We start from the raw sequence: 115,343 nt of genomic DNA, 5'->3' as shown, positions 1-115,343 counted from the left end.
ACTCTATGAGACGGCGAAGCGCGTGGTGGACGATGCGCGGGCGATCACCGTTCCGACGCAACTGCTCATTTCCGGCAGCGATTTTGTCGTGCGTCCTGCGCCGCAACATCGCTTCTTTGAAAATCTCGGCAGCCGCATCAAGGAGCGGCATGTTCTGAAAGGGTTCTATCACGACACGCTCGGCGAACGGGATCGCAAACCCGCAATCGAACTCATCCACGATTTCATTGAGGGCCGTTTTGCCGAAAAGCCGCAGCGCGCCGATCTGACGGATGCGCATATTGCAGGCCACACGCGCGACGAGGCCGACCGGTTGTCGAGCCCGCTGCCGCTTCTGACCGCGCAGGGGCTTTACTGGGCGTCGACACGCGCTTCGATAGCCTTCGGTGCGTTGTTTTCGGAAGGGTTGAAAGTCGGCAAGCGCACGGGGTTCGATTCCGGTTCCACGCTCGATTATGTCTATGAGAATGAAGCACGCGGCCTGGGGCCGGGTGGCAAGCTCATCGACAAGCAGTTTCTGGAAGCGATCGGCTGGCGCGGCATTCGCCAGCGCAAGGTGCATCTGGAAGAACTAATCGGTGCGGCGATCAGACGGCTCAAAAGCGAGGGCCGCTCGACCAATATTCTCGACATTGCCTGCGGCCATGGCCGCTATGTCATTGATGCGGTGGTGCGTGCGGACGCCATGCCGGACAGCATTCACCTGCGCGATTATTCGCCGATCAATGTGCTGGCGGGCAACAAGCTCATCCGGGATCGCGGGCTGGAGGCGATTGCCCATATGGAAGAGGGTGATGCCTTCAACGAGGAAAGCCTTGCAGCGGTCACGCCGCAGCCGGACCTCGCCATCGTGTCCGGTCTTTACGAACTTTTCCCCGATAATGCGCTGATCAACCGGTCACTTTCGGGCCTTGCCCGCGTGCAGAAACCCGGCTCATTGCTGATCTACACCAACCAGCCATGGCATCCGCAGCTTGAAATGATCGCGCGTGCGCTCACGTCACATCGCGGCGGCGAGGCATGGGTGATGCGCCGTCGCACGCAGGGCGAAATGGATCAGCTTGTCGAGAAGGCCGGTTATCGCAAGCTCGAACAGCGCGTCGATCAGTGGGGCATTTTCACCGTCTCGATTGCGGAGCGCGTGGGAGACGGCCAAGCGTGACAGTGCATTTGACGCAACTTGACGGATCTTCGCGGCGGCCTGTGATCCGTCGCGCGATCCTTTGGCTTCTGTTTCTAGCGCCCTTTTTCTACCTGACCTACGGTACGGCCAACTGGCTCGCATCGCAGCAAGGTCATGTGCCTAACCTTGCTTTCGGATGGGAAAGCCAAGTTCCGTTTATCGCGTGGAGCATCGTTCCCTATTGGTCGGTCAATCTGTTTTATGCGATTGCGCTGTTCGTCAATGACAGCCCCGAACAGGTCGACCGGCTGGCAAAACGCTATCTGACGGCACAGATCATCGCTGTTCTCTGCTTCGTCGCTTTTCCGTTGACCGCAACTTTTGTAAAACCGGCAACGGCAGGTCTTCCGGGTTTTATGTTCGATGTGCTTGGCGGCTTCGACAAACCCTTTAATCAGGCGCCCTCGCTGCATATCGCGCTCTTGATCATCATCTGGGATCAGATGCGCCGCGTGATGGGCGATACCATACGCATGGTCTGGCATGTCTGGTGTCTGCTGATCGGTCTGTCGGTGCTGACCACCTATCAGCATCACGCGGTCGATATTCCGGCAGGTGCTTTGCTTGGCCTGTTTGCCTTGTGGCTTTTTCCGCGCAGCGGTCCTTCGCCGCTGGCAGAGTTTCGGTTCACATCAGACCTCAAAGCCAGAAGGATCGGGTTTTACTATCTGGCAGGCGCAATCCTGTTTCTGGTGCTCGCCATCCATGGCCTGACCGTCACCGGCTATGCAGTTTTCTGGCTCTGGCCTGCAACGGCACTGGCCATTGTAGCGCTTGGCTATTTCGGTGCAGGTGCTGGCATTTTCCAGAAGCAGACAGATGGATCGGTCAGTCTCGCAAGCCGTTGGCTGCTTTGGCCTTACCGGTTTTTTGCTCGGCTGAATGTGCGGTTCTGGACACGCAAGCTGCCGCCGCATGTCGAGTTGGCCGACGGAGTGTTTCTCGGGCATTTTCCAAGAGCCGCAGAACCCTCATCCTTTGCTGCCGTCATTGATCTTGCCGCTGAAATGGTGCCACCGCTGCATGCCACGGAATGGAAAAACTTTGGCACGCTCGATCTGGTCGCGCCGTCATCGGAAAAGGTGCAACTGGCCTCCGATGCCGTTGAAGCCGCACGCCATCACGGCCCGGTTCTTGTCTGTTGCGCGCTTGGTTTTCAGCGCAGCGCAACAGTTGCGGTCGCATGGCTCGTCTCTACCGGGCGTGTCGCCAATGCGCGAGAAGCCGAAGCGCTGATCCGTGCCAGGGGCTGGCCGGTGCATCTGCATTTGGCGGAGGAGCTGACATGAATTTTCCGGCAGCGTCCATAGCAATTGTTCTGCGCCGCAATGCCTTTCTCGGCATTGTTGTCGCCGTGGCTTTGCTTGCGGTCGCGCCCTTCATGCGCCCGGTGCATGATCTGGCCTTCTGGCTGATCTGGCCGCTTTTGTTGGTAAGCGCGTTGATCGTGCTGGGTATCGCTGCGCATCTCCTGTTCGATGCCGCGCTTTTCAAGCTGATCGCCGGTTCCGGTGAAACGGGCTTGGGTGAGGTAGACAGCATTCTTGAGCGCATGGGGTTGCGCTCCAATGACGGCACGGTCCGTCCACTCGCGAAAAGGATAGAAGGCTCGCGACGCATCATGGGGCGTCTGCGGTTCTTCATGGGGCTGGGTATCGTACTTTTCATTCTGCTGGCCACGGTGCCATTGGGTCAGGGGCTGTAACATGCGGGAACTGATCCGCCATCAGGTGCAATCGACGTTCGGTTCGTTTCTGGCAATCCTGTCACGCGGGATTACCGGCGTGCGGCCAATCTGGAGCGGCACCGGTCCGTCGCGCAATCAGCGCATCTATTTTGCCAACCATACAAGCCACGGCGATTTCATCCTGCTTTCCTCCTGTCTCGATCAGGAAGAGCGCGCACGCACCCGTGCTGTCGCCGGTGCTGATTACTGGCGGGGCAACCGCGTGCGCCAGTTCATGGCAGAAGTTCTGTTGCGCACCGTGCTTGTCGAGCGCAACTGGGTGGAACGCACGCAAGACCCGATGGAAGTGATGCTGAAAGCGCTGGCCGATGGTCATTCGCTCATCATCTTTCCCGAAGGCACACGCAACATGACCGATGAAGCGCTGCTGCGCTTTCGTTCCGGCATCTATAATCTGGCGCTGGCACGCCCCGATGTCGAGCTGGTGCCATGCTGGATCGAAAACATGTCGCGCGTGCTACCCAAGGGCGCCATGCTGCCGGTGCCGCTTCTTTGCCGTGTCATTTTCGGTGCGCCGGTGCAGCTTGGCGAGGGTGAGGACCGCAAGGAATTTCTCGCCCGCGCCCGTCAGAGCCTTCTCGATATTCAGCCTCAGAATGGTAATCACTCATGAGTGAAACGACCCGATTATTCCTTGGCCTAATGGGCGTTCTGATAACGGCAAGCGCCGTTGCCGGTGTTCTTGCATGGCGCGCGCCGAAGCCGCTTTCATCCACGCTGGTCAATCTCAATGCCCGCATCAAGGCATGGTGGATCATGGTCGGGGCCATGTGCATCGCTTTCCTGTTCGGAAAGGGTGGCGTGATCGTGCTGTTCGCGCTGATATCATTCGCGGCCTTGCGCGAATATGCGACGCTGACGCAGACGCGACGCGCCGACCACCGCGTGCTGCTCGGCATGTTCCTGCTGGTCATTCCGGTGCAATATTATCTGATCTGGATCGACTGGTACGGGCTCTATTCCATCTTCATCCCGGTCTATTGCTTCCTCGCCATGCCGGTTCTGACTGCACTTTCCGGGGACACGTCGCGCTTTCTGGAGCGTATCAGCGAGCAGCAATGGGGCATCATGCTGTCGGTCTATTGCATAAGCCATGTGCCCGCGCTGATGACACTGGATATTCCCGGTTTTGACGGCAAGAAACTGCTTCTGATCGCGTTTCTGGTGGCCACCGTGCAGGGCAGCGATGTGCTGCAGTATATTTTCGGAAAGCTGTTTGGAAAACATCGCATCGCGCCCAGCATATCGCCGTCCAAAACCTGGGAAGGTTTTGTGGGCGGTGTCGCGAGCGCCTCTCTTCTGGGGGCCGGTCTTGCATGGCTCACACCGTTTTCGCCTGTGCAGGCGGGTGCCCTTGCGGCCACATCATGCATCATGGGCTTCTTCGGCGGGCTTGTTGCTTCCGCTATCAAGCGCGATCGCGGCGTGAAGGACTGGGGCCATATGATCGAAGGACATGGCGGGATGCTCGACCGGGCCGACAGTCTCGTCTTTTCGGCTCCGGTCTTCTTCCATATCGTGCGCTATTTCTGGACCTGAGCTCTGAATATTTGTTTCGTCGCATTATCCTACGCAAAACCGCTTAGCACTTTTGCTGGAAATGCCCGGGTCGGTCAGGGCAGCTTCAAAGCAATGAACTGTGAAACCTGACCGTGGTTGAAATTGTTATCCGAGGCAAGGATCAGCGTTCTCTTGCCGTCAATCATCGGCCCGAAGGTGATGGCCTCTATATTGTCGATGTCGAGGCCGAAATCACCTTCGTTCAGCTGGAGGAAAAGTTTCTTGCTGAGCGATGTCACAGACTGATTGGCCAGTGAGGGCACATCCTTTACATTGCTGGCACCGTCGAAAGATGCGCGGTAGAGCGTAATACGATTGCCCACACCCATGGCGAAGGAGCGTTCGACAGTGAGGAGATCGTTTCCATCGGAAACGAATTCCGACAGACCGTTATCGTTCCAGAAGGGCGGCAGCGTCGCCTTGGTGAAGATCGGGTCGGTGTCATAGGCATATTCTGCCGTCACATTGCCTGAGGCGAGGTCAAAGGCGATGATGCGTGAACGGCTGCCATGGTCGAGTGTCGCCTTGTCTCCATCCTGTGTCAGGGCGTTTTCCGTCCCCGCCAGAAGCGTCTTGCCGTCCGGTGTGATGGTCAGGCTTTCAAAAGACAGATTGTTGCGGACGCCGCGTGTCTTGCCTTCGTCGGGAATGTAGGCTTCCGGCAAAGCAAATTCGCGAATGAAACTGCCATCGGTCTTTGCTTCGCCGATAAAAGGCCTGCCGTTCTTATCGCCTTCGCTTGACCAGTAGATCGTGCCGGTCGCCACGTTGAAACGGATGCTTTCAGGGTCCACATCCTTCAGCGCAAATGATTTGCCGGCCTTATCCAGAAGCTTGACTGTTTCCAGAACATCAAGGCTTTGCACGCCGGAACCGTCGATGGCGAGCTTGAGCTTGTAAAAGCGCGCAGGTGCGTTTTCCGAACGATCGTCGGATATGGCGTAATAGATATTTTCACGTGGGTCGTAGTCGAGGCCGGAAATTCCGCCGAATTCAATGCCGCCGATTTTCAGGCCGGTCGGTAGCATGATAGCGCCGATGAGTTCCGGCTTCTGCATTTCCTGTGCCGCAGCGCTGGTGGCAAGGGCAAGAAACAGTGCAACAAAAGGTGCTTTCATGGCGGATATCCGTTCGATCAGGAAAGTCACCGGATAGTCGTTCTGTTTGACAGGAAGATGAAAGCCGGTCTCAAACCCTGCCGGCCGTGCGCGCCGGTTCTTCCCTGTCGATCAGATGGGAAGGTGCCGCAAACTGCAGCAGCTTGTTCTTGTTCGTGATCTTGATTGCAGAGGCCTGCACACTGACACCGTGGGACCCGAGCGTTGCAAAACTGCGCGACAGGTTTTCCGGTGTCATGCCGAGATAGGCGGCAAGTGTCCGTTTTTCATAAGGGATCATTACGACATCTGCGCCGTTGTTAAAGAGCGATTCCTTGACGATCCAGTTGGCGAGGCGCTGCACACTGCTTCTAAGCTTCTGCGCCTTCAGCTCTTTGACCAGACGACGATAGGCGCGTGCCGTTTCAAAGACGACGGCGCGCATGAAACCGACGTCCTCGCTCATCAAGTCCCGAACCAGACTTGAAGGCACCATCAGCACACGGGTTGGCGTGAGGGTCTGTGCAGTTTGCAGGCACACATCGTCATTGAGCACGGCTGCGAGAATGAAAATATCGGCGGCGCGCAATATTTCCAGCGCGGTTTCGCCGTCGTCCGATTTCGCGGACATCAACACGAGGCCGTCCAGGATTGCGAACAGGAAGTCCGCAGGCTCGTCTTCCTTGATAAGGGTCGTGCGTGGCGGAAACGACTGCACGAAGCTCGGGCGCATGATCCGCTCGAAAGTGGCATCTGCCATATCCATGAAGAGCGGCAAATTCTTCAGCGCGTCGATGTCTTCTTCTCGCATTAAACCTCACTTTTGGGGTCAAGTTTTTATCAGTCTATTATGCTTGATAAATATCAATTGCGCAATGCGCATAAATCAATACTTTGAACTAACTAGGTCTATTTTGGTCGTTAAGCCACGAATATCTAAAATTCAACTTGAATAGTCTAAAGATATTGATCTTAATCAATGTATTCATCTGAAAGTCGACGCATAAGTGCATACGAAATCTCCAATGGTATTCAATTCGGAGTACGCCTATGCAACATGTCGCAGGGGAAAATCCCAGGGCGCAGACCACGGCGCTAGCGATGAGTACGACCGCTTTCACAGTGTGTTTTGCGGTCTGGACCATCTTTGCAATCATCGGCATTGAAATTCGATCCGAGCTGGGCTTAAGCGAAACCCAGTTCGGCTTGCTCGTCGGTACGCCGATCCTTACGGGATCGCTGATCCGCGTCATTCTGGGCATCTGGGCGGATCGCTATGGCGGTCGGGCCATCTTCACGCTCACAATGCTGGTCTCGGCGGTTGCCACCTATCTTCTGACCTACGCCACCACCTATCCGCAAATGCTGATTGCAGCGCTTGGCGTTGGCGTGGCGGGCGGGTCGTTCTCGGTTGGCGTTGCCTATGTCTCGCGCTGGTATCCGCCGGAAAAGCAGGGCGTTGCGCTTGGCATTTTCGGCGCGGGCAATGTTGGAGCGGCGGTGACGAAGTTCTTCGCGCCGATGGTCATGGTTGCATTCGGCTGGCATACGGTCGCCGAAGTCTGGGCGGCCGCGATGGTCGTCATGGCGTTGATTTTCTATTTCACCACGAGCGACGATCCGGTTCTGGTCGAGCGTCGGCGCAAGGGCGAAAAACCCGCCAGCACCTTGATGGAGCTGGAGCCGCTGAAGAATATTCAGGTCTGGCGTTTCTCGCTTTACTATTTCTTCGTCTTCGGCGCTTTCGTGGCTCTCGCGCTGTGGCTGCCGCAATATCTGATCCATGTCTATGGCGTCGATATTCGCCTCGCAGGCATCATCGCCGCGTTCTTTTCTGTCCCGGCAAGTCTTTTCCGCGCCTATGGCGGACATCTTTCGGATGTCTATGGCGCGCGCCGGGTCATGTACTGGACCTTCGCCGTCTCGCTGGTCGCGACATTCATACTGTCCTATCCGCCGACGGATTATGTCATCCAGAGCGATAATGGCCCACTGGCCTTCCATGCCGAAATGGGCGTGATCGGCTTCACCATCACCGTCTTCATCCTCGGCTTCTTCATGGCCTTGGGCAAGGCAGCCGTCTTCAAGCACATTCCGGTCTACTATCCGGGCAATGTCGGCTCCGTCGGCGGTCTGGTGGGTATGATCGGCGGTCTCGGCGGCTTCATCCTGCCGATCCTGTTCGGTGTACTTCTGGACCAGACCGGCCTCTGGACGAGCTGCTTCATGCTGCTCTTTGTCATCGTCGCGGTTTCCTTTGCGTGGATGCATGTCTCGATCCGCCAGATGGAGCGAGCAGCCGAGGGCAAGACGACGGAAGAGCTTCCGGCCTTTGCTGAATTGCAGGGCTTGAAGAAAGCCGATGTCAAGCCGGCAAAGGGCGATTCCGTCCTGACCGACTGGCGTCCGGACGATCCGACCTTCTGGGAAGAGAAGGGAAGGAGGATCGCCAAGCGCAACCTGTGGCTTTCGATCCCGGCACTGCTTCTGTCCTTCGCCATCTGGCAGGTCTGGTCCGTGGTGGTGGCAAAGCTGCCGCTGGTGGGTTACCAGTTCACGACCGATCAGCTGTTCTGGCTGGCGGCGCTCCCCGGCATTTCGGGCGCGACCTTCCGCATCTTCTATTCCTTCATGGTGCCGATCTTCGGCGGTCGCCTGTGGACCACACTGACCACCTGGTCGCTGGTCATTCCGGCCATCGGTATCGGCTATGCTGTGCAGAACCCGAATACGCCTTACTTCATCTTCCTGCTGCTGGCGCTCTGCTGCGGCTTCGGCGGCGGTAACTTCGCCTCGTCGATGTCCAACATTTCGTTCTTCTTCCCGAAGAAAGAGAAGGGCAATGCGGCAGCGCTCAATGCAGGCCTCGGCAATCTCGGCGTCAGCGTCGTGCAGTTCGTGGTTCCGCTGGTCATCACTGCCGGTATCTTCGGCAAGCTTGGCGGCGATCCGTCAATGGTTGCGACCGAAGCGGGCAGCACGCCGCTCTGGCTGCAGAATGCCGGCTTCTTCTTCGTGCCGTTCATCATCATCACGGCTTTCGCCAACTGGTTCGGCATGAACGATATCGCGTCGGCCAAGGCTTCGTTTGCCGATCAGGCCGTCATTTTCCGCCGCAAGCACAACTGGATCATGTGCTGGCTCTATACCGGCACGTTCGGCTCGTTCATCGGTTATTCGGCTGGCTTCCCGCTTCTGACCAATATCCTGTTCCCTGAGGTTAATGCACTTCAGTTCGCCTTCCTCGGACCTCTTGTCGGCGCGCTGTCGCGGTCGGGTTCGGGCTGGCTTGCCGATAAATATGGCGGCGGACGCGTCACCATCTGGGCATTCGTACTGATGATGATCGGCGTGGCGGGCGTACTGTACTTCGTCGGCATCAAGGATCAGCCGAATGCGTTCTGGGGCTTCTTTGCTTCCTTCATCCTGCTGTTCTTCGCAACGGGCATCGGCAATGCCTCCACCTTCCAAATGATCCCGGCGATCATGTCGAAAGAGATGGACAGGCTTATGCCCAATGCCACCCCGGAAGAACGCCGTCACGAAGCAGACAAGGAATCTGCGGCCATCACCGGCTTCACCTCGGCCATTGCTGCCTTCGGCGCCTTCTTCATCCCGAAGGGTTACGGCACCTCGATCAGCATGACCGGCGGACCGGAAGCCGCGCTCTGGGCCTTCCTGATCTTCTACGTGACCTGCCTCGTCATCACCTGGGGCGTCTACACCCGAAAAGGCGGTCTGCTCTACGACGTGGAGCACCGCAGCAAACCAGCCGCTGCTGCTGCCTGAAGAAATAAAGTGAGGATATAATCATGAGTCTACTCCTCGATCGCCTGAACTTTCTTGCGCGCAAGAATGTCGGCACCTTCTCGGAAGGCCATGGCGTCACGACCAATGAGAACCGTGACTGGGAAGACGCCTATCGCAAGCGCTGGCAGCACGACAAGATTGTCCGCTCCACCCATGGCGTGAACTGCACCGGCTCCTGCTCGTGGAAAGTCTACGTCAAGGGCGGCATCATCACCTGGGAAACCCAGCAGACGGATTATCCGCGCACCCGGGCCGACCTGCCGAACCATGAGCCGCGCGGCTGTTCGCGCGGGGCAAGCTATAGCTGGTATGTCTATTCTGCCAACCGGGTGAAATATCCGCTGATCCGCTCCCGTCTCCTGAAGCTGTGGCGCAAGGAACGCACGCTGAAAACGCCTGTCGCGGCCTGGGCCGCGATCCAGCAGGACCCCGCCAAGCGTGCCGACTATATGAAGGTGCGCGGTCTCGGCGGCTTCGTTCGCGCAACGTGGGAAGAAGTCAACGAGATCATCGCCGCCGCCAATGCCTATACGGCCAAGACCTATGGACCGGACCGCGTGATCGGCTTCTCGCCGATCCCGGCCATGTCGATGGTGTCCTATGCGGCGGGCTCGCGTTACCTGTCGCTGCTCGGCGGCGTCTGCATGTCGTTCTATGACTGGTATTGCGATCTGCCGCCCGCTTCGCCGATGACATGGGGCGAACAGACCGACGTGCCGGAATCGGCAGACTGGTACAATGCCGGTTTCCTGATGCTCTGGGGTTCCAACGTACCGCAGACCCGCACGCCGGATGCGCATTTCTATACGGAAGTGCGTTACAAGGGCACCAAGTCGGTCGTGGTCTCGCCCGACTATTCGGAAGCAGCGAAGTTTTCCGATCTGTGGCTGCATCCCAAGCAGGGCACCGATGCCGCGCTTGCCATGGCGCTTGGCCATGTGATCCTGCGCGAATATCACCTTGACCGGCAGGTTCCCTATTTCGAGAATTACTGCCGTAAATATTCCGACTTCCCGATGCTGGTCATGCTCTCGAAGAAGGACGGACGTTATGTGCCGGACCGCTTCCTGCGCGCTTCCGACTTCAAGGGCGATCTCGGCGAAGGCAATAATCCAGACTGGAAGACGGTCGCCTTCGACACGAAGTCGGGCGCCTATGTTGCGCCGCAGGGCTCCATCGGCTTCCGCTGGGGTGACGATGGCCAGTGGAACCTCGAAGAAAAGGACGGCAAGGGCAAGGATGTGGAACTTGCCAAGAGCTTCATCGACAAGGACAGCCATGATGCCGTCGCCGATGTGGCTTTCCCATATTTCGGCAACCGCGAGCACGATTATTTTGAAGGCACGGACCATGACAGCGTGCTGGTGCGCAAGGTTCCGGCCCGCAAGCTGAAGATCAAGGGTGGCGACGTCATGGTCGCGACGGTGTTCGACCTGTTTGCCGCCAATTACGGTCTTGATCGCGGGCTTGGCGACGAGAATTCCGCCAAGTCCTATGACGAGGGCCTGCCATATACCCCGGCCTGGGCAGAGAAGATTACGGGTGTCCCGCGCGACCAGATCATTGCTGTCGCCCGCGAATTTGCAACCAATGCCGAAAAGACCAATGGTCGTTCCATGGTCATCCTCGGTGCCGGTCTCAACCACTGGTACCACATGGACATGAACTATCGCGGCATCATCAACATGCTGGTGATGTGTGGCTGTATCGGCCAGTCCGGCGGCGGCTGGAGCCACTATGTGGGGCAGGAAAAGCTGCGCCCGCAGACCGGCTGGACAGCGCTTGCCTTCGCGCTCGACTGGAACCGTCCGCCGCGTCACATGAACTCCACCTCGTTCTTCTATGCGCATACCGATCAGTGGCGCTACGAGACCGTGAAGGTGCAGGACATCCTTTCGCCCACCGCGCCTGAGGGCGCGTGGGACGGCACGATGATAGACTACAACATCCGCGCCGAGCGCATGGGCTGGCTGCCTTCCGCGCCGCAACTCCAGACCAACCCGCTGGAGCTTGCCAAAGAGGCAGCTGCATCAGGCAAGGAGCCGAAAGACTTCATCGCGAATGCTTTGAAGAACGGCACCGTCACCATGTCCTGCGAGGACCCCGACCACGAGGCCAACTGGCCGCGCAACATGTTCGTCTGGCGTTCGAACCTGCTCGGTTCGTCGGGCAAGGGGCATGAGTATTTCCTGAAGCACCTGCTCGGCACGTCGAACGGCCTGCTTGGCAAGGATCTGGGTCAGGAAGGCGCACAGGAAAGCCGCGAGGCGGTGTGGCATGAGAATGCTCCGGAAGGAAAGCTCGACCTGCTGGTGACGCTCGATTTCCGCATGTCCACAACTTGCGTCTATTCCGATATCGTTCTGCCGACTGCCACCTGGTACGAGAAGAACGACCTCAATACTTCCGACATGCACCCCTTCATCCATCCGCTGTCGAGCGCAGCCGACCCGGCTTGGGAAGCACGCAGCGACTGGGAAATCTTCAAGGGTATCGCGAAGAAGTTCTCGGAAGTGGCGCCGGAAGTGCTGGGTGTCGAGAAGGACATCGTTCTTGTGCCGACCCTGCATGACACGGCGGGCGAACTGGCGCAGCCGAAGGATGTTCTTGACTGGAAGAAGGGCGAAGTCGAGCCGATCCCCGGCAAGACCATGCCATCGGTCGTGGTTGTGGAGCGCGATTATCCAAACCTCTACAAGCGCTATACGTCCGTTGGGCCGCTTCTCGACAAGCTGGGCAATGGCGGCAAGGGCATTTCGTGGAATACCGAACACGAGGTCGAGCTGCTCGGCAATCTGAACGGCAAGGTTCAGGAGCCGGGCGCAAGCGAAGGACGTCCGCGCATCTATACCGACGTCGACGCAACCGAGGTCATTCTGTCGCTCGCGCCGGAAACCAACGGTGAGGTGGCGGTCAAGGCATGGGAAGCGCTGTCGAAGTTCACAGGTCGCGACCATTCGCATCTGGCCATTCCCAAGGAAGACGAGAAGATCCGCTATCGCGATATTGTTGCGCAGCCGCGCAAGATCATCTCCTCACCAACCTGGTCGGGCATTGAATCCGAAACCGTCTGCTACAATGCAGGCTATACCAACGTGCACGAGCTGATCCCGTGGCGCACGCTGACCGGCCGTCAGCAGCTCTATCAGGATCACCTGTGGATGCGCGCTTTCGGCGAAGGCTTCTGCGTCTATCGCCCGCCGATCGATACCAAGACGGTCAATCCGGCAATCCGTGAAAAGGCGGACGGCCAGCCGCATCTGGTGCTGAACTTCATCACGCCGCACCAGAAATGGGGCATCCACTCCACCTATACGGACAATTTGTTGATGCTGACGCTCAATCGCGGCGGACCGGTTGTCTGGATTTCGGAGCCGGATGCCGCAAAGGCTGGCATCGTCGATAATGACTGGGTGGAAGTCTACAACGCCAACGGCGCCATTGTGGCCCGTGCGGTCGTCTCCCAGCGCATGAAGGACGGAACCGTCTTCATGTATCACGCACAAGAGAAGATCGTGAATACGCCCGGCTCGCCGCTCACCGGCCAGCGCGGCGGCATTCACAACTCTGTCACCCGCATCATCACCAAGCCGACGCATATGATCGGCGGCTACGCCCACCAGTCCTATGGTTTCAACTATTATGGAACCGTCGGCTCAAACCGCGACGAGTTCGTGGTCGTGCGCAAGCTTGAGAAAGTGGACTGGATGGAAGGTCCGCTTGAAGAAGGCAACCAGAGCTCCGCAGCGAAGGAGGCAGCAGAATGAAAATCCGTGCGCAAATTGGAATGGTGCTCAATCTCGACAAGTGCATCGGCTGCCACACCTGCTCCGTGACGTGCAAGAACGTCTGGACCAATCGTGAAGGCGTGGAATATGCTTGGTTCAACAATGTCGAGACCAAGCCCGGCATCGGTTTCCCGAAGGAATGGGAAAACCAGAAGAAGTGGAACGGCGGCTGGGTTCGCAAGAAGAACGGCAAGATCGAGCCGAAGATGGGCTCCAAGTGGCGCATCCTCGCCAAGATTTTCGCCAATCCGGACCTGCCTGAAATCGACGATTATTACGAGCCGTTCGACTTCGATTATGGCCATCTCCAGACGGCAGGCGAAAGCAAGACCATGCCGACCGCCCGTCCGCGCTCGCTGATTTCCGGCGAGCGGATGGAAAAGATCGAATGGGGTCCGAACTGGGAAGAAATCCTCGGCGGTGAATTTGCCAAGCGTTCGAAGGATTACAATTTCGAAGGCGTGGAGAAGGAAATCTACGGCCAGTTCGAAAACACCTTCATGATGTATCTGCCGCGCCTGTGCGAGCACTGCCTCAATCCGACCTGCGTTGCAGCCTGCCCGTCTGGTGCGATCTACAAGCGGGAGGATGACGGCATTGTCCTGATCGATCAGGAAAAGTGCCGCGGCTGGCGCATGTGCGTCTCCGGTTGCCCCTACAAGAAGATTTATTACAACTGGAGTTCGGGCAAGTCCGAAAAGTGCATCTTCTGCTATCCGCGCATTGAAGCCGGCCAGCCGACCGTATGTTCTGAAACCTGCGTTGGCCGCATCCGTTATCTGGGTGTGATGCTCTATGATGCCGACCGTATTTCAGAGGCCGCTTTCACGGCCAATGAACAGGATCTCTATCAGGAACAGCTCAACATCTTCCTCGATCCGAACGATCCTGCCGTGATCGAACAGGCGCGCAAGGATGGTGTGCCGGAAGCCTGGCTGGAATCCGCCAAGCATTCGCCGGTCTACAAGATGGCGATGGACTGGAAGATTGCCTTCCCGCTCCATCCTGAATACCGCACCCTACCGATGGTCTGGTACGTACCGCCGCTCTCGCCGCTCCAGTCGGCTGCCGCTGCTGGCAAGCTTGGCATGGATGGTCCGCTGCCGGATGTTCGTTCCATGCGCATTCCGGTCCGCTACCTTGCCAATCTTCTGACAGCAGGCAAGGAAGAGCCGGTTATCTCGGCGCTGGAACGTATGCTCGCCATGCGTGCCTATATGCGCGCCAAGACCGTCGATGGTGTTATCGATGAGGCGATTGCCGACCGCGTCGGCATGAGCAGCGCGATGATCGAGGAAATGTACCACATCATGGCGATTGCCAATTACGAAGACCGCTTCGTCATCCCGACCACGCATCGTGAAATCACCGAGGATGCCTATGACGTGCGCGGCTCCTGCGGCTTCACCTTCGGCAATGGCTGTTCGGGTGGAACGTCGACCGAAGACCTGTTCGGCTCCAAGCGCCAGAAGGTCGTCCAGACACCAACGGATATTTTCAGGGAGCAGGTGTAATGAACAAGACCCTGAAAATCATCTCGCTGCTGCTTTCCTACCCAACTGCCGAACTGCAACTCGGCGGCGAGGAACTGAAAAAAGCACTGGCCGGGGAAAAGCTTTCCCCCGGCATCCACAGGCTACTCGACAGCCTTGTCGATTATGTCTGCGACTGCGATCTCTACGAGGCGCAGGAACGTTACGTGCATCTTTTTGACCGCACGCGCTCGCTGTCGCTGCATCTTTTCGAGCATGTGCATGGTGAAAGCCGCGACCGCGGCCAGGCTATGGTCGATCTCATGAAGATGTATGACGACAACGGCTTTGTCGTCGATGCCAAGGAACTGCCGGACTATCTGCCGCTGTTCCTCGAATTCCTGTCGACACGCTCGCCAGAGGAAATCCACGATCTCCTCACCCAGACAGGCCATATCACGGCGGCCATCGGCGAGCGTCTGCGCAAGCGCCAGTCGCCCTATGCCAACGCCTTTGCGGCGCTGCTGCATGTCGCCAATGCCAAGCCGGACAAGAACCTCGTCGGAGAATTGCTTCGGCAAGAGGAAGACGACCCGAACGATCTCGCCGCACTCGACCGCATCTGGGAAGAAGAAGCGGTAACGTTTGGCGGCAATGCGGGCGACAATTCCTGCGGCCCGGACCGGTTGCGGACGCAGATGCGTGCAGCACAGCGCAAGCCCGGCAACCCGTCCAACCCTTCACATATATAGGAGACGGAAAATGGCTTATCTCCATACGTTTCTTTTCGGCATCTATCCCTACATCGCACTGAGCGTGCTCGTGCTCGGTTCGATCTTCCGTTACGACCGCGAGCCCTATACGTGGCGTTCGGGCTCAAGCCAGCTTTTGCGGCGCAAGCAGCTCATGTGGGGCTCGGTTCTGTTCCACCTTGGCGTGCTGTTCATCTTCGCCGGTCATTTCGTCGGCCTGCTGACGCCGATCTGGGTCTTCGACATGCTCGGCGTCAGCCATGAGGCAAAGCAGATTCTCGCTGTCGTGGCGGGTGGCATCGCCGGTGTGATGGCAATCGTCGGCGCCAGCATGCTTGTGCATCGCCGTGTGTTCGACCCGCGTGTTCGTGCGTCCTCGCGGCCATCTGACACGCTGATCATCATTCTGTTGTGGTTGCAGCTTCTGCTCGGTCTCAGCACCATTCCGATCTCGCTGCAGCATCTGGACGGCGGCGAAATGGTGACATTCATGAACTGGGCGCAAGGCATCTTCACCTTCAATCCGGCTGCATCAAGCTACATCACCAATGCGTCGATCATCTTCAAGATGCATATCTTCCTGGGGCTTACCATCTTCCTGCTGTTCCCGTTCACGCGTCTTGTGCATATGCTGAGCGCGCCAGTGCGCTACATCTGGCGTCCGGGCTATCAGGTCGTGCGTGAGCGCAACCATACGGCTCAGCCCTCGCATATGCGTATTCCTGCGGAGTAAGGCTCATGGTGACACTTTTTGACCGGAAGCAGCCAACTGAACAGCCAGCTGAACATTCGCACGGAGCGCTTGCTCATAATACGGGCTACACGACCTATCAGGAGCCGGATACGCGCGTGCCGCCGAAGCCGCGCCCGGTCTTCGATGCGGTGTCAGTCAATGGTGTGGCGATCAACGAAACCGACATTCTGACGGAGGCTCAAAACCATCCGTCGGAAAATCCCGGCGCGGCACTGCTTGCCGCCGCGCGGGCGCTGGCGATCCGTGAGCTTCTTCTGCAGCGTGCGAGGGAAACCGGCATCGTGCCCGAGCACGAGAAGGATGCAGAAGGGCGCAGCGAGACCGACGAGGATGCGCTGGTGCGCATGGTGATCGAACGGGAGGTGGAAGTGCCTTCCGCCACACGCGAGGAAGCCTTGCGCTTTTACGAAAACAACCGACACCGCTTTACCAGTGCGCCTATTCTGGAGGCGAGCCATATCTTGATCGCTGCCGATCCTGCTGACAGCCAAGCCCGTGAGAAGGCCCGCACGACCGCATCCCATCTGGCATCCTCGGTGATTGCCGCGCCTGCCACATTCGCCTCGGTTGCGCATGAATATTCGTCCTGCCCTTCGGGCGCGCAAGGCGGCAATCTGGGTCAGCTCACACGTGGCAGCACGGTGCCTGAATTCGAGCGGGCGCTGGAACGCCTGACACCTGGTGAAATAACGCCAGCCCCGATTGAAAGCCGTTTCGGCTTTCATATCGTACGGCTTGACCGCCGTATCGAGGGCGAAGAATTGCCCTTCGACTATGTTGCCGACAGGATTGCCGGCTGGCTTGAAGCCTCCACCTGGTCGAAGGCCGTGTCGCAATATATCGCGATCCTCGCAGCCGATGCCGACATTACCGGCATCGATCTGCTGTCGAACGAGGGAGCCGAGGCATGAGCCATGAACCGACACTTGCAGCCATCCTGGCCGCAAAGGATGTGCCGGTGGACCAGCTTCTGGCTGGCGTAGCGCATCGGGCGAGGCAGGCAGGGCTGCGCGTGGCGGGCTTTCTCCAGCACCGCGAGAGCAATACGGATGAATGCTGCCGCGATATCGAGATCGAGCATATTGGCACCGGTGTGACGCAGATTATCTCGCAGTCGCTCGGTTCGGGGTCGAAGGGGTGTCGTCTCGATCCAGCGGCCCTTGCCGATGTGGCAGGTTCGCTTCTGGCGGAACTCGATAGCGGCGCCGATATGCTGATCCTCAACCGTTTCGGCAAGGGCGAGACGGAAGGGCATGGTTTCCGCTCCATCATCGAAATCGCCTATGCGCGCCAGATTCCGGTGCTGACTGTGGTGCGGGAAACCTATGTCGAAGGCTGGAACGACTTCGCCGGTGATTGCGGCGTTCTTCTGGCTCCTGATAGCCAGGCAACGCTTGGATGGTTCGACCAGGTGACGGACCCCGACAGCTGTCGGAAGCCGTTTGACGGCGGTCTTTCTGCCGGAATTGCTGCTCTATAAATCGAGCTGGTCGCGACGGTCTTCCGCAATCAGCTTGCGGATCTGATAGACGATCTGGTCTCCATGGGCCTTGCCAAGCAGATCGGCGGTATCCACGTCCCGTTCTTCGATGGCGCGGATCATGTCTTCATGCTCGGTGACGTAGCGCTCGGGCAGGCGATCGGCGAAAGACTGGTAATAGAGGCGCAACAGCCTGCGCCCTTCATCGAGAAGCCTCGAAAAGAAGGTGGTGTAGAAGGGATTGCGACCCGCTTCAGCAATAGCGGCGTGAAAATCGCGGTTGGTCGCGATCATTTCCAGCGCATTTTGTGAACGGACTGCGCGGGCAAAAGCTTCCTGATGCGCACGGATGTTCTCAAGATCCTTGTCGGTCCGATTGCGGGCGGCAAGCCGCGTGGTCACGCGGTACATCAGCGTTACTGCGTCGAAAAATGCGGGCAGGCTCAAAAAGTCGATATTGGACACAACGGTCGAGCGATTGGGAAGCGTGGTTACGAAACCGTCGCTTGCCAGCCGCACCAATGCTTCGCGTATAGGCGTGCGTGACATGGAAAAGCGTTCGGCCAGCTGGTTTTCATCAATGGGGCTACCCGGCGCGAGCGAAAGATCGATGATCTCGTCGCGCAGCACGTCGTAAACCAGCTTGACACCTGAACCCTTTTTCCGGTCGGCTGTCTGGTTTGCGTCGTCTTTGTCCATGATCTTGTCTGTCCTCTGTCGGTGTATTTGCCGCAGCACAACTGCATTCTAACACCAGTTTAAATCTCATCGGTCAAGCAATCCTATCCCGAAATAAAATTTTGGTCGACAAGAAAAATACAAAGTGTATATTTGACTTCAATACAAGGTTCGGCAGACCGATTGTAGATCCAGCCCGCGTGAAGAACGCTCAAGGAAAAACGTCCAAGGAACGACGCTATGACCTCTAATATTTTCTCCGGTTGCATTCCGGCCCTCATGACCCCCTGCAAGCCCGACCGCACGCCGGATTTCGATGCGCTGGTCCGCAAAGGCAAGGAACTGATCGCGAAGGGCATGTCTGCGGTTGTCTATTGCGGTTCCATGGGCGACTGGCCGCTTCTCTCGGATGAGAAACGCATGGCTGGCGTTGAAGCGCTTGCCAAGGCAGGCGTGCCCGTCGTCGTCGGCACCGGCGCTGTCAACACGAAGATCGCTGCCGCCCACGCAGCCCATGCGCAGAAAGTTGGCGCGAAGGGCCTGATGGTCATTCCGCGTGTTCTCTCGCGTGGTTCGTCGATCTCGGCGCAGAAGGCCCATTTCAAGGCGATCCTTGCGGCAGCTCCCGATCTGCCAGCCGTTATCTACAACAGCCCGTATTACGGCTTTGCGACCCGCGCCGACCTGTTCTTCGCACTGCGTGCGGAACATCCGAACCTCATCGGCTTCAAGGAGTTCGGCGGTGCGGAAGCCATGCGTTATGCAGCCGAAAACATCACGAGCGCCGATGACAATGTAACCCTGATGGTCGGCGTCGATACCGGCGTTTTCCACGGCTTCGTCAATTGCGGTGCAACTGGTGCGATCACCGGCATCGGCAATGTGCTGCCGAAGGAAGTCCGGCATCTGGTGGCACTGTCGAAGGCCGCCGCCAAAGGCGATGTCGAGGCACGCAAGCTGGCGCTGGAACTGGAAGCCGCACTGGACGTGCTGTCATCCTTCGATGAAGGCCCTGACCTCGTTCTCTTCTACAAGCACATGATGGTTCTGACCGGCAATCCGGAATATGAGCTGCATTTCAATGAGACGGACAAGCTGTCCGATAGCCAGCGCGGCTATTGCGAAACCCAGCTTAAGCTGTTCCAGACCTGGTATGCCGACTGGCTCAAGCAGGGCAGTGCGGCGGCGAAATACGCTGCCTGAAACGCATACAGATAAAAGAAAAAGGCGCCGAATTCCGGCGCCTTTTTTGTGTCTGGTCAGGATATGGCGTCCAGACCCTTATCCTTCAATTTTCCAGAAGCGCCATTTCGGCAGCCGTAAGCGTGATGCCTTTGGCCAATGAATCGCGGCGGGCGGCAAAGCGGCGCTGCGACGGCAGGCGCGCGCCCTGTCCGGCTATCGCTTCGATCAGGATTTCGCCGCGCTCCTGCGGATTGCCGCGACCACCTGCCATGCGGGCAGGGTCGAAGGCAATGATGAGTTCGCCATGGCGCGGCGCCAGCGTCGTCGTGCCAAGGAAATCGAGCGCCTCGGGGCTGGTGAAATCACCGATCATCACACCGGCCAAAAGTTCGATCATCGTGGAGATGGCCGATCCCTTGTGCCCGCCAAATGGCAGCATCGCGCCTGCAAGGGCGGCTTCCGGATCGGTCGTGGGATTGCCGTCTGCATCGACGGCCCAGCCTTCCGGCAGCTGCTTTCCGGCGCGACGGTAGAGTTCCAGTTCGCCACGTGCGGCAACGCTGGTCGCAAAGTCGAACACATAAGGATAATCGCCGGAGCGGGGCCAGCCGAAGGCAAAGGGGTTGGTGCCGAGAAGCGGCTTCGTTCCGCCAGCGGGCGCAACGGTGGCATAGCTCGGGCACATGGCCATTGCCGCAAGCCCCTGTTCGGCGAGTGCTTCGACTTCCGGCCACAAGGCCGCGAAATGGGTGCAGTCGTTGATCGCCAGCGCCGCGACGCCGAGCTTGCGTGCCTTCTCGACGAGGGCAGGCGTACCGCGCTCGAACGCCAGATTGGCAAAACCGCCCTTGGCATCGACGCGAACGACGGCGCTGTCATCGGTCGTGACGACCGGATCGGCATCGGCGACGACCTTGCCGCTCTTCAGCGTGCGCAGGCAGCCTTCGATACGGTAGACACCATGTGATTTGCAGCCGTCGCGCTCACCCGCCACAATCGTCTTGGCAATGGCTGTGGCATGATCGGCGCTGAAACCTGCCTTGTGCAGGATTTCTCGCACAAGCCTGGCGAGTTCTTCTGTCGAAATCGAAATAGTGTCGCTCATTCTGTCATTCCTTGCCAATTCTCGGGGGCCGTTCTTAAGGGGGCAGTGCTGGGCTGTAATAGGCGTGAAGGCGAGTATCGCTCGTTGAATGCATACAAGATGCATGCAGGCTTGTCATGTCGCGCAGGCTGGCCGGAGGCTGCGGCAAAAGGGCTGGCGGGCACATCGAATGGTGCGATGGTGGAATGCAGAAAATCAAACAGTTTTATTCTGAGCGTCATTATCATGAATAACTTCACCTGTTTGATCCAGATCAAAGAGGTTGGCAGGCGACAGGTCTAAACCCCATTACGTGGCGTGTTGAGGCCGAGACGGCAGGTGCGCCAATCGTTGGAGATCAGGACAAAATGCGTAACATCGCGATCAAATTTGCTGCCGCAGGCATCCTCGCCATGCTGGCTGCCCCCGCTCTTGCCGAAAATATCGAAGTTCATATGCTCAACAAGGGCGCCGAGGGCGCCATGGTTTTCGAGCCTGCCTATATCAAGGCCAATCCCGGCGACACGGTCACCTTTATTCCGGTGGACAAAGGACATAATGTCGAATCCATCAAGGACATGATCCCTGAAGGTGCCGAAAAGTTCAAAAGCAAGATCAACGAGAACTATGTGCTGACGGTTACCCAGCCCGGCGCATATCTGGTAAAGTGCACACCGCATTATGCCATGGGTATGATCGCGCTCATCGCTGTCGGTGACAGCCCGGCCAATCTCGACCAGATCGTTTCGGCCAAGAAGCCGAAGATTGTTCAGGAGCGGCTGGAAAAGGTCATCGCCAGCGCCAAATAAGAGCGCCAAATAAGATTGACCGAAAACTCTCGATGAGCCGAACTTGAACCGGCTTCATGACGAGGACATCATGACCAGACAGCCAGGCCTGCAGGCAGTACCTGCTGCGATGCCATCCGATCAAAAAGGTATGCCGCGCGGACTGAAAATGACCGGTCCCGTCCTCCTCAGCTATGGCTTCCGCCCATTCTTTCTGGGCGGAGCCATATGGGCCGTTCTGGCCATGCTCTTCTGGATATTGTCACTGACACTCGGAATGCCGCTCGGCGGCTCCTATGGCGGGTTGAACTGGCACGCCCATGAAATGGTGTTCGGTTTCTCCTCTGCCGTTCTGGCAGGCTTTCTGCTGACAGCCATTCCGAACTGGACGGGAGGCTTGCCGGTATCTGGCACACCGCTCGCCATTCTCTGCGGGGTATGGCTTGCCGGACGGCTGGTCTTTCTGGAGCCTGACCTGATCGATGTGCACTTTGCAGTCGTTGTCGAAAGCCTGTTTCTGCCCTTGCTGCTTTTCATCTGTGCGCGGGAAATCATTGCCGGGCGCCAATGGAAAAACCTGAAGGTACTGGTTGGCGTGACGACGGTGATGGTTGCCAATCTTGTCTTCCATTATCTGATCCTGACCGACGGCGACGTGGCATTGGCCAACCGCATCGGGGTCAGCGCCTATGTCCTGCTGGTCATGGTGATCGGCGGGCGCATTGTGCCAAGCTTCACCCGCAACTGGCTCAACAAGATGGGGCGGACACGCTTTCCGGTGTCTTTCAACCGCTATGACGGTTTCAGCATTCTTGTCGGAGTGGCTGCCTGCATCGGCTGGATCGCCGCTCCTGATCAGACGATAACGGCGGTGCTGGCGTGGATCGCAGCCCTGTTTCACATCGTGCGGCTTTACCGCTGGCGGGGATGGTCTGTGGCGCGGGAAAAGCTGCTGCTGGTTCTTCATGTCGCCTATGCGTTCATCCCGCTCGGTTTCATCGCCATCGGTCTTTCCGCCATTGATCGCCTCAACCCCTATTCCGCCTTGCATGTCGTGACTGTCGGCGCAATCGGCTGCATGATGCTGGCGGTCATGACGCGGGCCACCCGCGGCCATACCGGGCGCGAACTGACTGCCTCGCCCGTCACACAGGTCGCTTATCTTTGCCTTGTCGCGGCAGCGCTGATCCGTCCGCTGGCGGAAGTCATGCCGAATTTCTTCCATACCATCCTCGCAGCATCGGCTTTGCTCTGGATGGGTGCTTTCGGACTCTATGTCCTGGAATACGGTCCGATGCTGTTGCGTGAGAGACGCCAGCGCATGGCCGGGGCGTAATCCGCCTCATTTCGATACCATTATAAAGCGCAGTCCGTGGTGATCTACGGGCTGCTTTTTTGTGTTTCGAGAGGTGAGTCGCGACGCCAGAGCTGCGATTCGGCCGGTCTGAAGGGCCTGAAACAGGGGTGTGGAAAGAAAAATCACACTCAAGATCACATTTAAATCGTTATAATGTTATGGCCGTATTGTTATGCTTTTGAAACGGTGTTACCGGAATTGGTGCCTGAGAGGCTGGCCTTAAAAGGACTGCGAAATCTCAGGCAGCACGAGCGCGATGCGCTCTGGCTTAGTTGTTTTACGCATATCGGCACCGAACCGGGTTTCGTCTGCCGGACATGCTCAAGGCTTTGCTTTTGGCAAGGAGGTTGCCGCCGATGAATTTCACCCCGCCCGTATCAGATATGCTGCAACTCGCCAACTGCATTCGCGCTCTCTCGATCGATGCCGTCGATGCCGCCAATTCCGGCCATCCGGGAATGCCGCTCGGCATGGCTGACGCCGCAGCCGTTCTGTTCTCGAAGCATCTGAAATTCGACGCATCGGCTCCCAACTGGGCGGACCGCGACCGTTTCGTGCTCTCCAACGGTCACGGCTCGATGCTGCTTTACAGCGCGCTCTATCTGGCGGGCTACAAGGATGTGTCCATCGATGAGCTGAAGAACTTCCGCCAGTGGGGTTCGAAGACCGCCGGTCATCCGGAATATGGTCATACAGAAGGCGTTGAGCTGACCACCGGCCCGCTCGGTCAGGGTCTCGCCAGCTCTGTCGGCATGGCAATCGCCGAACGCGCGCTCGCCGACCAGTTCGGCAAGGATATTGTCGATCACCGCACTTATGTGTTCTGCGGCGACGGCTGCCTCATGGAAGGCGTGGGACAGGAAGCGATCTCGCTTGCCGGTCACCTTCGCCTCGGCAAGCTGATCCTGCTTTATGATGATAACGGCATCACCATCGACGGCAGCACGGAAATCGCCTTCACCGACGATATTCCCGCCAAGTTCAAGGCTTGCGGCTGGAATGTCGAAAAGGTCGACGGTCACGATCACGACGCCATTGATGCGGCGCTGACGCGCGCCAAGGCTCAAGCCGACCGCCCGACGCTGATCGCGCTCAAGACTGTCATCGGCTATGGTTCGCCAAATCGCGCCGGTACGAGTGGCGTGCATGGCGCGCCGCTGGGTGCCGCGGAAAACGCCGCCACCAAGGCAGCACTCGGCTGGACGGCGGAAGCTTTCGAAATCCCTGCACCGTTGCTCAATGCCTGGCGTGAAGCCGGTGCGCGTGGCGTTTCGGAACGTGAAGCATGGCAGAAGCGCGTTGATACGCTGCCTGCAACCGAACGCGCCGAATTCGACCGTCGTATTGCCGGCGTTCTGCCGGAAGGCTTTGCGGCAGTTGTCCACGACGCCAAGCAGCGCCTCCTCGACAAGCCGCTGAATGTTGCGACCCGCAAGGCAAGCCAGATCGCGCTTGAAAGCCTGACGGCAGCCCTGCCGGAAATGATCGGCGGTTCGGCTGACCTTACCCATTCGAACCTCACCCGCGTTCCTGCCGTCGACAGCGATTTCACGCCGGAAAAGAGCGGTCGCTATGTCAGCTACGGTGTGCGTGAATTTGCAATGGGCGCGGCTATGAACGGTATAGCGGTCCATGGCGGTTTCATCCCTTACGGCGGCACCTTCATGGTGTTCTCCGATTACGCCCGTAACGCCATCCGCCTTTCGGCGCTGATGGGCGTGCGTGTCATTCATGTGCTGACACACGACTCCATCGGCCTCGGCGAAGACGGCCCGACCCACCAGCCGGTCGAACATCTGGCCAGCCTGCGCGCCATGCCGAACCTTCATGTCTTCCGTCCGGCAGACACGATTGAAACGCTGGAATGCTGGGCTGTGGCGGTTTCTGATCCGCATACGCCTTCGGTTCTGGCCCTGTCGCGCCAGAACGTGCCGCAGCTTCGCACCGATAATGGCGAGAACCTTTCCGCACGCGGCGCCTATGTGCTGCGTGAGGCGAAGGGCGAACGTCAGATCACGCTGCTTGCCACGGGCACGGAAGTCTCGCTCGCAGTGAAGGCCGCCGAAAAGCTCGCAGAAGAAGGCATCGCAACGGCGGTTGTCTCCATGCCGAGCTGGGATCTGTTTGAAAAGCAGGGCAAGGATTACCGCAAGGGTGTTCTGGGCGATGCGCCGCGCATCGCCGTCGAGGCCGCAGGCAAGTTCGGCTGGACACGTTATGTCGACAGCGAAGACGACGTGATCGGTATGGATGGCTTCGGCGCTTCTGCACCTGCTGAAGTGCTCTATGAAAAATTCGGCATCACGGCCGAGGCGATTATCGCCCGCGCCAAATTCTTGCTGGAGCAGGGCAAATGACGATGGCTGGCAATTTTTCTCCACTGGTTCTGGTGGGCGATAGCGATCGCGTGGAAGCAGAAGCGGTCGGCGCCTATCTCGACAACTGGGCTGGCAAGGACGGCTTGCGTCTTGCGACCGCCGACGCCATCAAGGCTATTCTTGCTGGCGCAACGCGGCTCGCCGGTCGCATTGCACGCGGTTCGCTTCCCGGCGATCCGGGCAAGCTTGTCGGCGTCAACAGCGATCAGGACCAGCAGAAGTGCATTGATGTCGGTTCGCACAATCTGTTCGTCGAGCTGCTGATTGCGGCGGGTGCAGCCTCCATTCTTTCGGAAGAAGCGGACCTCCCCGTAGCAGGCAAGGCCGATGGGCTGATTGCCGTTGCCATCGATCCGCTTGACGGTTCGGGCAATGTGGGTCTCGGCGCACCGCTTGGCACGATTTTCTCGGTTTTCCCGGCAGATACGGCTGAGCCGTTTTTGCAGCCCGGCAACCGCCAGATTGCAGCCGGTTATGTTTCCTACGGCAATTCGGTCGATCTCGGCTTTTCGGTCGGCGAGGGCGTGATCTTCGCGACCTTCGATCCGGCAAGCGGGATTTTCCATATCACGCGCCGCAATGTGACACTGCCGGAACGCACGTCCGATCTGGCGTTCAACGCATCCGTCCAGCGGCATTTGTCCGCTGGTATGCAGGCCTATGTCAACGACGCATTCCTTGGAAAGGATGGTCCGCGCGGGCGTAACTTCAACATGCGCTGGCTCGGTGCTGCGGTGGGCGACATGCACCGCATCATGCAGCGTGGCGGTTTGTTCTTTTACGTGAATGACAGCCGCCCCGGCTACGAAAAGGGCCGCTTGCGGCTCGTCTACGAAGCCAATCCAATTGCTTTCCTCGCCCGTGAGGCGGGTGGCAAGGCGACCGACGGTTCGAGATCCATTCTCGATATCGTCCCGCAAACCTATCACGAGCGCAGTGCGCTGGTGTTCGGCGTGGCCGAAGAGGTGGATATCCTCGGCGAATATTTCGCGAAATAACCTGATCTGACATCGTCTGGAGCATTGGAAATGCTCCATCCATTGTTTTTACGCGCATCTTGTTCCGAAAACCGTTTCACACTTTTCGGGATGCGCTCTAGGAGGCTAGAAATGGCGCGCATTACGCTGCGGCAATTGCTCGATCACGCCGCTGAAAAGGGTTACGGCGTCCCGGCATTCAACATCAACAACATGGAACAGGCGCTTGCCATTATGGAAGCGGCGGATGCCGCCGATGCGCCGGTGATCCTGCAGGCTTCGCGCGGCGCGCGTTCCTATGCAAACGACATCATGCTCCGTCATATGATGGATGCGGTGACGGAAATCTATCCGCATATTCCGGTTTGCGTGCATCTGGACCACGGCAACGAAGCCGCCACCTGCATGACCGCCATCCAGGCAGGCTTTACCTCCGTCATGATGGACGGTTCGCTCAAGGCTGACGGCAAGACGCCTGCCGACTGGGACTACAATGTTTCAGTCACGCGTCAGGTCAGCGAGATGTCGCATCTCGGCGGCATCTCGGTGGAAGGGGAACTCGGCGTTCTGGGTTCGCTCGAAACCGGCATGGGCGATGCAGAAGACGGCCACGGCGCGGAAGGCATGCTGTCGCACGACCAGCTTCTGACCGATCCGGACGAAGCCGTGAAATTCGTGCGCGAAACCAAGGTCGATGCACTGGCAATCGCCATGGGCACGTCGCATGGCGCTTACAAGTTCAGCCGCAAGCCGGACGGTTCCGTGCTCGCCATGAATGTGATCGAGGAAATCCATCGCAAGCTGCCGAACACGCATCTTGTCATGCATGGTTCGTCTTCTGTGCCGGAAGAGCTGCAGGAAATCATCAACAAATACGGCGGCAAGATGAAGCCGACTTGGGGCGTTCCGGTCGAGGAAATCCAGCGCGGCATCAAGCATGGCGTACGCAAGATCAACATCGACACGGACAACCGCATGGCGCTGACCGGCCAGATCCGCCGCGTCCTGCAGGAAGATCCGAGCGAATTCGATCCGCGCAAGTACCTGAAGCCTGCAATGGCTGCCATGACCAAGCTCTGCAAGGAGCGCTTCGAGCAGTTCGGCACTGCCGGTCATGCTGCCTCGATCCGTCCGATCCCGCTTTCCGAAATGGCAAAGCGCTATCGCGATGGTTCGCTGGACCCGAAGTTCAGCTAAATTCTGCTGTTAAACCAAGTCTCGCTGAGACTTGGTTAAGCCCGTGCGGCGACTGAGCATCTTCAGGGCGTGATGCGTTAGCATCTTAGCGCCCTGCTATAAGCCAAAAGAAAAGCGGCCTGATGGCCGCTTTTTTGTTTTCAAGAAACTGAATAATCAGCCCTTGTTGTACTTCGCGTCAACTTCGTTGATCGCGTTGACATTGCCAGCCGAACGGCCGTTTTCGTCAAAGGTCTCAGCGAGGAAGGCGTCGGCAATGGTCTTGGCCACTTCCGAGCCGATGACGCGGGCGCCCATGGTGATGATCTGGGCATTGTTGGAAAGCGCTGCGCGCTCTGCCGAATAGGTGTCATGCGTCAACGCAGCGCGGATGCCCGGAACCTTATTGGCTGCAATGCATACGCCGATGCCGGTGCCGCAAACGAGGATGGCGCGGTCATAGGTGCCGTCGAGAACGGCGGAAGCCACGCGGTCGGAAAGGTTGGCGTAGAATGTATCTGCGCCGGCGTCTGTGCGCGAGATTTCCGAAACCTCGAAGCGATCCTTGAGGTGATCGGCGAGAACCTTGGCCAGACCTTCGCCGGCGCTGTCGCCTGCTACTGCTACTTTCATCATATTGCTCCTTAATTAGCTCGAGTCTTGGCGGCACACTTGGCCAGAATGTCGAGATAACCTTCGACGTTCCATGCCGAGCGACCGATGAAAAGCCCGTCAATGTGCGGGCAGGCGATCAGCTCTTCGCAATTGCCCGGATTGACCGAGCCGCCATAGAGGCAAGGCACACGACGACCGAGCACGCTTTCTGCAACCGCGATGATTTCCGCCTGGCGCGCATCGGCATATTCCGCCGATGCCGGGATACCATTTTCGCCGATGGCCCAGACCGGCTCATAGGCAAACAGGATTTCCGCCTGCTTCTGGTCACCGGAAAGCTTGGAAAGTGCACCGCGCACTTCTTCCTCAAGAACTTCCGCGGCGCGTCCGCTTTCGCGGTCTTCCAGCGTCTCACCGATACAGATGAGCGGGATCAAACCGTGGCGCACCGCAGCTTCGACCTTGAGGCCAACCGTTTCGTTGGTTTCACCGAAATGTTCACGACGCTCGGAATGGCCAAGCTCGACGATATCTAGATTGCAGTCCTTGAGCATCAGCGGCGAAATCTCGCCGGTCCATGCACCCTGATCGGCCCAATGCATGTTCTGCGCGCCGACCTTGACGGAGGTGCCGGACAGGATTTCCTTTACTTCGCGCACGGCGGTAAAGGGAGGGATGACGAAACGCTGAATGTCGGTCGAGCGGCTTGCATCGGCAGCTTTCAAGGCTTCGGCGAAAATGCGGGCCTCGGCCAGCGTCTTGTTCATCTTCCAGCTGGTGCCAATCCAGATTTTTGTCATGCTCGATTTTCGTCCTCTAGGTTTATGCGCAGTCGTCAGCGATGGTCAGTGCAATGCCCGCCTGTTCAAGATCGGCCAGTACGGTCGCGTCGGGGGAGGCATCGGTTATGATCGCGTCAAAATCGGAAAGATCAGCCATGACATGCAGGGCAGGGCGTCCGAACCGCTGGTGATTGACCAGAAGGCAGGTGCGGGCGGCGGATGCCGTCATCGCGCGCTTGGTGCGAACAACATTCTCATCCATGTGATAGACGAGCTTGCCATTGACTGCAGGCGAGGAAATGAAGGCGATGTCGGCGCTCAGATGCGACAGGGCCCCTTCCGTCAGGATACCGAAAAACGCATTGAACTTGGCTGAATAGGTTCCGCCGAGCGCAATCAGATTGATCCCGTTCTCGCCCTTCAGCTCATCGATGATGACGGCATTGTTGGTGATGACTGTCAGCGGGCGCTTTTCCAGAAGCATGCCGCCAAGGACAGCCGCCATGGAGCCGTCATTAATCATCACCGTCATGCCGGGTTCAACAAGCTCAAGCGCGGCGCGGGCCATTTTCTGCTTCGCTTCGCCGTCCTGCCGTTCGCGGAAGCGGAAATCGCTTTCAAATTGTGTGCCGGTATCGATTGTCGCGCCGCCGCGTACTTTGCGCAGCACGCCGGTATGTTCCAGCGAATCCAGATCGCGATGGATCGTCATTTTTGATACGGCAAACCGATCCGCCAGATCGTCGAGGTCGACGGCCTGATTTTCGATCAGAAGGTTTATAATCGCCTGTCTTCTGTCGTCGCGCTTCACGCTCTCGTCCGATCTTATTGGCGGAACATTTTCTGCGCGAAGTTAGATCACAAAATCACAAAATAATCCATTGCAAAAATGTTATTATGTTATTTTCCGTTCGGCTGCTCAACGAGCGTCTTTGCCGTGCGTTCATCGGTGATGAGACCGTAAAGACGACCGCTTTTCAGCACGGCGCGGATGGCTTCCGCCTTGGAAATTCCACCGGCAAGGCCCACGATTCGGCTCATATCCGCGTTTTCCACCGATGCTGCGATGGTGCGGGCCGTCAGCGCGGTTTCAAGGCGCTGGCCATTGGCGTCAAAGAAATGGCCGAGCATTTCGCCAACACCGCCGAGGTTGGCGATCTCTTCGACCTCGGCCAGTTCTATCATGCCGGATGTGACAAGCTGCGCCTGTGCATCGACCGTGCCGATGCCGACGATCTTCAGTTCAGCCTGACAACCCATGTCGAAAACGGTGGTGACGCCGCGCTGCGCGAGCAGCACTTCGCGGTCTTCTGCCGTGTTGGCGAAGAAGGGCACCGGCATCACATAAGCAGGCATACCGGTCTTTTCGGCGATGCGGTGCATCACATCATGCGGGTTGGCGGCGAAATTGCGCGTCAGGCCGCCGAGCAGCGACACGAAGCGCAGGTCATTGGCGACGACGCGCGGCATATAGTTGACTGCAGCTGAAAGCGTGCGGCCATGCCCGATGCCGATGACTTCATGGTCGCCATGCTCGATCTCGCGGCGCAGAAAATCCGCACCCGCATGGCCAAGCGCCATGAGCGGCAGGCCTTCCTCACCGATGTCGGGAACGACTTCGCAATAGTCGAGGCCGTACATATCGGCGAGACGATTTTCGAGGTCGATACATTCGGTAATGTCGCCGTCGATACTGACCTTCACCGCACCGTCGGCGACGGCTTTGGCAATAAGGCGATGCGCTTTCACGGAGGGCAGACCAAGGCGCTTCGCAACGGCTGACTGGGTCATGCCCGCCACGAAGTGAAGCCATGCGGCGCGCAGCGCCAGTGAATCGTCAGCATCTGCCATTGAAAGCGGTCCGGTTCCTGAAATCGTTTATATCTTCAAGTCCTTAGCGCCGGTGTCAATGTGCGGAGCCCAGAAAGCCACACTTTCCGCAATCTGCGGAATGACTTCACGGTCGTTCGGCTCGCGTTCCTTGAACGACAGTTCGAGGCAGATTTCATTGTCCACCGCGCCGCCTTCGGCAAAGGCTTTCAGAAGCGGTTCCGGCTGGATGCGTCCCTTGGCATTGAACGCGGCTGTGAAAGGACGATGTCCGCCCTTGTCCATCAGGCTCTGCTTGATGTGAATGATCGGCGAGACTTTCGGCACGGCGCGTGCCCAGGCGTAGGGATCGAAATCGTCCGGATTGGCGGAAGTCACATCGCCGTGGTCGATATCGGCCATCATCCACATTGGAATAGCCATGTCGGCGGCGGTCAGGCGATCCTGAAGCTTCATGCATTCGGCAATCGTCTCGCCAAATTCACGCCCGATGCTCATGGGTTCCCAGAACACATAGTCGAGACCGGCACGGCTCGCATGTTCGGCGACTTCCGCCCAGCAATCGATGGCGATCTTGATCAGATCTTCGCGGCGCGCAGCGTCATCGAAATCCTTATAGGTGAAGATCGCAAACTGCGTGCCGACCGACTTGCCGCCAAGATCGCCGATAATGTCGGCGAAGGTCTTGAACCAGTCGACATAGTAACGGCGCACTTCTGCGTCCGGATGGCCGAAATGGTTGAGGCGGCCATAGGGGCCGGTCATGCCCGAAGTGACGCGAACACCGGTACGCTGCAAGGCCTTGTCCATGTCGCGCGTCAGGCGGCGGATGGTTGAAGCCTGCCAGCTTGGATTGATGAACTCGTGTGTGAGCTGGAGATCGCGCAGGCGCAGATCGCGCGCAACCGTTTCAATCAGGTCATCCGGTTCGGCAAAGCGGTTTACAAGTGGATTGGTGTTCAGAGAAAGCGTAAGGGCCATAGTGTCCTCAAGAGACCATTTTAGCGTTGTCGAACCATTCCACGAAAGCGGCGCGTTCGGCTTCGGTCAGGTGCAGATAGTGCTTGGTGCGGCGATAGAGAATGTCTTCCGCCGTCTTTGCCCATTCCCTGGCCACCAGATAGCGCACTTCCGCCTCATGGAAATTGCCGCCGAAATGACGGCCGAGCCCTTCGAGGTTCTGTGCGCCTGCAACAACGTCTTTCGTGCGTGCGCCGTAGAGACGACCGTAGTGCTGGACGAGCGCGCGCGGCATCCACGGATAGGTGTCGCGCAAGGAGTTGGCGAAGGTTTCATAATCGGCATTGGCGATTTCGCCGCCCGGAAGCGGTGCGCCATGAGTCCAGTCGCCGCCCATCTTCGGGAAAATGTGCTTGAGGCGATGCATGCCGCGCTCGGCCAGCTCGCGGAAGGTGGTGATCTTGCCGCCAAAGACGTTGAGCAGCGGCGCATCATTGGTTTCATCGAGGTCGAAGACGTAATCGCGGGTGACGGCGGAGGGGTTACCCTTGCCGTCGTCGAACAGCGGACGCACACCGGAGAAGGAATGCAGCACGTCTTCACGCCTCAGCTTTTCCTTGAAATAGCGGTTCGCTGCAGTCAGCAGATATTCGATTTCCTTCTCATCTGCTGCAACATCTTCGGCACGGCCTTCATAGGCGATGTCGGTGGTGCCGATCAGCGCCTTGTCGCCCTCGTAAGGATTGATAAAGATAACGCGCTTGTCGTGGTTCTGGACGAGATAGGCATTTGCGCCCGACCAGAATTTCGGAACGATGATGTGGCTGCCCTTGACGAGACGCACATTGCGCGACGAGTTGGAGCCGGCGACATTGTGGATGACATCCGTGACCCATGGTCCGGCGCAATTGACGATGCAGCGCGCGCGGAATGTGCAGGTTTCACCCGTGTCGCGGTTTTTCGTTTCCACGATCCAGCCGCCTTTTTCGCGACGAGCGGAGACGACAGGCGTGCGGGTCAGAATGGTCGCGCCTTTTTCAGCAGCGCCAACCGCATTCAATGCAACGAGACGGGCATCATCGACCCAGCAGTCGGAGTATTCGAAGCCCTTGGTATATTGGTCGAGGATCGGCGTGCCTTCCGGATCGCGCCGCAGGTCGAGCGTGCGTGTGCCGGGAAGCTTCTTGCGACCGCCGAGGTGGTCGTAGAGAAACAAGCCAAGCCGCACCAGCCAGGCGGGGCGGTCCTGCGGGCTGTGCGGCAGAACGAAACGCATTGGCCAGATGATATGGGGAGCGGCGTTCAACAGCACTTCGCGCTCGATCAGCGCTTCGCGTACAAGGCGGAACTCATAATATTCGAGATAACGCAAACCACCATGTACCAGCTTGCCGGAGCGTGACGAAGTTCCCTGCGCCAGATCGTCTTTTTCCGCCAGCACCACCTTGAGGCCGCGCCCGGCGGCGTCACGGGCCACGCCCGCGCCGTTGATGCCACCACCGATTACAAAGAGATCGCAGGTTTCCGGTTCAGCCATTTCATGCTCCTTCGGATGCAATTGCATCCCATATTCTATATGTGCCGGAAGGGAGGTCCGGCCTTATTCATTTTGTTCACCGCATTTCCGAACGCAAAACCGCTTCACGCTTTTGCTGGAAATGCTCTATCGGAAGCCAACTTGTCCCAGACGGGCGTCAGTGCCAGCCGGGCTTCCTGATAGGCAACGAAGAGTTCTTCATAGTGCTTTGCGCGCGGACCATCCGGGGCCTCGCAAGGGCCAAGCAGCGGCTCGACCCATTCCGCAATACATGCATCCATGCTCGGATAAGCGCCGATGGCTACCGCAGCCATCATGGCAGCACCTGCGGCTCCCGCCTCTTCACGCGAGGAAACGCGCACGGGCGCATTCACCGCTGCGGCAAGGGTGCTGCGCAATGCTTTTGAACGCGCTGCACCGCCGGTGATGCGCAATTCTGCGGGCATTTCACCCATGGCCGTGTAGCAATCGCGCGTCGCCATTCCGAGGCCCTCGACAACTGAGCGCACCATTTCCGGGAAACGGTCGCGACTGGAAAGGCCTACGAACCCGGCCCGGGCATAGGCATTGACGAAGGGACCGCGTTCGCCCGCTTCCGAAATATACGGATGATAGAGGATTGCACCCGGACGGCTGGCATTAAACCAGTCATCAAGGCGGGGAATGAGGTCACTGAGCGAAACAGGCTTGTCTGGCGTCGACATGAGATCGGCAGCAACCTGCAATATCCAGTCGATGTTGATCGTTGCCCCCATATTGGTCTGCACCTGGGTGACGATGCCGGGAATGGGCAGCGCGATGACGTAACCGGTGCCTTCCTTGTTCAGGTGGATATCGGCAACCGGCTTGGCGCGCATGTGCACGCCTGTCGAACCAATGGTCGAGCACCCGGCGCCTGCTGTGCCGCCGCGCACGCCCGCACCAAGTGCAGTCATGGCCATATCGACATAGGCGAGACTCACCGGCGTCCCTGCCCGCAAACCCGTTGCAGCTGCCGCTTCGGGGGATAGCGGATGCTGCACTTCGGTGCCGTCGATGATTTCCGGCAGCAATCCACGCCGTTTCGTCAGACCGAGCGCGTCGATGACGACATCGTCATACTGGCGATTGCGGAAATTGCCGAAGGTGAAGCTTGCTTCCGAAGGGTCGGTGGCGCGAACGCCGGTGAGATTGAGATAGAGCCAGTCCTTGCAGTGGAGCGCGACTTCGGCATTGTCCAGCAGCTCGGGCGCGACGCTGTCCATATGCGCCATCTGCGAGCCTTGCTGGCAGGTGTTCAGCCCGGTGCCGGTCGCTTCAAAGCGCGCACGGTTCATGGGGCCAGCGGCGAGGCGCGTCACCGTCGTTGCCGCGCGGGCATCGAGCCACAGCCAGGCATCGCCGACCGGCTGGTTGTCGCGACCGACAAGCCAGGTTCCGTCGCCCTGGCCGGTAACGGCGATTGCCGCGGTGCGTTCGGCAAGGCCGGGCATCTTTGCACCAAGGTCGCGCAAGGCGCGCGCGCAGTCTTGCCATGTCAGGGAAAGCGATTGTGTGACAGCGCCATGTTCGCCGGTATCGTATTTGTTGCGAACGGCAGCAGATTCGATCTGGCGTCCGCTAAGGTCGAAAGCGACTGCCTTGAGCACAGACGTGCCCGCGTCGATCCCGATGATGATGTCACCTTTCTCACGCATGGCGGCTATCTGCTTTCATTGACATTTGGATTCCTCCCGCGACTGAAAATACGTCGCTCGCAGCCCTGTTTATAATGAAATCGGGCGATGGCGTATGCTGGAGATAACATAACGCTATCACGTTGTCTGTAAAATTTTCTAGAGCGCGCATTTTTTTTCACCAAAGAGTGAATGCAGGGGAAATCTCCGCGCCTTCGAGTGCGGTTTTCCCACTGTTTTCCATCAATAGCTTAATGTTTCTTCGGTTTTGAATATGTTTAATTCATTGAAAATAAAAGAAAATATAGAAATTTGCGAGTATCTTTGTGGCTGGCTTTGCGAGAAAAGGCGGTGCTGTGAATAGCACGAGTGATAACGAATTATGTAGTGGATTTCTCTAGATCGTGATCGAGATTCGGCGCGAAATTGTGCTATTTCACCGGTGTTTCGAAAACATCCGATTGACAGCTTTCGAGCTTTATAACATCATTATTGGAGTTAATAACACGCCGCTATCATAGGTTTTGATTGCGGCGCATCTGTTTCCAGGGTGCACGGAGGAGCGGGGCCCTGGAATTCATGTGGAGGCTATCATGATCTCGTCTGTCGCGTCCTGCACCGCTTTGGCGGAGGCTTTTGCCTATCCGGTAAGCGTGATGACAATGGTCGAGGGTAATCTCCGGGCGGTCTAATTCAGCCGCATCATCCGTTTCCATAACGACAATACGGCAGAATTGCTGAAGGCGTTTGATAATGAGTGCACAAACCAGTCAAGTTTCACAAAAACCCGCCAAGCTGAGCCGCGCCGTCGTCTGGAGCGTGATCGCTGCGATCGTGGTTGTCGGTGCGATTGCCTTCGACACGAAGGTCGTGAAGATCGGGTCTGATTCCGATGTGCGCCAGCAGGCTTTCTCCCCCGATGCCTACGGTGCTTCCGAATTCCCCAAGGTGAAGGCGAGCGTTGAGCAGCGCGCCGTGGATGCAGTGGAAGTTGGAACGGCTCTCGCCGCCGACAAGGCCGCCGCCGGAAAGAAATATGGCGTCGGCGACGTCAATCCGGTTGTCCCGGTCAAGTTTACAGGCACCGTTGAGGAGCGCAAATCCAACTACAATGTCGTGAAGGTCGACGGCCTGCCGGAAGGCGTTGCCATCCGCGTTCAGACCGGCCCTGCCGTCAACGGCACCGATCTGCGCGATGCGACCGGTGAAATCCAGTTCGGCCAGTTCAAGAACCAGATCGAATATCAAAATGCCGGTTCTGCCCTGAACAACGAGATGAAGAAGCAAGTGCTTTCCGGCGTCGATGTCGAGAATCTCGTCGGCAAGACCGTGACGGTGGTTGGCGTGTTCAAGGTCGTCAATCCGAAGAACTGGCTCGTCACGCCTGTGGGGCTCGAAGTGAAATGAGCACCGCTTCGAAAATCGAAGGCAAAAACGGTGATGTCGTTCTTGCCGCAAACAACGTTGCCAAATCCTATGGTCGCATTCATGCCCTGAAGGGCGTGAATTTCGAGATTCGCCGTGGTCAGGTCACGACGCTTTTCGGCGAAAACGGCGCTGGCAAATCAACGTTGATGAAAGTGCTTTCGGGCGTCATCCAGCCGACTTCGGGCACGATCATTCTCGATGGCGAACCTGTGACGTTCAATTCGTCCACCGAAGCGCGCGACCTCGGCATCTCGATCATCCATCAGGAATTGAGCCTCGCGCCCAACATGAACGTGCGCGACAACATCTTCATGGGGCGCGAAATCCGCACCGCCACCGGCGTTGATTTTGCCGAGGAAGAACGCCTGACGCGCGCGCTTCTGAAGGAACTGGAAGAAGACATCGACCCGCTGACGCCGGTCGAGGAACTTCGTCTCGGCCAGCAGCAGGTCGTTGAAATCGCCCGCGCCCTTTCGGTCAATTCGCGCATTCTCATCATGGATGAGCCGACTTCGGCGCTCAGCGCCTCGGAAGTGGAAGTCCTGTTCAAGGTCATTCGCGACCTGACGGCGCGCGGTGTCGCCATCGTCTACATTTCGCATCATCTGGAAGAAGCGTTGCAGATCACCAATCATGCGGTGGTGCTGCGCGACGGAACCATGACGGCCTATGCGCCGCGTGAGGAAATTGATCTGGAATGGATCGTGCGCAACATGGTCGGCGAGAACTTCGATCTCGGCTCGCCTCCAACCGGATATGACTGGGGCGATGTGGCGCTCTCTGTTGAGAACCTGACCGTTCCCGACCCGGGTGGCGCGGGCTTCTCGCTGGTCGACCGCATGTCGCTCAATGTGCGCGCAGGTGAAATCGTCTGCATTTATGGTCTTATGGGCGCCGGTCGCACGGAACTTCTGGAAACCGTTGCCGGTCGTCTCAAGGCAAGCGGCGGACGCGTTCTCCTCAAAGGGCAGGACGTTTCCGGCCTCACCATCGCACAACGTATCGAGAAGGGCCTTGTGCTGGTGCCGGAAGATCGCCAGCGCGACGGTCTCGTCCAGACGATGACGGTCGGCAAGAATCTGTCGCTCGCCAGCATCACCGAAATGACCAAGGGTCTGTTCACATCGCGCAAGCGCGAAAAGCAGATTGTCGATCAGTCGATCAAGAATGTGCACATCAAGACGGATGGCGGCGAAGCGGCAATCGGTTCGCTTTCCGGTGGCAACCAGCAGAAGGTCGTGATCGGCAAGATGCTGGCGACCGAGCCGGAAGTCATCCTGCTTGATGAGCCGAGCCGCGGCATCGACATCGGGGCGAAGGCGGAAGTGTTCAAGCTTCTGGCTGAAAAGGCGAAGCAGGGTCTGGCCGTCGTCTACACGACTTCGGAAGTCGGCGAATGCCTCAGCATCGCTCATCGTATCATCGTCATGCACCGTGGACGCATCTCCGCCGAATTCGGATCGGACGTGTCCAAGGAGAAGATCATGGCCGCCTCGGGCGAAGCCATGGTCGGTCACTAAAGCATAATCCCGAAAAGTTGCAGACTTTTCGGACAAGATTATGCGTTAAAACAAAAGGATAGAGCATAAGACCCGACAAAGTCGGGTTGTTAAATGCTCTGGTTATGGAGCACTGATAGAATGTCAGTCACGAGCACCAACAAAGAAACAGCGGCTCCGAACGGCGCGAAGCGGAAACCCGGCATCGTGCATCTGCTGCTCGAAGGTCGTGCATTTTTTGCACTGATCGCGATCATTGCAGTTTTCTCGTTCCTTTCGCCTTATTATTTCTCGGTCGATAACTTCCTCATCATGTCGTCGCACGTGGCCATTTTCGGCCTGCTTGCCATCGGCATGCTGCTCGTCATCCTCAATGGCGGCATCGATCTTTCCGTTGGCTCCACATTGGGGCTGGCCGGTGTGGTCGCCGGGTTCCTGATGCAGGGCGTGACGCTGCAGGAATTCGGCATCATTCTCTATTTCCCGGTCTGGGCCGTGGTTCTCATCACCTGTGCGCTCGGCGCATTCGTCGGCGCGGTCAATGGTGTGCTCATCGCCTATCTGCGCGTTCCGGCCTTCGTTGCGACGCTCGGCGTTCTCTATTGCGCGCGTGGCGTGGCGCTTCTGATGACCAATGGCCTGACCTACAACAATCTCGGCGGACGTCCGGAGCTTGGCAATACAGGCTTTGACTGGCTCGGTTTCAACAAGCTGTTCGGCGTGCCGATCGGCGTTCTGGTTCTGGCGGTTCTCGCCATCATCTGCGCCATCGTTCTCAACCGCACCGCATTTGGTCGCTGGCTCTATGCGTCGGGTGGCAACGAACGTGCGGCTGAACTGTCCGGCGTTCCGGTCAAGCGCGTCAAGGTGTCGGTCTATGTCATTTCCGGCATCTGCGCTGCCATTGCAGGTCTGGTTCTTTCTTCGCAGCTGACGTCGGCCGGTCCGACGGCAGGCACCACCTACGAACTGACGGCAATCGCTGCCGTGGTTATCGGTGGCGCTGCGCTCACAGGGGGGCGCGGTACTATCCAGGGCACACTTCTCGGCGCTTTCGTGATCGGTTTCCTTTCCGACGGCCTCGTGATTATCGGCGTGTCCTCCTACTGGCAGACCGTCTTTACCGGCGCGGTAATCGTGCTCGCGGTTCTGCTCAACAGCATTCAATACTCCCGGCGATGATCGATAGCGGCTCTGTCCACCGTTCCGGACGGAGCCGCGAAAATAACCGGGCGTATCGAAAGACTTCCAAAAAGGCACAAGATCTCGAAAACGGCCTGATGGAAATGAGTACCGCCGGGGAACCGGCATAACACAAACGAAAAATGTTAAGGGAGTGAGACCATGTTCAAGAAGGGAATGCGCGTTCTGTTCGCCGCTGCGGCAGCGTTGCCTCTCATCGCCAGCACGGCCTGGGCCGAAGGACTGATGACGATCATCGTCAACGATCCATCCAACCCGTACTGGTACACCGAAGGTGAAATCGCCAAGAAGACCGCTGAAGGTCTCGGCTACAAGGCTGTTGTCGGTGGCCACAAGGGCGACACCAACACCGAAAGCAACCTGATCGACACGGCTATCACCAACAAGTCGGTTGCCATCATTCTCGATCCGGCCAATGCGGACGGTTCGGTCGGTGCGGTCAAGCGTGCAATCGCCGCCAACATCCCGGTTTTCCTCGTCAATGCGGAAATCAACCAGGAAGGTCTGGCCAAGGCACAGCTCGTTTCCAACAACGCACAGGGTGCCGCTCTCGGTGCGACTCAGTGGGTCGAAAGCGTTGGCGACAAGGGCAAGTATGTCGAGCTGTTCGGTTCGCCATCGGACAACAACGCCGCAACGCGCTCGAACGGCTATGAAACCGTTCTGTCGCAGTATCCGGATCTGGTGAAGGCCGGTCAGGACGTCGCCAACTGGGACCGTACCCAGGGGCACGACAAGATGCAGGCTCTGCTTCAGGCCAATCCGGACATCATCGGCGTTATCTCCGGTAATGACGAAATGGCTCTGGGCGCAATTGCCGCTCTGAAGAAGGCTGGCAAGCTGGATCAGGTGAAGGTCGGTGGTTTCGACGGTTCGCCGGATGCGGTTGCAGCCATCAAGGCGGGTGAACTGCAGTACACCGTTCTGCAGCCGGTTGCCGTGTTCTCGGAAGCTGCCGTCAAGCAGGCCGACAACTTCATCAAGACCGGCAAGACTGGTGTGGATCATGAAAAGCAGCTCTTCGACTGCATCCTGATCACCAAGGACAATGTCGACAAGTACACCTCGCCGTTCGTTCTCGAACAGTAAGGTTTGAAAAGGCGCATCCCGACAGCAGAAAGCTTTCGGGATGCGCATTCTGGAAGTCCCTCTCCGCAAGAAAGTCCCATGCAACCACTCGCTGGATTTTGGGGCTGAAGACCGCGCAATATGAAGCCTATCAGGCGATTTCGAGGCTTTCGAAACGCGCAAGCAAGGGGACAAGTGACAGGCATGGCAGTGAGCAACAAAGCAAGCATTGACAAGCTGATGGCGGAGCAAGTGCCGAACGACAGCCGGCATGCGCGTCAGCTCGTCCGGCGCCAGCAGATTGCGGAAACTGTAATGGCCGAAGGCTCGATGCGTATCGAGGACCTCACCGAACGGTTCGGCATCAGCCTGATGACAGCGCATCGCGACGTCGATGAACTGGTAAGCCGTGGCCTGTTTCGCAAGTCGCGCGGCATCGTGTCGGCTGCGCCCACAAGCCTGATCGAGGCAAGCGATCTTTATCGCGTTACCCGCCAGTCGGAAGAAAAGAAACTGATCGCCGAAGCTGCAATGCAGTTCGTTGAACCGGGACAGGCCATTTTCTTCGACGATTCCACCACTGTTCTGCAAATGGTGCCGCATCTTCCCGGCAAGGGACCGCTCACCGTCATCACCAATTCGCTGATCCTGATGAACGAGGTGCGTGACATCAAGGATGTGACGCTGCTCGGCCTTGGCGGTCAGCTCTATAACTGGTGCAACGCATTCGTCGGCGGCATGACGATCCACGAAATTCGTCGTCTTCGCGCCGATGTAGCGTTCATTTCGATTGCAGCGATCACCGACGACCTTCTGTTCCATCAGTCGCCGGAAATGGTGGAAACCAAGCGTGCCATGCTGGACTGCGCCGCCAAGCGCATTCTTCTGGCTGATCACACAAAATTCGAGCGGCGCGCTTTGCACAATTTCGGGGCACTCAGCGACTTTGATGTCGTCATCGTGGATGAAGATACGCCTTTCGCGCATATCGAGCGCATGGAGGCGCAAGGCATCAACGTGGTGGTTGCCCGCGCCAATGCCCGGACAGGCGGCAAGCAAGAATAGCCCGCGCATATTTATCAGGAATACGATACATGCCCTCTCTGCTCGGAATCGACAGCGGACTGACCGTCACCAAAGCCGTATTGTTCGATATTGACGGAACCACCCTTGCCGTTGCGCGCCGTCGCGTGGCGCAATCCTTTCCGCGCGCCCGTCATGTCGAACGCGACATGGATGAATTCTGGAATGCAACAGCGGATGCGATTGCCGAAGCTATAGCCAAAAGCGGGCGGCCTGCTTCGGACATTCTGGCCATCGCCACCACAGCGCATGGTGATGGCATCTACATGCTCGACAAGGACCGCCGTCCGCTTGGCGCAGGGATATTGTCGCTCGACAGCCGCGCTGTCGATGTTGCGGAGCGTTGGGTCAATAGTCCCGTTGCAGAGCAGGCCATCACTACCACGGGTCAGCTTCCCCATGCATCGGCTCCATCCGCCATTCTGGCATGGGTGAAGGATAACGAACCGGAACGCTTTGGCCGCATCGCGCATGTGATCGCCTGCAAGGACTGGCTGCGCTTTTGCCTGACCGGCGATGTGGGCACGGATCGCACTGAAGCCTCGACCTCCTTCACCGATGTCAACACGCAGGAATATTCGAAAGAAGCACTGGCCCTTTTCGGGCTGGATGCGCTTTGGGATGCGCTGCCACCCATGTCGCGTTCCGATGAAATTGTGGGTAGCGTCTCGGGCGAATGCGCGGAACGCACCGGCCTCGTTGCCGGAACACCGGTTGTCGGTGGCTTGCACGATGTCACCGCTTCAGCACTTGGCGTCGGCGGGCTTGGCATCGGGACCGTTGCCGTGGTTGCCGGGACCTATTCCATCAACGAAACGCTGTCTTCCGAACCGCGTGTCGACAAAAGCTGGTTCTGCCGCAATGGCATTGCGCCGGGCGAATGGAACAATATGTCGATCTCGCCCGCATCGACGGCCAATTATGACTGGTTTCTCGACAAGCTCTGCCCGGCAGAACGGCGCGAGGCAGAGGAAACAGGGCGTTCCATCCACGACATGCTGCGCCCGGAAATCGATGCGGCACTGGCAAAGCCTTCGACGGCAATGTTCCATCCCTACCTCTTCGGTTCGCCCTATGGAGCGATGGCGAGCGGTGCGTTTTTCGGTCTGCGCGGCTGGCAGGATCGGGGCGACATGCTGCGCGCGATATGGGAAGGCATTGCCTTCAATCATCGTATCCATGTCGATCACCTGAAAGACGGGTTTGCAATCTCCGTCGCGCGCCTCACTGGTGGCGTGTCGCGCAGTCTGGCTTTCGCGCAGATGTTCGCCAATGTTCTCGGCATGCCCGTTACCGTCACGGATACGGACGAGGCCGCTGCCTGGGGTGCTGCCCTTTGCGCTGGCAAGGGCGCTGGTGTCTTTGCCGATGTTTACAGCGATCCGCGCGATCTCGATGCCATAGGCCGCACCTATGAGCCGGATGCGGCGCGAAGCGCGCTTTATGAAAAGCGCTATCAGCTTTTCAGGGAGATTGCATCGGCGCTTGGACCGATCTGGCCGAAGATCGAAGCGCTCACGGATTGAAATAAACGGCGTGTCCCGCGCCTCAGAGCATGTCTCCCGAAAGTGGGAACCGGTTTCGGGATAAAGACATGCGTAAAAACAAGAGATAGAGCATTTCCGATGATATGAGAAAAGCAGGGAATGCTCTAGAGAGACAGTAAGATGAATGACTTCGCAGGCAATGCCGAAATGAAAAGCCGTATCGGACAACTCGAGGCCGAGGGCGTAGATGTGCTCATCCTTGGCGCGGGGGTTAACGGAACAGGCCTTTATCGCGATCTTTGCGAGCAAGGCGTTAGCTGTCTCATTGTCGACAAGGCGGATTTTGGTTCAGGGACAAGTGCTGCGCCGTCGCGGCTTATCCATGGTGGTCTCAAATATCTGGAAACGGGCGAGTTCGGGCTTGTGGCCCAGTCCACCCTCGAGCGCAACCTGCTCCTGAAGAATGCGCCGCACAATGTCGAGCCGCTGCCGACTTTCATTCCTGTCTTCTCATGGACCAAGGGCATCACGGCCGCGCTGCGCACCCTGTTCGGCTCGACGACCGCGCCACGCAGCCGTGGCGCCGTGCTGATCAAGATCGGTCTGGCACTTTACGATTATTTTGGTGCGCGCGAGCGCGTCATGCCACGTCACCGTTTTCTGTTGAAGGAGATGGCGACGAAGGAAATGCCCTATATCACGCCTGCAATCGTGGCGGGCGGCATCTATCACGATGCGAAGGTCAGCCAGCCGGAACGTCTGGTCTATGAACTCGTCAGCGACGGGCTGCGCGCCAATCCGAAAAGCGCTGCCGCCAATTTCACGACGCTGGTTTCCGCCGAGAACGGCCTTATCGGCTTTGAAGGGCCGGATGGCGTAAAATTCGCGGTGAGGCCGAAGCTGGTCATCAACGCGGCTGGCCCATGGATCGACCGGGTCAATGCTGCACTCGGCAAGCCGACCAAGATGATCGGTGGCACCAAGGGTTCGCATATTCTTGTCGATCACCCCGAACTGGTGAAGAGCCTCAACGGACGAATGATCTATTTCGAGGCGGATGACGGGCGCATCTGTCTCGTCTACGACTATCACGGTCTGGCGCTGGTGGGTTCCACCGATATTCCATCGGACGATCCGGACAATGTGCGTTGCGACGATCATGAAACCGACTATTTCATCGACAGCCTGCGTTCGCTGCTGCCGAAGCTCAAATTCGACCGCAGCCAGATTGTCTACACTTATAGCGGCATCCGCCCGCTTCCAGCGTCCAATGCTTCCGAACCGGGTTTGATCAGTCGCGATCATTCCGCGCCTGTCATCGAGCCGGATAACCAACGGCCATTCGCGGTCATTTCGCTGGTCGGCGGTAAGTGGACCACATTCCGCGGCTTTGCCGAGGAAGTGGCCGACAAGGTTCTGGGCCGGTTCGACAAGACGCGGCAAGTGTCAACGCGCAACCTCCCCATAGGGGGCGGCAGGGACTATCCGTCCGACGATCGCGCCCGCAAGGCTTGGGTGACGAAATACGCCACCGAAACAAGATTGCCCGCCGCACGGGTTGAGACCCTGTTGAAGCGCTATGGCAGCACGGCCTTGCCGATCCTCCGCGAGGAAGCCGGGGTAACGGTTGCGATGCTGCCTGAAACCGACACGGTCAGCGCGACGGAAATCGCATGGATCGCACGCAACGAGCTTGTCGTGCATCTGGCGGATGTCGTTTTGCGACGCACCACACTTGCAATCGACGGGGCGCTGACGACCGGCAATCTTGCTGCAATCGCCGATATTCTGGCGCGGGAGCTTAGCTGGGACGATCCGCGCAAGGCGCAGGAAATCGAAGCGGTCAACACAGAACTTGCGAAACGGCATAACGTGATTTTGCAGCGGAACCCGGCCAAAAGGCGCTGAACAGTCCGTGAAGTTGATCTATGTTGCGTTGTGAACAGGAAAGGAAACGCCTCATGGATATCAAGCGAAACGGAACCGATCCTTCGGGAAAAGGCCCAGCCGACTGGTTTACGGGCAATGTCCGTATCGATCCGCTGTTTTCTCCCAATAATGCCCGGCGGGCTGCGGCTGCGACCGTAACCTTTGAGCCCGGCGCCCGCACTGCCTGGCACACGCATCCGCTTGGCCAGACCCTGATCGTGACCGCCGGGCTTGGCCTCGTGCAACGCGAAGGCGGACCGATTGAAGAAATCCGGCCCGGCGATGTGGTCTGGTTTGAGCCGGGCGAGAAACACTGGCACGGCGCATCCGCGAGCAATGCCATGACTCATATAGCCATTCAGGAACAGCTCGACGGCAAAGTCGTTGACTGGATGGAGCATGTCAGCGACCTGCAATATGGCGGTGGGAAATAAATTTCGCCCCGGTTTTGCGCAGCTTTCAGAAGTCGGCCCGACCGATCAATGGTCAAGGGTTGCGCAAAACGCAAAGATGATTGCGCATATTGCGAACAGGCGTTTCCTGTTTCCCCTATCATGTTGTTCTCAATAAAAACAAAGGGGAGAAGATAATGAAACGCCTATTTCTTTTGCTTGCAGCAAGCGTCGCCAGCCTTGCCAGCGTGCAGGCGCATGCCGCTGAAGGGGCAAACTGCAAGGCACCCAAACTCTCCGATGTCGGCTGGACCGACATTAGTGCAACGACGGCGCTCGCTTCTCTGCTGCTTGAAAAAGCCGGATACGAGCCGCAGACAACCATCCTTTCCGTGCCGGTCACCTTCCAGTCGCTGGAAAATGGACAGATCGATATTTTCCTCGGCAACTGGATGCCGCTTCAGGAAGAAGCGCGCAAACCCTATCTTGAAGGCAAGAAGATCGAGCAGGCTGGCGTCAATCTCGAAGGCGCAAAGATCGGTCTTGCTGCGACGGGCAAGGATCTTGGCATCAAGAATTATGCCGATATCGCAAAATTCAAGGACCAGCTTGGCGGTAAGATTTACGGCATCGAGGCTGGCAGCAGCGCCAACGCCACGATCCAATCGATGGTCGAGCAGGACAAGTTCGGCCTGAAGGATTTCCAGCTCGCGGAATCGAGCGAGCAGGCCATGCTCTCGCAGGTTCAAAATGCGGTGCGCAAGGATGAGCCCGTTGTGTTCTTTGCCTGGACACCGCATCCGATGAACATTCGCTACAAGCTCACCTATCTGGAAAATGGTGAAAACCTGTTCGGACCGGATGATGGTGCGGCAACCGTCGAAACACTGACCCGCAAAGGTTATGCAACCGACTGTCCCAACGTCTCGCGCTTTGTGTCGAACCTGAAGTTCAACACGGATATGGAAAGCACGATGATGAACATGATCCTGAACGATGGCATGGAAGCCAAGGATGCCGTCACGAAATGGATCAAGGAGAACCCGGCGCAGCTTGATGCGTGGCTTGACGGCGTGACCACTTTCGACGGCAAACCAGCACTTGCTGAGGTGAAGTCGGGGCTGGGCCTTTAAGTAAGGGTGCCTTTACTGCCGCAGCTTGCTCGGCGACTGACCGAAATGCCGCTTGAAGGCGCGTGACAGTGAACTGATCGACGAAAAGCCGGTCTGTTCCGCTGTATCCGCCATGGAAAGATGCGTATCGAGGATCAGGCGCCGGGCTGCTTTCAGCCGGAGCGACAGGTAGTAATTGCCCGGTGACTGCCCGATCACATTGGCGAACAGCAATTCAAGGCTTCGTGTGGAAAGGCCAAGTCTTCGGGCGATGCTCGACACCGGGATCGGGAGGTCGATATGGGTTTCCATGATTTTTATGGCATCTGCCAGTCGCGGTTCGCGGTTAAGCAAACGGCCAAGGGATACCAGCGGCTGTGCGTCGGAAGCCTGTTTCACCTCATCGTAGATGTAGAGGCTCGCCACATCCAGCGCGATGGAATAGCCGTGGCGGGCGCGAATGAGTGCCAGCATCACGTCGAGCGCCGGGGCAGCGCCTCCGGTTGTCAGAAAAGCTCCATCCCGCACCCAGCGATCCGATTGCATTTCGACTTCCGGGAAGCGCTGCGAAAATGCTTCCATGTCCTCCCAGTGCGTCGTTGCCTTGCGTCCGTTGAGCAATCCCGCCTTTGCCAGCACCCATGATCCGGCTTCCACACCCACGACGAGTTTCGATTGCTTGGCCGCCTGGCGCAGCATGGCGAGAAGCTTCGGCGTCGCATGTTCCAGCGCATGAAAAGCGCTGACGATAATGAGAATGTCCTGCGCGCCGACCTCGAAACGGCCATTGGCCGCAACTTTGAGGCCGCTGGATGTGACGGGATCGCTGCCATCCGGTGACACCACCCGCCAGCGATAAAGCGAGCGGCCCGTCACGCGGTTGGCGCCGCGCATTGGGTCCAGCGTTGCGGCCAGCGACATCAGCGAACAATCCGGCAGGACCAGCAGGGTAACGCTCAGTTCTTCGTCGGAGGGTTCAAAGATCATACGTTTCGTTCTTCGCCAAATAGATTTCGTAAAATGATAATCCCGGCATTTCGCGACCTGTCAAGCTCGGCGAAAATTGAGGGAAACGATCATGCCTTTAAAGCCCGCCCGCGAAATATTCATCACTGCTGCCGTCACCGGTGCCGGAGCCACCACGCACCGCTCAAACAAGGTGCCGATCACGCCGCGCCAGATTGCGGATGCGGCCATTGAAAGTGCGGAAGCAGGTGCCGCCGTTGCGCATATTCATGTGCGCGATCCGGAAACGGGTGAACCATCGCGCAAGCTGGAGCTTTTCCGCGAGGTTGTGGACCACATCCGGGCGTCCGGTGTCGATATCGTGCTGAACCTGACTGCAGGCGTTGGCGGTGATCTGGTCTTTGGGTCGCCAGAAGCTCCACTGCCACCCGATGCCGCCAAGACCGATATGGCGGGCGCGACGGAACGGCTTGCTCATGTCGCTGAACTCTTGCCGGAAATCTGCACGCTGGATTGCGGCACGATGAATTTCGGCGAGGGCGATTACGTGATGACCAACACGCCTGCTATGCTCAGGGAAATGGCCGGACAGATACAACGGCTTGGCGTGCGTCCGGAGATCGAGATTTTCGACACCGGCCATCTGCCGCTCGCCCAATGGCTGCAACAGCAGGGTCTGCTTGATGACCCGGTTCTGGTGCAGCTGTGCATGGGTATTCCATGGGGCGCGCCGGACGATCTGGCGACGCTGGTTTCCATCGTCCACAACCTGCCGGACAACTGGATTTTCTCGGCGTTTTCCATTGGCCGCAATCAGTTGCCTTATGCGGCCCTTGCCGTGCTGGCGGGTGGCAATATCCGTGTGGGTCTCGAAGACAATATCTGGCTCGACAAGGGTGTTCTAGCGTCGAATGGCGATCTGGTCGAACGGGCCAAAGCCATCGCCGTTAATATGGGAACGAAAGTTCTGACGCCTGCTGAAGTCCGCGAAAAACTCAAGCTTACAAAGCGCTGGTGATATCCATGAACAGCCATCCTCCCAAGATTGCCTGCATCGGCAGCGGTGTCATCGGCAGCGGCTGGGCCGCACGCTTTCTGCTGAACGGTTTCGACGTTGCCGTTTACGATCCGTCGCCCGATGCAAAGGCGACGACCGAACACATTCTCGATAATGCACGCAAAGCGCTGGCGGCGCTGACCACCGCGCGCCTTCCGCAGGAGGGGCAACGGTCCTTTTCCGCTTCGCTGGCAGAGGCGGTGGCAGGCGCGGCGCTTATTCAGGAAAGCGTTCCCGAACGCCTTGACCTTAAACTTGCCGTGCTGGCGGAGATTGAAGCCGCTTGCGCAGACGATGCACTGATCGCCTCGTCCACTTCCGGCTTTCTTCCAAGCAAGTTGCAGGCTGGGTTGCGGCATCCGGAGCGCCTCTTGATCGCGCATCCCTATAATCCCGTTTACCTGTTGCCACTGGTGGAACTCGTGCCGGGTGAAAAGACCAGCGGATCGACAATTGAAAGAGCGTCCGCGCTCTACCGTCTGACCGGAATGGAGCCGGTCGTTCTTGAAAAGGAAATCGACGCTTTTGTTGGCGACAGGCTTCTGGAAGCGCTGTGGCGAGAGGCCTTGTGGCTCGTGCGCGACGGCATCGCCACGGTCGAGCAGATTGACGACATCATCCGCTATTCGTTCGGGCTTCGCTGGGCGCAGATGGGGCTGTTCCAGACCTATCGCATTGCCGGCGGTCCGGCAGGTATGCGACACTTCCTCGCCCAGTTCGGGCCTGCGCTACAATGGCCATGGACGAAGCTGACAGATGTGCCCGATCTTGATGACAGCCTGATCAGCCGCATCGCGGATCAGTCGGACGAGCAGAATGAAGGGCTTTCAATCCACGATCTGGAACGGATTCGTGACGAAAATCTGGTTGCGATCATTCGCGCTCTCGCGCATCAGCAGAACGGCAAGGGTTGGGGCGCGGGCGCGCTTCTCAATGCCTATACTGCACGGCTCGATGGGGCGGGCTCTTCCAAGGCAGGTTCCGGCCCGTTGCGTCTTCTGGATGCGCGCGTGATTCCGGAGTGGATCGACTATAACGGGCATATGACCGAGCATCGTTATCTCGATGTATTCGGCCAGACGACCGACAGGTTTCTGGCACATATCGGTGTGGACGAAGCCTATCTAAAATCCGGTCACAGCTACTACACGGTCGAAACCCATATCATGCATCGCGGCGAGGCCAAGGTAGGCGATGCGCTACATGTGGAAACGCAGTTGCTCTCCTTTGACGAGAAACGCGCGCATGTCTTTCACAGTCTGAGGCGGGGCGATACGGAAATCGCCAGCGCCGAGCAGATGCTGCTGCATGTCGATAGCACAGTGGGCAAGGCGGTCGCTGCGAAGGCCGGAATTCTGGCCGCATTGGAGGGGCTTTCTCATGCACACCGTGAGATGCCGACACCGATCGCCGTCGGGCGGCATGTTGGAAGACGGGGGTGAACGACGTCTATAATTTTCAGTGAAATCAAGGTGCTGATCCAGGATCGGCGCTTTGGTTTTTGTCGTGCTTGACATTTAATCAATCGATTGATTAAATCATGATATGAGCAAAGCGAAACATACAAGGCAAGAGCCTCCGTCACCTTCGGTCGATCAGACGCGAGCGGCGCTGATCCACGCGGCCTTGCAACTATTTGGCTCGAAGGGTTTCGATGCCACATCGACGCGTGAGATTGCCGGTCTGGCCAAGGCGAATATCGGTTCCATCGCGTATCATTTCGGCGGCAAGGAAGGGCTGCGACTGGCGGCGGCAGACTATATTGTCGAAACGATACAAGGCATAGCCGGGCAGGCGCTTGGACATCACGGTGTGATCAGTGCACCTGCCGAAACGAAGGAAACGGCCCGCCAGCAGCTCGGTCTGGCGCTGGAGCGGATGACGCATTTCATCGTCGCGCAACCACAGTCCGGCGAGATCGTTCAGTTTCTCTTGCGCGAACTGGCGCATCCGACCGCAGCACTCGATCGCATCTATTCCGGTGTTTTCGAGCCGACGCACAAAAGGCTTTGCGCCATCTGGGAAGTCGCGACGGGCGAACCTGCCGAGAGCGAGGCCACACGGCTTCTCATCTTCACCCTGCTTGGGCAGATCGTTTATTTCCGCATTGGCCGGGAAGCTGTGAAACGGCGCATGGGCTGGTCCACGATGGGCGCGGAAGAGGCGGCGGCTGTCGCGGCAATCGCACGCCAGAATTTGATGGCCATTCTCGCAGCGAAGGATGCCATCAAAGACGGCGAGGTGAAAGCATGAGTATTCTCTGTATTGTTCCTTTCGCCTCTTATCTTTTCGCCGCATGCAGCGCGCAGCCCCTTGCTGTTGGTTACGTTGAGGGGGAATTCGTGCAGCTTGCGCCGCTGGAAGTGGCGCAGGTTCAGTCCGTTGCCGTCAGGCGTGGGGATCGTGTCGAGCCGGGCAAGCCCATAGCAATGACGGAGGATGCGGACGCAAAGATCGCCGTCGCGCAGGCCGAGGCAGCATTGGCGCAGGCACGCGCGCAACTGGCGGATTTGCAGGTTGGCAAGCGCCCCGATGAAATTGCAGTTCTGGAAGCGGCGGTCAGGACGGCCAAAGCACAGGCAGACGATGCCCAGCGAACCCTTTTGCGCACGCAAGACCTGACGAAACGTGGAGTGATGACACAGGCGCAGCTTGACGATGCGGCCACCAAGGTCGAAGTGGCTGAGGCCTCGATCAATCAGGCCACAGCCAATCTGGCGGTCGGTCGATTGCCCGCGCGCCCCGAAGAAATCAAGGCGGCAGAGAATGCCGTCAAAAGTGCCGAAGCGCAGCTGGATTCCGCACGCTGGCATCTGACCAAGCGAACGATTGAAGCACCTGCGCCGGGCCGGATCACCGATGTCATCCGCAATCCAGGCGATATTGCCGGTCCGTCTGCGCCGGTTTTGACGATGCTGCCCGATGGTGCGGTCAAGCTGAAGGTCTACATACCGGAAGACAAGTTCTCGACCGTGCGGGTGGGCGATACGCTGTCCGTGCGCTGCGATGGTTGCGCGCCCGGCCTGCAAGCCCGTGTGAGCTATGTTTCGCCCGATCCAGAATTCACGCCGCCCGTCATCTACTCGCTCGAAACGCGCCAGAAGCTTGTCTATCTTGTCGAGGCGCATCCTGTCGATCCCGCATCGCCTTTGCAGCCCGGCCAGATCGTGGATGTCGATCTGGCTGCCCGATAGGCGGAGGCGGCCATGGCGAACGCTATCGATGTCAAAGGTCTCGTCAAGCGGTTCGGTGACGCTACGGTCGTCGACCATGTGAGCATGTCGGTGGCCGAAGGTGAGATTGTCGGCTTTCTGGGGCCGAACGGTTCGGGCAAGACGACCACCATCCGCATAATGTGCGGGCTGCTGACGCCCGACGAGGGTGAAGGCAAGGTGCTTGGTTTCGATCTTCGTACCGAAGGGCTGAAGATCAAGCGTGAAGTCGGCTACATGACGCAGCGCTTTTCATTCTATGAAGACCTGACAATTGCCGAGAACCTTGAATTCGTTACGCGTCTCTACCGGTTGAAGCCAGTGAAGGAGCATGTGGCACGGACACTTGAGGAACTGGGCCTGACATCACGCGGAGACCAGCTGGCGGGCACGCTTTCCGGCGGCTGGAAACAGCGGTTGGCACTGGCAGCCTGTATCATGCACAAGCCAAAGCTTCTGCTGCTGGATGAACCAACTGCCGGGGTTGATCCGAAGGCGCGGCGCGACTTCTGGGACGAGATACATCGCCTCGCCGATGGCGGGCTGACTGTGCTCGTTTCGACCCATTACATGGATGAGGCCGAACGCTGCCACCGCATCAGCTATATTTCCTATGGCAAGCTATTGGCGACGGGAACCGTCCGGGACGTTATCGATAAGGCAGGGCTGACAACCTTTATCGTCAACGGTCCGAGGCTCGGCGAAGTGGCGCGCGAACTGGAGGGCGAACCGGGTGTCGAGCAGGTTGCACCTTTTGGTGCGTCGCTCCATGTCGTGGGGTCCGACAGGGTGAAGCTTGAGGCGGCTCTGGAAAAGATCAGGCATCGTGAAGGAATTACCGTCGAGGCGGGTGAAACCAGCCTTGAAGATGTGTTCATCCAGTTCATGGCCAATGCGCAGGACAATATGTCGAAGGGCAGAAGTTCAGGGAGCGATAAGCAATGAGCGGCTGGTTCTCGTTTGAGCGTCTTGGCGCGATGCTGGTGAAGGAATTCATCCAGATGCGGCGTGACCGCATCACCTTCGCCATGATGCTGGTCGTCCCGTTGATGCAGCTGCTGCTCTTCGGCTTTGCCATCAACAATGATCCGAAGAGCCTGCCGAGCGCACTGGTCGCGACCAGCCAGGATCACTATACGCGCGCCATGATTTCTGCGCTGGAAACCACAGGCTATTACCGTTTCGACCATGTCGTGCAAAGTGCGGCGGAAGCCGAGGCGTTGATTGCCGATGGAACGGTTTCCTTCGTGGTGACAATCCCGTCGGATTTCGCAAGGCGTGTCGATGCCGGCGAACAGCCGCAAATTCTGATCGAGGCCGACGCGACCGATCCGTCAGTGGCAAGCGGTGCCATTTCCACGCTTGGAACCGTCGCAGGTCAGGCGCTCCTGCGTGAACAGGGCAAGCAGGCCGAAGCCGCAGATGCCGCGCGAAGCCAGCTACAGGTCATCGTGCATCGGCGTTACAACCCGGAAGGCGTATCGCAATACAATATCGTTCCCGGCCTGCTGGGCGTCATCCTGCAAATGACCATGGTGATGATGACGGCTATGGCACTGACCCGTGAGACCGAACGCGGCACGATGGAAAACCTGCTTGCCATGCCCGCCACGCCTGCCGAAATCATGCTGGGCAAGGTTCTGCCATTTCTGGTCGTCGGCGGCGTGCAGGTTGTGGTCGTGCTGGTCGCGGCAAAGCTTCTGTTCGGCGTGCCTTTTGTGGGATCGCTGGCACTTCTCCTGACCTGCGTGCTGATCTTCGTCCTGTCGCTGGTCCTGCTCGGCTACACGATCTCGACGGCATCGCGCACACAGATGCAGGCCATGCAGCTTACCTTCTTTTTCTTTCTGCCATCGCTGATGCTGTCCGGCTTCATGTTCCCGTTTCGGGGTATGCCTGATTGGGCGCAGGCGTTGGGCGAAATTTTTCCGCTGACGCATTTTCTGCGGATCGTCCGCGCAGTCATGCTTAAGGGCGCCCACCTTTCCGACATCGCCGGAGAGGTGAACGCCCTCATATTTTTCGTGTTCCTGTTTGCGTCGCTGGCGCTTTTGCGCTTCAGGAGAACGTTGGATTAGCAGGCCGATGGCGCCAGCGCTGTTTTCGGGCGGCGGGACAGTGTGAACAACAGTCCTGCCGCTGCCAGAAGACCGCCTGCGACGGGAATGGCTGCATAGCCATAGCCTGCGCTGATGACGCCGCCGCCAAGGGCCGCGCCCACCGCATTGCCGAGGTTGAACGCACCGATATTGATCGACGATGCCAGCCCCGGTGCTTCCGATGCAGCCTGCATCACGCGGGTCTGAACCGGAGGAACGATGGCGAAGGCCGCCGCACCCCAGGCGAGCAGGCCGATTGCTGCGCCGATATGGCTTCCCAGCAGGAACGGCAGTGCCAGACTGATGATGGCAAGTGCTGCAAGAAATATCCGTGTCGCGCCATTGAGCGACCAGTCTGCGAGGCGTCCGCCGAGCGCGTTGCCGATAGTGAAGCCCACGCCGATAAGAATAAGCGCCAGCGTCACGAAGCCTTCCGAAGCGCCGGTAAGGTCGGTCAGTACAGGTGCTACATAGGTGTAGAGCGTGAACATGGCGCCAGCGCCCATGACGGTTGTTGCGAGCGACATCAGCACGGTCGGGCGCATCAGGACGCCAAGCTCGCGCCGGATGTCGGGCATCTTGCCTGCTTCACCGCGCGGCAGTGAAAGCCAGAGCGCCGAGATGGCGAGCAGACCCAGAACAGCAGTACCGGCAAATGACATGCGCCAGCCGATCTGCTGGCCGATCCAGGTCGCAGCCGGGACGCCGCCGATATTGGCAATTGTCAGACCCATGAACATGGTGGCAACCGCGCTTGCCCGCTTTTCAGGAGGCACGACGCTGGCTGCAACAATGGAACCGAGGCCGAAAAATGCACCGTGATTGAGGCTTGTTACCAAGCGTGCTGCAAGCAGCGTCCAGTAGTCCGGTGCGAGAGCCGACAGGATGTTGCCAAGCGTGAAGATACCCATCAGCAGCATCAGGGCCGTGCGTTTGCCGAACCGCCCGAAGGCAAGCGTCATGATCGGTGCGCCGACCATCACGCCGATGGCATAGGCGCTGACCAGAAGCCCGGCTGTCGGGATGGAAACGTCAACGCCGTCGGCAATGACCGGCAGCAGACCCATAGGTGCAAATTCAGTGGTGCCAATACCGAAGGCACCGATTGCAAGCGCCAGAAGCGGCCAGTTGAAACCGGCCGTCTTCGTCGCGCTGTCGTGAGACGTCATCGTGCTCATCATAGTCTCCGTTATTTGTCCCAGACTGGGGCCAGACCTTCGGGGCTGACCAGTCGTCCATCGGGACGGGCGAGTTTGGAAATCGCTGTCATGTCTTCAGCACTGAGCTCAAAGTCGAATATGTCGAAATTTTCAGCGACACGCTCGGGCTTGGCCGTCTTGGAAAGGGCGATGAAGCCGCGTTCAATCAGCCAGCGCAGACCGACCTGAGCTGCAGTCTTGCCGTATCGGGCGCCAATGGCCTGCAAGATGGGGTCGCGCGGCACTGCGCCATCAGCCATACCGTAATAGGCGGTGATAGCGACGCCTGCTGCCTTTGCGGCCTCGGCTACAGCATTCTGGTCGAGATAGGGATGGACCTCGATCTGGTTGGTGACGATGGGCGCGGCACTGCGAAGGATAGACTCTTTCATTTGCGCGACATTCTGATTGCTCACGCCAATGAAGCGCGTCTTGCCTGCCGTTTGCACTGTGTTCAGCATGTCAATCTGGTCGGCAATAGCCACCTTGTCGGCAGGCCAGTGCAGAAGCAGAAGGTCGACCTGATCCACTTTCAGCTTGTCGAGGCTTTCGTCGACGGATGTATTGAATTTGTCAGGACTGTAATTATCGACCCAGACTTTCGTGGTGAGGAACAGGTCCTCGCGTCGTGCGCCGGCCTTTTCCAGTGCGCGCCCGAGAGCAGCCTCGTTCTGGTAGATCTGCGCCGTGTCGAAATGGCGGAAGCCAGCTTCCAGCGCTGCTGGAACAACGTTTTCCACTTCCGCATCCGTCATGCGGAAAACACCGAAGCCGAGCGCGGGTATGGCCGCGCCGTGTGCGTTCACGATTTTCATATTATCTCCTGTTGACTGGCCTTCGGCGTTTCGCGTGAAGAGCGCGAGCTTGGGAGGCTCATGCTTCGGGCCGTCATTTTGTTGATCCTGTACCAAGCAGCTTTCGGTCAGGTTTGATTTCGTGAAGCAGAAATAGGATAATCGCGCGGGCTTGAAAATCCGCTCGGAAACCACATTATCTGTGAAACGGTTTCATAGATGGAGCGGGCGATGGATAATCGCGTTGGTGAAATGCAGGTCTTTCTGCGGGTGGTGGAAACAGGCAGTTTCTCCGAAGCGGCCCGTCTTCTGCGCATGAACCCTTCGACCATCAGCAAGCTCATATCCCGTATCGAAGCAAGGCTCGGCGTGCGGCTTTTGGAACGCTCGTCCCGCCGCCTGTCGCTGACGACCGAGGGGCAGATTTATTATGAGCGTAGTCAGGGGCTGCTGCGCGATTTCGAGGAAGTCGAACGCGAACTTTCGCAAGGTTCTGCAAGCACGGGCGGTACGGTCCGCGTCAATGCATCGGTTGCATTGGGCACGCTGGCGCTGGAGCCTTTGTTGCCAGAATTTCTGTCAGCCTATCCGAATATCGTGATCGACCTGTCCCTGTCGGACGAGCTGGTTGATCTTTATCTTGATCGCACCGATGTGGCTTTCCGTATCGGCACCTTGCCCAATTCCAGCATGATGGCGCGCAAGCTTGGCGCGGCTCGGCGCAAGATCGTTGCGGCTCCCGCCTATCTGGAACGCTGCGGGATGCCGTTGACCATAGATGATCTCATTGATCACAATTGCATCGGTTTCAATTTCCGCCGTGCAGCACCTGTATGGCCGCTGAAGGAAAGCGGTCGCATCGTGGATCGCGCGGTCTACGGTTCGCTGCTGGCCAATAATGGGGAGACGGTCCGGCGCATGGCGGTCGCGGGGCTGGGGCTCGCTCGTATCGGCGATTATCACGCGCGGAACGACCTCGCGTCTGGCGCATTGGTGGAGGTTCTGGCCGAGGCGGTGGAGAATGACATAGAGGAAGTACACGCCGTATTTCTTGGCGGCGCGCGACTGCCGCAACGGGTCCGTGTCTTCCTCGATTTTGTAGTGCCGCGTCTGCAGGCTTATCTCGCAGCTCAGTAGAGTCTTTTTGCTCGAATCATTGGCAATGATCCCCGGAAACGTCGAATTTCCGGTGTAAAACGTGCGCTTCATCCAAAATAATTAGCTTTCCGATAGCCCAACGATTTCAGCTTGTTGCTGATGCGAACCCCTATGATCACGGGTTAGTGCTCCGCTTTTGTGTTGACTATTAACACTCCGTTAACCACAGTTTGTTGCAATATGTTACAAAGCGTTATCACTCAGTTGTCAGAACGAGGTGTGGATTGAGCAAAAACCGGCAGACCAGACAGCAATCCTTGCAGGCAAGGGGGAGGTCTGCCGTGGCTGACATGACGTCGTTCTGGGGGCTGATGCGCGCCTATTGGGTTTCCGACCGCTGGAAGGAAGCCTGGGTTCTCACCATCGCAATCTTCCTGATGACGGCCTTTGTGAGCAAGACCACCGTATGGGTGGCCGAGGCCTCGGCCTGCTCATGAATTCCATTGTTAACGTCAACACTGCGCCTGTTCAGCATCCTCTCATGACCATTGCCGCCAATGCGGGCATTCTTGTTCTGCTGATGCTGGCAAAGGATGTGATGCTGGTCGGTTCCCGCCATTTCCTGTCAACGACGCTGCACCGTAAATGGCGCAAATGGCTGAACGACCAGTTCTCCACTGCGCTTTTGAACGGCAAGCATACACATTTCCATCTGCAACAGGGCAGGGGCAAGGATCAGCCCGACAATATCGATCAGCGTCTGCAGGAATCGATCAAGGGCATGACCGGCGGGGCCATCGGCCTCGTCATGGGCATTGTCGGTGTGTTCCTGTCTGCTTTCTTCATCGGCCAGAAGCTGATCGAAATGTCCACCCACGTGGAGGGGCTGGATTTCCTCGGCAGTTATGGCAGCGCCGTTCTGGCCTTTGCTGCGATCGTGATCTACGTCCCGCTCGGAACGCTGGTCGCGATCAAGATCGGTAAGCGTCTGGAGCGCCTCAATCTCGGCATCCAGAAGGCCGAAGGTTCCTATCGTGGTGAGTGGACGACGCTGCTGCGTCGCAGTTTCCAGATTTCGGCATCCGGCGGCGAGGCCGTCCAACGGTCGGTCAATGACCGTCTCTACAAGGATGTCGATGGCACCTGGAACCGGCTCAATCGTTTCGATGCTGCCTATCTCGCCTTCTCGCAAGCCTATGGCTTTCTGTCGAACCGTATCGTTGCCTATATTCCGGGCCTTTTGCCCTATATGAGCGGTTCCGTCAGTTTCCGGAACTATGTAACGGGCGCGGAACTCGTCGCAGCAATGATCAACGATTGCTCGTGGTTCATTCAGGTGATGCCGGCGATTGCCAATCTGCGCGCCAATGCGGGCCGCGTGATCGGCCTCGCGCAGGCTATCGAGAATGTTCAGGACCCGACCGATTTCTACAGCCGCTCCGGTATCAATCGCTTCGCTTTTGCTGAACAGCATCCGCGTTTCGGCCTGTCGGTACGCAATCTCACCCTCATGCAGGGACCGGATAGCGAAGCACCGTTCCTGCGCTCTGGCGTGATCAATATTCGTTCAGGCGACTGGGTCTATATGCGCGGTGAATCCGGTTCGGGCAAAACTTCCTTCGTAAAGGCGCTTAACGGCCTGTGGCCATATGGTACCGGCGATATCATTTATCCGCAGAATGCCACCTCGTTTTATGCGACCCAGGAAGCCAAGTTCCCCTCCGTCTCCTTGAAGCAGCTTGTCAGCCTGCCCGCCGATGAAAGCCTGTTCAGCGATCTCGCTGTTGCTGCCGTCCTGCATGAGGCGGGGCTGGGTGAATTCATCGAGCGTATGAATGACGCCGATGCCGATGGCACGCCTTGGGATATGGTTCTTTCCGGCGGCCAGAAGCAGAAGATCGTGCTGGCGCGCATTCTCCTGCACAAGCCGTCGATTATCTTCCTTGACGAGGCAACCGGTGCCCTCGATCCGGCTTCCAAGATGCGGTTCCATGAGGCGCTGAAGACGCGCTGCCCGCAAGCCATCGTCATCAGCATCATGCATGAGGACAAGCTGCCGCGGCTCGAAAACGGCCAGAACGTCTATTCGCATGTGCTGGATATCCGCAACGGCTATGTCTCGCTGCTTCCGGTCCATTTCGATACAATGCCGGATGTGGTTGCCGAAACGCCCCTTATCGCCGCCGAATAAAGCCTGTCTCATCGCTCGAAACACCGTAGAGTTGCAAAAGTCCAAATTTGGACTATATTCTGATCTGGACGATCGGAGGCAATTATGGCCAGAAGCAATACGGTGTTGAAGACAATGATAGGCAAGGGGCCTGATGTTCTCGACGCGGCTCGCTTTTCTCCTCATTCGCGCAAGCGGTTGAGTGGGCCGGGCCTGCGTACATTTCTGACCATTGCCGATCTGTGGGGGCTGGATGAGCAGCAACGTCTGATGGTGCTGGGTCTGCCTTCCAGATCAACCTATTACAACTGGGTGAAGGCGGTGCGCGAGCATCGCGATATCACGCTGGATGTGGATGTGCTGATGCGCTTGTCCGCCGTGCTTGGCATTCATCAGGCGCTGGGCGTACTTTATCCAGATGGGAAAGCTGGTATCCGCTGGCTGCACACGCCCAATCAGTCCGGTGTCTTCGGCGGTCATCCGCCGTTGAGCCTGATAACAAGCGGTCTGCAGGATGGCTTGCTGACAGCTCGCCGGTTTCTGGATGCGGCGCGCGGCGGCCTTTATATGGAACCGAACGAACTGGATCGCGAGTTCCGACCTTATCGCGATGAAGACGTGGTGTTCTCGTGAAGCGCAATCCCGCGCCACAGCCAAGCTATCGCCTAATCCCGTCGCGTTTCCCGCCGATTGGTCTTTTTGACACGGTTGCCACTGCTGCCGATCTGGAAGCGGTGATGGAACTGGCTGGCTGGACGAATGACCGTCTTCTCAGTGAACGATTGCAGCGCCTTCCCCATGAGGAGTGGGTGTTCGGCAGGCCCAATTCCAGCATCGTCATGGCGACGTTTCTGCATGTCGCGCCGGGCGGCATGCGCTTCAATGGTCCTGAGCTTGGCGCCTGGTATGCGGCGGCGCGGCTGACCACGTCCGTCGTCGAGGTTGCGCACCACATGCGTCGCGAAACCGTTGCGATACAGCAGGACAGTCTGGCTCGCACCTTTCGGGTCTATACGGCGAAGCTGGAAGAGGATTTCATCGATATATGCGGCGAACAGGCGACACTACCTGCTGTTTATGATCCGGCAGATTACGCTGCGTCACAGAAGTTCGGCGAGGAGATGCGCGAGAGTGGCGAGTTCGGAATTCTGTTCGACAGTTTGCGCCACGATGGCGGTATCAATGCCGTAGCATTTCGTCCGAGCCGGATCGCTGAGGTAACGCAGGGCGACCATTATGAAATCACGGTCGAAAGAGCATCGCCGCGCATTCAGGCGAAGAAGCTTAGTGCCTGAAAAGGCAGGCGTTGCCGCCTGCCTCAGCTGACCCGATTATGACCACCCATATTCCTCATCGAGATCCTGAAATTTCTTCAGATCAACGATGTCGCAATATTGCTGATAGGTGATCATATCGCCGGAGCGGGCCTTCGGCGTACCGTCGCGCTTGAGGACTGACAGCGTGTCGCTCACCGCCTTCACCGCCGAGAAAAGCGTTGAAAGTGCATAGAATACGACGTTGAAGCCCATCTGTTCGAGGTCGGTGGCCGTCAGAGCCACGGTTTCGTTGCCGTCGACAATGCTGACGACCTTCGGCCCGTCGACGTGGCGGGCGACAGCTTCGACTTCCGCGATGGTCTTGATGCCGTCGACGAAAACAAGATCGACACCCGTATCCTGATACATTTTCGCGCGACGGATGGCTTCTTCCGCACCGGCCGCAGGCATGGCGTCGGTGCGGGCGATCAGGAGCAGGTCCTTGTCGGCGCGCGCCGCAATCGCGCATTTGAGGCGGCGCACATTTTCTTCTGCGGGGATCAGCCGGATACCGGCAAGCTGGCCACAGCGTTTCGGCGCCATCTGGTCTTCCAGATGAATGGCGGCAACACCGGACTGGATATATTCCTCCACCGTACGAACGATATTGGCCGGGCCGCCGTAGCCAGTATCGGCATCGGCGATGACCGGAATATCCACCACGCGGGTCATATCCCGCGCATGGGTTGTCATTTCGGTTTGTGTGAGAAGACCAAGATCGGGCGTGCCGAGGCGGCTTGCCGTCGCGCCGAACCCGGTCATGTAAATGGCCGGAAACCCTGCCTGCTGCACGAGACGAGCGGTCAACGGATCGGGTGCGCCCGGCGCCTGAATGATGCGACCGGTTTCGATGAGGCTTTTCAGGGTCTTTGCCTGCGTCATCATTGTCTCCTTATCGCCCGCCCGAAACGTCAAGCACAACACCGGTAATATAGGCCGCTCCCGGCGACAGCAGCCAGACGGCTGCGTCTGCAACTTCGTCGGCAGTTCCAAGCCGCTTCAACGGAATGAGGTCGGCCATTTTCGCGATACTGGCGGGATCGGCAAAGACGTCCTTCTGGATTTCCGTGTCGATCACTCCGGGCGCCAGCGCATTGACGCGGATTTCCGGCGCAAGCTCCTTGGCGAGTGCGTAGGTGTAGGAAGCGATTGCTCCCTTGGTCGTCGCATAGGCGATATTGCCGACCATGCCGCCGGTACGGCCGGCGATGGAAGACAGGCCAACAATCGATTTACTCGGCTTGATGCCCGGATTGTTGAGGAAAGCACTGGAAACGTAGAATACACTTTTCAGATTGACGGCCAGCACCCGATCCAGTTCGTCCGCATCGAATTCCTTCACGGTCATGCGCTGACCGATGATGCCTGCGTTGTTGACGAGATGATCGATGCCACCCCATTTGGCGGCGATATCATGCGCTGCGCGATCAACTGCGGCCTTGTTAGAGACATCCACAATGGCCGTCAGAACCTGCTCGCCATGTTTGTCCGCCATTTCCTGCAGGCGCGCGCCGTTCACATCCCAAAGCACTACCTTGGCCTTGAGCGCGATGAGCTTTTCAGCAACGGCCTTGCCGATGCCCGATGCGCCGCCGGTGACAAGCACCACCCGGTCTGCAAAAAAATCGGCTAGAAACGCTGTTGAACTTGTCGTCATGAAATCTTCCTCCTCGAAGATGGACGCTATTGCGCGCCCATAGGTCACCGAAGAGAATCTGCAGACTCAACCATTCGGCGACAGTGGCTTTAAAAGCCACGTGCGGACACTTCTGTCAATCTAAGGTACAAGATTTTGTATGCTACTTGTAAAGTAGTTGTTTGCACGCTAATCATTGCAGTGGGAGTGAGACGATAACGGCCGGATCAGTGCTCGTGGCCTGTCCGTGATCGGGATTGCCTATCTGTTGGAAGTGAGCCGGATTGGCCTCGGTTCCATTTCCGCTGATGAAGCTCTGAACGGGAGCGCGCATTAACGTGTGACAGCTCCCGCAAAGATTATTGCATGCCGCTCATGCTGGAACGTGAGCGGAGACCTGGGAGGACATCGTGGTCAATTCCACTCTGAGTGCGGTCGGCGCAACGCCCGACCTGCGCGACAGCACCATTCGCAAGCTCAATCTGCGGATCGTTCTGTTCTGCTTTATCTGCTTTATCGTCAACTATCTCGACCGTGTGAATATCGGCTACGCCGCGCTTCACATGAACAATGATATCGGCCTGACACCCTATATGTTCGGCATCGGTGCGGGTATTTTCTTCATTGGCTATATGCTGTTCGAAGTGCCGAGCAACATGATGCTGCACAAGCTCGGCTCGCGCGTCTGGATTGCGCGCATCATGGTCACGTGGGGGATCGTGTCCTGCGCCATGGCTTTCGTGCAGGGCCCGGTTTCGTTCTATGTTCTGCGCTTCCTGCTTGGTGTGGCAGAAGCCGGTTTTGCGCCGGGCGTTCTGCTTTATCTGACCTACTGGTTCCCGGCCAAGGAACGTGGTCGCGCAACGGCCCTGTTCATGACTGCAACCGTGCTTTCCATCGTCGTGGGCGCACCGTTCTCCGGCTGGCTGATGGATGCGGGCGAGGGGCTTTTCGGTTTGCATGGCTGGCAGGCGATGTTCATTCTTGAAGGGCTTCCCGCCGTGATCCTCGGTGTCGTGACCTTCTTCTATCTGGTCGACAGTCCGGAAAAGGACAAGCGCTGGCTCACCGCCGACGAACGCGCATGGCTGATGGCCGAACTTGCCAAGGAAAATGCAGGCAAGCAGGCCGATACCCGTCACTCGCTGAAAGAAGTGTTCAGCGATTACCGCGTCTGGCTTCTGACGCTGGTTTATATGTTCAACGGTATCGCTGTTTACGGCGTGATCATGTGGTTGCCGCAGATCGTAAAGAGCCTTGGCGATTATACCGCAGCGCAGACCGGGCTCATTTCGGCCATTCCGTTCGTGTTTGCCGCGATCGGACTTGTCGTGATTTCGCGCAGTTCGGATCGTACCGGCGAGCGCAAGATCCACACGGCAATTGCCGGCCTGTTCGGCGGTGTCTTTCTTGCCGCCAGCGCGCTGGCTCCGTCGCCGATCCTGAGCCTCGTGCTCCTGTCGGTCTGCGCGTTCTTCCTGTGGTCCTATCTCGGCGTGTTCTGGACGCTGCCGACGCAATTCCTGTCCGGCGCCGCTGCCGCTGGTGGACTTGCGGCCATCAATGGCTTTGCACAGCTTGGCGGGTTCACAGGGCCCTATCTGGTCGGCTGGGTCAAATCCACGACTGACAGCTTCTCGCTGTCGCTGCTGGCTTTGTCCATCTTCCCGATCCTTGGCTTCTTCCTCTGTATGAGCCTGAAAGCCAAACGGGACTAATCAGATTGACGGGTCCGGTTTTCGGCCGGGCCCGTTATCGTTGATGGGTGTAATTTGAATGCGGTTTCAACCGCTCTATACGTCGCAATGAGGCGTCTGTAAGATTCGGACATGAGAGAGATTCGAGGCAAGAGCAAGAAGTCGCTGGCAAGCAGCATCGCCGAACGTATTCGCGGTGCCATTGTCGATGCAGAGTTTCAGTTCGGAGAGAACCTCTCTGAAGACATGCTCGCTGCGGCTTTCGATGTCAGTCGCACGCCGGTGCGCGAGGCACTCAACATTCTGCAGATGCAGGAACTGGTTCACATCGTTCCGAAGTCCGGCACCTATGTTTTCACGCCGACGCAGGAAGATATAGCCGAGCTTTGCGATTTCCGCGTCGGGCTGGAAGATCTGGCCATGCGGTTGGCGCTGATCGGCAATCGCAAGAAGCTCGTCTCTCAATTGAAAAAGCAGTACGATCTTATGCGTGTGGCAATAGATGAGGACGATCTGCGCGCTTACGGGCGTTGCGACACCGAATTCCATCTGGCCTTTTTCCGCGTCTGCGGTAACCGCTATCTCGCCCGTGCCTATGACAGCATTCTGGGGCGCGTCGCAGCCTTGCGGACACATCTGGCAATCGGTGCCGAAGGCGAGCCTGCGCGATCCTTCGCCGACCATGCCACCATCATCGAGCTGGCCGATGCCGACAAGCCCAAGGAATTGCGGGAAATACTGGAGGCGCACATCATGCGCACCAAGACCAATTATTTGAATGCTTTCAATCGGCTGCCTCGTCAGCCGGGGGACAGCCGCACGATGCGGCTGCGCCGACAGTTGTCGCTGACGAACGAGTAACAACCATTCAGGTCAGACGGCCCACTCCACATCCGTCGTAAATGCGATGGTCAACCACCGGTCCGGTCCCTCACTGCCGAGTGCATCACCGATTTCGTCGCGTAACGCATCCCACTCCTCGAGCTTTCGTGGCGGAAGATCGGGCGGAACGATGAAATAGAGTTCGATCTGCTTGCCGCGACCGACCTTGGCGACATAAGCGCGGTATGACAGAAAGCCGTTGCGTTTGACGAACTCTTCCGCAACCGCATCGACATGCTGCTTAAGGTCGACAGGCGTAACAAGAAATATGTCAGCCAATGCCTGTCTGATCGTGCCGACTGGCATGGGGATGATGACAAGACAAACAACCGCGAGAACTGCCGGATCGATATAGGGCGTCAGCCAGCCGAGTTCTGTTCCTTCAATGGCATAGCCGACCGAAAAAGCGATCAGAAGTGCCGCGGTTATGCCGCCGGACATGATCCAGGCTTTGGCATCAAGTGCGACGAAATCTGATTTTAGGGTTCGGTTTGCGCGCATTTCCAGGAGTGCCATACCGAGGCAGGCAATCAGGGCAACGACGGCATAGAAAATCGCGTAGCTGAATTCGAGATCGCGTCCGCCATCCATCAGGCTGCCGACTGCGTTGATGAGCGCGTAGATCGCAACGCCGGTGAGCATCATACCGTTAAGGCCAAGCACCATCGGTTCGAGGTGCCAGAAGCCCATTGTGAAGCGATCGCGCAATTTTCCGCGTGGCTGTTCCGGTAAGGCAGAAAGGGCGATGAGGCGTGAGACGAGGAGAGCTAATCCGCTCATCGCAGCATCGGCCAACATGTAAACACCATCGAATACGATAGAAAATGAGCCGGATAACAGGCCGAAAACGACACCGAAACCAGCAACCAGAATAGTAACCGCTATGGAAATTTGAAGAATAGATTGTTCACTAAGCAATTTTTACTCCGATATAAACCGCATGCAACGCGGTTTGGTTTCGGATGCGTATTTCTACGTGCTGAACCAATTCCGCGTTGCACGACAAATCTACACCAGCGGCCTGAATCTGACAAATCGCGTCAAATCTTGAATATTACTAGGCCCATTCCGGCACGCGGGTTGCTGATTCTCGCAGGATCAGTTCGACCGGCCATAATTCATGGATGTCAGTTGCCGCGCGTCCGTCGAGTATGTCCATCAGGAGATCGGCGCAACGTTTTCCCGCAGCGCGCATCGACGAGCGGGTTGCGGTCAGGGACGGCACCATATTGTCGGCGCTCAGGAACGAGATGACATCGTCATGGGCGATGACGGAAATATCCTTGCCGATAGTCAGGCCGAAGGAGCGCGCGGCCCGGTATATGCCAAGCGCAGTCATCATAGAGCCGGCAACAAACGCGGTCGGGCGCGGATCGCGCTCCAGAAGTTTGCGCGCGAGGCGATAGCCGATCTCGTCCGTGAAGTCGCCGTGCTCGACAAGTTCCGGATCGAAGGCGATGCCTCTGCTTTCGAGAGCTTTCCGGTAGCCTTCGTCGCGGTGAAGCGAAAAGGTGAAGCCGTAGCGACCGTTTATCATTGCAATGCGACGGTGGCCGAGGTCGAGCAGATGGGCAGTCGAACGGTAAACCGCGCCTTCATTGTCGATGTCGAGCCATGCATGCGGAATATCGGTTTCAGACCGTCCGTGCACGAGGAATGGCATGCCCAGTTCGTGCAGCATGCGGATGCGCTCATCATTGGGCTTTGGAGATGTCACGATGATGGCATCGACGCGATGGCTGGTGGCCAGACGTCGGCAAAGCTGCACTTCGTCGTCGGTGCCGTTGTTTGCAATCGGGCTGACGAGAATATCGACTTCATCCTGACTGAGCCGTTCTGCCATGCCGCGCATGAACTCGGCGAAGTGAAACTCGCTGTTGCGGCCCATCACGACGCCGATTGCACCGGCACGCCCGGTAACCAGTCTGACCGCGTTAACGTTAGGCCGGTAACCGAGACGTACAGCCTCGTCCATGACCCGCTTGCGCGTGCTTTCCGCCACTTCGGGATAGCCGCTCAACGCCCGGCTGACGGTCGTGGCTGAGAGGCCGAGATGTTTGGCGAATTCACGGAGCTTCATTTGGCTTTCGAATTATTCAGGCAGGCAAGGCAGCGAATTATAGCCGCTTCCTTGCGATTAACAATTGATCGGTTGAGTTCTTTGAACTGCCGCAACATATAGGGTGCACGAAAACCAAACCGATTTCAAGTTTGTTTCAGTTTTCGCTTTGTGATGTTTGGGAAGCTAAGGCTCCAGACCGACAATCAACAATGAAACTGAACGGTAAGACATTGAAATATCGCTGTTTAATGGTTGGTGTTGGATGAAGTGAAGCATGGTGCAGAATCTGCGGCTTGACAGAAATGCGGTCCTCTGCAACCTTTTCGCCATCCAAACCGTTTTCGATTTTATCAAGCCGCTTACAGAATGGATGGGAGGAGGGAACAATGAAGGCTTTTCAGGGTGTGCTCGCCTGCGTGGCATTTGGTCTGGCGACAGTGAGCGCTCATGCGGTGGAGATTTCCATCGCGGCCAATTCAACGGGCAATAACATCAAGTTTCTGCAGGAGCAGATCGTCAAGTTCGAGAAGGATACCGGCAACAAGGTCAACATCGTCTCGATGCCATCATCAAGCAGCGAGCAGTTCAGCCAGTATCGTCTGTGGCTTGCAGCCGGTAACGCCGATATCGACGTTTACCAGACGGATGTAGTCTGGGCGCCGCAGCTGTCCGAACAGTTTGTTGATCTGACGGAAGCCACCAAGGATGTCACGGGCGCGCATTTCCCGTCCATTATCGCGTCGCAGACCGTGAATGGAAAGCTGGTTGCGTTGCCATTCTATACTGACGCTCCGGCACTTTTCTATCGCAAGGATCTCCTCGAAAAATACAACAAGCAGGTTCCCAAGACCTGGGACGAGATGACGGCGACTGCCAAGGAAATCATGGACAAGGAACGGGCCGAGGGAAAGTCCGATCTCTGGGGTTTCGTGTTTCAGGGCAATGCCTATGAGGGCCTGACCTGTAATGCGCTCGAATGGGTAAAGTCGTCGGGTGGCGGCCAGATCGTCGAAGCCGACGGCACGATTTCCATCAACAATGAAAAGGCTGCGGCAGCGATCGATCGCGCCAAGGGCTGGATCGGTTCGATATCGCCGCAGGGCGCACTCGCCTATCAGGAAGAGGAATCGCGTGGCGTCTGGCAGACCGGCAATGCCGTCTTCATGCGCAACTGGCCTTATGCCTATGCGCTTGGCAACAGTGCCGATAGCGGCGTGAAAGGCAAGTTCGACGTTGCGCCATTGCCTGCCGGTGCGGAGGGTGATGCGCCATCCTCGACGCTTGGCGGCTGGAATCTTGCCGTTTCCAAATATTCCACCAAACAGGATGCTGCCATCGCGCTGGTGAAATATCTGGCTTCGCCGGAAGTGCAGAAGGTGCAGGCGGTCCAGATTTCGCGCCTGCCAACCATTGAAGCGCTTTACGACGACAAGGATATCATTGCAGCGCAGCCTTTCATGGCTAACTGGAAGCCGATCTTCCAGAATGCAGTGCCGCGCCCGTCGGCTGCGACAAAGGTGAAATACAACGAAGTGTCATCGAAATTCTGGACTGCCGTGCACAAGACGCTCTCGGGCAACGGTACGGCTGCGGAGAATCTCGAAATGCTTGAGGTCGAGCTGACTGAGCTGGAAGGCTCCGGCTGGTAGGGACCGATCAAGCCGCGTCCGGGTTGTCCTCCCAAGCCCCCGAAAAGGGCAGCCCGGACGCTCCAGTTTCTCTGAGCAGGACCAAGAGTGGGATCATGACGGAGACTTCTCTCGATATGTCGGGGAGCTCGGCCACAAAAAGCCGGGTTCACTCCGATCTGCGCGCGCAACGTATCCGGTCGGCATGGGTGTTTCTCGCACCAACACTGATCGTGCTGGCGCTGGTGGCTGGCTGGCCGCTGCTGCGGACCATCTATTTCAGTTTCACCAATGCATCGCTGACGAGCCTCGGTACGGCGGAATTCGTTGGCTTTAACAATTATCTGTCCTGGGTGACGCTCAAGAGCGGGCGTACCGTCTATCGCGGTCTTCTGGCTGATCCCGCCTGGTGGGGTGCGGTCTGGAACACGATCCGGTTCACTATTCTGTCGGTCAGCCTTGAAACGATTTTTGGATTGATCGTCGCTCTGGTGCTGAACGCGAATTTCCGGGGGCGTGGGCTCGTGCGCGCCGCAATCCTGATCCCGTGGGCAATCCCGACGATTGTTTCAGCCAAGATGTGGGGCTGGATGCTCAACGACCAGTTCGGCATCCTCAATCATATCCTGCTCAATCTGGGCCTCATCAGCCAGAAGATCGCCTGGACGGCCAATCCCGACACCGCGATGGTCGCGATCCTGATTGTTGATGTCTGGAAGACGACGCCCTTCATGGCGCTGCTTATTCTGGCCGGTCTGCAAATGGTGCCATCCGACATTTACGAAGCGGCCAAGATCGATGGCGTGCATCCGGTCAAGGTGTTCTGGCGTGTGACGCTGCCGTTGATCCGTCCAGCGCTGATGGTGGCGATCATCTTCCGTATGCTGGATGCCTTGCGCATCTTCGACCTGATCTATGTGCTGACGCCGAATAATGCGCAGACCAAGACCATGTCGGTTTTCGCCCGCGAAAATCTCTTTGATTTTGACAAATTCGCCTATGGCGCGGCGGCATCGACGATGCTGTTCCTCATCATTGCGGCTATCACCGTGCTCTACATGTTCTTCGGACGCGTCAATGTCGGCAGCAGGGGGGAATAGCATGATGCACTATGTGAAAACCCTCAGCTTCTATCTGCTGGTGGCGCTCATCATTTTGATCGCGGTGTTCCCGTTCTATTATGCGATCATCACCAGTCTCAAATCCGGGACGGCGCTGTTTCAGGTCGATTACTGGCCAAGCAGTTTCTCGCTCGACAATTATGCCGGTGTTCTCACGCAGGGCAGCTTCCTACGCAGTCTTGGTAATTCACTGCTGGTGGCGACCGTTGTAGTGGCAATCTCGCTGTTGCTGGCGGTGACAGCTGCCTATGCGCTGGCGCGTGTGAGTTTTCGCGGACGGGGCTTGTTGCTTCTCACCATTCTTTCGGTGTCCATGTTTCCGCAGATCGCCGTTCTGGCGGGTCTGTTCGAGCTGATCCGTTTTCTCGGTATCTTCAACACGCCGCTGGCGCTGATCTTCTCCTATATGATCTTCACGCTGCCGTTTACGGTCTGGGTCCTCACCACCTTCATGCGTGACCTGCCAATCGAGATTGAGGAAGCGGCCATCGTGGATGGCGCATCGCCGTGGGTGATTATCACGCGTGTTTTCATGCCACTGATGTGGCCGGCGCTGGTGACAACCGGATTGCTCGCTTTCATCTCGGCATGGAACGAGTTCCTGTTCGCGCTCACCTTCACCTCTTCGGGCAGCCAGCGCACCGTGCCTGTGGCTATCGCGCTTCTGTCCGGCAGCAGTCAGTTTGAAATCCCCTGGGGCAACATCATGGCGGCTTCCGTCATCGTGACGGTTCCCCTCGTCATCCTCGTGCTCATCTTCCAGCGGCGGATCGTGTCCGGTCTGACGGCAGGCGGCGTAAAGGGTTAGGTACAACCATGGCAGAACTTCAGTTGCGCGATGTGCGCAAGTCTTTCGGTAACTTCGAGGTCATCAAGGGCGTGGATATGGATATCCGACCCGGCGAGTTCATGGTCTTCGTTGGTCCATCCGGTTGCGGAAAGTCCACGCTGTTGCGCCTCATTGCAGGCTTGGAGGAAATCTCTTCAGGTGATCTGTCCATCGACGGAACGGTGGTTAACAGCTTCGCACCTTCGAAGCGCGGCATCGCCATGGTGTTCCAGTCCTATGCGCTTTATCCGCATATGACAGTCTACGAGAACATGGCCTTCGGCATGCAGCTCGCGGGCAAGAGCAAGGATGAGTGCAAGAGCCGCATTCACAAGGCTGCGGAGATGCTGCAGTTGACGCCTTATCTCGAGCGCCTGCCACGCCAGCTTTCCGGTGGGCAGCGGCAGCGTGTCGCGATTGGTCGTGCCATCGTGCGCGATCCGAAAGTGTTCCTCTTCGATGAACCCTTGTCCAACCTTGATGCGGCACTACGTGTGGCTACAAGGCTTGAGATCGCCAAGCTCCACCAGAGCATGGAAGACACCACCATGATCTATGTGACGCACGATCAGGTGGAGGCGATGACGCTGGCCGACCGCATCTGTGTGCTGCGCGACGGACGCGTGGAGCAGATCGGAACGCCGCTCGAGCTTTACGAAAAGCCAAATTCGCTTTTCGTCGCCGGGTTCATCGGATCACCGAAGATGAATTTCCTGACCGGCAGATATAGTGAGCCTTTTGGCGCGCATACGGTGGGTTTGCGTCCCGAACATCTCGCTATCGTACACGAAAATGGTCACTGGACCGGTCAGGTAATCCATACCGAAATTCTCGGTTCCGATACCTATGTCTATATCGATCTCGGCCTGGAGGAACCGCTGGTGGTCCGCGAAAGCGACGTGGCAGCGCGTAAATCAGGTGAGACGCTTTCGGTTTCCCTGATGGGTGAAAACATTCATCGTTTCGATGAAAAGGGCCGCGCCGTCTGACGCTGACCTCCCAAGCTTAATGACACATGAGACAAATGGGTTGTGATGCCCGCAGCAAGGAGAATACTCGTGCCTATTCGTACCATCGTCTGGGGTGAAAACATTCACGAGCAGATCAATGAAACAGTGCGTTCGGTTTATCCGGACGGCATGCACAACACTATCGCCAGGGCGCTGAGCGAGGATAGCGCCATCGAAGCGACGACTGCCACCTTGCAGGAACCGGAGCACGGCTTGACTGAAGAGCGTCTCGCCAAGACCGACGTGCTCGTTTGGTGGGGCCACAAGGATCATGGTGGCGTCAGTGACGAGGTTGTGGAACGCGTCGCGAAGCGCGTTTTCGAAGGCATGGGGCTGATCGTGCTCCATTCCGGACATTTCTCCAAAATATTCAAGCGTCTGATGGGAACGCCCTGTGCGCTCAAATGGCGTGAAGCGGGCGAGCGCGAGCGGCTCTGGGTGGTCAATCGCGGCCATCCGATCACACAGGGGCTGGACGAGAACTTTGTGCTTGAGAACGAGGAAATGTACGGTGAACAGTTTTCCGTGCCGGAACCGCTCGAAACCGTTTTCATCTCGTGGTTTGCGGGCGGTGAAGTCTTCCGCTCCGGCATGACCTGGCGGCGCGGTGCGGGCAATGTGTTCTATTTCCGCCCCGGTCATGAAACCTACCCAACCTATCATGATGCGAATGTGCAGACGGTTCTGCGCAACTCGGTCAAATGGGCCTACAATCCGCAACCGGCATGGACGGGCATTCACACCGCGCCGAATGTTCCAGTCGACAAGGCACCAGAGCCGATTGTCGAGCGTGGGCCTAAACTGCACAAGCCGGGCGAAGCCGGTTATCGTTGAGGTGCATGATGCGTCTTCTTATTCTGGGAACAGGCGGCATGGCGAAGAACCATGCCGAAGCCTTCAAGGCCATCGAGGGCGTCGAGGTGGTTGCCGCATGTGACGTTTCGGCGGAGCGTGTCGATGGCTTCTCTGAAAATCACGACATCCACAACCGCTTCACGCGGCTTGAGGATGCGCTGGAGTGGGGCCGTTTCGATGCAGTTGCCAATGTCACGCCGGATGCCATTCATCATCCGACCACACTTGCGCTGGTGGGCGCGGGAAAGCATGTCTTCTGCGAAAAACCGCTTGCAGAAAGCTACGAAAAAGCCGCTGAAATGGCGGATGCTGCCGAGCAGGCCAATGTCATCAACATGGTCAATCTGACCTATCGCAATGTCGCGCCCCTGCAAAAGGCGCGCGACATGGTGATGGCGGGTGAGATCGGCCAGGTGCGCCATTTCGAGGCGTCCTATCTGCAAAGCTGGCTGGTCTCGAAGACATGGGGCGACTGGAAAACCGAAAGCAAATGGCTCTGGCGCCTTTCGACCAAGCATGGTTCGAACGGTGTTCTGGGCGATGTCGGCATCCATATTCTCGACTTTTCCAGCTATGCTATCGGCAGCGATGTGGCGCGGGCCTCGGCACGTCTCAAGACATTTGAAAAGGCGGATAACAACCATATCGGTGAGTATGTGCTCGATGCGAATGACAGCTTCGTCATGATGGCGGAATATGCCAATGGCGCGCTGGGTGTCATTCACGCCAGCCGTTGGGCGACGGGGCACCTGAACGAGCTGCGGCTGCGGATCCATGGCGACAAGGGTGCGCTGGAAATTCTCCACACACCTACAGGCTCAAGCCTGCGCGGTTCCATCGGCGAGGACATTGAAACGCCAGTCTGGCGGGACATCGATGCGGGAACGGTGGAGACGAACTATCAGCGCTTTGCGCGTGCTGTGGCCGATGGTGCGGAACTGGAACCGAGTTTCCGTCACGCCGCCAATCTGCAACGGGTTCTCGATCATGCGATGACAGTGGATCGACCGTTGCCTGAAGTCGTGAGTGGATAAAAACCAGAAGCCCTCCCGGTAGGACGGGGAGGGCTATCGGTCAGTTGTCTTTGGTAAAAGTGTTGTCTACTTCACCACGGAAGAAGTCACGGCCATATATCAAAAGGCAGAGGACGACACCGGTCGCAAAAGCCCAGGCCGCACCGCGAGTGGCAAGAACCGCACCGACCACGCCGGCAATGCCAAGATCGCGTTGGGAACGTGCTTCGAGAATGCCGACGCGAACCGAAACATATCCCTGAATAAGCAAGGTGAGGGCGAGTGCGACGCCAAGGATCGGCTGCACCAGAGTGACGATCGGCATCAGAAACAAGCCGGTATTGGTGCCCCAGCGAAATGAGCCTGCGCCACCAAAGATCGAATGCATGGCCTTCTTTCCTTGCGAAAAACGCTCGGTGATGACGACGTGCATAGCCGACCAGAGCGGGCCGCACATGCATACATCCGGTCCAAGAACACTCATTGCAGCATTGCGTCCGCCAAAAATGAGATGCGCCCGGTCGGGGTTGTAGTCCACTTTTTCATCAGGACGCGCTTCATCGGCTTCCTTCAGAATGGCGCGGCTTTGCAGGACATCGCCGAACACGACGATATAGGCCGCAAGCATTGTCGGGATTGCGCTGAGGAACATCGAAAGCGGCGGCAAGCCGAGGCCGAAAACCGTATATTCGCGCCAAAGCGTGGTGAAATCCGGACTTGTGATCGACCATTCAAGCTTTGGCCACTGTGCTTCACCGAAGAGGGGGGCGATAACGACAGCGAGCAGAATAATCGGGAACACACCAAGCTTTCCGACAATGGCAAGCACCGGATTACTGTTCTTGATACGCGCAAAATGGCGAGAGAAGATGACGTAGAAGCCGAGGCCAACAGCAATGGTGATCGTGAACGGGAACGTATCGAAACGTCCGCCCAGCTGGAAAACCGATATCACGGCGGCAAATCCCGCGCCGACAATGATACCTGCCTTGATGGCGGCGGGAATAAGCTGCACCACCCGATGCGCCATGCCCGTCGCGCCGATAAAGATCGAGAATATGCCGAGCATCATCTGGAATGCGACCAGAGCGTGAACGCGTTCGGGACCTTCGGCGAATGTGGAGCAATAGGCCATCAGAAGCGGGATGGCAGGCGTGATCCAGCCCGGAACAACGGGGTCACCCAGAAGATGATGTGCAAGATAGAACAAGCCGTTCAGCACGACCACAGCAAGGGCGACCTCGAAAGGCATCCCAAGAAGTTCAGTCATGAGCGGGATGGCGGACAGATCCACTGCGCACATCAGCAGCCCTTGAAAATAATCGGGCCATTCGAATTTGTAGTGAACGAAAGGCAGGCGAATTTTGAATGGTCCGGCAGGCCAATAGGGCTGCTCCTGACCGTCGATACGTTCAGTGCTCAATTTATTCTCCAAAGACACAGAGACAAACTGCGGAGAAGCGGCTGTCAGCTCGCTTCTCCGGTGTCCGGTCCGTCAGGTCGTTATGTTTGATCAGAAAGCTTCGCGATAAAGCGCCAGAGCGTCGGCCTCGGTCACATCGACCGGGTTGTTACCCAGAAGCCGTGTTTGCAGCATCGCGTCGCGCGCGAGCATTTCGAGGCTTTCTTCCGTCACGCCGACATCACGCAGGCGGCGCGGTGCGCCGGACTTGTTCATCAGCTCTTCCATATAGGTGACGAATGCCGCAGAACGCTCTTCCGTCGTGCCTTCGGATTTCTCCAGCAGCAGATCGCCAAGCTCTGCATAGAGCTTGGCCGCGCCCGCCATGTTGTAACGCAGCACAGGCCCCAGCATCAGCGCATTGGAAAGGCCATGCGGTACATGGTAGTGGCCGCCGAGCGGATAAGCCAACGCGTGAACAGCGCCGACGGGCGAGTTGGAGAAAGCCTGACCGGCATAATTCGCGCCGAGTAGCATGGCCTCACGGGCATGACGATCATTGCCGTTTTCGCAAGCGGCGATCAGATTGGCCGAAAGAAGCTTCAGCGCTTCGCGTGCAAATGCGTCGGACAGCGGGTTCTTCTTGATCCGGCTTGTATAGGCCTCGATTGCGTGGACCATGGCGTCGATGCCGGTTGCGGCTGTATGCAGGGCAGGCAGGCCGCAGGTCAGTTCGGCATCGAGAATAACGAAATCGGCGTAGAGCTGACGGGCAACGACGCCCATCTTCGTGGTTTCACCGGTCGTCAGAATGGTGATGTTCGTGACTTCAGATCCGGTTCCAGCTGTGGTCGGGATCTGAATCAGCGGAAGACGACTGCCCTGCACCTTGCCGATACCATACAGTTCGGAAAGTTCCTGTTCGGAGACAAGCAGCACTGCTGCGAGCTTGGCGATATCCATGGACGACCCGCCGCCCAAACCGAGCACGATGTCGCAACCAGCGGTCTTTGCTTGCTCGACGCAGGCAAACAGCACGGATTCCGGCGGATCGGCCACCACGTCATCGAAAACGCTGATACCGAAACCAGCTTTCTCCAACGATGCCAGTGCATGGTCGAGAACGCCTGCCTTGTGTAGGCCTTTGTCCGTCACGATCAGAATATTGCGCTCGGAAAACCGTTCGCCGAGGATTTCGCCGAGGCGCTTCGCAGCGCTCCATTCGACGAGCATCGAACCGACGGTGTCGAACGAAAATGGCTTGATCTCTGTTGTCATCATTCCACCCTTATTACATTCACCAGCGCCGAGGTCTCTCATTTCCTCACCGGCACACAACGCTGGGCTTATCCCGGACCTGCTTCTGTCTTGGGAAGGAAGCGTATCCGTAATTCTCCGATGCAGCCGATGCACCGATGGCTTTGAAAGAAGGCCTTGGGAGAAACCTTCGATCGTTCAATATATTGAACGATGTTCAAAGCCTAAAGATCGATACATGATGGAAAGGCGGACTGTCAATTTCTCCCTTCGACTAAGACGCTGAAATCCATGTTGGAAAGCTCATCCGTGCACGCCTCGGAGCGATAAGCGATTGAAAATATTGTCGTTCTTGGCGAGTGTCATCAGGCTGTTCTGTGAATATTTCACTCGAAATAACTTGCGGGGCTTCGTCCGAGGCTGCGCTTGAACGTTGCGGCGAAAGCGCTTGCGCTTTGGTATCCGCAATCCAGCGCCACGGTCACGACAGGCACGCCTGCGGCAAGCGCAGGCAATGCAGCAAGCAAGCGGGCCTGCTGCCGCCAGCGACCGTAGGTCATGCCGGTTTCACGCTCGAAATGACGCATGAAACTGCGCCTGCTCATTCCCGCCCGCGAGGCGGCAGCATCGAGCGATAACTCCGTATCGGGTTCCGCTTGCAGCGTCTGGCAAAGGGTGCGGAGCCGGTGATCCGATGGCACGGAAAGACTGAGGGGTTCGGCGGGCAGAAAAGTGAGTTCCTCCAACAGCAATTCGCAGACACGTTGAGCGAAGGGAGTAGCTGGCCGGCCCTGCAATTCCACAAGACGCAGGATCAGTTCGCGCAGCAAGGAAGAAACTTCCACCACGCCGCAGGATGAGGGGAGGGATCGAGCGGCATCCGGGTGGATAAAGATCGTACGAAACTGAACAGGTCCGTGGCTGCGGGTTGCGTGCTCCACCATCGGTGGCACCCACACGGCGCGATTGGGAGGAACGACCCAGCTCCCGTTTTCGGTTGCAACGGTTACCACGCCGGACCGCGCATAGATCAATTGCGCATCGCGGTGACGGTGCGGCGGCCCTGTAAAGGATGCATCGTCCTGCGCGATGGCGGATATGGCGAGTGCAAGGGGCGCCGGATGATTCAGTGACATGGATTGACCCTTTTACGCTCAAGAATGGCCTTAAAGCGCAGGAATGCCAATATCCATTCACATATGATGGTGTGGAGAAGCCATTTTTAAGAGAGCCCCGCAGTGTCCGCTTGCGCCAGCCACAAGACACTTGTTTCAACGGATTTGAACGCTCCGGCTGGCGGCGCACGCCTGGCTTTTTCGCTTCTTCTCCTTCGACCTACCGGCGACCGTTGGGCCTGATGGCATCCCGGCGGTCGTAACCTGCCGTCAATCCCCTTTCCCAATTGTCGCAGCTGCTGCTCCGCAGCCGAAGGAACTATTGTCATGATGCAAAACCCGGATAGCAAATACCGTCCTTTCATATCTCCGGTCGAATTGCCGGATCGCCAGTGGCCGAACCGACGGCTGACGCAGCCGCCGCGCTGGGTCTCGACGGACCTGCGCGACGGCAATCAGGCGCTCGCCGACCCGATGGACGGCGAGAAGAAAATGCGTTTCTATCGCATGCTTCTGGAAATCGGTTTCAAGGAAATCGAGGTTGCGTTTCCTTCCGCTTCGCAGACGGAGTTCAACTTTGTTCGTCGGCTGATCGAAGAGGAACTCATACCCGACGATGTGACCATTCAGGTGCTCACTCAGTCGCGCGCTGACCTCATCGCGCGCACTTTCGAATCCCTGCGCGGTGCCCGTCGGGCCATCGTTCATCTTTATAATGCAACCGCGCCGCTGTTTCGTCGCGTGGTGTTCAATATGGAAAAGGAGGAGATCATCGATCTGGCTGTCAGTGGGGTAACTGCCATGCTGGAAGAAAGCCGGAAACAACCAGAGACACGCTGGACTTTCGAATATTCGCCGGAAACCTTCTGCTTTACCGAGCCTGATTTCGCGCTGGAAATCTGCGAACGTGTTCTGGATGTCTGGCAGCCAACGCCCGAAGATAAGGCGATCCTCAACCTGCCGGCTACGGTAGAAGTGGCAATGCCGAATGTCTATGCGGACCAGATCGAATGGTTCTGCCGCAACCTGTCGCGCCGCGACAGCGTCATTATAAGCGTGCATCCGCACAATGACCGGGGGACGGCAGTGGCTGCTACGGAACAGGCCTTGCTGGCAGGCGCTGATCGTGTCGAGGGTTGCCTGTTCGGCAATGGCGAGCGCACTGGCAATGTCGATCTCGTTACGCTGGCGCTCAATTTCTATACGCAGGGCATCGACCCAAAGCTTTATTTCCCGGAGATGCGCTCCGTCGTGCGAACGGTCGAACATTGCAATGACTTGCCGGTTCATCCGCGCCACCCCTATGTTGGCGAACTGGTCCATACAGCTTTTTCCGGCTCGCATCAGGATGCGATCCGCAAGGGTTTTGCCGCGCATCAAAGCCGCAATGACGGCATATGGGAAATGCCCTATCTGCCCATTGATCCGAAAGATATCGGTGAAAGCTATGAAGCCGTCATCCGCGTAAACAGCCAGTCGGGCAAGGGCGGCGTAGCATGGGTGCTGGAGCAGGACCGGGGGCTGAAACTGCCGCGCCCGCTGCAAATCGATTTCAGCCGTCGCGTGCAGGCATTCGCCGACGATACCGGCAAGGAAACGACCGCGGAAATGATCTGGTCGCTGTTCCACGATGTCTATCATCTGGAAGAGAATGCTGATTTTGAGCTGCTGAACTACAAGGAAAGCAGGCCCGCACGGAGCGGAGAGGCGCGTGTCTTCGCCGGGCGCATTCGGCATCGCGGGCAGGAAATCGCCATAACCGGGCACGGCAATGGTTTGATATCAAGTGCGGTCTCGGCATTGCAGGCCGGTTGCGATATCGATCTGGAAATCGTCGACTATCACGAACATTCATTGAAAAAGGGCACCTACGCGCAGGCTGCGGCTTATATCGAATGCCGTACGCATGATGGACGGAAAGTTTTCGGCGTCGGGATCGACGACGATATCGCAACCGCATCGATACGGGCTGTGTTGAGCGCTGCTGCGAATTTTTCCACGAGCGTTGTCTAAAAATGAGGAAGCAGACGAGATTTGCTCTTGACCTCAACCAAGGTTGAGGAACTAGAGAAGCATGGCCGATCATCTGGAGTATCGTCCATGCGCTTGTCGCTTCTTTTTGTTCCCCTTGCTTTTTCCAATGTCCTTCTTGTTTCGACAGCTGCCTCTGGTGAAGGGGCAGATGCTGCGGCGGGAGAAAAACTCTTCAAGCGATGCTCCGTCTGCCACACGGCGGATGCCGACGAAAGCAAACGCGGCCCATCACTGAAAGGCGTGGTGGGCCGCAAGGCCGCCTCCTATCCGGGCTATCCCTATTCGGATGCGATGCGCAAGGCGGCTGCTGAGGGGTTGGTCTGGAACGACGAGGAATTGAAGGCTTTTCTCAGGAAGCCGCAGGCCATGGTGAAAGGCACCTGGATGGCTTTTGCCGGACTGACCAGGGAGAAAGACCTCGAAAACATGATCGCCTATCTGAAACAGCATTCCGAATAGCTGTTTGGAAACGATATGGCCGAACGGACATCCCGACGTGAGGCCATGGCCGGTCGGAAGCGCTGCGGGGCGTTTCCGACCGGCGCTATCAGGGACAGAAGCCGAAGGTTGCCTGAGATGATGAACAGAAACGTGCTGCATATAGACCGCGACGCAATCGGCGCCGTTTCGAAGGGAGAGTTCGCGGATGCGATGTCGCGGATGGCCGCAACAGTGTCCGTGCTGACCTCATGCGATGCCGGTGAAGCCCACGGTCGCACGGTGACAGCGGTGTTGTCGCTTTCCGCCGAGCCGCCCATGGTTTTGGTTTCGGTGAAAAGCGACAGCGCGCTGGCAACGGCGATCCTTTCTGATGGCGGCTTCTCGCTCGCCATGCTCGCGGAAGGGCAGGAGATGATCGGCGATGCCTTCGCGGGAAAGGTTCCCCCCGCGCAGAGATTTCTCATTGGTGTGTGGGGCGAATGGCCGTCTGGGAGACCGCGTCTTTTCGGGGCTTCGGCTGCCATTGACTGCGAACTGGCGGGCAACGTTCCAATGGCGGATCACACGCTTTTTGCCGGGCTGGTAACGAATACCGATCTGCCGCTGCATTCGCGCCCGTTGCTATGGGCACGCCGCAATTATCGCGCGTTGAGACATGATGCGGATTTATGACGCGTCTTGCAATTGTGCGGGGCTGCGGCCTACACATTCGGCATGATCGAGTTTGACGATATGGAACATTCAGGTCTCAAGAAAAGCCTGACGGTTGGTGACGTTTCCCGGCGCGCCGGCGTGGCGGTATCTACGGTCCATTTCTATGAAACCAAGGGGCTCATCGAGGGCTGGCGCACAGAGGGCAACCAGCGCCGCTATCACCGTGCCGTGCTGCGCCGCATCGCCATTATCAAGATCGCGCAACGTGCGGGCATCCCGCTTGCGATCATTCGTGAAGCGCTGGAAGACCTTCCCCACGACCACGTACCGACGGCAGAGGACTGGAGACGTTTTTCGGAAGCCTGGAAAGACATGCTTCAGGAACGCATCGACAGTCTGATGCAGCTTCGTGACCAGATTACGAGTTGCATCGGCTGCGGTTGTCTCTCGCTGTCCGAATGCCCGTTGCGAAATCCGGATGACATCCTCGGTCAGCAAGGCGCCGGTCCCAGAAGATTGATGGTCAAGCCCGGCAATCTTATCTGACTTCCCTGCATCTGAGGCGAACCTGTCCGACGCTGCTGCGCTCATTCGCAGCGGCAATCTTGCGGCGTTCCATGCCACATTTCGCACCGGTCAAAAGCCTTCGTTTCCAGTGGAAATAGCCTATTGACCTCAACCAAAGTTGAGGTCCTATAAACCCGTCGGCAACAATTCAGTTCACGGAGGCCGACAGTGCAAAGTTCGATCGAAGAAACAACACCAGCGGGGATTGCGGGACATGCGCCTGCTGGCTGGGGGGAGCTTCTAAGGGGTAAAAATGGTCTCTATGCCCTGGCTTTGGCCGGAGGGGTCACTCTCCATGCGGTCAATATGTATATCGCGACTACAGTCATGCCGAGCGTGGTGAAGGACATTGGCGGCATGGATTTCTATGCCTGGGCGACGACCTTGTTCGTCGTTGCCTCCATTCTAGGGGCTGCGCTCACCGCGCGGCTGCTGAAAAGTGCCGGTCCAAGAGGCGCTTATGTCGTGGCGACCCTGCTGTTCGCAGCAGGCACACTGATCTCGTCTCTGGCCATCAACATGCCGGTCATGCTGGCGGGGCGGAGCGTGCAAGGCCTCGGTGGCGGATTTCTTTACGCGCTCGCCTATGGTCTCACCCGTGTCGTTTTGCCGGAGCGCCTGTGGGGCCGGGCCATCGGTCTTATTTCCGCTATGTTCGGCGTGGCCACGCTGATCGGGCCGGCGATTGGCGGCATCTTTGCCGAATATGGCGCATGGCGCGCCGCTTTCTGGTCATTGCTGCCGGTATCGGGTCTTTTCGCTGTGGTGGCATTCGCGACTTTGCCACGCTCGAGCTGGGATAAAAACGAGCGTGTTTCCATTCCGATTCTTCAACTCATCCTCTTGACCGGCGCTGTCCTTGCGGTTTCAGCGGGGAGCCTGTCACAGGAAACGCTATGGAAGGTCGTCGGTTTGGGTGTGGCGATGTTCATGATCGCCATCATCACATTCGTGGAGCGCGACGCCAAGGCACGTCTCCTGCCGCGCCGCTCGTTCAGCCTGTCGACGCCGCTCGGGACTCTTTACCTTACGATCGCGCTTTTGATGCTCAGCATGCAGCCCGAAATATACGTGCCTTATCTGCTGCAGCACTTGCATGGCCAGTCTCCGCTCTGGGCAGGATATCTGGCGGCACTTATGGCAATCGGCTGGACGGTGGCATCCTTCCTCAGTTCCAGATGGCAGGAGAAGGGGGGCGACAAGCTTGTCGTTGCCGGACCTGTTCTGGCGCTCGCCGGTCTTGTCCTGCTCGCCATATTTCTCCCGATCCATGGCAACGGCAACTGGTTGCTGCTCGCGCCCGTCTGCCTTGGGCTCATCCTAATCGGTTTCGGGATCGGTCTTGCATGGCCAAGCCTCGTTACCCGCGTCTATCAGAGCGCTCCGTCCACCGAGCAGGATCTCGCAGCGGGTGGAATGACGACCGTACAACTCTTCGCCATAGCCTTCGGGACGGCTTGCGCGGGGATGATTGCCAATTTTGCCGGCATTGCCGTGCCGGGAGGTGTGGAGGGCGCGGCAAATGCCTCGCTCTGGCTGTCGGTGATATTCGCACTCGCGCCAGCAGTTGCCGTGGCGGTCGCATTCAAGGTTATCCGTATCACCGGCGGAAAGGGTTGACCAATGCCGCGTTTCATCGCCAACATCCTCGATTCCCATGCCAGCCTTTTGCTGGCGCGGGTGGTCCTTACCTTCATTTTCTGGTCGAGTGGGTTGGCCAAGCTCTTCAACTTCGGCGCCAATGCTGCGGAAATGGAAAGCTTTGGTCTTCATCCGGGCTGGCTGTTCAACAGCGCAACCCTGCTTTTGCAGATTGTCGGATCGCTGATGATCATCTTCAATCGCGGAATTTGGTTGGCTTGTGGTGCTCTTGCCGTCTTTACGATCCTGACCATTCCTGTTGCCCACCCGTTCTGGGCAAAGGAAGGAGAAGAAGCTTTCCGGGATATGACGGTGGCGCTGGAGCACATATCGCTGATCGGTGGTCTCGCTCTTGCTGCAATTCTATCGCGCAAGGTCTAAACCACTGGACGCATTGATTGCCCTGCCTGTACCTTGCCTGTCGTCTGATCGATAGGCAGGGAGGGCCTCGCATGGATGTGACGATCATAACGGGAGCATCGGATGGGATCGGTGCCGAAACTGCACGGCAGATTGCCCGGCGTGACCGTGCCAATGCTGCTCTGGTGCTTGCTGCGCGCAATGTTGAAAAGCTGGAAAATCTGGCCACAGAGTTGCGGCAACTGGGCAGTTCGGTTCTCGTGGTGCCAACCGATGTGAAAGATCGTACAGCCTGTATCGATCTTATCAGTAAAACCGTTTCCGCTTTCGGTCGTATCGACACTTTGATCGTGAATGCAGGCATGTCGGCCCACGCCAATTTTGCTGAGATCAAACCAGATGATCTCAACTGGATGCATGATCTGATGGAATTGAATTACTGGGGTAGCGTCTGGCCCATTCATGCAGCACTTCCGTATCTTGCCGGCAGCAAGGGACGGATAGTGGCTGTGTCTTCTGTTGCCGGATTGATCGGTGTGCCGGGGCGCACTGCCTATAGCGGAACGAAGTTCGCTCTTTCGGGTTTCTGCGAGGCGCTTCGCGCGGAACTGGAACCAAGCGGCATATCCATTACCATCGTCTATCCGGGCGTTGTCAAAACCGATATTCGCAAGGTGGGTTACAGCGCAAGCGGCGGCGCGCTGGGAACAAGTGGTGTGCGCGAAGATGACATGATGCCCGTTGAGGAAGCTGTGCGGCTGATGCTGGAAGGCGTGCAGGCTCGCAAGCGTGAAGTGTTGATGACCCGCCAGATGCGATTTGGGCGCTGGTTGAAACTGATTGCCCCCGCAATGGTGGATCGCATGGCCCTCAAGGCCATCAAGCCGGAGTTCAGACCGAAACCGATCAAGCCAGCTGGGTAAAGAACGCTTCGTTCATTCTACGCTTTGCGGATAACTATCTGTTGACGAGTTTTTAACTTCGACTACTATATATAGTGTTCTAGGTTCTTTCGATTCGTTGGATCGAAAGCTAAGACGGGAATCCGGTGCGTTTCATCCATGATGGATGCGGCAATGCCGGAGCTGCCCCCGCAACTGTAAGCGGAGAGTTCTGTCCATCACGTCACTGGCTTTGGCTGGGAAGGCGGACAGAATGTTGATCCGTGAGCCAGGAGACCTGCCTTGAACGAGTACGTCCACGGGCGGGGTGTCCGGTTGGCGCGCAATCTTGTGTGGCAAATCGTTGCCTTACGGGTTGCTGCCCCGAACTTCCCGCTCATAGCTTCGGGGTGAAGTCCATGTCCAGTTTATTCAGTTTCGGTTCCGATCCTCCCTTCGAGGCATAGTTTGTGTGGTCAGGCTGCTTGTTCGTGCGGCTGGCCGATCCCGTATCTCATGTCTTTCGACGCGCATTTTGCGATGCGCGAACGGCTCTTTGCGTCTCCTATCGAGAGTATTCCAGTTTAAACCGGACCGTTGGAAATACTCTATCTCTTTGTTTTTATGCATGTCTTAACCCCAAAACCGGTTCCCACTTTTGGGAGACATGCTCCAGTGAGGAAAAAATGAACGTCACCGTTTACAGCAAACCCGCCTGCGTCCAGTGCACGGCCACCACGCGCGCCCTCGACCGCCAGGGTATCGAATATGAAGTCATCGATATCTCCGCCGATGCCGATGCTTTCCATCTCGTTCAAGACATGGGTTATCGCCAGGTGCCGGTGGTTGTGGCAGGTGAATCCCATTGGGCGGGCTTCCGGCCCGATATGATCAGCGCTCTCGCCTGAGGGCTATGGTCACATGAGCCTGATCGTCTATTTCTCCAGCCGGTCGGAAAATACACACCGGTTTGTCGAGAGGCTTGGAATGCGGTCGAACAGTATCCCGATGGACGGTTCTGGCGGATTGCAGGTGCGCGAGCCATTCGTGCTCGTGACGCCCACATATGGCGGCGGCGGCTCCAAGGGCGCTGTCCCCAAGCCTGTGATCCGCTTTCTCAACGATGAGAGCAACCGCTCTTTCATCCGCGGCGTGATTGCCGGGGGAAACAGCAATTTCGGCGAGGCTTTCTGTATCGCCGGCAACATTATCTCCGCCAAATGTCAGGTTCCCTATCTCTACCGCTTCGAGCTTCTGGGAACCGATGAGGACATTGGCAATGTCAAAAACGGGATGGAACGATTTTGGACACGGCAGACACGACCCTGATCCGGGAACGCGAAGTATGGCCAGTGGCGCAGGATGCGCCGCAAGCGGCAACCTCCAACAGCAGCAAACCGTCAAAATCTTCGGACGGGCTGGATTATCACGCACTAAACGCAATGTTGAACCTTTACGATGACGAGGGCAAAATCCAGCTCGATCGCGACCGGCAGGCCGCACGCCAGTATTTCCTCCAGCACGTGAACCAGAACACTGTCTTTTTCCATAACTTGCGGGAAAAGCTCGATTATCTGGTGAGCGAAGGCTATTACGAACAGGAGGTACTGGATCAGTATTCCTTCAATTTCGTGCGCGACCTTTTCGACGAAGCCTATGCGAAGAAATTCCGCTTTCCGACATTTCTGGGCGCGTTCAAATATTACACCAGCTATACGCTGAAAACCTTCGACGGAAAGCGCTATCTGGAGCGCTATGAGGATCGCGTCTGCATGGTGGCGCTGGCGCTGGCGCGTGGCAATGAGCAGCTTGCGCGCGATCTCGTTGATGAGATCATTTCAGGCCGCTACCAGCCTGCGACGCCTACATTCCTCAATGCGGGAAAAAAACAGCGCGGCGAACTTGTTTCCTGCTTTCTGCTGCGGGTTGAGGACAATATGGAGTCCATCGGACGCTCCATCAATTCGGCTCTGCAATTGTCGAAGCGGGGCGGCGGCGTGGCGCTGAGCCTCACCAATATCCGCGAGGCGGGCGCGCCCATCAAGCAGATCCAGAACCAGTCATCCGGCATCATTCCGGTGATGAAGCTTCTTGAGGATTCCTTTTCCTACGCCAATCAGCTTGGCGCGCGACAAGGTGCGGGCGCTGTCTATCTGCATGCACATCATCCGGATATCATGCGTTTTCTCGACACGAAGCGTGAAAACGCGGACGAGAAAATCCGCATCAAAACCTTGTCGCTTGGTGTGGTCATTCCAGACATTACCTTCGAACTCGCGAAGAACAACGAGGATATGTACCTCTTCTCGCCTTATGACGTGGAGCGGGTCTACGGTGTGCCACTGACCGAGATTTCGATCACCGAAAAATATCGGGAATTGGTCGATGATGCGCGCATTACCAAGAAGAAGATCAATGCACGCGAGTTCTTTCAGGTGCTGGCGGAAATCCAGTTCGAGTCCGGTTATCCCTATATCATGTTCGAGGACACGGTGAACCGCGCCAATCCGATTGACGGGCGCATCACCATGAGCAATCTCTGTTCGGAAATCCTCCAGGTGAGTGAGGCGAGCATCTTCGGCGAAGACCTTTCCTATGATCATCTCGGCAAGGATATTTCGTGCAATCTGGGTTCGCTCAACATTGCATCGGCAATGGACTCGTCCGATTTCGGCAAGACCATCGAAACCTCCATCCGCGCTCTGACAGCAGTTTCCGATATGAGCCAAATCGGTTCCGTGCCGTCGGTCGCCCGAGGTAATGATGAAAGCCATGCCATCGGTCTCGGCCAGATGAATCTGCATGGTTATCTCGCCCGCGAGCGGATTTATTACGGCTCGGAGGAGGGCGTCGATTTCACGAATATCTATTTCTATACGGTTACCTATCACGCGATCCGCGCATCGAACCTGATTGCAGTGGAAACGGGCAAGTCCTTTAAAGGTTTCGAGAAATCCAAATACGCAACAGGTGAATATTTCGACAAATATACCGAGCAGCTTTGGGAACCGGCGACGGAAAAGGTTCGAGAAATTTTCGAAAAGGCTGGCACTGCGATTCCGACGCAGGATGACTGGCGCGATCTGAAAAATGCGGTGATGGAGGGCGGGCTTTATAACCAGAACCTTCAGGCCGTGCCGCCGACAGGCTCGATCTCCTACATCAACCATTCGACGTCATCGATCCATCCGATCGTGTCGAAGATTGAGATCCGCAAGGAGGGCAAGATCGGTCGCGTCTACTATCCGGCAGCGTTCATGACCAATGACAATCTCGATTACTATCAGGACGCCTATGAGATCGGGCCGGAAAAGATCATCGACACTTACGCGGCGGCGACGCAGCACGTCGATCAGGGCCTGTCTCTGACATTGTTCTTCCGCGATACCGCAACGACACGCGATATCAACCGCGCACAGATCTACGCGTGGAAGAAGGGCATCAAGACCATCTACTACATTCGCCTGCGCCAGATGGCGCTCTCCGGCACGGAAGTGCAGGGTTGCGTTTCCTGCGCCCTCTGACCACTGGTGATGACCAATGAATATTCAAGTGAAAACCAAGAACCCGAAACCCGCCGCAGTGCGTGCGATCAACTGGAACCGGATCGAAGATGAGAAAGACCTTGAGGTCTGGAACCGTCTGACCGGCAATTTCTGGCTGCCGGAAAAGGTGCCGCTTTCGAACGATATTCAGTCGTGGGAAACGCTGAAACCGCAGGAAAAGCAACTGACGATCCGCGTTTTCACCGGGCTGACACTTCTCGATACGATCCAGAACGCAGTCGGTGCCGTGAAGCTGATGGATGATGCAGCGACGCCGCATGAAGAAGCGGTGCTGTCCAACATCTCCTTCATGGAAGCGGTTCATGCACGATCCTATTCGTCGATATTCTCGACTTTGTGCCTGACGCCGGATGTTGACGATGCCTATCGTTGGTCCGAGGAAAACGAATTCCTGCAGCGCAAGTCCGTTCTGATCCTGGACCAGTATCGCGCGGATGATCCGCTGAAAAGGAAAATCGCCAGCGTTTTCCTGGAGAGCTTTCTGTTCTATTCCGGCTTCTATCTGCCCATGTACTGGTCGAGCCGGGCAAAGCTGACCAATACAGCCGATCTTATCCGGCTCATCATCCGTGATGAGGCTGTGCATGGCTATTACATCGGTTACAAATTCCAGCGCGGACTGGAACGCTTGAACGAAGAGCAGAAGCAGGCAATCAAGGATTTTGCCTTCGAACTTCTTCTGGAACTTTACGACAATGAGGTTCGCTACACGGAAGCGCTATATGATGGCGTTGGCCTAACTGAAGACGTCAAGAAATTCCTGCATTACAACGCCAACAAGGCTCTCATGAACCTCGGCTATGAGGCACTCTTCCCGGCTGAAGCGTGCAAGGTCAACCCGGCGATCCTGTCCGCTCTTTCGCCGAATGCAGACGAAAACCACGACTTTTTCTCCGGTTCCGGCTCTTCTTACGTCATCGGCAAGGCGGTCGCGACTGAGGATGAAGACTGGAGTTTCTGATGGCATCTCGGCGCCGCGTAACACCGGTGCCGAAGTTTTCTGTTCTGGAGATGACGTTGACGTTGCGGTCTTGTTTTGCGACACATGAATGATGCAGACCGCCATCACAATCGATCAGGACTATCTCGTAACACGGCTCAAGGCGCTTCTCGCCATACCGAGTCCGACCGGGTTTACCGACGAAGCCGTGCGTTATGTTGCGCGCGAGCTGGAGCATCTGGGACTTGAGGTTATGCTGACGCGCCGGGGGGCTATTCGCGCGCGCAGGGTGGGCCTGACGGAGAGACCGGCGCGCGGGATCGTATCGCATGTCGATACGCTCGGCGCGCAGGTAAAATATCTGAAGGAAAACGGACGGCTGGAACTGGTTTCCATCGGTAACTGGTCAGCGCGTTTCGCTGAAGGTGCCCGCGTTTCCATCTTTTCGTCCAAAGGAATTTATCGCGGTTCGATCCTGCCGTTGAAAGCTTCCGGCCATACATTCAATGACGAAGTCGATACGCAGCCGGTCGGCTGGCCTTATGTCGAACTCCGCGTCGATGCGCTCGCCCGAAATCGTGATGATCTGCTGCAGCTCGGTATCGATGTCGGTGACATAGTTGCTGTCGATCCCGCGCCCGAATTCATCGATAATGGCTTTATCGTCTCGCGTCACCTTGATGACAAGGCAGGCGTTGCAATCATGCTTGCGGCCCTCGAAGCGATGCAGAGAGCCAATGTGGAAACGCCGGTCGATAGCTATTGGCTGTTCACCATCGGCGAGGAAGTTGGAGTGGGTGCCTCTGCGGTCGTTGTGCCGGATATTGCCTCGCTGGTCGCCATCGATAATGGCACGACTGCGCCGGGCCAGAATTCATCGGAATTCGGCGTCACGCTTGCCATGGCGGACCAGACCGGACCGTTCGATTACCATCTGACGAAGAAACTTTACGAGCTTTGCGGAGAGCATGACATTCAGGTCCAGAAGGATGTGTTCCGTTATTACCGTTCTGATGCCGCGTCTGCGGTTGAGGCCGGGCATGATGTGCGTACGGCTTTGCTGACCTTCGGTGTCGATGCCTCGCATGGTTATGAGCGCATTCATCTAAGCGCTCTGACTTCCATTGCAAAACTTGCAGTTCATTATGCAATGAGCGAAGTCGAGATCAAACGCGATGCCGAGGAAACCGCCAAGGGCCTCAAGGGTTTCACGCATCAGAAATCGACCAAGGCAGAGCAGGATTTGAGACCCGAGGATACGCCTGCGGAATAGGCTCTGAACTTTCTGAAATCGCGAGCGGGCTCAGGCCCGCTTTTTTTGTCTCGCAAAAATTAATTATGATAATTCATTGATGATAGTTGATTTATGCCTATAAATTAGAGTCTGACGGATTTGACAAATGAAGGGGAACCCCATGAGAAGGTTATTCCGTGCCGTCCTGACTGCTATGGCGCTTTCGGTCGCCGGGGCGGGCACAGTCGCGCTGGCCCAAACGCCGCCCAATGTGCTGATTGTCGGGCAGATTGCAGAGCCGCAATCGCTCGATCCGCATACAGTCACGGCCACCAATGATTTCCGCATCCTCGTCAATATTTATGACGGCCTTGTGCGCTACAAGGACGGAACGCTGGAAGTAGAACCGGCACTGGCGGAAAGCTGGACGATTTCGGACGACGGCAAGACCTATACGTTCAAGCTGCGTCAAGGCGTGAGGTTCCATGACGGTTCGGATTTCAATGCCGAAGCGGTCAAGTTCAACTTCGACAGAATGCTAAAGGAAGACCATCCCTTCTATAACACCGGCCCATTTCCGCTTTCGTTCAATTTCTCGTCCATCGATGCAGTCAATGTGCTCGATGAACACACTGTCGAGTTCAAGCTGAAGGAGCCTTTCGCTCCATTTCTTTCCAATCTGGCCTATCCGACCGGCCTGATCGTGTCGCCGGAAGCGGTCAAGAAATACGGTAAGGAATTTGGCCGTCATCCATCCGGAACCGGTCCGTTCAAGTTCGCGGAATGGCAATCCGGCCAGCGTGTGGTGGTGGAGCGTAATCCCGACTATTGGGACACAGCGCCAGCATTGGAAGCAGTTGTGTTCCGCCCGATCACGGATGCCAATACCCGCGTCGCGGAGATGATGGCAGGCGGGCTGGATGTCATGGTGGAAGTGCCGCCGGATAATCTTGCCACCTTCAAACAGGACGCGAATTTCGCGGTTGCCGAACAGGCGGGCCCCCATGTCTGGTTTACCATCCTGAACGCGAAGAGCGGTCCATTCGCGGATAAGAAAGTGCGTCAGGCGGCGAATTATGCGGTTAACAAGCAAGGCCTCGTAGATAATGTGTTGCAGGGTTCCGCAACTGTTGCTGCGGGGCCGATCCCACCTGCCTTCAACTGGGTCGAGAACAAAACCGAACCCTATCCCTATGATCCTGAAAAGGCCAAGGCGCTCCTTGCCGAAGCTGGTGCAAGCAATCCCGAAGTCACGTTCTATGTGACCGAAGGCGGTTCTGGCATGCTTGATCCAATCACGATGGGTGCCGCAATCCAGGCCGATCTTCAGGCTGTGGGCTTCAAGGTCAAGATTGAAACCTATGAGTGGAACACGTTCCTTGGCAGGGTAAATCCGGGACTGGATGGCAAGGCCGATATGGCCGAGATGGCATGGATGACCAATGATCCGGACACGGTGCCTTATCTGACGCTTCGCAGCGACGCACTGCCGGACAAGGGCGGTTTCAATTCCGGTTACTATTCCAACCCCAAAGTGGATGAGCTTCTGGAAAAGGCGCGGTCATCGACCGATCAAACCGAGCGCGGCAAGCTTTATGGCGAAGTGCAGAGCATTGTCCATGACGATGCACCATGGCTGTTCGTGGCGAACTGGAAGCAAAATGCAGCCACGACCGCTGCCGTCAAGGGGTTCAAGTTGCAGCCGTCCTTCCTGCTGCATTTGAAAGACGTAACCAAGGAATAAGCAGGGAGGGCATTCATGCCAGCCTATATCCTCAAGCGACTTTTGGCCGTTGTTCCTGTGTTGCTCGGGCTCTCGATCATCGTTTTTCTCGTCATGGCGATGATCCCCGGTGATACGGCGACTGCGTTGCTCGGATCATACGCAACACCGGAAAATGTCGAGCGGATCAATCGCGATCTCGGTCTCGACAAGCCGTTGCTGCAACAATACTTCATCTGGATGGGCAATCTCCTGCATGGGGATTTCGGGCGTTCCTTCGTGCTCAATCGTCCGGTGCTGGATGAGGTTATGGAGCGCTTTCAGGCGACACTCGTGCTTGCAGGCGTAGCACTGGTACTGTGTTCAGTCTTCGGCCTGCTCGCGGGTATCGTTTCGGCAGTGCGCCAGTTCGGCTGGGCAGACAGGGCGATCACTTTCATCGTGCTTGCCGGAATTTCCATTCCCTCATTCTGGTTGGGGTTGCTTCTGATCTATCTCTTCGCGGTCCATTGGCGCATTCTGCCAGCGTCCGGCATGTATGCTGTTTATGGCGGCGGTGACCTGAAGGATCTGCTCTGGCATCTGATCCTGCCTGCCACGACGCTGGCCGTGGTGGCGGCAGGCGTGATCGCACGTCTGACCCGCGGCGCGATGCTGGAAGTGCTTCGTCAGGACTATATCCGAACAGCCCGGGCCAAAGGTCTCAACGAACGTCGTGTGATATACGGTCATGCGTTTCGCGCCGCACTTGTCAGCGTCATTCCTGTGATCGGTATTCAGGCGGGATTTGTGCTGGGCGGCGCCGTCTACATCGAAACCGTGTTCCAGTGGCCCGGTATTGGCGCCATGCTGGTGAAAGCCATTTCCACCCGCGATATCTTGCTGGTGCAAGGTGGCGTGCTTGTGGTTGCCGCGAGTTATGTCCTCTTCAATCTACTCGCTGATGTCATCCAGACCATGCTCGATCCAAGGATACGCTCATGAGCGCGCTTCCAGAAATTTCTGCCGCGCCAACGGCGGTCCGCATGTCATCATGGCGGCTCCTGATGAGCAATCGACTGGCGGCTTTCGGCTTTTTTATGCTGGTCCTGATCTGCCTCGTCATTCTGCTGGCCCCGGTTCTCCCGCTTCCCAATCCTGACGCGACTTCTCCCGCAATGCGATTAAAACCCGTGTTCAGCGAAGGACATCTTCTTGGAACGGATCAACTCGGGCGCGATATATTGAGTCGTGTCATATGGGGCACGCGGGTGTCTGTCGCAGTAGGATTTGCAGCGACGCTGATCGCAGCGATTGTTGGCTCGGCGATCGGTCTCGTGGCCGGCTATGCGGGCGGACGAACCGACAATTTGATGATGCGCGGCATCGATATGCTGATGGCATTTCCTTATATCCTGCTGGCGCTGGCTATCGTGGCAGTGCTTGGGCCGGGCCTGATGAATGCGCTCTACGCGATTGCGGTGGTCAATATTCCATTCTTCGCGCGTAATGTTCGCGGGGTTACGCTTGGTCTCGCGCATCGTGAGTTTATTGATGCTGCCCGGCTCTCCGGGAAAAGTCCGGTTTCGATCCTGTTAAGCGAAGTGCTGCCCAATGTACTGCCGGTTATCGTCATTACCATGTCGACCACGGCGGGCTGGATGATCCTCGAAACGGCGGGCCTGAGCTTCCTCGGTCTTGGCGCGCAGCCGCCGCAGGCCGATCTCGGCTCCATGCTCGGCGAGGGCCGCGCGCAACTGTTCAATGCCCCGCATGTCTCCATCGTGCCGGGATTGATGATCTTCCTGCTGGTCATCAGTCTCAACGTATTGGGAGATGGGGTGCGCGATGTTCTCGATCCGCGATTGCGGTCAGGTGCGCTGGGGCGGCCAGGTGCTGTAACCGATATTGCCAAGGACCGGTTATCGCCCATGATCAAGGATAGCCAAAAAGCTCTTTCTATTGCCGGTCTCGAAACGGGCTTCGTCAATGGTGGGCATTTCACTCCCGCTGTCCGCAATGTTTCACTGGAACTTGAACGCGGCGAATGTCTCGGCCTGATCGGGGAGAGCGGATCGGGCAAAAGCGTGACCGCCCTGTCAGTAATGGGCCTCGTGGCGTCCCCGCCCGGACTTATCCGCAACGGCGCGATCTATCTGGGCGACCGGGACGTTCTTTCAATGTCTGAAACCGAGTTGACGGCGGCACGGGGCGCAAGAGTTGCTTATGTGTTTCAGGACCCACTGACAACGTTGCATCCAATGTATCCGGTCGGTCGGCAGGTCGAGGAAGCAATTGCAGCGCATCGGCGGATTGGAGCCAGTGAGCGGCGGGAACAGGCGATTGTGCTTCTTGACAAGGTTGGCATTCCAGATGCAGCGGAACGGGCCAATCACTATCCGCACCAGCTTTCAGGTGGCCAGCGTCAGCGTGTCGGCATTGCCATGGCTCTGGCCAATGATCCAGATATCATCATTGCGGACGAACCGACCACGGCGCTCGATGTCACGGTGCAGGCGCGCATTCTCGAACTGCTGCGCGATCTCCAGCGCGAGCGTGGCATGGCTCTGCTGTTTATCACCCATGACTTTGGAGTGGTTTCGGAGATTTGTGACCGCGTGGCAGTGATGAAAGACGGCGAGATTGTCGAGACGGGCACGACATCGGAAGTTCTTTCCAATCCGCAGCACAGCTATACGAAACGCTTGATAGCCTGCGTTCCCGAACTTGGGCAGGGTGCCGACTTTCTGGAACGTGTGGCTGGTCTCTTCAAGCGCGAAAACGGGAGGGTGGCAGGATGAGCGGAAATGCGATCAGCGTTCGCGATCTCACCAAAACCTTCGGTGGCGGACGAACACTTCTGGGTAAAGAGCGTCACAAGGTCGAGGCGGTTAAAAATGTTTCGTTCGATCTTGGAAGCGGTGAGACACTGGCGATTGTCGGTGAAAGCGGATCGGGCAAAAGCACGCTCGCCAGAATGCTCGTCGGGCTGACAGAGCCGACGGGCGGTACGATGACGATTGCTGGACGCGACGCGCATGAACTGCGAAATTCCGGTGCACAGGCATTTGGCAAGGTCATACAATATGTATTTCAGGACCCTGTCGCATCGCTCAATCCCAGAAAGACGATCCGGCAGATACTGGAAACACCACTCAGGCTTCTGGGCGGGCTGGATTCAGCTCAGTGCCAGCAGCGCATGATCCAGTTGCTGGATGCCGTTCAGATGCCCAAGGATACGCTGGAACGATATCCGCACGAATTCTCCGGCGGGCAGGCGCAACGTATCGCCATTGCGCGCACGCTGGCCGCTGAAGCGGAAATCGTCGTACTCGATGAACCGGTTAGCGCGCTGGATGTCTCTGTTCAGGCGCAGGTTCTTCTGCTTCTGGATCAACTGAAGAAAGAGTTTGGTCTCTCTTATCTCTTCATCAGTCATGATCTTGCCGTGGTGGAAGCCATCTCTGACAGGGTTGCAGTTATGTATTTCGGGGAAATCGTTGAGGAAGCAACTGCAAGCGCTCTTTTTGCCAGACCTGAACATGCCTATACACGACAACTCGTGGAAAGCGCGCCGCGCATCAGGAGAGAGTAGCAAGATATGGTCAGAATGGGCCGGAATTCCGATCACGAACCGCAATCGCGCGCGAGGGCGGCAAAGGTCCGTCGGCGACCGGAAGAGATTGCTGACCGTATCAAGGATGTTATCCGTTCCGATGCATTGAGGCCGGGAGATCGACTGCCACAGGAAAAGGAACTAATTGACCAGTTCAAGGCTGCCAAGGGCACTGTGCGCGAAGCGATGAAGGCGCTGGAGACGCAGGGTCTGATTTTTACGCGCAGCGGTCCCGGCGGCGGGGCTTTTGTGGCCGAACCTTCCGCCCAGCACGCAATGGAAATGCTCGGAAGCTATTTCTTTTTCGATCAGCCGAGTCTTGCCGAAGTTTACGCTATCCGTAAGCATCTCGAACCGGAGGTTGCTGCTCTGTTGTCCGGCAGATTGACCGGTGACGACATTGCTCGGCTGGAAAATGCGATGCGGGTCTATGATCGCCCGCCGGTCGATCTTGATGATCAATATCGCCAGCGGATTGCGGAACTGGATTTCCATTCCTTGCTGGCACAGCTTTGTCCGGACCGTCTGTTGGGCTTCATCTGCGGATTGACCCACAATCTGTTGCGAAGCCTGCCAATAGCGCGCGCGATCTATGCTGATCCGACACCGGCTTCGCGCGAAGAAGGACTTATCTTCCAGCACCGATTGCTTGCAGCACTTGTCGAAAATCGCAGCGAGGATGCGCGCCGTATAACGTTTGAGCATATGGTTTCCGCTGAAAACTATATGCTTTCCAAGGCGAATTTAGTCGGGAAAGCCACATAGCGGAAACGAAAAAGTTGGGAACAATCCCGGCGCTCCCGCATTTGCAATTATGCAGGCCGCCGCCTTAACAGATGCGACGGCCTCATTTGTTTATGAATGACAATGGAGGTTTCGACCCTTTTTATGTGTGGTATTTGCGGAGAAGTCAGGTTTGACGGTGGTTCGCCGTCAGTTTCGGCAGTCTCGAAAATGGCGGATGTACTCAGTCCTCGCGGGCCCGATGCATCCGGGATTGTGATCCGGGGCAATATCGGCTTCGGGCATCGAAGATTGAGAATCCTTGATCTTTCTGAAAAATCGCAGCAACCGATGATCGACGCCGACCTCGGTTTGACGCTTGTGTTCAATGGCTGCATCTATAATTTCCGCGAATTGCGCACAGAGCTGGAACAGAAGGGCTACAAGTTCTTCTCCGACGGTGACACAGAAGTCATTCTCAAGGCATGGCATGCATGGGGCGAAAGCTGTGTAACGCGTTTTCTTGGCATGTTCGCTTTCGCCATTCACGAACGTGATACCGGCAGGGTTATCCTCGCGCGTGATCGGTTCGGCATCAAGCCGCTCTATATTGCCGAGGCGGAGGGTGCCTTGCGGTTCGCCTCTTCCTTGCCTGCTCTGGTTAAGGCAGGCAGCATCGATACCTCGATAGACCGCGCGGCCTTGCACAATTACATGAGCTTTCATGCCGTCGTGCCGCCACCGCGCACGATCTATAACGGTGTTCGAAAGCTCCCCCCGGCGACAATCCGTGTCTATGAACCGAATGGACGTTTTGCTGACCGCATCTATTGGCAGGCGCCTTATCGTCGTCTGCCCGGCGACGGCGCGTTGAGCCGCGAGGAATGGCAGGAGCAATTGCTCGCTATGCTGCGTGTCGCTGTCAAGCGCCGGATGATTTCCGACGTGCCGGTCGGCGTGCTTTTATCCGGCGGGGTGGATTCCAGCCTGATCGTCGGTCTGCTTGCTGAGGCCGGTCAATCGGGCCTGATGAGTTTTTCAGTTGGCTTTGAGGAAGCAAACGGGGAAAAAGGCGACGAATTTGTCTATTCCGATCTGATCGCCGAGCATTTCGGCACCGAACATCATAAGATCTTTGTGCCCTCGGCAGACCTCATGGACGCCTTGCCGGGAACGATCGCGGCAATGTCCGAACCAATGGTGTCCTATGATAATGTCGGCTTCTACCTCCTTTCCAAGGAGGTTTCGAAGCATATCAAGGTTGTCCAGTCGGGACAGGGGGCAGATGAAGTTTTCGGCGGCTATCACTGGTATCCACCGCTAGTCGATTCCAACGATGTCGTCAGCGACTATGCCAAAGGGTTCCGTGACCGCTCGCATGACGTTCTCGCCACGCAGCTATCGCCGGAATGGATGCCGGAACGTGATTACAGTCAGGACCTTCTGGAAGAAAATCTGCTGCAGGATGGAGCGGATACGCCTGTCGACCGTGCGCTGCGGCTCGATACGAATGTGATGCTCGTGGACGATCCGGTCAAGCGCGTGGACAACATGACGATGGCCTGGGGGCTTGAAGCGCGGGTGCCATTTCTGGATCATGAACTGGTCGAGCTTGCCGCCCGCATTCCGCCGGAGGAAAAACTACGTGACGGCGGCAAGGGTATCCTCAAGGATGTGGCGAGGAAGGTCGTTCCAAGCGAAGTGATTGATCGCAAGAAGGGATATTTCCCGGTTCCGCAGCTCAAATATATCGATGGCCCTTATCTTGATATGTTGCGAGACGCCCTCTCTTCACAAAAGGCGAGGGAGCGCGGACTTTTCCAACGCGATTATCTTGAACGCCTGTTTGCAAAACCGTCCGAACACATAACGCCGTTGCGCGGTTCTGAGCTTTGGCAGGCTGGCCTCCTTGAAATGTGGCTGCAAACGCAGGAGGCATGAAATGCGGAAAACCGGTGAGGTGGATATGGCCCGGCAGAAAGCGAAAGGTCGCAAAGCCTTTTCGCACCGTCTTACGCGCTTGCGTACACCTGAAAGCGCAGGCTTTTATCAGGAACATGCGCACGGCCATGACAAGGCGGGAAGCGAAGATCGCAAGCAGGATGTGGTTGTCGATTGCGGCTGGGGCCGACTACTCTTCGCGCAGACCTTCGAGACCAATGAAGCCATAGTGGAAGCATTGCGGGGGGAAGCGCCAGCGAGCCGCGATATCGTCTTTTACGTCAGCGATCCTCATGTGTTGCTGTCACTGGCACCACATGAGATATTTCTCGATCCGTCGCATACATACCGGATTGAACTTGCGACCTATCGACCGGGCGGGCGACGGATACGTGGCATCACCATACGTCGCGCAGTCTCCGAAGTGGACGCGGAAGGCATCAACGCTGTTTACGCGGCCTGTGGGATGGTTCAACTGCGTCCCGACTTTTTCTCATCGGAACGAGACAATCGTGCTGTTACCTATTTTGTGGCTCAGGACGATGCTACCGGCGAAATTGTTGGCACCGTAACTGGCATCGACCATCAGCGCCTTTTCGATGATCCTGATCGCAGTGCTTCGCTTTGGTGTCTTGCAGTTCATCCTCAAGCGCGGCAGCCAGGTATCGGTGAAAAACTGGTGCGAAAACTTGCCGAGCATTTTCAGGCTCGCGGCTTGAGCCATATCGATCTCTCGGTTCTGCACGATAATGAGAATGCCATAAGGCTCTATGAAAAGCTGAAGTTTCGTCGCGTTCCGCTCTTCGCGATAAAGCGCAAGAACGCAATCAACGAGAAATTTTTCGCCTCGCATCTGGAAACCTTCGATGCGCTCAATCCCTATGCTAGCATAATCGTGGATGAAGCGGTGCGTCGTGGTATTCAGGTTGAAATAACCGATGCTGAAGGCGGCTTTTTCCGCCTCTCCTATGGCGGGCGTTCCGTCCATTGCCGTGAGAGCTTGTCTGAAATGACATCGGGTGTAGCGATGTCAATCTGCGACGACAAGGCCGTGACGCGGCGCGTCGTCGAGAAGGCTGGTCTGACAGTGCCGGAGCAGATTGCGGCCGAAGCGGACGATGATGCGCTGGAAGCTTTTCTAAAACGTCACGGCAAGCTGGTGGTGAAACCAGCCCGGGGCGAACAGGGAAGAGGAATTTCTGTCGGCATATCGACCATTAAAGACCTGCGAACGGCAATCAAACAGGCGCGAACCGTGTGCGACCGCGTGCTGCTGGAGGCGTGTTTTGAAGGTGAGGACCTTCGGCTGGTGGTTATCGACTACCAGCTCGTTGCCGCTGCGGTTCGTCGCCCGCCACGCGTTGTCGGTGACGGCAAGGCAACCATCCGCAAGCTTATCGAGATACAATCGCGCAGACGCGCTGCGGCGACTGGCGGAGAAAGCCGCATACCAGTCGATACGGAAACGAAAAGGTGTCTTGAGGAACAAGGCCTGTCGCTCGATTCCGTTCTGGAAGATCATCGTGAAATCACGGTGCGCAAGGCGGCCAATCTACATACAGGCGGTACGATCCACGACGTGACAGCGACTGTTCATAGAAACCTTGTCGATGCTGCCTGTAAGGCTGCGCGTGCAATCGGCATTCCCGTTGTCGGGATCGATTTCATGGTCAAGCAGCCCGAAAAGCCAGACTATATTTTCATCGAAGCCAATGAGCGTCCCGGCCTTGCCAACCACGAACCGCAACCGACTGCAGGCAAGTTTGTCGATTTGCTTTTTCCGGGCTCAAGATAATGTTAGTTTAGAGATGTCTAAACTATGGAATGTTCGCCGGAAAGTCTCTCCGGCGAACTTGAAACTATGCAACCCGCAAACAATATGCTGTATTTTAGCTATTGAGGAAATTTTAAGCAGAAACTGTACTCAGCAAATCAATTCTCGATTGTAACGGAAAAATTCATTTTTCATTTGGTTTCTGCCTCTATCCCTTTACGACAGGGGGCTCGGGCGGAAAAGGTTGATCGAACCGCATTCACGCCTGAGCGGAAAAGGGCTGAAAATGGATACGCGGGGGCAAAGCAGCGAGAATGTGCCGCTGGCAGTCGATCTGGACGGAACTCTGGTTTCGACCGATCTGCTGTGGGAGGGTATTTTTCTTCTTTTGAAGAGGAACATCCTGTTCGTCTTCATGCTGCCGGTGTGGCTGTTCTCAGGCAAGGCATATCTCAAGCGACAGGTGGCTGAGCGCGTAACGCTCGATGCATCGCGACTTCCCTACCGAACCGAGTTTCTGGAATTTCTGCGTAGCGAACATGGGGCGGGGCGGACTTTGGTGCTGGCAACAGCTGCCGCTGAACCGATGGCTAGGGCTGTTGCGTCTGAGCTTGGGATTTTCAGTGCTGTCTATTCAACATCCGGTACGACCAATCTTTCGGCACAGCGCAAGGCTGATCTGCTTGTCGAGCACTATGGACGACAGGGATTCGACTATGCCGGAAATGATCGTGATGACCTGCCTGTTTTCGATGCAGCCCGACAGGCGATCGTTGTCGCACCTGATCGTGCAGCGGCACATTTCCAGAAGCAAACTGGTTGTGAACTTTTCAGTGCCGAAAAACCAACTATTCGAACCTATGCTCGTATGCTCCGCGTTCATCAGTGGCTAAAGAATCTGCTCGTCTTTGTCCCGGCCATTCTGGCGCATGACATAATGAAGCCAGACGTGTTGATTGCGACTTGCCTGGCATTCGTGGCCTTTTCTGCGGCATCGTCTGCGATCTATATCGTCAATGATATTGTCGATCTTCCGGTGGATCGAAGACATGTGCGAAAAAATCAGCGACCTTTTGCACACGGAAAGATATCCATTCCCTTTGGCCTAAGCGTTGCGGCCCTGTTGTTGCTTCTGACGGCTTTCGTCTGCCTTTTCCTTCCGCCCGCCTTTACGCTTGCAATCGTCACCTATCTGTTTTTCACGACCGCCTATACCTTCGCCTTGAAACGCATGTTGTTGGGAGACGTGATTTGCCTCGCGGGACTTTACAGCCTGCGGCTATTGGGAGGGTCGGCGGCTTCCTATATCCCGCCATCGTTCTGGCTGATGGCCTTTGCCATGTTCTTCTTTCTGTCGCTGGCGCTGGTGAAGCGTTATGTCGAACTGCAGGGCGCTACCGTGACAGAAAAGGACCGGATTTTGGGGCGAGGCTACCGTCCGGAAGATCGCGATATTGTCGGACAGTGTGGGGTCGCAGCCGCGTTTACCGCAGCGCTGGTTTTGGCACTCTATATCAATAGCGATGCCGTCAAGACGCTCTACACCTATCCCTGGCTGATATGGCCGCTCGGTCCGATCGTACTCTATATCAACGTGCGTGTGTGGATATTGGCGCATCGCGGCGACATGGATGACGACCCGGTCCTCTTCATTGCGAGGGATTGGCGCAGTCAGGTCGTCATCGCGCTTGGCGCGGTGCTGCTTCTTGTGGCTGGTATGCGCTGATGGAACAATCCTTCGACAGTTTCGGACGTATTAACCGGCGAAGCCGGCAATACCTTCCGCTGGAGAGACTGGAGACTGATTTCACGCGAGCCTTGCCCGGCGATGCAAGCCTGTTGCCATTCGGAAATGGTCGCTCCTACGGTGATAGCTGCCACAATGATATGGGCTTTCTCGTGCCCATGCAGGCGCGGAAAAAGATACTACACTTCGATCCAGATACGGGATTGCTGACGGCTGAGAGCGGCGTGTTTTTGAGTGAAATCGTCACCCATGTTACTCCGCATGGCTATTTCCTCCCTGTCACGCCGGGCACGCAGTTTGTGACGCTCGGCGGCGCCATTGCCAATGACGTGCATGGTAAAAACCATCACCGGCAGGGTACTTTCGGGTGTCATGTTGAAAGGCTGGAACTGCTTCGTTCGGACGGCGTCTACTACAGATGTTCCGATACGGAGCACATTGATCTGTTTCGGGCAACCATCGGTGGAATGGGACTAACCGGATTAATTCTTCGCGCAACGATCCGGCTCAAGCGGGTCGGCGGTCTCGATGTCGAGGAAAAGGTTCTGCCCTTCGCCAACCTTGATGCTTATTTTGATATGGCCGGGGTGGCCGATCATGAAAATGAATATGCTGTTGCCTGGGTCGATCAGCTCTCCGATGGCCGGGGCTTGCTGATGGTCGGTAATCATGTTGCCGCGCCGAATGGCTCTATTTCGATCGCTGGGCGGTTTGGCGTGCCGGTTGAATTGCCATTATCGCTGTTGAACAAGACAAGCCTGTCGCTTTTCAATGCGGCCTATTTCCAGCGCAAGAGGCGGCTGAAAACAGCGCGTATAGTGCCGTATCAAAGCTTCTTTTATCCACTCGACGGAGTGAGAAACTGGAACAGGCTTTACGGCCCGGCAGGGCTCTACCAGCATCAAAGTGTAATTCCGTTCGAAGCAGCCCGAAAGATCGTTCCAGCGATGCTTGAGGCAAGTCGCAATGCAGGACAGGTCTCCTTTCTGACGGTACTCAAGCGTTTTGGTTCGATGAAGTCTCCCGGTCTCATGTCATTTCCGATGCCGGGATATACGCTGACGATGGATTTCCCCAATCGTGGCCACACAACGCTGGAATTGCTGAACCGTCTGGACCAGATGACTGTTGAAGCCGGTGGCCGGGTCAATCCATATAAGGACCAAAGGATGAGCGCAGAGGTTTTTGCTGCAAGCTATCCGCGCTGGCGCGATTTCGAGGCCTTTCGCGACAAGGCTTTCAATTCCAATTTCTGGCGCCGGACCGCATTGATGCTCGGCGCTGCAGGTTAGGAAACGTGATGAAATATATTCCCTTCATCCTGTTCACAGTCATGACCAATGCTGCCGCGCAGTTGATGTTGAAATATGGCATGCTGACGCTCGGGCCGATCAGCTTTTCAGCCGAAACATTGATCCAGCGCATATTCCAGATTGTCTTCAATCCCTGGATTTTTGCCGGTTTGCTCACCTTCGTGATCTCGATGGCGTCGCATCTTTACGTGCTGTCGAAAGTGGATCTTTCGTTTGCCTATCCGTTCCTCAGTCTTGCCTATGTCGCGGTCGCTCTGTTCGCCTGGCTTTTGTTCAAGGAGGAACTTGGCGCCTACAAGATTGCGGGAATTGCGTTCATCTGCATCGGGACAGTGCTGATCGCACAAAGCGGCAAGCCGTCCGAACCGCAGGCGGAGACGCATGTGAACCAGCAGACACATAGTTGAACGGGGGCAGTACGATGAGACATGTAATCTTCGGTGGCGACGGTTTTGTCGGGCGCTATCTTGCTCCAAAGCTACTTGCCGATGGTTACGAGGTCCTTGTCGCGGATATCGTGAAAAGCGATCTGCCACACTATACTGATGCCGCTTTCATCGCGACTGATGTGACCGATCCGGAAGCAATCCGCAGGCTTGGTATCCGCGCAGACGACATGGTCTATAACCTGTCCGCCAAAATGCTTTCACCAATTCAGGTCCGGGCAAAGCGGCACGACTTCTTTTTTCCCGTCAATTATTACGGGACGGCGAACATCATCAAGGCGATGGATGTGGCTGGTGCCAACAAGCTCGTCCATTTCACCACCGATATGGTGTACGGGCACACCTATGTCTGGCCGCAGAAAGAAGACCATCCGTGCAAGCCGCTCGGTGAGTACGGCCTGTCAAAACTGAAAACCGAAGAACTCGCCATTGAATGGCGCGTGCGGGGCATGAATATCTCCCTGTTTCGTCCTCGTCTTATCATTGGACCGGGCCGTCTCGGCATTCTGGAAAAGCTGTTCAAGCTGATTGATTACAATTTGCCGGTGCCGATGATCGGCTCGGGCAGGAACCCTTACCAGTTCATTTCGGTGTTCGACTGTGCGGAGGCGGCACGTGCCGCTTTCAAGGCTGGTGTTCCAAACGAGGCCTATAATCTCGGCTCGCTCAATCCGCCTCCCGTCCGCAAACTGCTTGGTGATCTGATCAGCCATGCAGGTTCGAAATCTATTTTGTTGCCAACACCCGCCTGGGCGGTGAAACGCACGCTGGATCTGCTGGACTGGATGAACATGCCGATCATGGACCCGGAGCAATATCTGATTGCCGACGAAATGTGTGTTCTCGATGTCTCGAAGGGCGAGCGCGAGCTTGGCTGGATACCGCAATATCGTGATGAGGATATGCTGATCGCGGCTTACAGCGAATATCGCAAGAAAATCGGCGCGGCATCATCGGATGTGCGGGCTTCCGAAACGGCATAGAGGCAGAAATGAACAAGACCAATACAACGCCGAAGCCGAAGCTGTTGACGGTTGCCGAGGCGAAAGCGCTCGATCTGCCACGGATGACGGAGCTGTTTACCACTCACCTCAATCCAGGCCAGCTTCACTTCATGAAGCTGCTCGGCTTTCACAAGGTGAAGATCGAACGCGCTGAAGGCATGTATTATTATGATCAGAATGGGCGCGCCATTCTCGATTTTTTCGGCGGGTTCGGATCGCTGGCTTTTGGCCATAATCACCCGCGTATTCTCGAAGCACGGCGTCAGTTTCAGGAAGAAATGCGCCACGAGATTGCAATCGCCTTCATGTCGCAATATGCGGCCGCTCTTGCTTATGACATTGCGGCTTGCTCGCCGGGAGATCTCGACATGGTGTTTCTGGGGTCTTCCGGTTCTGAGGCGATGGAAGCCGCGATCAAGGTCGCAGAGCGCGCCGCAGGTCCTAAAAAGCCCAAGATCGTCTATGCGGAAAATTCGTTCCATGGCAAAACGAAGGGTGTTCTGTCCATCACTGATGGCGGGCTATATCGTGGCGAATTCAAGCTGGTCGATAACACCGTTCGGGTTCCCTTCGGTGACATTGCAGCCATTGAAAATGCGTTTCGCTCTGACCCCGAGATCGGGGTGATTGTGCTTGAAACGGTGCAAGGTGGTGGCGGTATCATTCAAACTGATGCACAGTTCTGGCAAAAGTTGCGAAGCCTTTGCGACCAGTATGGTGTGATCTGGGTTGCCGATGAAGTGCAATGTGGGTTGGGACGAACCGGGAAATTCTATGCTTTCGAGCATTATGGCGTCATGCCGGATGTCACCGCACTGGCGAAGTCGCTTGGCGGTGGAAAGACCGCAATGGCCGCCATGATCGCGCGGCGCGACGTCTACATGAAGGCTTACGGCACGCCCAAGACGGCGATGATCCATGCGATGGCGACTTTTGGCGGGATTGGCGAAGCCTGCGTTACGTCGATTGAAGCTCTGAACGTTCTTTACGACGAGCATCTGATTGATAACGCAGCCGATGTCGGGGAATATCTTCTGGATCGGCTGCACGAACTGCAGAGCCGCTATCCTGCGCTTTTGAAAGATGTGCGCGGGAAGGGGATGATGGTGGGGCTGGAGTTCCATGATTTTTCCCAGACGATGCCGGTCGTGCTGCGACCAGTCCTGGCAATGCTTGATGAAAAACTGAAAGGTTCACTTCCCGGCTTTATTGGCAGCCATCTGCTGCGCGATCATGGGGTTCTGGTCGCCTTTACTGAATATAATCGAAACGTCATCCGTCTTGAGCCGCCGCTGATCTGCGGGCGGGAGCATGTGGACGCATTCATCAAGGCGCTGGATGAGGTCCTTTCACGCGGCATCGTCCGGATTGTGCGGGATTTCGTCAAGGCTCAGATCAAATGAGCCGTTTCTGATTACGGGATAAAGCCGGGGCGAAGCAGCAAATCCCAACAGGGGTTCAAAGCGACGACGGCGCGATCCTGCAGTGCTTCGGCATATATTTTCTGCAAGGCAAGACGATTGGTCGTCGTCGGACATTTCGGGCGCAATATGCCGTCTGTTGCTTCTACGGCAGCCTTCGTTTCCTTGGATAACGCCGGGACAGTGCGGAAGGGGTCGGCGCCGATCTGGATATGCCGTGTCGCATCGCGATCCAATATCCATGCAAACGGATTGACGAAGTCGAGCGACATGATGCTTTGCAGGCGAACGTTGTTCCGGGTCTCGAAGGATTTCAGATCCTTCACCATCCGGTTTGCAGAAACGAGCCAGTAGACCTGGAAATCGATTTCTGAATAAAGCTGCCAGCTAGGTAGTTGGCCTTGCGCTGCCAGCGCGTCATAGGCTGCATTGTTTTCCGGGTAGTGGGTTTCGAAAAGCTCTGCCCGCTGCAGGAAATCGGGCCGGGTCAACACCTGCCCGAGGTTCTTCAGTTCCGGGAAGGACGGTTGCACATAAGTCGGGGCTACGGCAACGGCGCGCAGGGTACGGTGCGCAACCTTGGTGAATGTCGGGAGGGCACAGAAGGCAGCGAGCACGACGAAGGCGATTTTGAGCTTCTCGGTGCCGGCTTTTATCCGCTGAAAAATCATAAGCAGGATGGGCCAAAGGAATATGAATTCCTGATTTCCGGTGTTCTGTGTCTCAAGGATGATGCCACCCAGAAGCCCAACGGCGAGCCAGACCGAACTCCGGTCGAAAAAGCGATTGTGTTTGCCGGAATGGAACTGTTCATTCCAGAAAAGAATGAGAACAAGGATCGTCGCTGGCAGAATGACGTCCAGCTTCAACGATATGACGGTCAGGAAACGCGGCAGCAGGGCTTCTTCGTTCAGGGCGATCAATGAGGCGATATCGCGAATATATCCGCCGATAATCCCATTGTACAATTCAAGGACGAACAGAAATGCAACGGTAATGGCGGCGGCCAGCAGAACGTTGCGTATAGAGATTCGTCCAGCGAGAAGTGCCGCAAGCCCGAACAGTCCACCTGCAAGAAAGCCCGTGACCTTCATCAAGAACAAGGCGAGCATCACTGCCGCACAAAACAGCGCGAGCTTTGCGCCGTTTCGCATAAACAGCAATCCGCACATCAGCACGTAGAGCAAAAGCGATGTATGGCGGTTATAAATGCCAAACCCATCCAGTCCGGGGTAGGGATAAAAGCTTTGTGTATTGGCCGGAAAGATTGCGAAAACTAGAAATGGAACAAGGATCAGAAATCCGGTTATTCGATTATGGGGGGGAAGCTCTGTCAGTACCCATGCCATCAGAGGGGCTGCAACGACCAATATTGACCATTGAACGAGCAAAAGCGGTTGTGCCTGTGGGAACAGGGAGTGTCCCCATGCAAAAAGATAGTAGCCAAGCGGTCCGACAGGCGTGGAAAAGTCTACACCGGGAATCTGGTCCATTCTTATGCGCTGGGCTGCGTCGAAGTAGATGTAGCTGTCCCAGTACATTGGCCCAATGGGGGCATTGAGCCTGAATGACAGAAGCGCGATCAGCAGAACGAGAACAAAACCTAGCCAGAGCATAGGCGCGCATAGCAGCGTCGGTCTGGCCGATTTGAAGGTCGTGCTGAAGAACATGGAACCCCGCTCCCTCGTGCATCACGCGCAGAAATTACCTGCAAACCCTTAAAACTACTGAAATAGCTACAGGCTCACCTGATTGGGCACAAATTTCCGATATGTGTGAAGAGCTTTCCAGAAAAGAGAGCGCCCACTGCACTGGGAGGAGGAATGTGCAGTGGGCGGATCTATAAAGCGCGATTGGGAGGAGGAGTATCGCGCTTTGGGTTCGGTTTTTGGGAGGAGGAGTAAAACCGAACAAGCCCAAGATAGGAATAAGGGCCGCTGCATACAAGGGGCAACGCTGCAATGCAGATATGCATTTTTGGGTAGCTAAAAAAGAAACCGCCCCGCAGCGGTCTAGCGCGCTGGGGCGGTACTCCCTCCTCCAAGTGAGAGGAACAATAACCGTGCTCATGGAGAAAGCAACCCCTTAATAAAACTCTATAACTTTCAGAAAATACTGAAATTTGTGTAGGGTTATTGGGTGATAGTCATTCAGGTTCCATCCGGTACAAGAGCATTTTAATTGCACTGCAGGACTGAACTATACCCGATCTTTAATAGTGTTTAGTCGAACAGTTGCAGACGCGGAAAAGTTCGTTGAGATAGGTTTCTCAACCATTGGCTGATATTGTTCACCAGATTTTCAAGTGTGCGTGCAGATTGTCTATTTATTTTCGTCAAAGCTGTGAGTAAGTTCTTCTATCTTCTTCGATTGGGGGCTTTCGGGGGAGATATGCCGCCTCAGCGCGTTCATTCGCTGCGAGGCGGTTTTCATTTGGATCTGTTGAAAGTGCATATCAGCAATGCAAGCTTGTTGATTGAGTAGGCCGGCTGAACGGGTTATTAAAAAAAACGTCCGGTTCACTCCTCCTCCCAAGAACCGGACCCAAAGCGCGATACTCCTCCTCCCAATCGCGCTTACAGATTAAGCCCACAACGTTCTCCTCCTCCCGAGCGTTGTGGGCTTTTCTATATTCTACTCACGTAATTTTTCAGGCTGGAACGTATTGTTAGTTCCAGAATCGGAGCTAACGTTCCATTTTCCCTGTGCGTGCACTCCTGAGAGCTCGCCCGCCTCGCGCCCCTAAGCCCCCCGCCCAAACGCGAGGCGGTTCCTTTGAGCGGAACCTTCCAGAAGATTTATATTTCAGTGTTTCCGTCAGGGATTATTCCCACTGAATAAAGCTGCGTTCGAAGAGGAATGAAAGCGATCAGAAAGATCGCTGTTGCTTCGTTGGGTTATACTCATTTGCTGCGTCGGCTAGGTTGGCTGATAGGGCGTGTGAAGATTCCTCATGGCGCAGATTGTTCATGGAATTCTTGACGCAGTGTCGACAATACCAGAAACTGATTTAGTTGATCTGCAATTCCGGAACAATTAGAAGAAATATACTTTAAAAAGAATCGGATAAGGTTCGGCAGCTTTCCACTTGCTACAAGTTATTCTGATTTTTGGCTAAATAAAAATATATTATAAAATTATAATACATTACGTAGCGTCATATTTGATTGGAAATTAATTTTATATTTTCTGCGTTGTCTTCTGTGGATGGGTGAAGAAACGATGATTATCGATCCTGATATCCGTTTACAATCAAGAATAAGCTGAGTCGTTTCCAGGCTGGAGGCGCTTTCGGCTGTTCAGGTGGGCACAATGTTGCGTTCTGTGTCTGGAGGCTAATGCCTCGTCGATAGTTATGCTTTGATCGTCAAAAGGGACCGGCCGCTTCAGCAATGGGGGCGTTCTGGCTTCAGAAATTAACCATCTGTTAACCATTGCGCATATAGACCGGATAAACCGTTTTTTAACCAAGATGAATCAAGTGCTAACACAGTCTCGTCCAATCCGTTTGAAAGGGAGATCCTTTCTTGCGCTGGTACTCTCGCCTGAACTGCCGCTCGATGGCTGGCTCGACAAGCTGGACGATCTTGCAGCCCGTTCCGTGGGTTTCTTTCTGAATCGCCCGATCGTTCTCGATCTGGAGAACGTTTCGATCGAGCGTCCGCAATTGGTTCAATTGCTTGAGGATTTGGTTAAACGTGGTGTCTGGATCACGGGCTTTGAAAATGCGCGGCCCTCTCTGCTGGGGCCAGGCATGCCGCCAGCGATGCGTGGCGGACAACCTGCCGCAGATTTCGACCCGGAGATCACAGAACCGAAGTCGCAGGAGCGCACTCCGGTGGCACCCGCATCGGTACAACTCGTCAAGGCCGTTCCGTCCATGGTGGTTACCGAGCCGGTAAGGTCTGGTCAGTCGGTCTACTTTCCGGACGGCGATGTAACGATTGTTGGTTCTGTAGCGTCCGGTGCGGAAGTGGTGGCTGGTGGCTCGATCCACGTTTATGGCGCGCTGCGCGGTCGTGCGATGGCTGGGACAGCCGGAAATGCCGATGCGCGCATTTTCTGTCGCAAGATGGAGGCAGAACTCGTTGCCATCGATGGTCTTTACAAGACGGCCGAAGACATGGAGAGCCGATTGCGCGGACAGGCAGTCCAGCTCTGGCTCGACGGCGATTATATGATGGCCGAAACGCTAAACTAGCATGTTTCCCAAACGGCCGAACAGCCTTGGGAAAATGCTGGTCCAGACAAATTGTCAGGGCACTTTTGAGTGCTGAAAAAGAAAAGCAGAGCATTTCATATCCCGGGTAACGAATGCTCTGGAGGCGCGCGGGAGATACAGGAGACAAATATGGCAAAAGTGATTGTTGTAACTTCCGGTAAGGGTGGCGTTGGCAAAACGACATCAACCGCTGCAATCGGCGCTGCGCTGGCGCAACGCGGTGAGAAGACAGTCGTTATCGACTTCGATGTTGGTCTGCGTAACCTTGACCTCGTCATGGGGGCTGAACGTCGCGTCGTGTTCGATCTGGTTAATGTCATTCAGGGTGACGCAAAGCTTCCGCAGGCTTTGATCCGCGACAAGCGCCTTGAGACACTGTATCTGCTGCCTGCCTCCCAGACGCGCGATAAGGATAACCTGACCACTGATGGCGTCGACCGCGTCATGGAAGATCTCAAGAAGGAGTTCGACTGGATCATTTGCGATAGCCCCGCCGGGATCGAACGCGGTGCCACACTCGCCATGCGTCATGCGGATATGGCTGTGGTTGTCACGAATCCTGAAGTGTCGTCTGTGCGCGATTCCGACCGTATCATCGGTCTGCTGGATGCCAAGACACTCAAGGCCGAACGTGGCGAACGTGTGGAAAAGCATCTCTTGCTGACCCGTTATGACCCGGTACGCGCCGAGCGCGGCGACATGCTGAAGGTTGATGACGTTCTCGAAATTCTGTCCATTCCGCTTCTGGGTATTATTCCGGAAAGCCAGGACGTTCTGCGGGCATCCAATATTGGTTCCCCCGTAACGCTCGCCGATCAGCGCAGTGCGCCTGCATTGGCTTATCTCGACGCAGCCCGCCGCCTTGCCGGCGAAGAAGTGCCGATGACTGTTCCATCCGAAAAGCGCGGCCTTCTTGGTAAACTTTTCGGAAGGAGAGCGGCATGAGCCTGTTTCGTTTCTTCAGCAAGCCTGCCTCCGCGCCGCAAGCGCGCGAACGGTTGCAGGTTCTGCTCGCCCATGAAAGGGCGTCACACGAACATTCCGATCTTGTTGCGGTATTGCGGGAGGAAATTCTCGCCGTTATCGCCAAGCATATCCAGATTGATCGCGACAAGGTCAGCGTGAAAATGGATCGAGGTGACCAGATGTCGACGCTCGAAGTCGATATCGAGCTTCCGTTGAAAACAAAAGCGAAGGTGCGGGCAGCCTGATTAAAGCACAATCCAACGGGAGTGAAACGAAGGTCGATAAGATTATGCTTACAATAGAAAAGGTTAGAGCGCCGATCTGATTTAATCGGATCGAAATGCATTCTAACACCAGTCTTGCGGATAGCCAGAAAGATGGAGGGAAAACCATGAACCGCGGTGCACTTCTCACCAGATTGAAGGAGCTTCAGGAGCTTCCAAAGTTTCAGAAGCGGGATATCTGTACCATAAGCGCTTTCCTGCAGCTTGAGGCACTGGCTGAACATGTCAGAGTCTGCGAAGAGGCAGCGGGCGTTGCACAAACGGGGCAGGATCATTGATCCTGCCTTTTCCTTGTAGGATTGAGCTTTCCTGAACACTCATAGCGTGTGTTCTCGGCAGATCAAGATTGTTGCGTGTTTACGGCACGGCGAAAAACATCTGCAAATAGCAGCCGAGAAAGGCAAGGGCGATCAGCGCCACGATGAGGAACAGGAGCTTCATGCATCATGCATCGCTCAATCGCTGTTCACGTTCAAGAAAACAGATGGTGATTGACGGCAATGGTACAAAAAATATTGCTTCATCCCATTGTTTCCATGTGTTTTTCGAATTGGCGGCTTTCCTCATTTGTTTGAGATAGGCGCAAGCTCCTGTCGTGCCGTCGTCAAAACCGTCTGTGTCAGGCTTGCGAGCCTGTCGGCCGCAAGGCGGTTGACCTGCCAGAACAGGGGAATATCCAGCGGCGTATCCGGGATGAGTTCCACCAGTTTGCCCGACTGCAAATGGTCACCGACCAACTGCACCGGATTCATCCCCCATCCCATGCCTGACAGGCTTGCCTCGACAAAAGCCTGTGTCGAGGGAAGCCAATGTGTCGGGCATGCTATATCGGTTCGGAGGGCAGTGCGCACCCACTGATCCTGCAATCTGTCCTTTTGGTTGAACGTCAGTGCCGGCGCTTTGGCAATAGCATCGTGGGTTATTCCGTCTGGAAAGTGGCGAGCGATGAATTCCGGTGATGCCGTGGCGCGATATTGAAGGATACCAAGCGGGGTTAGACGACAGCCTTGAACTGGTTTTGATAAAGAAGTCACGGCGGCTACGACACGCCCGCGCTGCAGCCATTCGGCAGTGTGATCCTGATCGTCGACCGCAATGTTGAAAAGATATTCCGCTGTCGTGCTGAAATGCGAGATTGCTTTCAGAAACCACGTGCCCAGACTATCAGCGTTGGTCGCTATATGAAGCGTTACGCGCTGTGCAGTATTTTCGCTTCCGGACAGTCCAGGCAACTCTGCCAGAAGTTCGCGTTCGAGCATGCCTACCTGCTCGATATGCCGGCACAACCAGTCTCCTTTTTCGGTCGCCGTGCAAGGAGAGCCTCGCTCAATGAGTACTGCGCCAAGCCGCTCTTCGAGATGTTTGACACGTTGCGAGATTGCTGACGGAGTGACGTTCAACGCTCGTGCGGCTTTCTCAAAACTGCCCGTCTGAACCACCATCGCCACTGCTCTCAAGGCGGAGTAGTCGATCATTAGAATTCCTAAACTGAAGTTATTAAGTTTAATTATTCTAATCCTATAGCATTTGGTATCCAAGTGCCAACTTACTCCCAGATGGCGACCATTTATGAACACTTCAATCTACGTAACCGGCTTTACCATGGGCCTCACCCTCATTGTCGCGATTGGTGCACAAAACGCTTTCGTTCTGCGGCAGGGTTTACGCGATGAGCATGTGTTCGCCGTCAGCCTGGCTTGTGCCGTATCGGATGCCATCCTGATCCTGATAGGTGTGACAAGCTTCCAGAAGATCGCTGCCATCATGCCTGCGCTTGATCCCATCATGCGATATGGCGGTGCAGCTTTTCTGATCTGGTATGGTGCGCGAAGCCTTTACTCCGCTTTCACCTCGTCAGCGGTTCTGGCCACTGCGAACGGGGCGTCCGTGAGCCTCACCAAGACGCTTGCAACCTGTCTGGCACTGACATGGCTCAATCCGCATGTCTATCTGGATACTGTCGTGCTGCTCGGAACGATTTCTACGCAGTTTCCCGGTTTGGAAACGTCGTTCGCGGCGGGGGCTATCACCGCATCCTTCGTGTTTTTCTTTTCGCTTGGCTTCGGTGCCCGCTGGCTGCGCCCGATCTTTGCCCGCCCGTCGTCATGGCGCATTCTTGAAGGCGTCATTGCCGTTACGATGTGGTCTATCGCGCTGAAGCTCGTGACCGGCGTGTAACGATCTCAGGCTATCCAAACTAAAAAGCCGGATGCGTTTACTGCATCCGGCTTTTTAGTTTTTGGAAGAACACACCTAGAGGCCCATAGCCTTCAATTCCTGAAGCGGAGGGATCGTTTCGTACATAACAGGATCGAGGCGGTCCCATATGATTCCGCAGGTTGGCTTGTGCGGGTCCTTCACCTCTATTGTGCGGGTGGGTGTGAAAATCACGTCCGCGACGGTGTCATAGACATCCGGCGTGAGCTTTTCGCTCAGAACCTGACAGTCGTGTACGACAGCGGCAGCAGGCGTCGCTGCAGTGATGCGGCCCAGACGGTAAAGCATACCCCATTCGGCATCGAAGAAGCCATGCCCTTTGCCGAAGCGTACGCCCTCGAGATTGATCGCGCCGGTGCCGGTGACCATGTAATCGACGACTGGCATAGCCGAGATATCTTTCAGCGTGACCGGCTGTCCCACACGCTCCATGCCGTCGAGCGTCGAGGCGTAAAGATAATAATCCGGCGAAATCAGCTTCGGATCGAGAACCCAGAAGCCGCGCTTGATGGAATATGTGGTTATCAGAACGGTCTTGCCGTCTTTCAAAGCCTGAAGACGCAGGCGGTCGAGACAATTATCGGGCGTAATGAAGATGAAATCTGCATTCTGATAATAATGATGGCTTGTCAGCCGGGCTACCGCATCCTCTCCACCTTCAAAATCTGCGATGAACTCGCCGAAGTCGAAATGGAAACGGCTATCCGGGACAGCAACCTTGCGCAACTCGCTCCACACACGTTCGCGAACGGAAGCTTTGTGATCGGTGATTTCCATGGGGACTCCTTGCATTTTAGTCTGCCGGGCTCATGCCGCGGCGTGCGAGCACCTGGCGCTCGCAGAGGGCTACGATTTGATAGAAAATGACGGACAGCATCACGGACACCACGGCAACGGCCCAGATCATGCCGTAGTCGAGATAGCCGCGTGACTGGTTGAGAAGGTTTCCGAGCCCCGTACCCGTTGCCAGCCATTCTGCAATCATGACGCCGAGCAAAGCGCGCGGTACGGCAAGGCGAATGGCAGCGAAGAGATAGGGTAGGGAGGCGGGCACGGATACCAGACGGATTTGGGTCCAGATGCTGGCGCCATAGGCGCGGGGCACATCCAGTGCGGCACGAGGAACCAGTGCCATACCCTGAGCCATAGTCACGAAGGCAGGGAAGAATGTGACCGAGACTGTAATCCAGAGGATGACGGACGGGCCGCGTCCCAATAACAAAACGAGCAGGGGGGTCAGGGCAACGAGTGGCATTGTCTGCGTGACAAGGGCGACAGGCATGAAGCCGCGCACGATGGCAGGCTTGGCGACTGAGGCGATAGCGAGCGCAAAGGCGAAAAGGATGCCTGCTGCCATGCCAAGAAAGGTAAGCGGCAAAGTCTGTGAAAGCGCTGTCAGCAATTTTGCCTGTGCGGGAGCTGCAGACGGAGCGAGGAAAAGATAGTCGAACAGTCCGGCTGGTGTCTTGGCAATCATGGCCGGTGTTCCCATGAAAACGAGCAGCAGCCACCATAAGACGAACGGAAGCGCGATCGAACAAATGACGAGAATAAAGTTTAGGCCGCGAGAGTCGCGCGGGGCAGTGTTTGGAGCGTTGGCTGGGACGGTGATGGCCTTGGTGCTGCCAGTCAGCATTTTTGCAAGAATGGAAAAGAGCGCATAGGCCAATCCTGCGAGCAAGGTAGCGCACAGACCGATACCCCAGAGCCGGGTCGGTTCTGCTCGCCCGAGAGAACCGATCAGATAGGCGCCGAGACCGAAACGCCCACCGCCACCAAACTCAGCCAGAATGGAGCCTAGAACCGCATTGGGAGCGGCAATACGCAGGCCGGCAAGGATTGACGGCAGAGCGGATCGCAATTGGGCCAGACGCAGCACTTTCCATCGGTTGCCACCATAGGCACGAACAATATCCACCATACGGCGGTCCGTCTGGCTGATGCCAGTCACGGTGGCGGCCATGGTGATGAAATAACAACCAAGTGCCGCCAGCGTGATACGCGGTGTCATTCCTGAAAAAGTCAGAACCAGAATAGGCGAGATGGCAATTGGAGGCAGTGCAAAAATCGCGATGTTGACGCCCCGACCCAGTTTCGCGGCAGCTGGAAAGAGGGCGAACAGAATGCCTGCAGCTACGGCAACAAGGTTTCCGATGACAAAGCCAGCACCGGCGCCCTGAAGTGTCGCTAGTATATGAGCTGGATAATCGGCACGGTCGATCCACAGACGGGCCAGGACCGCCGAAGGTGCTGGCAAGGCGCCGCCTGCAATCAGGGAAAAGCGGCCACACATCTCCCAGGCTGCAATGAGGATGACCCAGTTGCGCAAGGTGGAGAGATGGGTTGATGGCTTCATGTCAGCCATGCAAAGCCTCCGCGACGGCGTCCTCCAGCGCATGGAATTGCGATGTGCTGAATATTTCGGGGCTGCGTGGGCGTTCCAGCGGAATATTGATGATCTTCGCGATGCGTCCGGGGCGACTGTGCATCACCACGATCCGGTCGGCGAGGAAAACCGCTTCGTCTATGCCATGGGTGACAAGCAGGGTGGTGGCCTTGCTTTCAAGCCATATGCGTTGAAGCTCAATGTTCATCTGGCGGCGCAATATCTGGTCGAGTGCGCCGAAAGGCTCGTCGAGAAACAGAACGCGCGGATCGGTGACCAGAGAGCGAGCAATTGCCACACGCTGGCGCATGCCGCCGGAAAGCTCACCCGGAAGAGCTTTTTCGAAGCCTTTGAGGCCAACAAGGGCGATCAATTCGGCAATCCGGTCGGTCTTTGTCGAACGAGACAGGCCAAGCACATCCAACGGCAAGGCAATATTGTCTTCGACATTGCGCCAAGGCATGAGCGCCGCATCCTGAAAAGCCACACCGGTCAGTCCGGCCTTTGCGGCCTCTACAGGGCTTTTGCCCATGACTGAAATCGAGCCGTTATCAGGCTGATCGAGACCGAGTGCCAGCCGCAACATGGTCGACTTGCCACAACCGGACGGTCCGATGAGTGCAGTGAACGAGCCGGTCGGGCATTCGAGCGAGACATCGGATAGTGCAATTACGTTCGTGCCGCGCCCCGAAAAGGAGCGCGTCACATTTTCAAGTTTGATCCCGGACATATCAGGCATCAAATCTCTTCAAGAAGCGTTGTGTCGAAATGATCGCGCTTGGCGGCGATGCCAATCGTACCGAGCGCCTTGATCGTGTTCTCGATGGCTTCTTCGCTCATGGAGAATACACCATTCGGCGTCTCGATCAGCGGCTTCTGCGCCGTGTTGAAATAGACTTCGTTTTCGATCGAGCGGCCGGTGCCCTTGAACCAGCTGTCGGCAAATTTTGGTGGGTAGGCTGCCGGGTCCTTGAGGTTTTCATCCCAGCCCTTGCGGCT

General features: G+C 56.8%; 99 protein-coding genes, 2 pseudogenes and 1 riboswitch (2 of these 102 cut by a window edge). Of the genes and pseudogenes, 74 read left to right on the top strand and 27 right to left on the bottom strand.

Features of this window, described 5'->3' with window-relative positions; genetic code table 11:
• The 5 genes in view from LJ361_RS09170 to LJ361_RS09150 are tightly spaced (at most 1 nt apart) and all read left to right on the top strand, a layout consistent with a single transcriptional unit that may run on beyond the window.
• A protein-coding gene (locus LJ361_RS09170) for a bifunctional alpha/beta hydrolase/class I SAM-dependent methyltransferase (RefSeq protein WP_151614589.1) crosses the window boundary here: on the top strand, positions 1-1,162 show its 3' portion. It extends 623 nt beyond the left edge of the window; only the last 1,162 of its 1,785 coding nucleotides appear in the window; its start codon lies off the left edge, out of view; it ends in the stop codon at positions 1,160-1,162.
• On the top strand, positions 1,159-2,472 hold the full coding sequence (locus LJ361_RS09165; protein WP_151614590.1) for a phosphatase PAP2/dual specificity phosphatase family protein: 1,314 nt from the start codon (positions 1,159-1,161) through the stop codon (positions 2,470-2,472). The genes LJ361_RS09170 and LJ361_RS09165 overlap by 4 nt, the downstream gene beginning before the upstream one ends.
• A complete protein-coding gene (locus LJ361_RS09160) occupies positions 2,469-2,888 on the top strand; it encodes a hypothetical protein (protein WP_151607028.1) in 420 nt (139 codons plus the stop codon). Before LJ361_RS09165 ends, LJ361_RS09160 begins: the two co-directional genes overlap by 4 nt.
• Position 2,889: 1 nt before the next feature.
• Positions 2,890-3,543 carry a lysophospholipid acyltransferase family protein gene (locus LJ361_RS09155; RefSeq protein ID WP_011982634.1) on the top strand — a complete coding sequence of 218 codons (654 nt, stop codon included), beginning with the start codon at positions 2,890-2,892 and terminating at the stop codon, positions 3,541-3,543.
• Positions 3,540-4,469, top strand: a complete 930-nt coding sequence (locus tag LJ361_RS09150) for a phosphatidate cytidylyltransferase (RefSeq protein WP_151607026.1) — start codon at positions 3,540-3,542, stop codon at positions 4,467-4,469. Before LJ361_RS09155 ends, LJ361_RS09150 begins: the two co-directional genes overlap by 4 nt.
• A 74-nt stretch (positions 4,470-4,543) precedes the next feature.
• Here LJ361_RS09150 and LJ361_RS09145 read toward each other — a convergent pair whose 3' ends face one another.
• On the bottom strand, positions 4,544-5,608 hold the full coding sequence (locus LJ361_RS09145; RefSeq protein WP_010660849.1) for an esterase-like activity of phytase family protein: 1,065 nt from the start codon (positions 5,606-5,608) through the stop codon (positions 4,544-4,546).
• 70 nt (positions 5,609-5,678) lie between these two features.
• The gene (locus tag LJ361_RS09140; protein WP_151607024.1) at positions 5,679-6,398 is read right to left on the bottom strand and encodes a cyclic nucleotide-binding domain-containing protein; all 720 of its coding nucleotides are present in this window, start codon (positions 6,396-6,398) and stop codon (positions 5,679-5,681) included.
• A gap of 239 nt (positions 6,399-6,637) precedes the next feature.
• On the opposite strand from LJ361_RS09140, the gene LJ361_RS09135 reads away from it, so the two are divergent.
• The 7 genes from LJ361_RS09135 to LJ361_RS09105 are packed head-to-tail and all read left to right on the top strand — an operon-like array spanning position 6,638 to position 17,643.
• Complete coding sequence (locus LJ361_RS09135; RefSeq protein WP_036587126.1) at positions 6,638-9,376, top strand: nitrate/nitrite transporter; 2,739 nt, start codon at positions 6,638-6,640, stop codon at positions 9,374-9,376.
• A 23-nt stretch (positions 9,377-9,399) separates the two neighbouring features.
• Positions 9,400-13,164, top strand: a complete 3,765-nt coding sequence (locus LJ361_RS09130) for a nitrate reductase subunit alpha (protein ID WP_151614591.1) — start codon at positions 9,400-9,402, stop codon at positions 13,162-13,164.
• Entirely contained in the window at positions 13,161-14,699 is a 1,539-nt protein-coding gene (narH, locus tag LJ361_RS09125) for a nitrate reductase subunit beta (protein WP_264813382.1), read from the top strand. The genes LJ361_RS09130 and narH overlap by 4 nt, the downstream gene beginning before the upstream one ends.
• On the top strand, positions 14,699-15,409 hold the full coding sequence (gene narJ, locus LJ361_RS09120) for a nitrate reductase molybdenum cofactor assembly chaperone (protein WP_010660854.1): 711 nt from the start codon (positions 14,699-14,701) through the stop codon (positions 15,407-15,409). Before narH ends, narJ begins: the two co-directional genes overlap by 1 nt.
• 10 nt (positions 15,410-15,419) lie before the next feature.
• A complete protein-coding gene (gene narI / locus LJ361_RS09115) occupies positions 15,420-16,142 on the top strand; it encodes a respiratory nitrate reductase subunit gamma (RefSeq protein WP_010660855.1) in 723 nt (240 codons plus the stop codon).
• 5 nt (positions 16,143-16,147) lie between these two features.
• Entirely contained in the window at positions 16,148-17,074 is a 927-nt protein-coding gene (locus tag LJ361_RS09110; protein ID WP_151614592.1) for a peptidylprolyl isomerase, read from the top strand.
• The gene (locus LJ361_RS09105) at positions 17,071-17,643 is read left to right on the top strand and encodes a DUF2478 domain-containing protein (protein ID WP_235916883.1); all 573 of its coding nucleotides are present in this window, start codon (positions 17,071-17,073) and stop codon (positions 17,641-17,643) included. Before LJ361_RS09110 ends, LJ361_RS09105 begins: the two co-directional genes overlap by 4 nt.
• Here LJ361_RS09105 and LJ361_RS09100 read toward each other — a convergent pair.
• Entirely contained in the window at positions 17,638-18,342 is a 705-nt protein-coding gene (locus tag LJ361_RS09100) for a GntR family transcriptional regulator (protein WP_006468363.1), read from the bottom strand. The two genes, LJ361_RS09105 and LJ361_RS09100, sit on opposite strands and share 6 nt — an antisense overlap.
• 219 nt (positions 18,343-18,561) lie before the next feature.
• Between LJ361_RS09100 and LJ361_RS09095 the strand changes: the two genes are divergently transcribed.
• Positions 18,562-19,524, top strand: coding sequence for a dihydrodipicolinate synthase family protein (locus tag LJ361_RS09095; RefSeq protein ID WP_264813378.1), 963 nt, complete (start codon positions 18,562-18,564; stop codon positions 19,522-19,524).
• Positions 19,525-19,580: 56 nt separating this feature from the next.
• On the opposite strand, the pseudogene LJ361_RS09090 reads toward LJ361_RS09095, so the two are convergent.
• Positions 19,581-20,611, bottom strand: a pseudogene (locus LJ361_RS09090) (Ldh family oxidoreductase).
• Positions 20,612-20,958: 347 nt separating this feature from the next.
• On the opposite strand from LJ361_RS09090, the gene LJ361_RS09085 reads away from it, so the two are divergent.
• The 5 genes from LJ361_RS09085 (at position 20,959) to fba (ending at position 27,287) form a co-directional block, all read left to right on the top strand.
• Positions 20,959-21,399, top strand: coding sequence for a pseudoazurin (locus tag LJ361_RS09085; RefSeq protein WP_010660860.1), 441 nt, complete (start codon positions 20,959-20,961; stop codon positions 21,397-21,399).
• A gap of 70 nt (positions 21,400-21,469) precedes the next feature.
• The gene (locus LJ361_RS09080; protein WP_029928125.1) at positions 21,470-22,714 is read left to right on the top strand and encodes an NnrS family protein; all 1,245 of its coding nucleotides are present in this window, start codon (positions 21,470-21,472) and stop codon (positions 22,712-22,714) included.
• Between the two features lie 377 nt (positions 22,715-23,091).
• Positions 23,092-25,092 (top strand): transketolase, encoded by a 2,001-nt coding sequence (gene tkt, locus LJ361_RS09075; protein WP_264813377.1) that lies wholly within the window; start codon positions 23,092-23,094, stop codon positions 25,090-25,092.
• A complete protein-coding gene (locus LJ361_RS09070; protein ID WP_010660863.1) occupies positions 25,089-26,111 on the top strand; it encodes a class 1 fructose-bisphosphatase in 1,023 nt (340 codons plus the stop codon). The genes tkt and LJ361_RS09070 overlap by 4 nt, the downstream gene beginning before the upstream one ends.
• A gap of 111 nt (positions 26,112-26,222) precedes the next feature.
• Entirely contained in the window at positions 26,223-27,287 is a 1,065-nt protein-coding gene (gene fba, locus LJ361_RS09065; protein WP_151614593.1) for a class II fructose-bisphosphate aldolase, read from the top strand.
• Positions 27,288-27,443: 156 nt separating this feature from the next.
• Here fba and LJ361_RS09060 read toward each other — a convergent pair whose 3' ends face one another.
• From LJ361_RS09060 to LJ361_RS09030, 7 genes are all read right to left on the bottom strand, one after another.
• Positions 27,444-27,899 (bottom strand): RpiB/LacA/LacB family sugar-phosphate isomerase, encoded by a 456-nt coding sequence (locus LJ361_RS09060; protein ID WP_029928121.1) that lies wholly within the window; start codon positions 27,897-27,899, stop codon positions 27,444-27,446.
• Positions 27,900-27,910: 11 nt separating this feature from the next.
• Complete coding sequence (locus LJ361_RS09055; protein ID WP_029928118.1) at positions 27,911-28,681, bottom strand: triose-phosphate isomerase; 771 nt, start codon at positions 28,679-28,681, stop codon at positions 27,911-27,913.
• 22 nt (positions 28,682-28,703) lie between these two features.
• Complete coding sequence (locus LJ361_RS09050; protein WP_029928117.1) at positions 28,704-29,474, bottom strand: DeoR/GlpR family DNA-binding transcription regulator; 771 nt, start codon at positions 29,472-29,474, stop codon at positions 28,704-28,706.
• 89 nt (positions 29,475-29,563) lie between these two features.
• Positions 29,564-30,514 carry a sugar-binding transcriptional regulator gene (locus LJ361_RS09045; protein WP_010660868.1) on the bottom strand — a complete coding sequence of 317 codons (951 nt, stop codon included), beginning with the start codon at positions 30,512-30,514 and terminating at the stop codon, positions 29,564-29,566.
• Positions 30,515-30,541: 27 nt separating this feature from the next.
• Positions 30,542-31,474 (bottom strand): sugar phosphate isomerase/epimerase family protein, encoded by a 933-nt coding sequence (locus LJ361_RS09040; protein WP_010660869.1) that lies wholly within the window; start codon positions 31,472-31,474, stop codon positions 30,542-30,544.
• Positions 31,475-31,481: 7 nt separating this feature from the next.
• Positions 31,482-32,990 (bottom strand): glycerol-3-phosphate dehydrogenase, encoded by a 1,509-nt coding sequence (locus LJ361_RS09035; RefSeq protein WP_010660870.1) that lies wholly within the window; start codon positions 32,988-32,990, stop codon positions 31,482-31,484.
• Between the two features lie 104 nt (positions 32,991-33,094).
• Positions 33,095-34,666: an FGGY-family carbohydrate kinase gene (locus LJ361_RS09030; protein WP_010660871.1), complete on the bottom strand. Its 1,572-nt coding sequence runs from the start codon at positions 34,664-34,666 to the stop codon at positions 33,095-33,097.
• Positions 34,667-35,398: 732 nt separating this feature from the next.
• Here LJ361_RS09030 and LJ361_RS09025 point away from each other — a divergent pair.
• The 9 genes from LJ361_RS09025 (at position 35,399) to choX (ending at position 45,867) form a co-directional block, all read left to right on the top strand.
• The gene (locus LJ361_RS09025) at positions 35,399-36,052 is read left to right on the top strand and encodes a DUF2291 domain-containing protein (protein ID WP_011982655.1); all 654 of its coding nucleotides are present in this window, start codon (positions 35,399-35,401) and stop codon (positions 36,050-36,052) included.
• Positions 36,049-37,593 (top strand): sugar ABC transporter ATP-binding protein, encoded by a 1,545-nt coding sequence (locus LJ361_RS09020; protein WP_011982656.1) that lies wholly within the window; start codon positions 36,049-36,051, stop codon positions 37,591-37,593. The genes LJ361_RS09025 and LJ361_RS09020 overlap by 4 nt, the downstream gene beginning before the upstream one ends.
• A gap of 120 nt (positions 37,594-37,713) precedes the next feature.
• Entirely contained in the window at positions 37,714-38,754 is a 1,041-nt protein-coding gene (locus tag LJ361_RS09015; protein ID WP_010660874.1) for an ABC transporter permease, read from the top strand.
• Between the two features lie 162 nt (positions 38,755-38,916).
• The gene (locus LJ361_RS09010) at positions 38,917-39,864 is read left to right on the top strand and encodes a D-ribose ABC transporter substrate-binding protein (RefSeq protein ID WP_010660875.1); all 948 of its coding nucleotides are present in this window, start codon (positions 38,917-38,919) and stop codon (positions 39,862-39,864) included.
• A 183-nt stretch (positions 39,865-40,047) separates the two neighbouring features.
• Positions 40,048-40,908: a DeoR/GlpR family DNA-binding transcription regulator gene (locus tag LJ361_RS09005; RefSeq protein WP_010660876.1), complete on the top strand. Its 861-nt coding sequence runs from the start codon at positions 40,048-40,050 to the stop codon at positions 40,906-40,908.
• 29 nt (positions 40,909-40,937) lie between these two features.
• A complete protein-coding gene (locus LJ361_RS09000) occupies positions 40,938-42,452 on the top strand; it encodes an FGGY-family carbohydrate kinase (protein ID WP_264813373.1) in 1,515 nt (504 codons plus the stop codon).
• 141 nt (positions 42,453-42,593) lie between these two features.
• On the top strand, positions 42,594-44,321 hold the full coding sequence (locus tag LJ361_RS08995) for a glycerol-3-phosphate dehydrogenase/oxidase (RefSeq protein WP_413775044.1): 1,728 nt from the start codon (positions 42,594-42,596) through the stop codon (positions 44,319-44,321).
• A gap of 53 nt (positions 44,322-44,374) precedes the next feature.
• Positions 44,375-44,776, top strand: a complete 402-nt coding sequence (locus tag LJ361_RS08990; protein ID WP_029928103.1) for a cupin domain-containing protein — start codon at positions 44,375-44,377, stop codon at positions 44,774-44,776.
• Between the two features lie 155 nt (positions 44,777-44,931).
• Entirely contained in the window at positions 44,932-45,867 is a 936-nt protein-coding gene (gene choX, locus LJ361_RS08985; protein ID WP_264813371.1) for a choline ABC transporter substrate-binding protein, read from the top strand.
• 12 nt (positions 45,868-45,879) lie between these two features.
• Here the strand turns inward: choX and LJ361_RS08980 are convergent, their stop codons facing one another.
• Positions 45,880-46,833: a GlxA family transcriptional regulator gene (locus LJ361_RS08980; protein ID WP_029928101.1), complete on the bottom strand. Its 954-nt coding sequence runs from the start codon at positions 46,831-46,833 to the stop codon at positions 45,880-45,882.
• Positions 46,834-46,924: 91 nt separating this feature from the next.
• Between LJ361_RS08980 and LJ361_RS08975 the strand changes: the two genes are divergently transcribed.
• The 6 genes from LJ361_RS08975 (at position 46,925) to LJ361_RS08950 (ending at position 53,159) form a co-directional block, all read left to right on the top strand.
• Positions 46,925-47,830 (top strand): 3-keto-5-aminohexanoate cleavage protein, encoded by a 906-nt coding sequence (locus tag LJ361_RS08975; RefSeq protein ID WP_010660882.1) that lies wholly within the window; start codon positions 46,925-46,927, stop codon positions 47,828-47,830.
• Positions 47,831-47,835: 5 nt separating this feature from the next.
• On the top strand, positions 47,836-49,311 hold the full coding sequence (locus LJ361_RS08970; RefSeq protein ID WP_264813370.1) for a carnitine 3-dehydrogenase: 1,476 nt from the start codon (positions 47,836-47,838) through the stop codon (positions 49,309-49,311).
• A 103-nt stretch (positions 49,312-49,414) separates the two neighbouring features.
• On the top strand, positions 49,415-50,122 hold the full coding sequence (locus LJ361_RS08965) for a DUF1956 domain-containing protein (protein WP_011982665.1): 708 nt from the start codon (positions 49,415-49,417) through the stop codon (positions 50,120-50,122).
• Positions 50,119-51,063: an HlyD family secretion protein gene (locus tag LJ361_RS08960; RefSeq protein WP_029928097.1), complete on the top strand. Its 945-nt coding sequence runs from the start codon at positions 50,119-50,121 to the stop codon at positions 51,061-51,063. The genes LJ361_RS08965 and LJ361_RS08960 overlap by 4 nt, the downstream gene beginning before the upstream one ends.
• Before the next feature lie 12 nt (positions 51,064-51,075).
• Positions 51,076-52,026, top strand: a complete 951-nt coding sequence (locus LJ361_RS08955) for an ATP-binding cassette domain-containing protein (protein ID WP_264813369.1) — start codon at positions 51,076-51,078, stop codon at positions 52,024-52,026.
• Positions 52,023-53,159: an ABC transporter permease gene (locus LJ361_RS08950; protein ID WP_029928093.1), complete on the top strand. Its 1,137-nt coding sequence runs from the start codon at positions 52,023-52,025 to the stop codon at positions 53,157-53,159. The genes LJ361_RS08955 and LJ361_RS08950 overlap by 4 nt, the downstream gene beginning before the upstream one ends.
• Here LJ361_RS08950 and LJ361_RS08945 read toward each other — a convergent pair.
• A complete protein-coding gene (locus LJ361_RS08945) occupies positions 53,156-54,358 on the bottom strand; it encodes an MFS transporter (protein WP_029928091.1) in 1,203 nt (400 codons plus the stop codon). The genes LJ361_RS08950 and LJ361_RS08945 overlap by 4 nt on opposite strands.
• Before the next feature lie 11 nt (positions 54,359-54,369).
• Complete coding sequence (locus LJ361_RS08940; RefSeq protein WP_036587155.1) at positions 54,370-55,194, bottom strand: aldo/keto reductase; 825 nt, start codon at positions 55,192-55,194, stop codon at positions 54,370-54,372.
• A gap of 210 nt (positions 55,195-55,404) precedes the next feature.
• Between LJ361_RS08940 and LJ361_RS08935 the strand changes: the two genes are divergently transcribed.
• The 4 genes and pseudogenes from LJ361_RS08935 (at position 55,405) to LJ361_RS08920 (ending at position 59,736) form a co-directional block, all read left to right on the top strand.
• Complete coding sequence (locus LJ361_RS08935) at positions 55,405-56,310, top strand: LysR family transcriptional regulator (protein ID WP_264813368.1); 906 nt, start codon at positions 55,405-55,407, stop codon at positions 56,308-56,310.
• A gap of 302 nt (positions 56,311-56,612) precedes the next feature.
• Positions 56,613-58,462, top strand: a pseudogene (locus tag LJ361_RS08930) (ABC transporter ATP-binding protein/permease).
• A gap of 84 nt (positions 58,463-58,546) precedes the next feature.
• Complete coding sequence (locus tag LJ361_RS08925) at positions 58,547-59,074, top strand: MbcA/ParS/Xre antitoxin family protein (protein WP_029928086.1); 528 nt, start codon at positions 58,547-58,549, stop codon at positions 59,072-59,074.
• Entirely contained in the window at positions 59,071-59,736 is a 666-nt protein-coding gene (locus LJ361_RS08920) for an RES family NAD+ phosphorylase (protein ID WP_010660893.1), read from the top strand. The genes LJ361_RS08925 and LJ361_RS08920 overlap by 4 nt, the downstream gene beginning before the upstream one ends.
• 36 nt (positions 59,737-59,772) lie before the next feature.
• Here LJ361_RS08920 and LJ361_RS08915 read toward each other — a convergent pair whose 3' ends face one another.
• Together LJ361_RS08915 and LJ361_RS08910 are read right to left on the bottom strand one after the other, a co-directional pair.
• The gene (locus tag LJ361_RS08915; protein WP_029928084.1) at positions 59,773-60,639 is read right to left on the bottom strand and encodes an isocitrate lyase/PEP mutase family protein; all 867 of its coding nucleotides are present in this window, start codon (positions 60,637-60,639) and stop codon (positions 59,773-59,775) included.
• Between the two features lie 10 nt (positions 60,640-60,649).
• The gene (locus LJ361_RS08910; RefSeq protein ID WP_264813365.1) at positions 60,650-61,414 is read right to left on the bottom strand and encodes an SDR family NAD(P)-dependent oxidoreductase; all 765 of its coding nucleotides are present in this window, start codon (positions 61,412-61,414) and stop codon (positions 60,650-60,652) included.
• A 389-nt stretch (positions 61,415-61,803) separates the two neighbouring features.
• Here LJ361_RS08910 and LJ361_RS08905 point away from each other — a divergent pair, with 389 nt between their 5' ends.
• Together LJ361_RS08905 and LJ361_RS08900 are read left to right on the top strand one after the other, a co-directional pair.
• Positions 61,804-63,111 carry an MFS transporter gene (locus tag LJ361_RS08905; protein WP_010660896.1) on the top strand — a complete coding sequence of 436 codons (1,308 nt, stop codon included), beginning with the start codon at positions 61,804-61,806 and terminating at the stop codon, positions 63,109-63,111.
• 111 nt (positions 63,112-63,222) lie between these two features.
• Positions 63,223-63,951 carry a GntR family transcriptional regulator gene (locus LJ361_RS08900; protein ID WP_036579409.1) on the top strand — a complete coding sequence of 243 codons (729 nt, stop codon included), beginning with the start codon at positions 63,223-63,225 and terminating at the stop codon, positions 63,949-63,951.
• 12 nt (positions 63,952-63,963) lie between these two features.
• Here LJ361_RS08900 and LJ361_RS08895 read toward each other — a convergent pair whose 3' ends face one another.
• Positions 63,964-64,890, bottom strand: coding sequence for a cation diffusion facilitator family transporter (locus LJ361_RS08895; protein WP_264813363.1), 927 nt, complete (start codon positions 64,888-64,890; stop codon positions 63,964-63,966).
• Positions 64,891-65,029: 139 nt separating this feature from the next.
• Complete coding sequence (locus tag LJ361_RS08890) at positions 65,030-66,052, bottom strand: substrate-binding domain-containing protein (RefSeq protein WP_010660899.1); 1,023 nt, start codon at positions 66,050-66,052, stop codon at positions 65,030-65,032.
• Positions 66,053-66,420: 368 nt separating this feature from the next.
• Here LJ361_RS08890 and LJ361_RS08885 point away from each other — a divergent pair, with 368 nt between their 5' ends.
• The 6 genes from LJ361_RS08885 (at position 66,421) to LJ361_RS08860 (ending at position 72,511) form a co-directional block, all read left to right on the top strand.
• Positions 66,421-67,683, top strand: a complete 1,263-nt coding sequence (locus LJ361_RS08885) for an ABC transporter substrate-binding protein (RefSeq protein ID WP_036579404.1) — start codon at positions 66,421-66,423, stop codon at positions 67,681-67,683.
• A gap of 95 nt (positions 67,684-67,778) precedes the next feature.
• Positions 67,779-68,762 carry a carbohydrate ABC transporter permease gene (locus LJ361_RS08880; RefSeq protein WP_036579402.1) on the top strand — a complete coding sequence of 328 codons (984 nt, stop codon included), beginning with the start codon at positions 67,779-67,781 and terminating at the stop codon, positions 68,760-68,762.
• 1 nt (position 68,763) lies between these two features.
• On the top strand, positions 68,764-69,591 hold the full coding sequence (locus LJ361_RS08875; RefSeq protein ID WP_011982680.1) for a carbohydrate ABC transporter permease: 828 nt from the start codon (positions 68,764-68,766) through the stop codon (positions 69,589-69,591).
• A gap of 8 nt (positions 69,592-69,599) precedes the next feature.
• Complete coding sequence (locus tag LJ361_RS08870; RefSeq protein WP_036579401.1) at positions 69,600-70,601, top strand: ABC transporter ATP-binding protein; 1,002 nt, start codon at positions 69,600-69,602, stop codon at positions 70,599-70,601.
• Positions 70,602-70,670: 69 nt separating this feature from the next.
• Positions 70,671-71,456, top strand: coding sequence for a ThuA domain-containing protein (locus tag LJ361_RS08865; RefSeq protein WP_036579398.1), 786 nt, complete (start codon positions 70,671-70,673; stop codon positions 71,454-71,456).
• Between the two features lie 8 nt (positions 71,457-71,464).
• Positions 71,465-72,511, top strand: a complete 1,047-nt coding sequence (locus tag LJ361_RS08860; RefSeq protein WP_036587161.1) for a Gfo/Idh/MocA family protein — start codon at positions 71,465-71,467, stop codon at positions 72,509-72,511.
• A 40-nt stretch (positions 72,512-72,551) separates the two neighbouring features.
• Here the strand turns inward: LJ361_RS08860 and LJ361_RS08855 are convergent, their stop codons facing one another.
• The 3 genes from LJ361_RS08855 to LJ361_RS08845 all read right to left on the bottom strand — a co-directional run bounded on the left by LJ361_RS08855 (position 72,552) and on the right by LJ361_RS08845 (position 76,285).
• Positions 72,552-73,913 carry a hypothetical protein gene (locus LJ361_RS08855; protein ID WP_036579387.1) on the bottom strand — a complete coding sequence of 454 codons (1,362 nt, stop codon included), beginning with the start codon at positions 73,911-73,913 and terminating at the stop codon, positions 72,552-72,554.
• A gap of 90 nt (positions 73,914-74,003) precedes the next feature.
• A complete protein-coding gene (locus LJ361_RS08850; RefSeq protein WP_036579386.1) occupies positions 74,004-75,173 on the bottom strand; it encodes an iron-containing alcohol dehydrogenase in 1,170 nt (389 codons plus the stop codon).
• 362 nt (positions 75,174-75,535) lie between these two features.
• Positions 75,536-76,285, bottom strand: a complete 750-nt coding sequence (locus tag LJ361_RS08845; RefSeq protein ID WP_010660908.1) for an AraC family transcriptional regulator — start codon at positions 76,283-76,285, stop codon at positions 75,536-75,538.
• Between the two features lie 306 nt (positions 76,286-76,591).
• Here LJ361_RS08845 and leuA point away from each other — a divergent pair, with 306 nt between their 5' ends.
• From leuA to LJ361_RS08725, 24 genes are all read left to right on the top strand, one after another.
• Positions 76,592-78,277, top strand: coding sequence for a 2-isopropylmalate synthase (gene leuA, locus LJ361_RS08840; protein WP_264813360.1), 1,686 nt, complete (start codon positions 76,592-76,594; stop codon positions 78,275-78,277).
• Positions 78,278-78,364: 87 nt separating this feature from the next.
• Positions 78,365-78,757 (top strand): c-type cytochrome, encoded by a 393-nt coding sequence (locus tag LJ361_RS08835; RefSeq protein ID WP_151895808.1) that lies wholly within the window; start codon positions 78,365-78,367, stop codon positions 78,755-78,757.
• 117 nt (positions 78,758-78,874) lie between these two features.
• Entirely contained in the window at positions 78,875-79,411 is a 537-nt protein-coding gene (locus LJ361_RS08830; RefSeq protein WP_264813359.1) for a flavin reductase family protein, read from the top strand.
• 60 nt (positions 79,412-79,471) lie between these two features.
• Positions 79,472-79,939 carry a redox-sensitive transcriptional activator SoxR gene (soxR, locus tag LJ361_RS08825; RefSeq protein ID WP_029376206.1) on the top strand — a complete coding sequence of 156 codons (468 nt, stop codon included), beginning with the start codon at positions 79,472-79,474 and terminating at the stop codon, positions 79,937-79,939.
• A gap of 189 nt (positions 79,940-80,128) precedes the next feature.
• The gene (locus tag LJ361_RS08820) at positions 80,129-81,580 is read left to right on the top strand and encodes an MFS transporter (protein ID WP_264813357.1); all 1,452 of its coding nucleotides are present in this window, start codon (positions 80,129-80,131) and stop codon (positions 81,578-81,580) included.
• A gap of 3 nt (positions 81,581-81,583) precedes the next feature.
• On the top strand, positions 81,584-81,982 hold the full coding sequence (locus tag LJ361_RS08815; RefSeq protein ID WP_010660914.1) for a DoxX family protein: 399 nt from the start codon (positions 81,584-81,586) through the stop codon (positions 81,980-81,982).
• A 71-nt stretch (positions 81,983-82,053) separates the two neighbouring features.
• Positions 82,054-82,884: an SDR family oxidoreductase gene (locus LJ361_RS08810; protein WP_029928056.1), complete on the top strand. Its 831-nt coding sequence runs from the start codon at positions 82,054-82,056 to the stop codon at positions 82,882-82,884.
• 64 nt (positions 82,885-82,948) lie between these two features.
• A riboswitch (cobalamin riboswitch) is annotated at positions 82,949-83,163 on the top strand.
• 365 nt (positions 83,164-83,528) lie between these two features.
• Positions 83,529-83,750 (top strand): glutaredoxin-like protein NrdH, encoded by a 222-nt coding sequence (gene nrdH, locus LJ361_RS08805; protein ID WP_010660916.1) that lies wholly within the window; start codon positions 83,529-83,531, stop codon positions 83,748-83,750.
• 13 nt (positions 83,751-83,763) lie between these two features.
• Positions 83,764-84,171: a class Ib ribonucleoside-diphosphate reductase assembly flavoprotein NrdI gene (gene nrdI / locus LJ361_RS08800; RefSeq protein WP_264813355.1), complete on the top strand. Its 408-nt coding sequence runs from the start codon at positions 83,764-83,766 to the stop codon at positions 84,169-84,171.
• Entirely contained in the window at positions 84,147-86,366 is a 2,220-nt protein-coding gene (nrdE, locus tag LJ361_RS08795; protein ID WP_029928052.1) for a class 1b ribonucleoside-diphosphate reductase subunit alpha, read from the top strand. Before nrdI ends, nrdE begins: the two co-directional genes overlap by 25 nt.
• A 16-nt stretch (positions 86,367-86,382) precedes the next feature.
• Positions 86,383-87,369 carry a class 1b ribonucleoside-diphosphate reductase subunit beta gene (nrdF, locus tag LJ361_RS08790; protein WP_011982691.1) on the top strand — a complete coding sequence of 329 codons (987 nt, stop codon included), beginning with the start codon at positions 86,383-86,385 and terminating at the stop codon, positions 87,367-87,369.
• A gap of 91 nt (positions 87,370-87,460) precedes the next feature.
• Positions 87,461-88,621 carry an osmoprotectant NAGGN system M42 family peptidase gene (locus LJ361_RS08785; protein ID WP_029928050.1) on the top strand — a complete coding sequence of 387 codons (1,161 nt, stop codon included), beginning with the start codon at positions 87,461-87,463 and terminating at the stop codon, positions 88,619-88,621.
• Positions 88,622-88,763: 142 nt separating this feature from the next.
• A complete protein-coding gene (locus LJ361_RS08780) occupies positions 88,764-90,326 on the top strand; it encodes an ABC transporter substrate-binding protein (protein ID WP_264813354.1) in 1,563 nt (520 codons plus the stop codon).
• Positions 90,327-90,341: 15 nt separating this feature from the next.
• Complete coding sequence (locus LJ361_RS08775) at positions 90,342-91,289, top strand: ABC transporter permease (protein ID WP_151689159.1); 948 nt, start codon at positions 90,342-90,344, stop codon at positions 91,287-91,289.
• Positions 91,286-93,085, top strand: a complete 1,800-nt coding sequence (locus LJ361_RS08770) for a dipeptide/oligopeptide/nickel ABC transporter permease/ATP-binding protein (RefSeq protein ID WP_264813351.1) — start codon at positions 91,286-91,288, stop codon at positions 93,083-93,085. Before LJ361_RS08775 ends, LJ361_RS08770 begins: the two co-directional genes overlap by 4 nt.
• A complete protein-coding gene (locus tag LJ361_RS08765) occupies positions 93,082-93,879 on the top strand; it encodes an ATP-binding cassette domain-containing protein (RefSeq protein ID WP_010660924.1) in 798 nt (265 codons plus the stop codon). Before LJ361_RS08770 ends, LJ361_RS08765 begins: the two co-directional genes overlap by 4 nt.
• Positions 93,880-93,885: 6 nt before the next feature.
• On the top strand, positions 93,886-94,665 hold the full coding sequence (locus tag LJ361_RS08760; RefSeq protein ID WP_029376210.1) for a FadR/GntR family transcriptional regulator: 780 nt from the start codon (positions 93,886-93,888) through the stop codon (positions 94,663-94,665).
• Between the two features lie 123 nt (positions 94,666-94,788).
• The gene (locus LJ361_RS08755; RefSeq protein ID WP_151615858.1) at positions 94,789-96,564 is read left to right on the top strand and encodes an N-acetylglutaminylglutamine amidotransferase; all 1,776 of its coding nucleotides are present in this window, start codon (positions 94,789-94,791) and stop codon (positions 96,562-96,564) included.
• Between the two features lies 1 nt (position 96,565).
• A complete protein-coding gene (gene ngg, locus LJ361_RS08750) occupies positions 96,566-98,359 on the top strand; it encodes an N-acetylglutaminylglutamine synthetase (protein WP_264813348.1) in 1,794 nt (597 codons plus the stop codon).
• Between the two features lie 265 nt (positions 98,360-98,624).
• Entirely contained in the window at positions 98,625-100,064 is a 1,440-nt protein-coding gene (locus LJ361_RS08745; protein WP_264813588.1) for a UbiA family prenyltransferase, read from the top strand.
• The gene (locus tag LJ361_RS08740; protein WP_264813346.1) at positions 100,064-101,377 is read left to right on the top strand and encodes an FAD-binding oxidoreductase; all 1,314 of its coding nucleotides are present in this window, start codon (positions 100,064-100,066) and stop codon (positions 101,375-101,377) included. The genes LJ361_RS08745 and LJ361_RS08740 overlap by 1 nt, the downstream gene beginning before the upstream one ends.
• Positions 101,378-101,385: 8 nt before the next feature.
• Complete coding sequence (locus tag LJ361_RS08735; RefSeq protein ID WP_010660930.1) at positions 101,386-101,805, top strand: EamA family transporter; 420 nt, start codon at positions 101,386-101,388, stop codon at positions 101,803-101,805.
• A gap of 14 nt (positions 101,806-101,819) precedes the next feature.
• A complete protein-coding gene (locus LJ361_RS08730) occupies positions 101,820-102,827 on the top strand; it encodes an NAD-dependent epimerase/dehydratase family protein (protein WP_264813344.1) in 1,008 nt (335 codons plus the stop codon).
• A gap of 8 nt (positions 102,828-102,835) precedes the next feature.
• Complete coding sequence (locus LJ361_RS08725) at positions 102,836-104,251, top strand: aspartate aminotransferase family protein (RefSeq protein WP_264813343.1); 1,416 nt, start codon at positions 102,836-102,838, stop codon at positions 104,249-104,251.
• An 11-nt stretch (positions 104,252-104,262) separates the two neighbouring features.
• Here LJ361_RS08725 and LJ361_RS08720 read toward each other — a convergent pair whose 3' ends face one another.
• Complete coding sequence (locus LJ361_RS08720) at positions 104,263-105,939, bottom strand: hypothetical protein (RefSeq protein ID WP_264813342.1); 1,677 nt, start codon at positions 105,937-105,939, stop codon at positions 104,263-104,265.
• Positions 105,940-107,741: 1,802 nt separating this feature from the next.
• On the opposite strand from LJ361_RS08720, the gene minC reads away from it, so the two are divergent.
• From minC to LJ361_RS08700, 4 genes are all read left to right on the top strand, one after another.
• On the top strand, positions 107,742-108,470 hold the full coding sequence (minC, locus tag LJ361_RS08715; protein ID WP_010660935.1) for a septum site-determining protein MinC: 729 nt from the start codon (positions 107,742-107,744) through the stop codon (positions 108,468-108,470).
• Between the two features lie 150 nt (positions 108,471-108,620).
• Positions 108,621-109,436: a septum site-determining protein MinD gene (minD, locus tag LJ361_RS08710; protein WP_010660936.1), complete on the top strand. Its 816-nt coding sequence runs from the start codon at positions 108,621-108,623 to the stop codon at positions 109,434-109,436.
• Positions 109,433-109,702 carry a cell division topological specificity factor MinE gene (minE, locus tag LJ361_RS08705; protein ID WP_006468449.1) on the top strand — a complete coding sequence of 90 codons (270 nt, stop codon included), beginning with the start codon at positions 109,433-109,435 and terminating at the stop codon, positions 109,700-109,702. Before minD ends, minE begins: the two co-directional genes overlap by 4 nt.
• Positions 109,703-109,848: 146 nt before the next feature.
• Entirely contained in the window at positions 109,849-110,019 is a 171-nt protein-coding gene (locus LJ361_RS08700; RefSeq protein WP_010660937.1) for a hypothetical protein, read from the top strand.
• Positions 110,020-110,304: 285 nt separating this feature from the next.
• Here LJ361_RS08700 and LJ361_RS08695 read toward each other — a convergent pair whose 3' ends face one another.
• The gene (locus tag LJ361_RS08695; RefSeq protein WP_011982706.1) at positions 110,305-111,216 is read right to left on the bottom strand and encodes a LysR family transcriptional regulator ArgP; all 912 of its coding nucleotides are present in this window, start codon (positions 111,214-111,216) and stop codon (positions 110,305-110,307) included.
• A 94-nt stretch (positions 111,217-111,310) separates the two neighbouring features.
• On the opposite strand from LJ361_RS08695, the gene LJ361_RS08690 reads away from it, so the two are divergent.
• Positions 111,311-111,919, top strand: coding sequence for a LysE/ArgO family amino acid transporter (locus tag LJ361_RS08690; protein WP_011982707.1), 609 nt, complete (start codon positions 111,311-111,313; stop codon positions 111,917-111,919).
• Positions 111,920-111,994: 75 nt separating this feature from the next.
• Here LJ361_RS08690 and LJ361_RS08685 read toward each other — a convergent pair whose 3' ends face one another.
• The 4 genes in view from LJ361_RS08685 to LJ361_RS08670 are tightly spaced (at most 16 nt apart) and all read right to left on the bottom strand, a layout consistent with a single transcriptional unit that may run on beyond the window.
• Entirely contained in the window at positions 111,995-112,735 is a 741-nt protein-coding gene (locus LJ361_RS08685; protein WP_010660940.1) for a 5-formyltetrahydrofolate cyclo-ligase, read from the bottom strand.
• Between the two features lie 16 nt (positions 112,736-112,751).
• Entirely contained in the window at positions 112,752-114,323 is a 1,572-nt protein-coding gene (locus tag LJ361_RS08680; protein WP_029928019.1) for an ABC transporter permease, read from the bottom strand.
• Entirely contained in the window at positions 114,316-115,083 is a 768-nt protein-coding gene (locus LJ361_RS08675) for an ABC transporter ATP-binding protein (RefSeq protein WP_029928018.1), read from the bottom strand. The genes LJ361_RS08680 and LJ361_RS08675 overlap by 8 nt, the downstream gene beginning before the upstream one ends.
• Positions 115,083-115,343 carry the 3' portion of an ABC transporter substrate-binding protein gene (locus LJ361_RS08670; RefSeq protein ID WP_010660943.1) on the bottom strand. It continues 711 nt past the right edge of the window, so the window shows 261 of its 972 coding nt (coding positions 712-972); the start codon falls outside the window, past its right edge; its stop codon occupies positions 115,083-115,085. Before LJ361_RS08670 ends, LJ361_RS08675 begins: the two co-directional genes overlap by 1 nt.

Source organism: Brucella sp. JSBI001, from assembly GCF_026014005.1.
Lineage (GTDB): Bacteria > Pseudomonadota > Alphaproteobacteria > Rhizobiales > Rhizobiaceae > Brucella > Brucella anthropi.
The sequence above is the reverse complement of the archived record's forward strand: the minus strand, read 5'-3'. Positions and strand labels throughout refer to the sequence as shown.

What these genes read in the sequence shown, in the direction of transcription:
- LJ361_RS09160 (WP_151607028.1), top strand. Translation starts at nt 2,469, where the DNA reads ATGAATTTTCCGGCAGCGTCCATAGCAATTGTTCTGCGCCGCAATGCC.
- LJ361_RS09155 (WP_011982634.1), top strand. Translation starts at nt 2,890, where the DNA reads ATGCGGGAACTGATCCGCCATCAGGTGCAATCGACGTTCGGTTCGTTT.
- LJ361_RS09150 (WP_151607026.1), top strand. Translation starts at nt 3,540, where the DNA reads ATGAGTGAAACGACCCGATTATTCCTTGGCCTAATGGGCGTTCTGATA.
- LJ361_RS09145 (WP_010660849.1), bottom strand. Translation starts at nt 5,608, where the DNA reads ATGAAAGCACCTTTTGTTGCACTGTTTCTTGCCCTTGCCACCAGCGCT.
- LJ361_RS09140 (WP_151607024.1), bottom strand. Translation starts at nt 6,398, where the DNA reads ATGCGAGAAGAAGACATCGACGCGCTGAAGAATTTGCCGCTCTTCATG.
- LJ361_RS09135 (WP_036587126.1), top strand. Translation starts at nt 6,638, where the DNA reads ATGCAACATGTCGCAGGGGAAAATCCCAGGGCGCAGACCACGGCGCTA.
- LJ361_RS09130 (WP_151614591.1), top strand. Translation starts at nt 9,400, where the DNA reads ATGAGTCTACTCCTCGATCGCCTGAACTTTCTTGCGCGCAAGAATGTC.
- narH (WP_264813382.1), top strand. Translation starts at nt 13,161, where the DNA reads ATGAAAATCCGTGCGCAAATTGGAATGGTGCTCAATCTCGACAAGTGC.
- narJ (WP_010660854.1), top strand. Translation starts at nt 14,699, where the DNA reads ATGAACAAGACCCTGAAAATCATCTCGCTGCTGCTTTCCTACCCAACT.
- narI (WP_010660855.1), top strand. Translation starts at nt 15,420, where the DNA reads ATGGCTTATCTCCATACGTTTCTTTTCGGCATCTATCCCTACATCGCA.
- LJ361_RS09110 (WP_151614592.1), top strand. Translation starts at nt 16,148, where the DNA reads ATGGTGACACTTTTTGACCGGAAGCAGCCAACTGAACAGCCAGCTGAA.
- LJ361_RS09105 (WP_235916883.1), top strand. Translation starts at nt 17,071, where the DNA reads ATGAGCCATGAACCGACACTTGCAGCCATCCTGGCCGCAAAGGATGTG.
- LJ361_RS09100 (WP_006468363.1), bottom strand. Translation starts at nt 18,342, where the DNA reads ATGGACAAAGACGACGCAAACCAGACAGCCGACCGGAAAAAGGGTTCA.
- LJ361_RS09095 (WP_264813378.1), top strand. Translation starts at nt 18,562, where the DNA reads ATGACCTCTAATATTTTCTCCGGTTGCATTCCGGCCCTCATGACCCCC.
- LJ361_RS09085 (WP_010660860.1), top strand. Translation starts at nt 20,959, where the DNA reads ATGCGTAACATCGCGATCAAATTTGCTGCCGCAGGCATCCTCGCCATG.
- LJ361_RS09080 (WP_029928125.1), top strand. Translation starts at nt 21,470, where the DNA reads ATGACCAGACAGCCAGGCCTGCAGGCAGTACCTGCTGCGATGCCATCC.
- tkt (WP_264813377.1), top strand. Translation starts at nt 23,092, where the DNA reads ATGAATTTCACCCCGCCCGTATCAGATATGCTGCAACTCGCCAACTGC.
- LJ361_RS09070 (WP_010660863.1), top strand. Translation starts at nt 25,089, where the DNA reads ATGACGATGGCTGGCAATTTTTCTCCACTGGTTCTGGTGGGCGATAGC.
- fba (WP_151614593.1), top strand. Translation starts at nt 26,223, where the DNA reads ATGGCGCGCATTACGCTGCGGCAATTGCTCGATCACGCCGCTGAAAAG.
- LJ361_RS09060 (WP_029928121.1), bottom strand. Translation starts at nt 27,899, where the DNA reads ATGAAAGTAGCAGTAGCAGGCGACAGCGCCGGCGAAGGTCTGGCCAAG.
- LJ361_RS09055 (WP_029928118.1), bottom strand. Translation starts at nt 28,681, where the DNA reads ATGACAAAAATCTGGATTGGCACCAGCTGGAAGATGAACAAGACGCTG.
- LJ361_RS09045 (WP_010660868.1), bottom strand. Translation starts at nt 30,514, where the DNA reads ATGGCAGATGCTGACGATTCACTGGCGCTGCGCGCCGCATGGCTTCAC.
- LJ361_RS09040 (WP_010660869.1), bottom strand. Translation starts at nt 31,474, where the DNA reads ATGGCCCTTACGCTTTCTCTGAACACCAATCCACTTGTAAACCGCTTT.
- LJ361_RS09035 (WP_010660870.1), bottom strand. Translation starts at nt 32,990, where the DNA reads ATGGCTGAACCGGAAACCTGCGATCTCTTTGTAATCGGTGGTGGCATC.
- LJ361_RS09030 (WP_010660871.1), bottom strand. Translation starts at nt 34,666, where the DNA reads ATGCGTGAGAAAGGTGACATCATCATCGGGATCGACGCGGGCACGTCT.
- LJ361_RS09025 (WP_011982655.1), top strand. Translation starts at nt 35,399, where the DNA reads ATGAGTGCACAAACCAGTCAAGTTTCACAAAAACCCGCCAAGCTGAGC.
- LJ361_RS09020 (WP_011982656.1), top strand. Translation starts at nt 36,049, where the DNA reads ATGAGCACCGCTTCGAAAATCGAAGGCAAAAACGGTGATGTCGTTCTT.
- LJ361_RS09015 (WP_010660874.1), top strand. Translation starts at nt 37,714, where the DNA reads ATGTCAGTCACGAGCACCAACAAAGAAACAGCGGCTCCGAACGGCGCG.
- LJ361_RS09010 (WP_010660875.1), top strand. Translation starts at nt 38,917, where the DNA reads ATGTTCAAGAAGGGAATGCGCGTTCTGTTCGCCGCTGCGGCAGCGTTG.
- LJ361_RS09005 (WP_010660876.1), top strand. Translation starts at nt 40,048, where the DNA reads ATGGCAGTGAGCAACAAAGCAAGCATTGACAAGCTGATGGCGGAGCAA.
- LJ361_RS09000 (WP_264813373.1), top strand. Translation starts at nt 40,938, where the DNA reads ATGCCCTCTCTGCTCGGAATCGACAGCGGACTGACCGTCACCAAAGCC.
- LJ361_RS08995 (WP_413775044.1), top strand. Translation starts at nt 42,594, where the DNA reads ATGAATGACTTCGCAGGCAATGCCGAAATGAAAAGCCGTATCGGACAA.
- LJ361_RS08990 (WP_029928103.1), top strand. Translation starts at nt 44,375, where the DNA reads ATGGATATCAAGCGAAACGGAACCGATCCTTCGGGAAAAGGCCCAGCC.
- choX (WP_264813371.1), top strand. Translation starts at nt 44,932, where the DNA reads ATGAAACGCCTATTTCTTTTGCTTGCAGCAAGCGTCGCCAGCCTTGCC.
- LJ361_RS08980 (WP_029928101.1), bottom strand. Translation starts at nt 46,833, where the DNA reads ATGATCTTTGAACCCTCCGACGAAGAACTGAGCGTTACCCTGCTGGTC.
- LJ361_RS08975 (WP_010660882.1), top strand. Translation starts at nt 46,925, where the DNA reads ATGCCTTTAAAGCCCGCCCGCGAAATATTCATCACTGCTGCCGTCACC.
- LJ361_RS08970 (WP_264813370.1), top strand. Translation starts at nt 47,836, where the DNA reads ATGAACAGCCATCCTCCCAAGATTGCCTGCATCGGCAGCGGTGTCATC.
- LJ361_RS08965 (WP_011982665.1), top strand. Translation starts at nt 49,415, where the DNA reads ATGAGCAAAGCGAAACATACAAGGCAAGAGCCTCCGTCACCTTCGGTC.
- LJ361_RS08960 (WP_029928097.1), top strand. Translation starts at nt 50,119, where the DNA reads ATGAGTATTCTCTGTATTGTTCCTTTCGCCTCTTATCTTTTCGCCGCA.
- LJ361_RS08955 (WP_264813369.1), top strand. Translation starts at nt 51,076, where the DNA reads ATGGCGAACGCTATCGATGTCAAAGGTCTCGTCAAGCGGTTCGGTGAC.
- LJ361_RS08950 (WP_029928093.1), top strand. Translation starts at nt 52,023, where the DNA reads ATGAGCGGCTGGTTCTCGTTTGAGCGTCTTGGCGCGATGCTGGTGAAG.
- LJ361_RS08945 (WP_029928091.1), bottom strand. Translation starts at nt 54,358, where the DNA reads ATGAGCACGATGACGTCTCACGACAGCGCGACGAAGACGGCCGGTTTC.
- LJ361_RS08940 (WP_036587155.1), bottom strand. Translation starts at nt 55,194, where the DNA reads ATGAAAATCGTGAACGCACACGGCGCGGCCATACCCGCGCTCGGCTTC.
- LJ361_RS08935 (WP_264813368.1), top strand. Translation starts at nt 55,405, where the DNA reads ATGGATAATCGCGTTGGTGAAATGCAGGTCTTTCTGCGGGTGGTGGAA.
- LJ361_RS08925 (WP_029928086.1), top strand. Translation starts at nt 58,547, where the DNA reads ATGGCCAGAAGCAATACGGTGTTGAAGACAATGATAGGCAAGGGGCCT.
- LJ361_RS08915 (WP_029928084.1), bottom strand. Translation starts at nt 60,639, where the DNA reads ATGACGCAGGCAAAGACCCTGAAAAGCCTCATCGAAACCGGTCGCATC.
- LJ361_RS08910 (WP_264813365.1), bottom strand. Translation starts at nt 61,414, where the DNA reads ATGACGACAAGTTCAACAGCGTTTCTAGCCGATTTTTTTGCAGACCGG.
- LJ361_RS08900 (WP_036579409.1), top strand. Translation starts at nt 63,223, where the DNA reads ATGAGAGAGATTCGAGGCAAGAGCAAGAAGTCGCTGGCAAGCAGCATC.
- LJ361_RS08890 (WP_010660899.1), bottom strand. Translation starts at nt 66,052, where the DNA reads ATGAAGCTCCGTGAATTCGCCAAACATCTCGGCCTCTCAGCCACGACC.
- LJ361_RS08885 (WP_036579404.1), top strand. Translation starts at nt 66,421, where the DNA reads ATGAAGGCTTTTCAGGGTGTGCTCGCCTGCGTGGCATTTGGTCTGGCG.
- LJ361_RS08880 (WP_036579402.1), top strand. Translation starts at nt 67,779, where the DNA reads ATGACGGAGACTTCTCTCGATATGTCGGGGAGCTCGGCCACAAAAAGC.
- LJ361_RS08875 (WP_011982680.1), top strand. Translation starts at nt 68,764, where the DNA reads ATGATGCACTATGTGAAAACCCTCAGCTTCTATCTGCTGGTGGCGCTC.
- LJ361_RS08870 (WP_036579401.1), top strand. Translation starts at nt 69,600, where the DNA reads ATGGCAGAACTTCAGTTGCGCGATGTGCGCAAGTCTTTCGGTAACTTC.
- LJ361_RS08860 (WP_036587161.1), top strand. Translation starts at nt 71,465, where the DNA reads ATGCGTCTTCTTATTCTGGGAACAGGCGGCATGGCGAAGAACCATGCC.
- LJ361_RS08850 (WP_036579386.1), bottom strand. Translation starts at nt 75,173, where the DNA reads ATGATGACAACAGAGATCAAGCCATTTTCGTTCGACACCGTCGGTTCG.
- LJ361_RS08845 (WP_010660908.1), bottom strand. Translation starts at nt 76,285, where the DNA reads ATGTCACTGAATCATCCGGCGCCCCTTGCACTCGCCATATCCGCCATC.
- leuA (WP_264813360.1), top strand. Translation starts at nt 76,592, where the DNA reads ATGATGCAAAACCCGGATAGCAAATACCGTCCTTTCATATCTCCGGTC.
- LJ361_RS08835 (WP_151895808.1), top strand. Translation starts at nt 78,365, where the DNA reads ATGCGCTTGTCGCTTCTTTTTGTTCCCCTTGCTTTTTCCAATGTCCTT.
- LJ361_RS08830 (WP_264813359.1), top strand. Translation starts at nt 78,875, where the DNA reads ATGATGAACAGAAACGTGCTGCATATAGACCGCGACGCAATCGGCGCC.
- soxR (WP_029376206.1), top strand. Translation starts at nt 79,472, where the DNA reads ATGGAACATTCAGGTCTCAAGAAAAGCCTGACGGTTGGTGACGTTTCC.
- LJ361_RS08815 (WP_010660914.1), top strand. Translation starts at nt 81,584, where the DNA reads ATGCCGCGTTTCATCGCCAACATCCTCGATTCCCATGCCAGCCTTTTG.
- LJ361_RS08810 (WP_029928056.1), top strand. Translation starts at nt 82,054, where the DNA reads ATGGATGTGACGATCATAACGGGAGCATCGGATGGGATCGGTGCCGAA.
- nrdH (WP_010660916.1), top strand. Translation starts at nt 83,529, where the DNA reads ATGAACGTCACCGTTTACAGCAAACCCGCCTGCGTCCAGTGCACGGCC.
- nrdI (WP_264813355.1), top strand. Translation starts at nt 83,764, where the DNA reads ATGAGCCTGATCGTCTATTTCTCCAGCCGGTCGGAAAATACACACCGG.
- nrdF (WP_011982691.1), top strand. Translation starts at nt 86,383, where the DNA reads ATGAATATTCAAGTGAAAACCAAGAACCCGAAACCCGCCGCAGTGCGT.
- LJ361_RS08785 (WP_029928050.1), top strand. Translation starts at nt 87,461, where the DNA reads ATGCAGACCGCCATCACAATCGATCAGGACTATCTCGTAACACGGCTC.
- LJ361_RS08780 (WP_264813354.1), top strand. Translation starts at nt 88,764, where the DNA reads ATGAGAAGGTTATTCCGTGCCGTCCTGACTGCTATGGCGCTTTCGGTC.
- LJ361_RS08775 (WP_151689159.1), top strand. Translation starts at nt 90,342, where the DNA reads ATGCCAGCCTATATCCTCAAGCGACTTTTGGCCGTTGTTCCTGTGTTG.
- LJ361_RS08770 (WP_264813351.1), top strand. Translation starts at nt 91,286, where the DNA reads ATGAGCGCGCTTCCAGAAATTTCTGCCGCGCCAACGGCGGTCCGCATG.
- LJ361_RS08765 (WP_010660924.1), top strand. Translation starts at nt 93,082, where the DNA reads ATGAGCGGAAATGCGATCAGCGTTCGCGATCTCACCAAAACCTTCGGT.
- LJ361_RS08760 (WP_029376210.1), top strand. Translation starts at nt 93,886, where the DNA reads ATGGTCAGAATGGGCCGGAATTCCGATCACGAACCGCAATCGCGCGCG.
- LJ361_RS08755 (WP_151615858.1), top strand. Translation starts at nt 94,789, where the DNA reads ATGTGTGGTATTTGCGGAGAAGTCAGGTTTGACGGTGGTTCGCCGTCA.
- ngg (WP_264813348.1), top strand. Translation starts at nt 96,566, where the DNA reads ATGCGGAAAACCGGTGAGGTGGATATGGCCCGGCAGAAAGCGAAAGGT.
- LJ361_RS08745 (WP_264813588.1), top strand. Translation starts at nt 98,625, where the DNA reads ATGGATACGCGGGGGCAAAGCAGCGAGAATGTGCCGCTGGCAGTCGAT.
- LJ361_RS08740 (WP_264813346.1), top strand. Translation starts at nt 100,064, where the DNA reads ATGGAACAATCCTTCGACAGTTTCGGACGTATTAACCGGCGAAGCCGG.
- LJ361_RS08735 (WP_010660930.1), top strand. Translation starts at nt 101,386, where the DNA reads ATGAAATATATTCCCTTCATCCTGTTCACAGTCATGACCAATGCTGCC.
- LJ361_RS08730 (WP_264813344.1), top strand. Translation starts at nt 101,820, where the DNA reads ATGAGACATGTAATCTTCGGTGGCGACGGTTTTGTCGGGCGCTATCTT.
- LJ361_RS08725 (WP_264813343.1), top strand. Translation starts at nt 102,836, where the DNA reads ATGAACAAGACCAATACAACGCCGAAGCCGAAGCTGTTGACGGTTGCC.
- LJ361_RS08720 (WP_264813342.1), bottom strand. Translation starts at nt 105,939, where the DNA reads ATGTTCTTCAGCACGACCTTCAAATCGGCCAGACCGACGCTGCTATGC.
- minC (WP_010660935.1), top strand. Translation starts at nt 107,742, where the DNA reads ATGAATCAAGTGCTAACACAGTCTCGTCCAATCCGTTTGAAAGGGAGA.
- minD (WP_010660936.1), top strand. Translation starts at nt 108,621, where the DNA reads ATGGCAAAAGTGATTGTTGTAACTTCCGGTAAGGGTGGCGTTGGCAAA.
- minE (WP_006468449.1), top strand. Translation starts at nt 109,433, where the DNA reads ATGAGCCTGTTTCGTTTCTTCAGCAAGCCTGCCTCCGCGCCGCAAGCG.
- LJ361_RS08700 (WP_010660937.1), top strand. Translation starts at nt 109,849, where the DNA reads ATGAACCGCGGTGCACTTCTCACCAGATTGAAGGAGCTTCAGGAGCTT.
- LJ361_RS08695 (WP_011982706.1), bottom strand. Translation starts at nt 111,216, where the DNA reads ATGATCGACTACTCCGCCTTGAGAGCAGTGGCGATGGTGGTTCAGACG.
- LJ361_RS08690 (WP_011982707.1), top strand. Translation starts at nt 111,311, where the DNA reads ATGAACACTTCAATCTACGTAACCGGCTTTACCATGGGCCTCACCCTC.
- LJ361_RS08685 (WP_010660940.1), bottom strand. Translation starts at nt 112,735, where the DNA reads ATGGAAATCACCGATCACAAAGCTTCCGTTCGCGAACGTGTGTGGAGC.
- LJ361_RS08680 (WP_029928019.1), bottom strand. Translation starts at nt 114,323, where the DNA reads ATGGCTGACATGAAGCCATCAACCCATCTCTCCACCTTGCGCAACTGG.
- LJ361_RS08675 (WP_029928018.1), bottom strand. Translation starts at nt 115,083, where the DNA reads ATGCCTGATATGTCCGGGATCAAACTTGAAAATGTGACGCGCTCCTTT.